The following is a 115,343-nucleotide window of genomic DNA, read 5'->3' as shown; positions in this document are numbered from 1 at the left end:
TATTCAAAATGCGAGCGCTCCCGGAGGGTCCGGCGGCCTTGGCGCCGAGGGCTCGCACATCTATAAAATCAACGGAAAATACTACATCTTCAATATCTCGTGGCCGGCAGGCGGGATCCGCACGGAGCTCGTGCATCGGGCGGACCGTATCGATGGCAACTACGAAGGAAAGGTTGCGCTAAGGTCGGGAAGCAACTCGAACGGTGCCGGCGTGGCGCAAGGGGGCATCGTTCAAACCCCGGACGGCAAATGGTACGGCATGCTGTTCCAAGATTACGGATCCGTCGGACGAATCCCATACATCGTGCCGATGACATGGAGCGAGGACGGGTGGCCTGTATTCGGAGATGTCAACGATACCGGCATCCCTGCCGAACTGTCGAAATCTTGGGTGTCATCGGATAACTTCGACCAGCGCGAAGAGAAAATCCATGCGTACCATACGGTGACCGCAAGCGGAGAGAACGACGACAACGGCTCCAATCTTGCGCCGGTATGGCAGTGGAATCACAATCCGGACAATCGATACTGGTCGCTGACCGATCGCCCAGGTTACTTGCGGCTGACAACCGGCAGAACGAGCAGCGGCATTCTCGATGCCCGCAACACGCTGACGCAAAGAACGTTCGGACCGGAAAGCACGGGGACGATCTCGATCGATGTCAGTCAGATGAAAGACGGGGATTATGCCGGAATTGCCGCGTTCCAGGCCAATTACGGTTTTGTCGGCGTTAAGATGTCCGGCACGGCAAAATCGATCGTTATGGCACAAGGCAGTGCAAGTTCCGTTACGGAAGCTGCGAATGTGCCGCTCTCGCAAGATATCGTGTATCTCAGGGTTGAGAATGATTTCAAGAACCGGACGGATAAGGCGTACTTCTATTATAGTCTGGACGGAAGGCGTTGGGCTTCGATCGGAAGCACGCTTCAGATGTCGTATACGCTTCCGCATTTTATGGGTTATCGCTTCGCCTTGTTCAATTACGCAACCAAGACGACGGGCGGTTACGTTGACTTCGATCATTTCGTCATCGGCGAACAGCTGGAAGGGTCGAACTTCGATACGAATCTGAAGCAGCTCCAAGTGGGCGGCGTTCAAGTGAGCGGGTTCAGTCCGAGTATCTACAGTTATGCGATCGATGTGCCCGCAGGATCTGCACCGCCTCAAGTGACCGCCGTTCCCAACGATCCTGATGCGAGTGTTACGATCACGCAAGCAGCAGGAGTCCCGGGTAAGGCCGAGGTGGAAGTCAGCAGGGAAGGCCTGCAGACATCGGTCTACACCATCCAATTCGATACGCCTTCGATGGTGGCGATCGAAGCCGAGACCGCAGCGGAGAACACGGAGAACGCCTATGTATCGGGCACGATCAACGGCCATACGTGGTCGCTGGTTGACGGCCAGTCTACCAAAGCGATGCTCTTCGGGCCGGATACGGGCTTCGCCATGTCGGGCACGGATGCGGCGACGCTTGCTTCGGGCTCCAAGCTGGGCTACCGAATCAACGTTCCGGCAGCAGGCACGTACAAGGTGTGGATTTTGGCCAAGAGCGTGGATTATAATTCGGACTCCATCCACGTCGGGCTGGACAATCAATACAAATTTACCGCCAATGGCATCGAAGGCGTCAGCGGAGGTCAGTTCAAATGGGTTAATCTCAGTAGCGGCGGCGCGGCCGTGGTCGGCGGCGCGGCATTGACTATCCCTGCCGGCGTGCATGAACTGAACTTCTGGGGCAGAGAAGACGGACTCATCATCGATCGCATCTATCTGACGACGAGCAATTCGGCAGCGGATCCGATCTGGCCGCCGGTGCAGGAGCAAGGACCGACGGCTTCCCTCTCGGCAGCGGCAAGCGTGAAACCTGGCGCAAGCTTTGCCGTGTCCGTTAAGCTGGACCATATGATACAAAATGTATACGCCGAGGATATCACGTTGTCCTATGATGCCGACAAATTCGAATACGTAAGTGCGGCAGGCGCGAACGACAACATTCAAGTCGTGGGCGAAGATACGAAGACGGCAGGGCAAGTCAGACTCATTGCAGCCAACATTGGCAGTGTATCCGGCGCCAGCACGCCGGTGCTGAATGTCACGTTCAAGGTGAAAGACGGGGTTCACGATACGACGGGAACGATCGCGGCTACCCAAGCCTTGCTTGGCGTGACGGCGGCAGGAACCGAGATTGAAGCTGCTCTTGGCAGCGCAAGCATCGCGGTAAGCAGCGTGGAAGTGGTTGTCGACAAGACGGCATTGAACGATGCGATCACGAATGCGCAAATCCTCTATGATGCGGCAGTCGTGGGCATGCAGCCGGGTCAATACCCGCAAGCGGCCAGAGATGCGCTTGAAGCAGCGATTGCTGCGGCCAAAGCCGTCAAAGACAAGGCAAACGCGACGCAGTCCGAAGTCGACAATGCGGTAACTGTGCTGATCCAAGCCGCAGATACCTTCAAAGCAGCGGTCGTGAAACCAGCTTCCGCGGACTTGAACCAAGACGGACGCTATTCCGTAGGCGACCTTGCGATGGTTGCGTCCCATTATGGCAAGGATTCCGGCAGCGCGGATTGGGCAACGGCCAAGGCAGCGGACATGAACAATGACGGCAAGATCGATATCGTGGATCTGGCGTACGTGGCAACGAAGATTCTGGGATAATGAACAAGGCAAGCCAGTCATAGCAGGGGGACGAATGTCCCCCATTTGTCACAAAAGTGGAAGTTTATCAGGTATTGAACTGAAAAGCGACAGGTTGTTCATTATTGGCTGGGAATTTATGCTTTTTATACGCGACACAGCCGTTCGTTGACCTCGGGCAATCAAGGGGTGTAAGCGTTTTAAACGGTTGTGCGCAACTTGAATAAGGGGGAACGCATGAAATGAGGAGAAGGTTCAAGCAAGCTGTCTCGCAATTGCTCGCTGCATCGTTGCTTATTCCTGCCGTGTGGCTTGCGCCGACAGCCGAAGCTGCAGCTTCGGCTTCCAGCGACGCCGTCGTCACCGCGGTTGCAGGTGAAGAAGAGGGGACTCGAAACCCGGCACTGCCTTTTAGCACCGTTACGTTCGAGGATCAGACGACAGGCGGTTTTGCCGGACGCGCGGGCACGGAGACGCTGACCGTCACCAACGAAGCCAATCATACGGACGGTGGTTCCTACGCGCTGAAGGTGGAGGGCCGAACGCAGACATGGAATGGTCCTGCGCTGCGAGTGGAACCGTACGTCGATAAGGGTTATGAATACACCATATCGGCCTGGGTCAAGCTGATCTCCCCGGCAAGTTCGGAGATCCAGCTGTCCACCCAGGTCGGTCAAGGCGACGGCGCCGGCTATAACAGCCTGCAAGCCCAAACGATCAGCACCGATGACGGGTGGGTATTATACGAAGGTTCCTTCCGTTACAACAGCGTCGGCGACGAGTTCTTGACCATCTATGTGGAAAGCCCGAATAACGCGACGGCTTCCTTCTATATCGACGATATTAGCTTTGAACGCGGTTCCGGCCCCGTCTCCATTCAGAAGGATCTGGCTCCGATTAAGGACGTGTATCAGGATGACTTCTTAATCGGCAACGTGGCATCGACTTCGGATCTGGGCGGCGTTAGGCTCGATTTGCTCAAGCATCATCATAACGTCATTACGGCGGAGAACGCGATGAAGCCGGATGCGACGCAGCCGACGAAGGGGAACTTCACCTGGTCGGATAACCTGGTCGACGGGGCGCTGGCGCAAGGACTAAGCGTGCATGGGCACGTGCTCGTGTGGCATCAGCAGACGCCTGCCTGGATGAATACGTCGGACGGCGTTCCGCTCGGGCGCGAGGAAGCGCTTGGCAATTTGCGGACGCATATCAAGACGGTTGTAGAGCATTACGGCGACCGGGTGATCTCTTGGGACGTCGTCAATGAAGCGATGAACGATAACCCGTCCAATCCGTCGAATTGGAAAGCCGCTTTGCGCAAATCCGCTTGGTACAACGCCATCGGGGAGGATTACGTCGAGCAGGCTTTCCTGGCGGCCCGAGAGGTGTTGGACGCGCATCCGGAATGGGATATCAAGCTGTATTACAACGATTATAACGACGATAACCAGAACAAAGCGCAAGCGATCTACAGCATGGTGAAAGAACTGAACGACAAATACGCGCAGACCCATCCCGGCAAGCTGCTGGTCGACGGCATCGGCATGCAGGCGCACTATAGCGTCAATACGAACCCGAACAACGTGAAGCTGTCCTTGGAGAAATTTATCTCCCTGGGCGTAGAAGTAAGCGTCACCGAGCTGGATATTCAAGCTGGCAGCGACTCGCAACTGACCGAGAAGCAAGCCATTGCCCAAGGGTATCTGTACGCGCAGTTATTCCAGCTCTACCAGGAGCATGCGGATCATATCGCGCGCGTGACCTTCTGGGGCTTGAACGATGCGACGAGCTGGAGATCGGAGAGCAACCCGCTGCTGTTCGATAAAGATCTGCAAGCCAAGCCCGCTTATTACGGCGTAGTCGATCCCGATAAATTCATCGAGGAACATCCGCCGACATCGTCTAGCGCCAACCAAGGAACAGCAACCTATGCTACGCCTGTCGTTGACGGTACCGTCGATGCCGCGTGGAGCCAAGCGCCAGCCATGGCGGTGAACCGCTATCAGACGGCTTGGCAAGGGGCGTCTGGCACGGCTCGAGCGCTATGGGACGATCAGAACCTGTACGTCCTGATCCAGGTGAATGATGCGCAGTTGGATAAGACCAACGCGAATGCATGGGAACAAGATTCTATCGAGATCTTCCTGGATCAGAATAACGCCAAGGTTTCGTCCTATCAGGACGATGACGGGCAGTACCGCGTGAACTTCGACAACGAAACTTCGTTCAATCCGGAGAGCCAAGAGGATGGATTCGCCTCGGCAGTCCATAAGTCCGCCACGGGTTACACGGTTGAGGCGCAAATTCCGCTGGATGCCATCACGGCTGAGAACGGCAAGAAGCTCGGCTTTGACGTTCAGATCAATGACGCCAAGGACGGCATCCGCCAAAGCGTTGCGGCGTGGAACGATACGACCGGCACGGGATATATGGACCCTTCCACATTCGGGGTACTGACATTGTCCGGCAAGGCTGACCAATCCGCTTCACCGGTCGCTTCTTTGCAAGGCAAGACGCAAGTGAATACGGGAGACACATTGGAATTGACGTACGGATTAAAGGACGTGCAGGAGGGCAATGGCATCCTGGCGCAAGACCTGATCTTCACCTATGATCCGGCGAAGCTTCAATTCATTGCCGCCGAATCGCTTCAGCAGGGTACCCAGGTGATCGCGGTGGACTCCGATACTCCGGGGGAGGTTCGCGTGCTGATGGCCAGCGAAGGGCCTGACCATGCGATAACAGCTGATGGAGACTTGCTGAAAATAAAATGGAAAGCGATTGATACGGCATCGAGTACCAGTATCGAGCTCCCGCAAGGACATCTGGCAAACGCTGACGGCGAAGAGGTGTCGCTTGCAGCAGCCGAGCATACGCTCCGAATCGTAAGCAAGTCTTCCGGCGACTTGAACGAAGACGGAAGATACTCCATCGGAGATCTCGCCATGGCCGCCGCCGCATACGGCAAGAAGGCAGCCGATCCGGACTGGAACACGTTCAAGCAGATGGATCTGAACAATGACGGCGTGATCGATATTATCGATCTTTCGGCGATCGCAAGTTTGATCCTGCAATAACGAGCAACCCCCGTCGCTTATCTGACGGGGGTATTTTAGCCGCAATATAATTAGCCGATTCGCTTTGCCTCTATTGGAAAATCCGTTGCGCGAATTGATATAACCCGCTCTTCCAGACGGTCCAGTCATGCCCGCCCGATTCTTCCAGCCATAAGTGGGGAACATGGCGCTCGACTAGAAACGCAAGGGTCCTCTCGCTAACGTAATAGAGATCATCTGCCTTCCCGCACGAAAGCCATAGGAGCTTGATGCGCTCCGAGGCTTCATCGACATGGGGAATCAGCTCGGCTGGCGCAAGCGTGTTCGGAGCGGGGGAGAAAGCGCCAACCCAGGCGAACCGTTCCAGATGGCGAAGGCCAATGTTCAGCGATTGGCCGCCGCCCATGGAAAGTCCGGCGATCGCGCGGTTCTCTCTATCGGTCAATACGGGGTAACGGGTCTCGATATAGGGGATAAGATCATGCAGCAAATCCTGCTCGAACGTCGTGAAGGCGGCAATCTTGTCCGGTGCGAAGAGATCCCCTTCCGCGCGGTCATTCACCATGGCCCGGCCATTCGGGAACACCACAATGCATTCGGCAATTTGCTTGTTCGCATGCAGATTATCGAGAATGGCTTGCGGGCGCCCGTGGTTAAACCATTCGTATTCATCTCCGCCAATTCCGTGCAGCAGATACAGAACGGGATACGAGTTGTCCTTCGAGAAGCCAGGCGGCGTATACACCAGCGCATGGCGCTTCGTACCGACGGTCTTCGAGTCATAGGTAATCACGTCAATTGCGCCATTCGTTCGATGCAGTTGATCCAGATCGAATCCGGCGGGCGCCGGCGCGATGGGATCAAGCGGTACTTTTTTCACGATAAGACCTCCTAAGTTGGGTACTCCGCGCTAGGTCCGGAACACGCGCTGCAAGAACGCATGCACGCTTCTGCGCCACACATGCCAGTCGTGCCCGCCGGGGCAGGTATACAAGACGCTTCTGATGCCGCGATCCGTCAGCTCCCGATGCTCGCGTACGATCGGATCATAGCCATGTTCCTGTTCGCCCATGCCCAAGAACAACAGCTTGACTGCGTCATTGAACGCTTCGGGATGCTCGAATAGCTTGCGGTGATCGTACTCGCTGCTGGATTTGCAGGCCAGGCTTCCGCTGAAAAGGCCGATCCAAGCGAAATCCTCGATATGCTTGAATGTCGTGAGGAGCGTCTGGAAAGCGCCCATCGATAAGCCGGCCATCGCGCGGTGTAACCGGTCGGTCTTGACGCGGAAGCGATTCTCGATGAACGGGATGCAATCCTCCATTAGAACGGCGTCGAAATTTCCCGGGAGGAATTGGCTCATCTCCTCATCCAGGAACGCATAGCCGCTATTCATGACGACGACCATCTCTTCGCATTGCCCTGCAGCGATCAGATTATCGAGGATATAATGGATTTTGCCTTGCCATAGCCAGCCGGTCTCATTCTCGCCTCCCCCATGCTGCAAATAGAGGACGGGATAGGTATGCTCTAACTGCTGGTCATAGCCAGGCGGCGTGTAGACCCAACAATTGCGTGTCCGCCCCGTAACGGAGGATTCATAGAGCTCCATTCGGATCGAGCCGTGCGGGACAGGCTGCAGAAGGTAGAAATCGTTCTCCGAATCGGGAATTTCATAGTAATTGATCGGTTGGAAGCTGCCGTACCCGTAAGGCGACAATGGATTCGTGACCATAATGCCGTTCACGTAATAGTGATGATAATGGAATCCGGCCGGAATACCCGAGAGAGTAACCGTCCAGTACCCGTCGCCGCAAGGGCGTAGATCGCAGCGAGGCCCGCCCATATGCGCCACTTGAACGGATTCGGCATTCGGAGCCAGAAAATAAAAGACGACATCGCCGTTCGCAAGCACGGTCACCCCAGGTTTCTCTTCAATATAGGGCACCTTGTTGAGTTCGGCATCGACCTGCGACCAATCCACCTTACGCAGAACGGGATCGAAGAATAAAGCGTGGGAATGGAGAGATTGATTTCGGTGCAGCTCATGTACGGGTTGCATAGAATGATCGTTCCTCCTTTACTAAAACGTTTTAGCAAGACTAACATAGCGAAACGATCCTATTTTTGTCAATAAAAAATGCTGCCCTAAAGAAAGGACAGCAGTGAGGCAACGCCATATGAAGATCTTCATTCTAATCCAGCAGGAGGGATGCAACTCTCTCGGAATACGAACGGTGTCTCGAAGCGCTCCGCATGAGGGGAGCGCATCTGGCCTTTGATCGTCTTCATCAGCACATCGATACAGGAACTCGCCATCGCTTCGACGGGGAGAATGAGGGAAGAGAGCGAAGGAAGCGTGAACCGCTCGTGCTCGCTGTCCCCATAGGTAATGATCTCAAGATCATCCGGAATGCGAATGCCGGCACGATGTAAGACAGGCAATGCGCCGACGGCCATGATCCCGTTCGGGAAGAATAGTGCTGTTGGACGATCGCGTACCGTGACCAGATGCTCGGCAGCGATCTGGCCCCCATGCATGGACATCGGCACCTGATAGATACAGGCTTCAGGCAGTTCCATGCCATGTTCGCGTGCGCCGTGTATGAATCCGTTCTTGCGGTGGTTGATGGAGCTTGTCCGCACGTCGGGGGCAATCATGCCGACGAGCTTATGCCCTTTGGCGGCAAACAAGGCAGCGGCCTTGCGGCCGGCCTCCTCATCATCCACGTACACGGAGCTGTAGCTCGTCAGCCTTCGGTTAAACACGACGACAGGCGATTTCATCGGGTTCTCCTCCAGGAACTGAATGTCTGCGTCGGATACCCCCGTCAAGATCACGCCGTTATACAACTCGCTGGCGGACAGCAGATTGGACTGATGCAGCTCCGATTGGCGGTAAGGCTGCACCGTCACTTCGAATTCGTGTCTGTCCAACAAACTATTCTGAATGCCGATGAAGAAACGGCCTAACAATTCGCTCGGGAAATCGGAAGCCCAATACACCGCAATCGTGGGCAGGTTCTCATTGCCGGCTCTCCGCAATCGCCTTGCGGCGGTATTCGGCCGGTAATCCAGCTGCCGCGCGGCTTGCACGATTTTCTCCTCGGTTTCGGGGGATATGCGCAAATCCCGGGCGCGCCCGTTCAACACGAGCGACACCGTGCCGACGGAGACGCCGGCTAACTCCGCAATATCTTTAAGACCTGCCATGATAACCACAACCATTCCTATTTACTCTGTCCGATCATTATAGCACGGCGCATCATCTGAATTTTAGCGGGTCATGGATACATAGTTCAACAGGTTGTTGACCGATCGGAACCGCGATAAAATTGACAATGTAAGCGTATTCATTACAGCTGGATGAATGTGCTTGCGCCTCTAATTTATTTGGCGAAGGAGATGGTGAATTAATGAAAAGGTTTGGCATTGCATTCAAACTACTGCTGCTCATGGCCATGATGACATCGGCCTTGTTAAGTGGCAACGATGCGGAGGCATGGACGGGCATGCCCATGTCCAAGCTGCACGTGAGCGGCAATCAGTTGGTGAACAGCAGCGGGCAGCCCGTGCTGCTAAGCGGTTGGCACCAGCCGACCGGCGCTTACTGGACGTATCAGAACAGCAGCTATTATCTGGATCGTAACGGCGGGAATCGGCACGCGGCGGTTCTGGAGTATTTGAAAGATATAACAGATACGTTCACGACCACGTCCGCGAAATACGGCAACACCCATGGCTGGTATATGAACCAGGTCCGGCTGTTCATCGATCGGGAAGACATGGGCGACGTCGCGGCGGGAACGTATAATTTCGCCGGCCTTCAAGCGGTCACGCAGAACGTCATCATCCCTTATATCGCCTATGCCAAGACGAAAGGTCTGTACGTTACGCTCGGACTTGATTTCACCTTGCAGAACAATCAGGCGACCACGCAAGCCAATCTGGACAAATTCAATCAGATCTGGGGTTATCTTGCCTCCCAGCCTGCGATCAAGAGCGCGGATAACGTCATGTTCGAGCTGGTTAATGAGCCGGTCTTGTCGTATGCGAACGGCGGGTGGGGCGGCAATCCGATCGAGTCCGATTTCGTCGCCCATTGGAATGCGCTTCGGGATTTCCAGAATTCCATGATCGCAACCATTCGCGGCAAAGGAGCCGACAACGTCATCTGGGCGTCGGGACTTGGCTGGGATCAATATTATCAGCTGTGCGCCTCCAATCCGCTTACGGACCCCTTGAACAATGTCGGCTACGCCGTTCACTGGTACCCGGGTTACGGCGCCAACGATAATTACTCGGTTCTGCAGCAGCAGTGGGACACCAACATTAAGCCGTGCGCGGACAGCTATCCCATCAATATTACGGAGACGACTTGGTTCAAGTGGAAGTCGGGCGATTCGGAGTATTGGACGCTCTTCGACGGGACGAACGCGGGTTTCGGCAAAAATACGAAAGCCATCTTCACGGCGGCGGGCAATGTCAGCGTGGCCGTCCACATGAACGGCTTCCTGCTGAACCCCGGAACGAGAAGCTCGTTCGCGGATCCGACAGCCGGCCTCATGTATGACGGCGATACGACGAGAGACGGCATGGCTCGCTTCATCTTCGAATGGTATTACGAACGCGCGCAGTTGAACCCTTGGAACGGAGTATGGAATGGTGTCACTTCCGGCGCAACCTATAAGATTATCAACCGAGCATCGGGCAAAGCCATTGATGTGCCGAGCGGCCAGAACACGAACGGCCTTCAGCTGCAGCAATGGACGGACAATAACGCGACTGCTCAGCGGTGGGTCGTGGATGATATGGGGACCTACAATAACTTTTATCGGCTGCGCAGCGTCAGTTCCTCGGACAACAAAGTGATGGATGTGCGTAACGGGACCAAGAACAACGGGGAAGCGATTCAACTTTGGTCCGATCTGAGCAATACGCCACAGAAGTTCAGATTGATCAAACTAAGCAACGGCTATTGGAGCATCCTTAATGTGAACAGCAATAAGGCGGTTGAGGTCGCCGGATCTTCCGCCGCAGACGGCGCGAAGCTGCAGCAGAATCTATATCGCGGCGATCTGAACCAGCAATGGCAATTGGTCAAGGTTGAATAGTATCTTTTCCCCCTGAACTGCAAGATGAGTCCGCTTCCGTTAGTTGGGAGCGGATTTTTCGATTCCGATTCGGTATTCGCTGCCAAGACCTTTAATTTGTGGGGTAATCATCTAAACTTTGACCCGTTGTTTCATGAGTAGGCTAACGATACACTGAACGTAAGTGGAACTTAACGGCGAATTTCCTGACGTATTCGCATGAAGAAGAATCTGGAGGAGATATCAATGACTCGCATACCGAAGCCTAATGAGCCGCTCATTACCCATCTATTCACGGCTGACCCTTCCGCTCACGTATTCGAAGGTAAAATCTATCTTTACCCATCGCACGATCTGGACCACGACGGACCGGACAACGACAATGGGGATCAGTATGCCATGGAGGATTATCATATCTTCTCCTTAGATAACTTTGAATCCCCCGTCGTCGATCATGGCGAGGTTCTGCATCTGAAGGATATCCCGTGGGCTTCCAAGCAGCTATGGGCTCCCGATGCCGCATACAAGAACGATACCTATTACTTGTTCTTCCCCGCTCGGGATCATGACGGGATCTTCCGTATTGGCGTCGCGACCAGCGCTTCGCCTGCGGGACCTTTCACGCCTGAGCCCGATTACATACCGGGCAGTTTCAGCATCGACCCTGCCGTATTCGTCGATGACGACGGAGAGGCCTATATGTACTTCGGCGGACTGTGGGGAGGCCAGTTGGAGAAGTGGCAGACGGGAAGCTTCGACCAGGAAGCGGAAGGTCCGGATTCCGGCGCGCCTGCGCTTGGTCCGCGCGTTGCCCGCTTAAGCGAGGATATGCTGTCCTTCCAAGACGAGCCCGCAGAGATCTCCATCCTAGACGAGCACGGCAATCCTATACTTGCCGGCGACGAGGATCGCCGTTATTTCGAAGGGCCATGGGTGCATCACTATAACGGATGGTACTATCTGTCTTATTCAACGGGAACCACGCACAAACTCGTCTATGCGGTGAGCCGCAACCCGCTTGGCCCGTACACGTTCAAAGGAACGATCCTCACGCCCGTCATCGGATGGACGACGCATCATTCCATCGTGGAGTTTCAGGGCAAATGGTATCTCTTCTATCACGACTGTTCCCTCTCCGAAGGCGTCAACCATAAGCGCTGCGTGAAGTATACGGAACTGCACTATGACGAGGACGGCACGATCCGCACGATCGATCCTTATGCAGCGTTGCATGAACCGAGTAAGCAGGGTTAATCCATAGCATCCCCCACGAGGAAGACTGCCGGGCATCGGCGGCCTTCCTCTTATTTATTCCTTCCGGGAAGGAGATCGGGAAGCGAAATCGTATTTAAATTAAGTAAAGAAATGGTAACGAAATAAAGAGATGTGTATTGTGAAGCCCGGCTATAGCTTACATAATGAGATCAGATAGCCTGCCGGATATCATTTCATCTGAAATGGGGTTAACCTGTTGCGGTATCCTGTCGTGAAGAAGGTCAAGCTCATGCTTGCTGCATTCCTGTCCATTCAACTTCTGTCCGCATGCGAGGATAACACTAACGAAGCGCCGGAGATGATGTATCAGGACAAGGGGCTTGACAAGTATGATCCGCCGATCGAGCTATCTTTCGTAAGAGAGGGCGATGATGACTTAATCAAAGCATTGCCGGGCGAAACGATCGCCGATAACAGATGGACCCGGCTCTATGAAGAGATACTCGGCATTAGAATCAAATACGATTGGATTGAGCAAGGCGACCTGTATCGGCAGAAGCTGGGCGTCGCGCTTGCTTCAGGCCATATTCCCGATGTCGTCAAGGTGAATGCCGAGCAGCTCAGATCCCTCAGCAATCAGGGCATGATTCAAGATTTGACGGACGTATACGATACGTATGCATCGCCGCTGACCAAGGAGATTCTGAGCCAGGAGGGGACGGGGCCCTTCGATTCGGCAACCATCGATGGCAAGCTCATGGCGATTCCGGATACGAACGCCTCCATTGAGGGGGCGAAGTACTTATGGATCCGCACGGATTGGATGGACCGGCTCGGATTGAAACCGCCCCGCACGATAAGCGACGTCTTGACGATTTCGAAAGCGTTTACAGAAAAGGACCCGGATATGAACGGGATAGATGATACCTTCGGGCTTGCGCTCACGCAGTATCTGTGGGATCCCGTCATGGGAATTGGCGGCTTCATGGCCGGCTATGATGCCTACCCGACGATGTGGATCAAGGATGACGCCGGCAAGATTGTATACGGGGGCATTCAACCTCAAGTGAAAGAAGTTTTGCAACAGCTTCAAGCGATGTACCGGGACGGCCAGATCGACAGCGACTTTGGATTTAAGGACGGCGTACAGGAAGCCAAATTGATTGCGGCAGGCAAAATCGGCATGTTCTATGGGGAGCAATGGGGATCGTTTCTTGCCCAATCCAGCCGCAACGACGGCTCGATAGCGGCAGAGTGGCAGGCATTCCCGATCGTCTCGCGATCAGGAGCGGCGCCCAAGGTTCCGCTTCCTTTCAGCACGTACCAGTATTACGCCGTGAAGAAAGGCTACGAGCATCCGGAAGCGGTCGTCAAGCTGTTCAATTTGCATCTGGAGAAGAATTGGGGAGAAACGGCCGAATACGAAACCTATTACAGCACCCCTCAGCCCGTCTGGAAGCTGTCCCCCGTTACGCCCTATCCGCTGATGAAGAACCTGGAGGCCTTCCGCCAACTCGAAGAGGCTCGGCTCACGGGGAATGCATCCGTACTGAAGGATGAAGCGAAAGCGATCAGCAAGAATATCGAAGTATATAAGGCGAAGGGACCGGATAGCGAGAGCGGATGGGGGTGGGAACGGACTTACGGTCCGATGGGAGCCTTCGCGGTTCTTGAACAATATATCAAGGATGGCCAGCTGCTATACGAGAGCTTCGTGGGCGCTCCGACGGCGACCATGATCGAGAAGAAAACGGTTCTGGATAATCTCCAGATCGAAGTCTTCACGAATATCATCCTAGGCCGGCCTATCCAGGAATTTGACCAGTTCGTAGAGGAGTGGCGCAAGCTGGGGGGAGACAAAATGACCGCAGAGGTCAATCAAGTCCGTTCACGATGATCCATACCTCGCAGGACGTATCATCCTAGCATCACGTAACAACGGAGGCGTTTACTTGCTCAGATTCCCTGTTAACTCGATACGTAATACGATATTCATCCGTTTGGTGCTCACGTATCTGGTCGTGATTCTGCCCATCATCATACTAGGCGTGTACTTATACAATTGGAGCTATAAGAATGCAAGCCAGGAAATTTCCCGCGCGACCTTAACGCAGCTGAACTATTATTTGGAGGACTTGGACCGGGAACTCGAATGGTTGGAGATCCAACAATTCGACTTGCTGCAGGACAATGATCTGAACAAGCTGGCCATTACCTGGGAAATGATGGACAGCATCGAAAGAACGTCGGGGATGAATTACCTGATGCACCGGCTGACCTCGATCAAGAATAGCAGCCCATACATCAAGGATGTGGTGATCCATCTGCGGACCCTCCGCAAGACCGTCTCGGCGGCCAAGGATGTGACCGCATTTGATGAGGCGAGCTTTGGGCACTTGCAAGGCTTCTTGACAAAAAAGGAAGGCCGATTGTTGGCCTGGAACGATACGCTTCACCTTAGCGCGGCCAAAAACAGCGGGAAGAGCGGGAAGGAACCGCTGTACATCGTCCAGATTGAACTCGATCCCGAGAAGCTGAAGGAATCGCTCCGCCAGCTGAATATGTATCCGGCGAGCGGGTCGTTCCTGGCGGTCGAATATGCGGGATTTACGCTCGCCAGCGACCGGCAGGCCAATGGCCTGATGCAGCAATATTTGCATGCAGCTGCGCGCAGCGCGGACGCTACCCAATTGTTGGATCTGGAAGGTGGAACCTATCATTTTAACAAAGCCTATTCCGATCAACTGGGGGTTTCCGTCGTTACCTTCCTGCCCGAGAAAACCGTCAGCAGGCCGCTGAGCAAATTCGAAATTTGGGCTTGGCTGTTCGCGATCATGTCCTTCGTCGCGATTATCATCTATTCGTATTCGACATACCGATTCGTGCATAAGCCGCTGCTGTTGCTCGTTCAAAGCTTCAGACGAATGGAAGGAGGTACGCTCGACATTCCGATCGAACACGAGCAAAAGGATGAATTCGGCTTCCTGTATCATCGCTTTAACCACATGCTGAAGAAGCTGCAGGCATTGATCGACCAAGACTTCAAGCAGAAGCTGATGATGCAAAAGGCGGAGTTGAAACAGCTTCAGTCGCAGATCAATCCGCACTTCCTGTACAACAGCTTCTTTATTCTCAATTCTTTGGCCAGAACGGGGGACACGGAGCGCATCGAGTTGTTCACGAATATGCTCGGCGAATACTTCCGCTTCATCACCAGGAATGGCGAGGATCACGTACCGTTATCCGAGGAGGTCAAGCATTCCCGGATGTATACCGATATTCAGACGCTCCGGTTCTCGAGGAGGATTAAGGTCCGATTCGACGAGCTGCCGGTCCCCATGGAGAAGATTCGGGTGCCGCGTCTGATTATCCAGCCGATTATCGAGAATGCCTACGAGCACAGCCTGGAGAAAATGGACGGCGAAGGCCTGCTCCGCGTAACCTTCGAGCTGGAGGAGGCGGAAGCGCGCATCATCGTCGAGAATAACGGAACCGATATCGGCGATGACCAGATTCTAGCTTTGAGCAAGCGGCTGGGCAGTACATCGGAATCGTACGAAATGACGGGGATGATGAATATTCACAGGCGCATCGCCCTGATCTATGGCGACGAAAGCGGCTTGCTGATCGATCGAAGCGAATTAGGCGGGTTAAAGGTCGTCATTCGAATGAAGCTCGAAGGAGGGGATGGGATTGCTTAGGTTGCTGATCGTCGACGATGAAGACATCATCACGGATGGATTATACGAAGTGTTCCACCAATGGATGCCGGACAACTTGGATGTCTGCAAAGCTTATTCGGGCAAAGAAGCGCTCCAGTGGCTGAGGCGCACCCGGATCGATATCGTGCTGACGGACATCAGCATGCCGGGCATGAGCGGCCTTGCGCTATCCGAAGAAATCCGGACGTACTGGCCAAGATGCAAGATCATCTTCCTTACGGGCTACAGCGAGTTCGACTATGCCTACCAAGCGATTCAGATGCATAGCGCACGGTATTTGCTCAAGACGGAAGGGTACGGCAAAGTGACGGAAGTCGTGAAGGAAGTCATTCAGGAGATTCAGCAAAGCGTAAGGATGAGCGAGCTGGTCGAGCAGTCGCTCGAGCAACGTTACGAGTTGGAGTATAAGGCGCAGGGCGACTATATCCGCCATCTGCTCCTGGAGAGCCACGTCCTTTGCAAGGATCAGGATGGCCTTGGCAAGGAATTCGATAAGCTGAATATCCATCTGGATCCGAAGCTTCCCGTCGTTCTCGTGAGCGGCCATCTGTCTTATCCGAATGGGATGGACTATTCCGAGCGGAGCAAGCTGTTAAGCGCGGTAAGAATGACTTGGAATTCTTATCTGTCGGAGCGAACCCGTCAGATCGGAATCGTCCACAAGCATGGCGAATTACTATGGCTGATCCAGCCCTCCGAGCAAGCGGAAGAAAAGTTCGACGGCCACTTTACCCGTTATCTGCAAGGTACGCTGGAGCTCATATCGGATACGTGCATCGAGTCGATGGATGTGGCGATAACGTTCACGATCAGCGCCGAGGCCTGTGAATGGGTGTCCATTACGAAGCAGTCCGAGCGGCTTCGCCAGCTGCAGCAGATGATGCTGGCGGATGGTCTGCCTCTGGTGATCACGGACCGGATGGAGCAGGATGACGCCTCGGGCTCAAAGGAAGAAGGCCAGTTCGTCCGGAAGGCGGAGATGTTGGCCGCGCATCTGGAAGCCGGCCGAAGAGAGCGATTCTATGAAAGCATGGGAGAAATAACGGGCTGCATGGTCCATTCCTGCGCGAACGTGCAGCGGAACACGGAAGCTTATTATACGATCGCGCTCGTGCTGCTATCGTCGATTAACAGCGGCGGTCTTCACCAGCAAATCGGCGATTACGGCAAACTGATGCGTCTGGATGAGCATCCGTCCTTAAAGGAGGGGATTCAATATCTGCATCAGATTGCGGATCGTATTCTAGACATCAAGCATACTGGCGAGATGGAGAAGGCCGCTTCGGTCATCGACCGAATATGCGAGTATATCGAAGCCCATTTGAGCGAGGACTTGTCCCTGGTGCGGCTGGCCGAGATTAATTACTTCAACCCTTCTTACCTGTCCCGGTTCTTCAAGCAGGAGAAGGGCGTCAATCTATCGGAATATATTGATCAGTGCCGGCTCCGCAAAGCCAAGGAGCTGCTGAAGGAGAGCGAACTGAAGGTGCGCGAAGTGTCCGCCTTCGTCGGCTATGAAGCCGCCCATTCCTTTACGCGGTTCTTCAAGAAGTCGACCGGAATGACGCCGCAGGAATACCGCGACGCGTGCGCGTCTTACGGTTAACCCGGAAGGGGAGCACGTCTCCCTAATTATTTAACCTAGTTTTCGGGTTGATATAGTAATAGTATTTGTTCGCTATCCATAAGGAGGAGATTATCGATGAGTCATGCCCATGTTACCCCATTCACGGAAGCGGTGGGTAAAATCCCGCCATCCGGCAACCCGTTGGTCGCCCATAAATTCGGTGCCGATCCGTATGCGCTTGTGTTCGGCGGCCGTGTCTATCTGTACATGACGAATGATGTGCTGGAATATGATGCCGAGGGCAAGGTGAAAGACAATACCTACGGTAACATCAACAAGATCGGCGTCATCTCGTCCGACGATCTCGTGAACTGGACCGATCATGGCAACATAGTTGCGGCAGGCCCGGAAGGAGCGGCAAGGTGGGCGACGCAATCGTGGGCGCCGGCAGCGGTGCATAAAGTGATGGACGGAAAAGATCGGTTTTTCCTCTATTTCGCTAACAATGCGAGCGGAATCGGGGTGCTCACGAGCGACAGCCCGACCGGCCCATGGGTGGACCCGATTGGCGAAGCGTTAATCCTGCGGTCGACGCCGGGCGTAGCGGATGTGACGTGGTTATTCGACCCGGCCGTATTGGTCGACGATGACGGCAAGGCCTATATTTATTTTGGCGGCGGCGTTCCGGAAGGCAAGGACGAGTGGCCTAATACGGCGCGCGTGATGCAGCTGGGAGACGATATGGTCAGCGTGGTTGGCGAGGCCGTCATGATCCCTGCCCTGTATATGTTCGAGGATGCGGGCATTAACAAATTCGAAGGCACCTATTACTATACGTACTGTTCGAACTTCTATAGAGGCGAGCGTTCGGAAGGAAGTCCGCCGGCGGGCGAAATCGCCTACATGACGAGCGATCATCCGATGGGGCCATGGACGTACAAAGGCCCGATTCTGAAGAATCCGGAGCATTTCTTCGGCATCGGCGGCAACAATCACCATGCGATCTTCTCGTTCGGCGATGCATGGTATATTGCCTACCATGCCCAGACGTTGGCCAAAGCGATCGGCGTGCCGAACGGCTACCGCTCCACGCATCTGAATCAGGTCGTCTTCCGGGACGGCGCGATTATGGAGATCCAAGCGGATTACAAGGGCGTCGGACAGGTGAAGGACTTCAATCCATACGTCCGCGCAGATGCTGCGACGATGGGATGGAGCGCGGGCGTGGCGACGGAAGCTGCGGCAAACGCCGGCGAGCCGTTGAATGCGGCGCTGGCCGTTACCGGTATCGACAACGGAGACTGGATCGCGTTGTCCCGCGTGAATTTCGGCGAGCGAGGCGCCTCCTCCTTCAAGGCCTCCTTCCTGAGCGGCGATACAGAAGGAGCAATCGAGCTCCGGCTGGATCAAGCGGATGGCGAACGAATCGGCACGCTCCGCATACCGCCAGCAGGGGAAGCGGCGCGGTCGGAAGCGGAGACGCAAGTGACAGGCGCCCAGGGCGTGCGCGATTTGTACCTGGTGTTCAAAGGCGAGCAAGGTGGGAAGCTGTTTCAGCTGCTCAACTGGCAGTTCAACGAATCGGAAAGCGAAGAGTAGGAATAGTTGAGCTCAAGGCCGCCGGCTGCATCGGCGGCCTTTCTTGTTGTTGAGGTAATGATGAATGAAAGTAGTTGTGGATAAAAGTAAAGCGTGTCCGCATGCGGACTTCAGCGAGGAATAGCTGGAAGTAAGCATACACGCACTACGAATACAGGTCTGCTCCCCAAGGCAAACCGTTGTGAACGAAGCTCGAACAGAGAGCTTTGTCCATACTGAGCGTATAGGTTTGCAAGTCTATAAGATTTGCAAACCTATACGCTGGGACAATAGCGGGCCAGCAACGAAAGGACACATCGAAGACGGCCGCGTAGAAGCCACGCTAATTTTGGGTGTGCAGAGGGCCATGGCCCTTGCATCCCCTCCGATGGAGGGGTGGGGGAGGCGACAAAAGACGGTTTCGAAGGGCGAAGCCCTTTTAGTTCTGCTCTTCCAATCGGTAATCGATCGGCTACGAAGTAAAGAAATGAACGTTGTTGCGCGCTTCATGGCTTACTTATAATGAAAGCGCAACCAAGGAAGAGGGGGATTGCAGTGACCGCTTTAGGGGAGAAGGAAAGAGAGGCTGCCGATGAGGCGTTTATGAAGGCGACAGGCATTAAGCGGGTGTTCGGTAAAGGGAATGCCGCCGTCACCGCGCTCGCAGATGTTCATCTAACGGTGCCCGCCGGATCGATGGTAGCGCTAAAGGGGAGATCCGGCTCGGGCAAGACGACGCTGCTCAATATTCTCAGCGCGCTCGACGAGCCGACGGAGGGGCATGTATTTCTCCGGGGCAGGGAGATAACCGGTCTGTCGAGCAGGGAGCGAAGCGCCTTGCGGCGCAAAGAGATCGGACTCGTGTTCCAGTCCTTCGGCCTCGTCCCGCTCATGTCCGCTTACGAGAATGTAGAATTCGGCTTGCGCGTCGCGGGCACGCCGACGAAAGGCAACCGCGAAGCAGCCGAACGGGCGCTATCCCGGGTCGGCATGAAGGAGCGGATGAAGCATCGGCCGATGGAATTGTCCGGCGGGGAACAGCAGCGGGTAGCCATTGCGCGTGCCATCGCGCATGAGCCCGGATTGTTGATCGCCGATGAACCGACAGCGGAGCTGGACACCAAGATGGGGCTTCAAGTGATGCGCGTATTCCGGGATCTGGTGAATCACTCCGGCATGACCATTATTTTAACGACACACGACCCCGGCATTATGGAGCTTGTCGATCACGTTATCGCATTGGAGGATGGACGAATTGTATCGCAGACAACGAATAACAAGCCGCTTATCTGACAGGACACCCCTATTGAGGCGAGCGTCAATGCTGCTGCTCATCGCGTTCGCGCTTTCCGGGTGCTCGCTGCTCCCTCGCGAGGATGCGGTGCTGCAGCCGCCGCTTGTGGAACCTGCCCAGGAGGAATTAGACGTGGTGGAGGTTGGGCGCGGCAGTATCCAGACGTTCTTGAAGGGCAATGCAACCTTTGAATCCTCGAACGTGAAGGCGCTCTCATTCAAAGACGGGGGACAGCTCAAATCGGTCAACGTCACGCTTGGCCAAACGGTGAAGGCCGGCGAATTGCTCGGCGAGCTGGAGACGGGTGACCTAGATCTTCAATTGGGGCTGCAGAGGCTCAGCTTGGAACGTGCGCAGCTGCTCTACAGCCAAGCGCGATTCGACGAAGCCGGCGCAACGGATCTGCGGCTCAAGGAAATCGATATGGAGCGGGAGAAAATGTCGCTCGAGGCGATGGAAAGCCGCTTATCGAAGGCGCAGCTGTATGCCCCGATCAGCGGTACCGTCATCTTCATCGAGCAGCTCAAAACAGGCGAACGCGTGAATGCTTATCAGCCGATCATTACGGTCGCGGATTCGAAGAGCATGCAGCTCACCTACACGGCGGCCAATGCGAAGGATGTGCTGGCGGTCGAAGCGGGCATGCCGGTCAGCCTGAAATACAAGGGCAAGGATTACGCAGGCAAGGTACTGCAGTCGCCCTCCGATGTGCCAGCCGGAGCCGATGCATCCAAGGCCGAGAAGAACGCCGTCACGATCATCATCGGGATGGACAATCCGCCGGCAGGGATTCAAATCGGCCATAGCGCCGAGATGACCATCGAGCTGCAGAAGAGGGAGAAGGCGATCGTGCTTCCGCGCTCAGCGCTCCGATCTTACATGGGCCGGTACTACGTACAGGTCGCGGAGGGCGAACTCCGCAAGGAGGTCGATGTCGAGATCGGCCTGACGACGCCGACCGAGGTGGAGGTCGTCAAAGGGCTTCAAGAAGGCGACAAGGTGATTCTGAATCATTAACAAGGAAGAACATGCAGGCTATACACAAGCCCGGATTGTGACCGGGCGCCAGAATGAGGTGCGAGTATGGCTTTATGGATAATGATCCTCCGCAAGATGGCCAAGAATAAATGGCTGCAGCTGAATTTGTGGTTCGGTTTAACGGTATGCGTGGCCTTGTTCAGCTCCATGCCGCTGTACTCGGAAGCCATCTTGCAGCGGACGCTGATCAAGGAGCTCGAGCTCGTGCAGAGTCAAAGCCGCACGTACCCGGGCTTCATCAGGATCAGCACGTCCGTTTCTTCGTCGACGATGGACGAGAAGACGACAGCGGCGATTGCGCGTGCGGACCGGTACGTGCAAGGCATTCCCGAGCGGATGGGCCTTGCGGCGCTGTCCTTTTATCAGCAGCGCTTCACGCAGCGGATGAAGGTGTATGGCGCGGATGCAAGCGTTCAGGAGAAGCAATCGCAGAAGACGGCCGGCGCCTTCAAGGCGCTGTCCGACGTAGAGAAGCGCGTCCGGCTAATCGATGGGCGGATGCCCAAAGTACGGCAGGACGGCATATTCGAAGCGCTGGTCACGCAGAAATTCCTCATCTCCGCCAAGCGGGACCTGACGGAGGAGCTGGTCGTGGAATCGCCGCAAGGGGAGCGGTTCCGCGTCATCCCCGTAGGCATCATCGATACCGATCCGGCCGCCGACCCTTATCTGCCTTTTCTGGCGACGGAGGTATCGGACGGGTTCATTATTCCGTTTGCGCAGTTCGAGAAGGAATTTACGCAAGGCGGCAAGGCGCGGGTCTCCGATCTGGAGTGGCGCTTGGCGCTGAATTACAATCAACTGACGGTCGATCATGTCGATTCGTACCTGGAAGCAAGCAAGGATATCAAACGTTATTTCCGCGGGCGCCTTGGCGTGGATGAAGTCAACATTCCGGCAAGCGATACCGTGGCTTCCTACGCGGGCAAGCAGCAGAAGCTGGACGTCATGATGCTGTCGCTCTATTCCCCCGTCATGCTGATGCTGGCCTTCTATCTGTACATGGCGGCCAATCTGGTCATCGACCGGCAGAAAACGGAGATCTCCGTGCTCCGCAGCCGTGGCGCAAGCAGGCTGCAGATTATGGCGTCGTTCACCGTGGAAAGTCTGCTGCTTGGCGGGAGCGCGCTGGCGGTCGGACCGTTCGCGGGCGTGTGGTTCACGAAGCTGCTCGGCGCCTCGAACGGCTTCCTGACCTTCGTGCAGCGCTCCGCGCTCGAGGTTACGCTGACCAGTACCGCCTATAAAGTGGCCGCACTCGCGGTAGCCGGTGCCATTCTGCTTATTCTCATTCCAGCCTTCATGGCGACGCGCGTAACGATCGTCGGCCATAAACAGCGGATGGCGAGACTGGCCGCAATGTCGATCTGGCATAAGACAGGCCTGGACCTCGTACTTGTCGGCCTTGCGGTCTATTTGCTGTACAACTTCAACAACAGGCAGGCGGATCTGAAGCGGCTCGCGCTCGAACAGGATGCGCTGCAGATCGATCCGCTCCTGTTCCTCATGCCGGCCTTGTTTGCGCTCGGGGGCGGGCTGCTCGTTCTTAGAATTTATCCATGGTGCATCCGGCTGATCTTTTGGGCTGGCCGCAGCTTGTGGCCGCCCGCGCTTTATAACACGCTGATCCAAATCAGCCGTTCATCCGGGCAATATCTCACGATCAAGGTGTTTCTCATCATGACCGTCTCGACCGGACTCTTCAGCGCCAATGCGGCCCGCACGATCAATGACAATATGGAGAGCAAGATCCAATATGATATCGGCGCCGATATCGCGCTGACGACGCGTTGGGAGAACGATGCGCCCGCTCCGGTCTACGCGGGCGGCGCGCAGCAGACGCAGACCGATCTCGGCCTTGCGGAGACGCGAAGGACGCAGTATACCGAACCGCCGTTCCAGCCGTTCCGGGAGCTGGAAGGCGTGGAATCGGCCGCAAGGGTATTCAAGAAGGACGCGCGGTTTACCGCGGGCAGCGAGAAGAATAGCGGCGGGGCAACGCTATTCGGCATCGATACGGCGGAATTCGGAAGGACGGCCTGGATGAAGAACGGCCTACTGGAATATCCCATCAACAGCTATCTGAATCTGATAGCGCCGAATCCGAAGGCGGTGCTCATCTCGCGTTCGCTCGCCGAGGAAGCGAAGGTTGCGCCGGGCGACCCGATCAGCCTCGCATGGGACGGTCTCGATGAGGCGCAATTCACGGTCTACGGCATTATCGATTACTGGCCGAGCTGGAATCCGCTACCTGCCAGGGGACAGGACGAAGCGGCCGAGTCCGCGAAGCCGCATTTGGTCGTCGGGCATCTGGATGCGATCCAGAATCGGCTTGCCGTCGAGCCGTATGAAGTCTGGCTGAAGGTGCAAGAAGGCGCATCCAGCCAGTTGATCTACGACCAGTTGGCGGATAACAAGCTGCGGGTAACCGGTCTCAGCGATGCACGGGCGGAATTGATTGCCTCCAAGAACGATCCGTTCCGGCTCGCGATCAACGGCGTCATGACGCTTGGCTTCGTCATCTCCATGTCGATCAGCTTCATGGGGTTCCTGCTCTTCTGGATCTTGAATCTATCGGGCAGAACGCTTCAATACGGGGTGCTGCGCGCCATGGGCATCCCGTTCCCGCAGATGATCGGCATGCTCCTCAGCGAGCAGCTGCTCACTTCCGGCGCTGCTGTCTTGACCGGGGTTATGATCGGGAACTTGACCAGCGAGCTGTTCGTCCCGCTGTTCGAATTGTCGTTCGCGACAACGGAGCAAGTGCCGCCGTTCACGATCGTCTACCATCTTGCCGATTACGTGCAGTTATACAGCATTGTCGGACTCACCTTGCTGATCGGCATGCTCATACTTGCCTACCGCTTATCGCAGATGCGAATTACGCAGGCATTGAAGCTGGGAGAGGAGTAGCCCATGATCCGAAGCGAAGGACTGGTGAAAATATATAAGACGGCCGATCTGGAAGTGGTCGCCTTGCAAGGGCTTGACCTGCAGGTGGAGGAAGGCGAACTGATGGCGATTATCGGCAACTCCGGCAGCGGCAAATCAACGCTCCTGAACTTGCTGGGCGGCCTGGATAAACCATCGGCGGGCAAGCTGTTCGTAGACGGCAAGGACCTTGCGGCCTTGCGCGAGAAGAACTTGGTGGCCTACAAGCGGGAGACGGTCGGCTTCGTCTGGCAGAACAATGCGCGTAACCTAATCCCGTATTTGACGACGCTGGAGAACGTGGAGCTTCCGATTCTGCTTCGGGGCAAGCGCAGGCGCGCGCGTGCCATGGAGCTGTTGGAAGCGGTGGGCCTCAGCCATCGGTTGAAGAACCGGCTTAGCGAATTATCCGGCGGCGAGCAGCAGCGGGTGGCGATCGCCATCGCCCTGGCCAATGAGCCGAAGCTGCTGCTCGCGGACGAGCCGACGGGTTCGCTGGACACGAAGACGTCCAACCAGGTGCTTGACCTGTTCCGGACGCTGAATAAGACGACCGGCATTACGATCGTGATCGTGACGCACGATCCGCTGCTGGCCCGCAAAGTGGACCGCGTCGTTCAGATTCGCGACGGGAAAACGTCCGCGGAGATTCTGCGCAAGGTATCGTATGCCGAGGAGTTGGCCCAACTGAACGCCGAATTTGCCGAATACGGGCCGGAGAACCATGTCGAGTATGCCGTTCTCGATAAGGCGGGACGGCTGCAAATCCCGGCAGGCTATCTCGATGCGGACGGCTTCAAGGATGCAAGCAGGGTGCGCGTCGAGATGGAAGACGGACGCATTATTCTGCTGCCGCCAGAGGAGAGAGGGCGTGAATAACCTATGATTCGTCAGGTGAAATCGTACCGATCGACGGGTAGTTGCCGGTTTCCGGAAGCGCTAAACTTTATGGGGTACACGTAATCCTAGAGAGGTGGCGTACAAATGGGTGAAACGAATCACGCGAGGTCAACTGAATCGCTCGCGGAAGCTTTCAAGGATGATTTCCTGATCGGCGCGGCGGTGAATAGCCGTACGATCGTAAGCCAGCGCGATTTGCTGCTCCGTCACTACAACAGCTTGACGGCAGAAAACGAAATGAAGTTCGAGCGGTTACATCCGGCCGAGAATACGTATACGTTCGAGGCTGCCGACGAGATCGCTTCGTTCGCCCGAGCGAACGGGTTCAAGCTGCGGGGCCATACGCTGGTGTGGCATAACCAGACGCCGGATTGGGTATTCGACGATGGCAAGGGAGGTGCGGCCGACCGGGAGACCGTGCTTGCCCGAATGAAAGCGCACATCGACGCGGTTGTCACGAGGTACCAAGATACCGTCTATTGCTGGGATGTCGTGAACGAAGCGGTCACCGACGGCGGCGATGAGTGGCTGCGGCCTTCGAAGTGGCTGCATACGGTCGGCGAGGACTTTATCGCGCAGGCGTTCCGGTTCGCCCACGAGGCCGACCCTCGCGCGCAGTTGTTCTACAACGATTACAACGAATGCAATCCCGGCAAACGGGAGAAAATCTATCGGCTCGTCCGATCCTTGCTGGAGCAGGGGGTACCGGTGCACGGGATCGGGCTTCAGGCGCACTGGAATTTGCTCGATCCTTCCCTGGATGACATTCGGGAGGCCATCGAACGCTATGCGTCTCTTGGCGTGAAGCTTCAGATCACCGAGATGGACGTCTCGATGTTTGCCTTCGACGACCGCAGGACCGACCTGAACGATCCGACGGACGAGATGCTCCGGCTGCAGGAGCAGCGCTACGGACAGTTCTTCCGGCTATTCCGCGAATATAAGGGTGTGCTGACAGGCGTGACGTTCTGGGGCGCGGCGGACGATTATACGTGGCTGGACTATTTTCCGGTGCGCGGCCGCAAGAATTGGCCGTTATTGTTCGATGCCCGACACGAGCCGAAAGGCGCATACAGGGAAGTCGTGAAGGCGTAAGCAACCTTGCAACGAAACAGCGACAGGCTAGGGCGATATCGATCGCTCTAGCCTGTCGCTGTCTTTTGTTATCGGTTCACGCGGTAATGACGCATTGCTTCCGGTACTCGTTGGCGCTTGCTCCCGTGTAGGCTTTGAACTTCTTGTAGAACCAATCGATCTCCGTATAGCCGACCTCGCTCGCGATTTCGTAGATGCGCATGTCGGTCTGCTCGAGAAGCAACTTGGCCCTCTCCATGCGCTGCTGAAGGAGATACTCGTTAAAGGACATGTTCTCGTGATCCTTGAACTTCTGTCCGAGATAAGCGCAGTTGAAGTGGAGCAGGCTGGAGAGCATCTTGAGGGTGATGTTCTGGTTCAGATGCTCCTGCACGAATTGTTTGACGATATCGATGATCGGCTTATCCGGATCCTTGGCCGATGACGTCCTCCATAACGGCTGCGAGGCTCGCGACGAAGCGGCATCCAGCTGCTTCATCACCGATTGCAGACCCGCGATAAGATCCGCTGCCTGCATCGGATGCGCGATGTAATCGCTTACTTGAAAGGTCAAAGCTTTCCGGACCACATCGAATTCATCGGGGCCGCCTATAAGAATGATCGGGACGCGGCTTCTCTGGCGAATCTGCTCGCAGGCCGACATCCCTTCGGCATGTGAATCCTTGAGACTGATCAGAATGAGGGAGATCTGCCCGCCGTCGATGTAAGCCAGCGCGTCGGAGGCATGGTCCGCATACGTTTGTATGTCGAAGCCCAAACGCCTCCAGTCCACCAACTGGCGCGTTTCTTCCCTTGAACGTCGATTGGAGTCAACAAGCAGTACCTTATACACGGCTAGAACCTCGCTTTCCATTCGGTAATGAGCTGCACACGGTCTTTGATTCCCATGACTTCATTATGTTCAACCTGCCATAGGGTAGACAATGTGCATTTCTTTAGGCGTCTACCATTTGTTTACCTTTTGCAAATACGGGTCCCGCGGAAAGCCTTGCGCAATGGGAGTTTCTATAGTTTGTCGGGTAATTGATCTAAATTGAAGCAGGTTGTTCGGTTAAAATGTAAGCGCTACACTTTTCCCTGTAATCCAAATTCAGGGGGGATCAATGTGCGATTGAAAAAAGCGGCTCTACTATGCACGAGCTTGATGTTGACCTTTAGTTTGGCGGCATGCAGCGGCGGATCGGGCAATACGGAGAATGCCGGCAGCAACGAGAACGGCAATGCCGCTGCCAAGAATGCGAATGGGGGAGCGGGGACGAACGAGCCTGCCGCTTCGAACAATACGGGAGGCAATGCGGAAGAGGAGCTGGGAACGCCGGAAATGGACTTCGACATGGGCGGCAGAACGATCAAAGTCGTGTCGTGGTGGGATATGGCGATTCCGGAAGACAACCCGGACAACATTCAGAAGAAGAAGAATCTGGATGAACTGATGAAGAAGCATAACTTCAAAATGGAATACGTCGCGATCGACTACGGCGAATATCAGCAGAAGGTCGTCGCCTCGCTGCTGGCCGGGGAGCCGATCGGCGATATCGTCCGGTTGGGCAAGACCTATTCGATTCCTACGCTGGTCAAGCAAGACCTGTTATGGCCGGTCGATGAATATACGAAGAATTCGAACGTGTTCAATCAGAAGGTCACGAACGAGTATATGCAATACGAGGGCAGAGGCTACGGTTTCTCCGAGAGTCAATCCAATCTGATTACCGGCATCTACTATAACCGCACGCTCATGAATCAACTGGGCTTAAAACCGCTCCAAGAGTATGTCAATGAAGACAACTGGAACTGGGAAACGTTCGTTCAGGTCGCCAAGGAAGCGAACAAAGACACGAATAACGACGGCAAGCTGGATACGTGGGGGCTTGCGCAAGGCGGCGTGATGGAGCAAGCGCTCTACTCCAACGAAACAAGCTTAACGCTCGGCGATAAGCAGAATATGGAGGATCCGAAGACCGTCGAAGCATTCGACTTCCTCTCCCGCATCGCAACCGAGAAAGTCGCCCGGCCTACGGAAGGCGGCGACTGGACGGAACCGGGCCAATTCTTCCGTCAAGGCAACACGCTGATGTACGCTGGCGCAGGCTATGAAGTCAGCGGCCTCAAGACGGATATGAAGGATTACGATATCGGCTTCGTTCCTTTCCCGAAAGGGCCTAGCGCCACGGCCTATCATTCGGGCGAAGCGCTCTTCCAAGCGCTGACGATTCCGAAGAAAGTCGAACATCCGGAGCAGCTGATGTACATCTGGGAGAAGATTAACGACATTGATTCGATCTACGACTATCCGGACCAAGCGTCGCTCGAGAGCAACTATACCGATGAGGACGACATTCAGAATTCGCGCACGGCCTCGGAGGGCATGCTCGTTCTTGACCACAATACGTTCCCGAATCTGCCGTACTACGATATTATCGGCGAGCTGACCGCAGGCAACTCGGTATCGACCGTTATCGATAAGTTCAAAGCGCCGGTCCAAGCGGCCATTGACGAAGTGTATAAAAAATAGCCGTTGACGTTGAATGCCGGGCAACAGTCCCCTTTTAGAACCCTCTAAAACGGGGACTGTTGTTCCATGAGGATCGTTTGCAGCGAGGAGGGGAGAAGTGTTGAACGTTCGAGGTAACAAGCGCGGGTTAGCCATACTGGTCCTGATCGCGATCGTTGTGTCCATGTGGGCTTTCTATCCTTCGGACCGGGCGGATCGCGCGATGGGGATGGGCGATTATGAGGCCATCGTCACTTCAGACGAATCGGACGGCGGCTATGACAGCTATTTGGAACAGTACGAGCGCGCGGAGCGCCCCGATCAGGTGATCCGGATCGAAGGAGAGCGCTTTGCGGAAGCGGCAGGAGATGGCGTTCGAATCGAGGACCGGCTCGAGGGCTTGGACGGCAAGGCCGTCATTACGCCGGAGACCGGCTCGATCGGCTGGGATGTACAGGTGGATCAGCCTGGGCTTTACAATATCCGAATTCATTATTACCCGTTAGAGGGGAAGAGCTCGGCCATCGAAAGGCAATTGGCCATCAATGGGCAGGTGCCGTTCAAAGGCGCGGAGTTGCTAACGTTCGATCGGCTGTGGGGCAATCGGGAGGCAGAGATCAGGCGCGATGACAGAGGCAATGAACTGCGCCCGAGACAGGTGGAGAAAGCAGGATGGCAGATTGCGCCATTTGAGGATAGCGAGGGCTATTATGACGAGCCGTATTTATTTTATTTCGATAAAGGGAAGCAGCGATTGTCGCTTACGGCCTCCAGAGAGCCGATGGCGGTCGATTACATCGAGCTGTACCAAGAGGAAGCCGTAAAGCCCTACGCGGAGCTGAAACAGGAATACGAGGCAAAGGGGCTTGCGCCTGCTCGGGAGCAATTGCTGACCGTACAGGCCGAGGAGGCCGCGCTCAAGTCTTCCCCGACGCTCTATCCGTTATCCGACCGATCCAGTCCGTCCGTTATTCCGTATAACGTGTCCAAGATCCGAGTCAATACGATCGGCGGACTGAACTGGAAGCTGCCAGGCCAGTGGATCGAGTGGAATATCGACGTGCCGGAGGACGGCTTGTACCAAATCGCGCTCAAGCGCAAGCAAGATCAACTGCGAGGCGTATACAGCACGCGCAGCCTCATGATCGACGGGGAATACCCGTTCAAGGAAATGAAACGGATCCGGTTTCCTTTCGGCACGGATTGGAAGATGGATGTGCTTGGCGGCGAGGAACCTTATTGGTTTCATCTGACCAAGGGCACGCATACGATCCGAATGGCGGTGTCCTTGGGCGAGATCGCGCCGCTCTTGCGCACGATCGAGTCAAGCGTCCTCAAGCTCAATGAGATGTACCGCAAAATCCTCATCATTACGTCGAACACGCCGGACCCCTACCGCGATTATCAGCTGGAGAAGCGGATCCCGGAAATGGTAACCGTCTTCCAAGAGCAGGCGGACACGATCCGGAGCGTTGCCGACTATCTGGAGCGGACGACGGGAGAACGAAGCGACAAGGTAGCGGTGCTTCATACGATGGTCAGGCAGCTGGAAGTCATGGCAGCTAAGCCGGAGACGGTCGCCAGACAGATGAAGTCGTTCAAGACGAACGTCGGCGGCCTTGGCACGTGGATCCTGACCGTCAGGGAGCAGCCGCTTACCCTGGATTACTTGGTCGTCTCCTCGCCGCAAGCGAAGCTGCCGAAGGCGGAAGCGTCGACATGGGCTCGCGTGAAGCATGAGCTCGGCGGCTATATCGCTTCCTATACCGAGGACTACGACAGCATCGGCAATACCGGGGAAAACGAACGCTCGGTGACGGTCTGGATCACGACCGGGCGCGATCAGGCACAGGTGCTGAAGAACCTGATCGACGATACCTTCACGCCGGATTCGAACATATCGGTAAAGCTGCGTCTCGTGCCGCCTAACATCCTGCTGCCGGCAACGCTGGCAAACGAAGGACCGGACGTGGCGATGCAGATCGGCGAAGACTTGCCGGTCAACTATGCGATGCGGAGCGCAGCAGCGGACTTGACCGACTTTGCGGATTACAAGGAGGTTGCCTCCCGTTTCCGCGACAGCGCGCTCACGCCGTATGCCTATAACGACGGCATATACGCGCTGCCGGAGCAGCAGACGTTCCCGATGCTGTTCTACCGCAAAGATATTCTGGCCGAGCTGGGCCTTACGCCGCCGAAGACCTGGCAGGATGTCTACAACATGATCTCCGTCCTGCAGAAGCACAATATGGAGTTCTGGCTGCCGATCGATACGGCGGTTAACAACGCAACGCTCGTCCCGAATGCGACCTTCGCGACGCTGCTGTACCAGAATGGCGGGAAGTTCTACCGGGATGACAGCAAGAAGAGCGCGCTAGATTCGGATATTGCCATGGAAGCGTTCAAGACGTGGACGAAGTTCTACACGAACTACAAATTCCCGCTGCTGGCGGACTTCCCGAACCGGTTCCGGACGGGCGAGATGCCGATCGGGATCGCCGATTATACGACCTATAATTCGTTGACGGTCATGGCCCCGGAGATCAAAGGCTTGTGGGACTTCACGATGGTTCCCGGCACGGCTTTGGAGGATGGCAGCGTGAATCATGAAGTCGCCAGCCATACGACGGCGGTGATGATGCTTCAGCATGCAGCCGACAAGGAAGCGGCATGGGCATTCATGAAATGGTGGACCGATAAGGATACGCAGGTTGCGTACGGGCGGGAGATGGAAGGATTGATGGGCGAAGCCGCCCGGTATCCGACGGCGAATATCGAAGCATTGATGGAGCTGCCGTGGCCGATCAAGGACTATCGAAACCTGGAGAGCCAATGGCAGTGGGTGGAAGGCATTCCTCAGGTTCCGGGCGGTTATTTTACCGGACGGCATCTGGATAACGCGTTCCGCAAAGTCGTCAACGCAGGCGAGAACCCGCGCGAGGCGCTGTCCGACTATATCCTGTACATGAACGACGAAATCGCGATCAAACGGAAGGAATTTAATTTACCGAATTAGGCAGGGGGTGAAAAGCCGGTGCAAGCTGAAACAACAACGCGCGGGGCCGTCTCCGATCTCGCTTATCCTCCCCGCAAGCCAAGCAGATTGGCGCAGATTGCAAGAGAGCTCGGCAAAAACAAGCACTACTACATTCTAATGAGCCCATACATGATCATTTTCTTCCTATTCACGGTTATTCCGGTCGTTTTCTCGCTGGGGCTCAGTTTCTTTTACTTCAACATGCTGGAGTTTCCTCGCTTCGTCGGATGGGAGAATTACGCCAGATTGTTCTTGAATGACGACGTGTTCATGATCGCGCTCAAGAATACGTTCATGTTCGCGGTCATTACGGGCCCGATCAGCTACTTCGCCTGTTTTCTATTCGCCTGGATCATTAATGAGCTGTCGCCGAAGGTCAGGGCCGTCATGACGCTGATCTTCTACGCGCCATCGATTTCGGGCAACGTGTTCTTTATTTGGCTGATCGTGTTCTCGGGGGATAGCTATGGGTATTTGAACGGAATTCTCATCAAATACGGATTCATGCTGGAGCCGATTCAATGGCTGACGAACGAGCAGTACATTCTGACGATCGTGATTATCGTCCAGTTATGGTTAAGCCTTGGCACCAGTTTCCTTGCCTTCATCGCGGGTTTGCAGACGATCGACAAATCGCTCATCGAAGCCGGGACGGTGGACGGCATTAAGAACCGCTGGCAGGAGCTATGGTTCATTACGCTGCCTTCGATGCGGCCGCAGCTGATGTTCGGCGCGGTGCTGCAGATTACCGGCGCCTTCGCGGTGGCCGACATCTCGATCGCGCTTGCCGGGTTCCCGAGCGTTAACTACGCAGCGCACACGGTCGTTACCCATCTGATGGACTTCGGCACGATCCGCTTCGAGATGGGTTACGCGTCGGCCATTGCGACCGTTCTCTTCGGACTTATGATCGGCACGAACATGCTGACGCAGAAATTGCTGCGAAAGATAGGGGAGTGACCTTGGTGATGAAAGTGATCTCCGTCTTCAGAGCGCCCAAGAAGCTCAACCGTTCATTTACCGTCAGCTTCATTCTGTTCGTCTTCCTGGCCGTATTCGGCGCATTCATGGGCCTGCCCCTGGTATTCGCCATCAACAATGCCTTCAAGCCGTTGGATGAGTTATTTATCTTCCCGCCAAGGATATTCGTGAACAATCCGACGATGGATAACTTCTACGATCTGATTGCGTTGATGGGCAATTCGTGGGTACCGCTGTCGCGTTATATCGGCAATACCTTGCTTATTACGATTGCCGGTACGGCCGGACATATCCTGCTCGCTTCGGCGGCAGCCTATCCGCTGGCGAAGTATCGGTTCTTGGGCTCCAAGGTGCTGTTCTCCATCGTGGTCTTGTCGCTCATGTTCTCCGGGCATGTCACCGCGATTCCGAACTACATGGTCATGTCCTGGCTCGGATGGATCAACACGCATGCCTCGATCATCGTGCCGTCGCTTGCCTTCCCGCTCGGTCTGTTCCTCATGAAGCAGTTCATGGAGCAGATTCCGGACGCGCTGCTGGAGGCGGCGAAGATCGACGGGGCCAGCGAGTATCGCATTTATTGGACGATCGTAATGCCGAACGTCAAGCCCGCTTGGTTGACGCTGATGATTCTGCAGTTTCCGATGCTGTGGGGAACCGATGGCGGCAGCTTCATCTATAGCGAGAACTTGAAGACGCTGCATTACGCGCTCGGCCAAATTACGCAAGGGGGCATCGCCAGGGCGGGCGTCGGGGCAGCCGTCGCGCTCATCCTCATGGTTGTGCCGATCACGCTCTTCATCATCTCCCAGAGCAGCGTCATCCAGACGATGGCGACTTCCGGGATGAAAGAGTAGAAAGGAGAGATGCAGGATGCTTAAACGGATCGCGCATCTAAGAGGATGCCTTCTCCTTGCCATTTGCTGCCTGCTCGGACTTGGAGCGGGAGGAACGCTCGTCCATGCGAATGACGGCGCCAGCTCCTACAATTATTCGTACTGGGGCGATACCGTTGCCGCGCCCCGAGCCTACGAGGCGACTTCCCTTTACAACGGCGCGAAGCTCGGAGCGGGGCAGCTGAAGAATCCAGCGGATCTGTTCGTTACCGCGGATCAACAGCTTTATGTGCTGGATAGCGGCAACAACCGGATTCTTGTTCTGGATCGGCAATTCAAGCTCTTGCGCGTTATCGATTCCTTCCAGCGGGACGGCAAACAGGAATCGTTCCTGAATCCCCAGGGGCTGTTCGTGACCGATCGGCAGGAGCTGATCGTTGCGGATACGGGCAACAAGCGAATCGTCCACCTGGATCAAGACGGCAGGTTGGTCAAAGTGATCGATTCGCCGAAGTCCGAATTGCTGGCCGAAGGGTTCAAATTTGAACCGGTGCGGGTAGTCGCGGACAAGGCGCAGCGTATCTACGCCATGGCGGCCGGCGTCTATGACGGCTTTATGGAATTCAGCGCGTCCGGGGACTTCACGTCTTTCATCGGGGCCAACCGCGTTAATTTCGATCCGACCGATTATCTATGGAAGATGCTCTCGACGAGGCAGCAGCGCAGCCAGATGGTCATGTTCACGCCGACGGAGTTCACGAATCTGGACATTAACGACGAGGGATTCCTCTATGCGACCAACGGCCAAGCGAGCGATAACGTGAAGAAGCTGAATGCGCAGGGCAGCGATATCCTGCGGCGGGAGGGGTATTTCCCTCCGGAGGGCGATATCCGCTTTACGTCGCTCGACGGCCCTACGCGTTTGGTCGATATCGACGTGGCGGACAGCGAGATCTTCGCCATACTCGACGCGACGCGGGGCCGGATCTTCACGTATAACGGCGACGGCCATTTCATGTACGTCTTCGGCGGTATCGGCAATCAGCTCGGGGAATTCAATACGCCGGTTGCGATCGAGCGGCTCGGGGACGACTACCTGGTGCTTGACCAGGCGCTTGGCGAAATTACGGTATTCCAATCGACCGAATACGGACGGACGCTGAACGAAGCGGTCCGCAGCTATTATAAGGGCGAGGAAGAGAAGGCTTACGAACTGTTCCAACAGACGATCAACATGAATGCCAATCTCGAGTTCGCCTATTCGGGGATCGGCAAGGCGCTGCTGCGACAAGGGGAGTATGGCGATGCGATGCGCTATTTCAAGCAGAGCATGGACCAAAAGGGCTACTCGAAGGCGTTCCTTCTCTATCGCAAGCAAGTGCTGCGGGAGCATTTTACGGCCATCATGACCGGCGTTGCCGTACTGGCCGTCGCGCTTGTCCTCTTAAGACGGTACTTGAAGCACAAGGGAGGGAAGAAGAATGTTCCCATGGAAGCGTGAGCTGGTTAACTACCCTTTCTATCTCATCATGCATCCGTTCAATGGCTACTGGGATCTCAAATACGAGCGCAGCAAGAAGACGAATCTGATCCTTTCCTTCGCGATTCTGTTCCTGCTGGCGCTGACGAATATTCTGCAGACCCAGTACAGCGGGTTTCTCGTTCAAGTGGTGAACCCGGATAACATGAACAGCCTGATGGAGATCGTATATGTCGTCGTGCCCGTATTGTTCTGGTGCGTGGCGAATTGGTCGCTGACGACCCTGATGGACGGGGAAGGGAAGTTCGAAGAGATCTTCACCTCGACCTGTTTTGCCTTGATCCCGCTTGTGGTCATCAATTTCCCTTGGATTTGGCTAAGCAACGTCATTTCGCTGCAGGAGACCAGCTTCTTCCGCTTCTCCGGCAGCGTCGCCGTCGCCTGGTTCCTGTTCCTGATGTTCGTCGGCAATATGACGGTGCATCAATATTCGCCGATGAAGACGATCGCGACAGGGATCCTAACGATCGTGGCGATGGGCTTCATGGCATTCTTATGCATGCTGTTCTTCAGCCTGATGCAGCAGATCGTGGCATTCGTCTCGATTATTTATCAAGAAATCGTACTTCGCAGCTAAAAGGAGGGGGGCATGAACATGGGGATCGCCAGATACGCCCTGCTCGGCGCATGCTTCCTGCTCGGAATCACGGCGACAGGCTGTTCCAACGCCCAATCGGGCAGCAGGGTGGATGCGGGAAGCCAGACTGTTGCGGCGTTCACGCCGGGGAAGGCATTGAACGCTTCCTTCACGGATTCCCGGGTAAGCGGCATGAAAGGTGTAGCGGAGAGCGAGCAGCTGCGCCTCTTCATTGAGGAAGAGACCGGCGCAATTGCGGTTCTGCAGAAACGGACAGGCGAGGTATGGTACAGCAACCCGCCCGAGCGAAGCACGGATAAGCTCGCGGCAGGCGTCAATAAGGACTTGTTGTCCGCGCAGATCAAGCTGGACTTCTATAACAGCTTCGGACAGATCAATGCCATCAATTCGTTCACGGACAGCGCCAGCTACAAGCAAATCAAGGCCGAAGCGATCGACGGCGGCGTCAGCGTCAGCTATCAGTTCGGCACCGCCCAGAAGACGGCGGAGGATCTCCCCAAGATGCTGAGCGGCAAGCGGTTCGAGGAACTAAGCGGGAAGCTGGATAAAGCCGGTCAGCGCGCCTTGAAGATCGCGTACACAGAAAATGATGAGCAATCGGCGTTCGAGCGGAACGACAGCGCACTGAACGGGCTGCAGCTGGAGCGGGCGCTCGCCGCCATGGAGCAAGCGGGTTATACGGACGAGGATCTGCAGAAGGATATGGCGGAGCTTGGTTTCACGCAGGAGAAGCCGGCGCCGCGGATTTTTCAGGCGAAGGTCAACTATACGCTCGAGGGGGACAGTCTGCTCGTGCATGTGCCGGTTGCCGGTATTCAGTATCCCGCGGAATATCCGGTGAACATGATTTCGCTCCTGAGCTTCTTCGGCGCAGGCGGCACGAACGATCAAGGTTCGTTGTTCGTTCCCGACGGCGCAGGCAGCCTGATTCATTTCAACAACGGCAAAACCAAGTACCCGGCTTATCAGCAGGCCGTATACGGGGCGGATCAGACCATGGACAGGGCCGAAGACCCCGCAAGAGAACAGGAGGTCAGACTGCCGGTGTTCGGCATCATCCGGGAAGGCCGCGCCATGCTCGGCATCATCGAAGAAGGAGCCTCGGTCGCGACGATCAATGCGGATATCGCGGGCAGGCTTAACGGCTACAACTATGTCTACCCCAGCTTCTATGTCGTCAATAAGGGCGAGGTTACGCTGGATGCGAACGGCCAGCAGCGCTCGCTGCCGAAATTCCAGGAGCGCCCGATGAAGAGCGATTATAAGGTGCGCTATGCGTTCCTGAGCGGCGATAACGCGTCCTATCCGGGCATGGCCCGTTATTATCAGCAGTATCTCGAGAAGAACGAGGGACTGCCTAAACGCTCAGACAAGTCTCAAGCTGCTGATGTTCCATTCTATCTGCAGCTCATCGGCGGCATCACCAAGGAAAAGCATATTGTCGGCATTCCTTATCGATCGCTTGAGCCGCTCACCACTTGGGATCAGGCGCAGGACATCGTAAATCGGATGCAAGAGCTCAATATCAACCAGATCAAGCTCAGATATTCCGGTTGGTTCAACGACGGGCTCGATCATAAAGTGCCGGATTCGATCAAGGTGGACGGCGAGATCGGCGGAAGCAAAGGCATGCGGGAATTCGCCGCGTTCGCCCAAGACAAAGGCGTTTCGTTCTTCCCGGACGTTGCCCTGTTGGCCGCCAACTCGGGGGCGGATTTCGACCAGAACAAGGAGGCGTCAAGGACGCTCCGCGACGTTCCGGCGGAGTTATATCCCATCGATCTCGCCTTGAACAGGCGCGATAGACAGAAGTCTCCCTCCTACGTCATCTCGCCAAGGTACGTCCCGAGCTATGTGGAATCGGCGTTGGACGGCCTTCGCGAATTCCAGGCGGGCGGGATCGCGCTGCGCGATTTGGCCGATTCGCTCAATAGCGACTACCGGGAGAACAATCAGATCGACCGGACGGAATCCGAAGGCATCTCGAAGCATGCATTGGCGGACGTCCGCGAAGCGAATGAACAAGTCATGGCAAGCGGCGGCAATGCCTATGCGCTTCCCTACTTGACGGACATTACGAATGCGCCGTTATCCGACAGCGGCTTCAAGCTCGAAGACGAGGAAGTGCCGTTCTATCCGATGGTCATCCGAGGGTATGCCGAGTATACGGGGGCTCCTTACAATCTCTCCACCTACACGAACGAACGGCAGTATGTGCTGAAGAGTCTGGAGTATGGCGCGAATGTGTATTTCGAATGGATCTACGAACCGAACTACAAGGTGAAGGATACGGAATACAACCATCTGTATGCCGTCCATTACGGGCTCTGGATCGATAAGGCGGCCGACATCTACAAGCAAGTGAATCAGGCGCTGAAGCCTGTTCAAGGCAAACGGATCACGGGCCATGAGAAGCTGCAAGAAGGCGTATTCAAGACGGTCTACGAGAACGGGTATTACGTGATCGTGAATTATAACCGCGCCTCGGTCACGGTTGAAGGCAAGACGATTGAAGCCGAGAGTTACGTCACAGGCGGTGAACCGGCATGAAGAGCATCCCGAAACTCGGCAGGAGACAACGAACGTATGCGGAGCAGAAGTCGCTGTGGGGCTTTCTGTTCGTGCTGCCCTGGCTGCTAGGATTCATCTTCTTCTTCATCATTCCGTTCCTCTCTTCCTTGCGTTACAGCTTAAGCGCGATCGAAGCGAACTCGGAAGGCATGAAGATCGACTTCATCGGATTGTCCAACTACGTGGAGGCACTTACGGTCAATACCAGCTTCAACCGAACGTTAACGGAATCGATCCTGAATATGGTCGTCAACGTGCCGCTCATCGTCATCTTCAGCTTGTTCCTGGCGGTTCTCTTGAATCAGAAGTTCTTCGGCCGGACCATCGCCAGGTCGATCTTCTTCCTGCCGGTCATCTTGGCTTCGGGCGTCATTATGACATTGGAATCCAGCAGCCTCATTCAGGCGGTCAATGACCAGAACGCGGGTTCCGGCATTCTTAGCGGGTTAGGGTCCTATGAGCTGGCGGCCATGATGATGGATGCCGGCGTCAGCGAGAATATCACCGATTACTTGACTGGCGCTGTCGACCGCATCTATCAGATCGTGAGCCAATCGGGCGTGCAGATTCTCATTTTCCTGGCAGGCATCCAGTCGATCTCTCCCCAGCTCTACGAGGCGTCCAAGATGGAAGGGGCGACCGGCTATGAAGCATTCTGGAAGATTACCTTCCCGATGATCAGCCCGCTCATTCTGGTCAATATGATCTACACGATTATCGACTCCTTCGCCAGGAACGACATGACCGACTTGATCAGGGAGACGGGGTTTACGACGTTCAACTTCGGCCTTAGCTCCGCGATGGCGTGGCTCTATTTCATCGCGATCATGATCATTCTGTTAATTAGTTCCTATCTCGTTTCCAAGAGGGTCTTCTACCAAGATTAGAGGGAGTGTGAGCACGTTGATATTCGCCCGGTTGTTATCGGTGGAAAGCTGGAAGAGAGGGCTCTGGTCGTTCGTGCGATTGGCGCTTATCATTGGCTTATCGTTCGTGATCCTCTATCCGATTCTGCAGAAAATCTCGACGGCCATTAAGCACAAGACAGATCTGTACTCGCCGATCGTCATCTGGATTCCGGCGCATTATACGTGGGATAATTTCAAGCAAGCGATCTCGATCATGGACTATTGGCAGACGCTGCTCAATACGTTCGCGCTTTCGTCGACGACGACGATCCTGACCGCCGCTTCCTGCGCGCTTGCGGGTTATGGATTCGCGCGGTTGAAGTTTAAGGGCAGCGGCTTGTTGTTCGGCGGCGTCATTCTGACGATCATGGTGCCGCCTACGACGATTCTTATCCCGATTTATTTGAATTTGAAGGATTTTACGCTCATGGGGATCATTCCTTTATTGACGGGCAAATCGCTGAATCTGCTCAATACGTATTGGCCGTTCATCTTAACCTCCATTACCGCCAATTCCTTGAAGGCCGGCCTTTATATCTTTATCTTCCGGCAATTCTTCCGGGGAATCCCGAAGGAGGTCGAAGAAGCGGCCTATATGGACGGCGCGGGCGTCGGACAGACGTTCCTGCGGATCATGCTTCCGAATGCGGTTCCCGCCGTCGTGACCGTCACGCTGTTCTCGTTCGTCTGGCAATGGAACGACAGCTTCTTCACGACGACGTATCTTACATCCAGCAAGGTCATGGCGACGCAGCTCAGTTCCTTGCCGTACAATCTGTCGATCTTCCTCTCCGACGGCGAGAATTCGAAGGCGGACCCGTTCTACATGAGCATGGTTCAGGATACGGGAATCCTGCTCGCGATCTTGCCGCTCATTATTCTGTACCTGTTCGTGCAGCGCTACTTCGTCGAAAGTATCGAACGAACCGGCCTGGTAGGCTAGCGCAGCGAATGACGGCATACTGTGAAATGGAGGCAACAACATGAGGGGAGACAAGCGTCATGAATAGCAACAATCAAGCAGAATGCCGGATGGACGACGTTCATGGCCCTGCGGCGCCGCAAGATCCGGAACCCAAAAGAACCGCAGATCCTGATGAAGCTCAGGAGATGCTGACCGAGGCGCCAGTCGATTTCGAGTCGGAGAGCTATCAAGCGATGATTGCGAAATCCTTGGTGAGCCAGGGGAATAACAAGCGTCTGAAGGCGGCAATCGACAAAGCCAAACGAGGCGAGCAGGTCACGATCGCCTATATCGGCGGATCGATCACGCAAGGCGCCGGAGCAGAGCCGATCCATACGGATTGTTATGCGTATAAGTCCTATACGAGCTTCCGGCGAATGTTCGGGCGGCCGGGTAGCGAATCGGCCGCGTTCATTAAGGCCGGGGTGGGAGGGACGCCATCCGAGCTTGGCGTTGTCCGGTATGATCGGGATGTTCGGCGGGACGGAGCCGTGGAACCCGATATCGTCGTGGTCGAATTCGCCGTTAACGATGCGGGCGACGAGACGAAGGGGAATTGCTACGAGAGCCTGTGCTTGAAGATCCTCTCTGAGGCTAACAAGCCTGCCGTCATTCTACTATTCAGCGTGTTCGTCAATGATTGGAACCTGCAAGACCGGTTAGCGCCCGTGGGGTTCCACTACGGACTGCCGATGGTCAGTGTGAAAGACGCGGTCGTCGACCAATTCCGCCTTTCCAAGGCTGAAGGCAATGTCATCAGCAAGGACCAGTTCTTCTACGATATCTATCATCCGACGAATGCGGGCCATACGGTCATGGCAGACTGCTTGAGCCACTTATTGGAGGTAACGGATCGCTCTGACGAGGATTCAGAGGATATCATCCTGGAACGACAACCGCTCATCGGCAACGATTTCGTCCACATGCGTCTCCTCGACAGAGCGAATTACGAAGGGATCGCAAACATCCAGGAAGGCGGCTTCATGCTTACCGATACCGACCTGCAGCTGGCGGAAATGGATGATCAGCCAATGGGTTCGCCGCAATTCCCGCACAACTGGATGCACGCGGAAGAAACCGGGAATGAGAGCTTCGTTATGACGATCACAAGCAGGAATCTCATCCTTGTCTATAAGGACTCGGGGCGTAACGAGTTTGGCAGCGCAGAAATCCGGGTCGACGGACGAAAAGTCCGCATCGCGGATCCGCATGAGATTAATTGGACGCACTGCAATCCGGTCCTGCTGTACCAAGAGCATGCTGCGCGCGAGCATCAGGTGGAGATCCGGATGGCTTCCGGGTACGAGAACCAAAGGTTCACGATTCTGGGATTCGGGTATACCCTGTAGTTGTCATGCGCCTAGGTACGAGTTGCAACTTGATCGTTTGGCCATATTGCCCTGTTTATGCATCCTTCGGAACTTCGTTTCGAAGGATTTTTGCTGCGCACCTATAGATTGACGGGTGATCACCTCGAATCCGACAGGTGGTTGTCGTTTCTTGTAAGCGCTACACTTTTACCAAGAAATAGTTTTTCTTCGGGTGCTTCAAGCCGATGAGAACGTTGGATTTCTAAAGGAGGAGCATGGATGGGGATTCAGACAAAGAAGAAGCTTTGGGGTTCAATGTCGCTTGTACTTGCGCTAAGTATCGCGTTGGTTGGCTGCAGCGATAACAATGGCGGGAATGGCGCAACTACCAATTCGACAAGCAATAACGGAAGCGGAGAGGTCGCCGAGGAGACGAAGCCGATTACGCTTTCGGCCTTCATCAGTACGCCGAACCAAGCGCCAACGTCGGATAACCGGATTTATAAGAAGATCAAGGATGAGCTCGGCGTCTCGCTCAATATGGAATTCCTCGTCGGCGATCTGCAGCAGAAGCTTGGCGTCATGATCGCAGGCGGCGATTATCCGGATCTCATTACGGCAGATACGAAGCTGGTTGCGGCAGGCGCCGTCATTCCGCTGGAGGAACTGATCGAAGAACACGCGCCGAACCTGAAGAAGCACTATGCCAAAGCGTGGAACAAAATGAAGGATTCCAGTGACGGCCATATCTACTGGCTGCCGAATTACGGCGTGGTTACCGGGGAGCCGAAGTTCAACAGCTATTCGGGTCCGGCTTTTTGGATCCAGAAGGATATTCTGAAGGAAGCGGGCTATCCGACGCCTAAAACGTTGGATGACTATACGAAGCTTATCCGGGATTATGCGGCGAAGCATCCGACGATCGACGGGCAGCCGACGATCGGTTACACGACGCTGGCTTTTGACTGGCGGACATTCCCGTTGCTTAACGCGCCGGAGCATCTGACCGGTCATCCGAATGACGGCGGCGTCGTCGTCGATGACGGAGTGGCCTCCGTATTCGCCGACAAGGAGATATCCAAACGCTACTACAAAGAACTGAATGCCCTCTATAACGAAGGGCTGATGGATAAAGAAGCTTTCATCCAGAACTATGACCAGTATCTGGCAAAGTTGTCCTCCGGCCGCGTGCTCGGCATGTTCGACCAGCACTGGAACTTCCAACCGGCGGAGGATACGCTCGTTGCCCAAGGCAAAATCGGCAAAACCTATGTCGGCTTCCCGTTGGTCTACGATACGAGCATTAAAGATTGGTATCTCGAACAGCCGGTACCGAACTTGAACAACGGCTTCGGGATCAGCGTGGATGCCAAAGATCCGGTGCGGATCATCAAATTCCTCGATGCCCTGATGGATGAGAAGTACCAAAAGCTCTTGAATTGGGGCGAAGAGGGTGTCGACTATATGGTCGGCGATGACGGCAAATTCTACCGGACGCCGGAGCAGCGCAAACAGCAGGAAGACCCGACTTGGAAATTGGCTAACCGGGCCGATGCGTTCTTAGGCGCGCTGCCGAAGATGGAAGGCACGTTCTCGGACGGCAACGCGACAAGCGCGGGGCTGCAGCCGCAAGAGTTCTACGAATCCCTCAAACCGGAGGATAAGGAACTGCTCGATGCCTATGGACACAAGACGTGGACCGACTTTTTCTCGACGCCGCCCGAGAACAACGTATTCTACCCGGCGTGGCAGATCGATCTCATCGAAGGATCCGATGCTTCGATTGCCAACAAACAAATGTCGGATGCTTCGCTCAAGTACTTGCCAAAAGCGATTACCGCCAAATCGGCAGAATTCGATGCGGCATGGAACGAATATGTGGAGGCTTATAAGAAAATCAATGTAAAAGCCTATGAAGATCGGATCAATGAGCAAATTCAGTGGCGGATTCAGAACTGGACGAGCGGCGAATAACGAAGAGCGCTCGATAGCGTGTGCAGAGCACCGGCGGCTTCGCCGCGTGCTTTGTGCAGTTTAAGCCAAAGATGGAAAAGAGATAGATGAAGGTGATAGGAGGAGCGTATGATGGCTGGTACCCCTGAGGTTATTCCATCGAAGAAAGCGGAGGCAAAGGTCGAATCCAAGTCGTCCTTTGTGAAGCGAATGAGCGGCCAGAAGCAGCTTATGCTCATGTCGCTGCCCATACTGTTATATGTATTCGTATTCTCGTATTATCCGATCTGGGGCTGGACGATGGCCTTCCAGAACTACAAACCGGCCCGATCGTTCGGTCAACAGGAATGGGTGGGACTCAAACATTTTAAGTTTCTGTTCAGCGACGATACGTTCTTAATGGTCCTTCGCAATACGATCGGGATGAGCGTCATCAATATGGTTCTTGGCTTCGCGACGGCGATTATCTTCGCGATTCTGCTCAATGAGATCAAGCAAAAGCTGTTCAAACGCAGCATTCAGACGATTTCCTACTTGCCGCACTTCCTGTCTTGGATTATCGTCACCGGCATCGTCGCGAATTCGTTGTCCGTCGACAGCGGCATCGTCAACGTGCTGCTCATGAAGCTCGGATTCATCAACGAGCCGATCATGTGGCTGAGCGAGCCCAAATATTTTTGGGGCATCGTCGGGGCTTCCCATGTATGGAAGGAAGTCGGCTGGAACGCGATTATCTATTTGGCGGCTATCACATCGATCGATCCGTCGCTGTATGAGGCTGCCGAGATCGATGGCGCGAACCGCTATCAGAAGATGCTGTTCGTGACCTTGCCAGGCATCAAGTCCATCGTAATCATTCTGTTCATCATGAACTTGGGCTGGATTCTGGACGCCGGCTTCGAGGTACAGTATCTGCTCGGCAACGGCGTCGTCGTGGATTGGTCGCAGACGATCGATATCTTCGTGTTGAAATACGGCCTGCAGATCGGCAACTACTCGCTGGCTACCGCTGCCGGCATCTTCAAGACCGTAGTCAGCATCACGCTTATTTTTGCAGCCAACACGATCGCCAAGCGTTTCGGCGAAGACCGATTGATATAAGGAGGGCACACCAATGCGAACGAGAACGCTCAAGATGGAGCCGGTTGTCTTCCATACGCTGAATAGCCTATTCATGATCGTCATTGCAATCGTGACCTTGTATCCTTTCTTGAATACGCTCGCCATTTCCTTGAACGCCGGTAACGATACGATACGAGGCGGAATTTATCTGCTGCCTCGCGTGTGGACTGATCAGAACTACAGAGCCGTCTTCGCGGGCGGCACGATCTATCATGCGTTCTGGATCTCGGTTGCGCGCACGGTCCTGGCAACGGTGCTCAGTCTCTTCCTGACCTCGATGCTGGCCTACGCGATCAGCCGCAAGGAATACGTTTTCCGCAAGCCGATCACGATCGTCGTTGTCATGACGATGTACTTCAATGCCGGTCTGATTCCGTCTTATTTTCTTATCCGGGATCTGCACTTGTTGAATAACTTCCTGGTCTATATCATTCCGGGCCTGATCAGCGCCTTCAACATGATCGTGATTAGGACCTATATCCAGACGCTGCCGGAGGGCTTGATCGAATCGGCCAAAATCGACGGCGCCGGCGATTTCCGAACGTTTATCTCCATTATTCTGCCGCTTTGCCAACCCGTGCTAGCGACGGTAGCCCTGTTCGTCGCCGTCGGCCAATGGAATGCATGGTTCGATACGTTCCTGTATGCTTCCTCCAAGCAAGACCTCAGCACCTTGCAGTACGAACTGATGAAGCTGCTGTCCTCGTCGATGCTCTCCAACAGCAACGCAGCGGTCTCCAGCGGCGCGGACCCGGGGGCCGCGAGGAACATGGTTACGCCGATGTCGATCCGGGCTGCGATTACGATCGTCGCTTCCTTGCCGATCCTGGTCGTCTATCCGTTCCTGCAACGGTATTTCGTGCATGGTATGCAGTTAGGCAGCGTGAAGGAGTAGTCGGCATGGACAGGAGAGGAGTACAAGCGATGAATCGTACCGTGATCACGAACCCGGTCATCTGGGCGGATGTTCCCGATGTGAGCGTCATTCGTGTTGGATCGACCTTCTATATGGTCAGCACGAGCATGCATACGATGCCGGGGTGCCCGATTATGAAATCGCAGAATCTGAAGCATTGGGAGATCGTCAATTACGTCTTCGATACGCTCGAGGACAATGAGGCGCATCGACTGCAAGACGGCGTCGGCATCTACGGCAAAGGCTCTTGGGCAGCAAGTCTGCGTTATCACGATGGCATGTTCTATGTCTGTTTCTCCAGCAATGACATGAATCGCTTCTACGTGTACAAGACCGCTGACATCGAGAACGGACGATGGGAACGGTCGGTGATCGAAGGGCTTCGCCATGACCCGGCCCTGTTGTTCGATGAGAATCGCGTCTATGCATTCCATGGCAACGGCGATATCCGGATTACGGAGTTAACGGCCGATGCCGCTGCGCTGCAACCTGGCGGGATCCATCAACTGCTGCTCGAGACGGAGCGTGAAGGAATCGGGCTGCGCTGCGAAGGCTGCCACGCCTATAAGCTGAACGGTTATTATTATCTATTCTTCATCGAATGGCCGTCCGTCGGGAATAGACGCCGCAGGCAAGTGGTCTACCGTTCGCGTGAGCTGCTCGGACCCTATGAGCGCCGAATCATGCTGGATGACGACTTGGGTTACTTCAATAATGGCGTGGCGCAAGGCGGCATCGTAGATACGCCAGCAGGCGAATGGTATGCCGTATTGTTCCAGGATCATGGCGCGGTAGGGCGGGTTCCTTGCGTCTTGCCGCTTCACTGGGAAGAGGGCTGGCCGGTGATCGGGACGGATGGCAACGCACCGAAGGAATTTGTCGCGGATCTGCCCGACTCGCAGCCGACGCCGCTCGTCATCAGCGATGAATTTGATTATGAGGCGAATAAGCTCGCCTTGAATTGGCAATGGAATCATAACCCGGATAATCGGCTCTGGTCCGTAACCGCGCGACCGGGCTGGCTGCGCCTTACGACAGGACATATTGCCGATAGCGTAGAATTTGCCCGCAACACGCTGACCCAGCGGACGGAAGGGCCTTCCTGCGTCGCTGCTACGGTCCTTGACTTCACCAACATGAAGCCGGGCGATCACGCTGGTCTGGTCGCGTTGCAGCATCGGTTCGGCACCGTCGGAATTCGGATCGCCGATAACGGGGAGCGATACGTTGCGATGTCCGCGAACACGGACGTCGGCGAGCAAGAGATCGAACAAGTTGTTGTAAATGGAAGTACTATTCATTTGAAAATCGAGTTCGACTTCGTGAACAGCAACGATCTCGCGAGCTTTTATTATTCGTCCGACGGATCGAAGTGGAAGCGGATCGGACGAGAGCTCAAGATGGAATATACGTTGGACCACTTCATGGGTTATCGAATCGGCTTGTTCAATTACGCGAGCCAACAAGCCGGCGGGTATGCTGATTTCGATTATTTCCGGTATGGTAGGGCGGAGTAAGAGAATTTAATGGAACGCAAGCGGCCTAGTCGCTTGCGTTATAACGGATAGGGCCACTCTCACGGGAGTGGTCCTTTTGCATCCCACCCTAAAATCCAGCAACCTCCACCTGAAATCTAGCGGATATATTCGATGGCGGGTTCCTTCTTATAATGAGGAGAGGCGAATTGAAACCTGCCTCAGAATGACCTCACGGAGATGTTCCGTTAACTAAGGGGGAAATGCCGTGGAATTGCGCCAGCTTGAGTATTTTATCCAAATCTGCAAATCAGGCAGTTTCACTAAAGCGAAAGAAGAACTAGGCGTGACTCAGCCTACGCTAAGTCAGCAAATCCGGGTTTTGGAGGATGAGTATAATATTCCATTGTTCGATCGCGTAAGCAGGGGAGTTGAAGTAACGGAAGCGGGAAAAATTCTGTTGAATAAAGGCAACGCGATATTGAATCTTCTCGAAGAGGCTCGGAATGAAATCGACGGCCGAAACAGAAAAACGAAAGAAACGATTTCGATCGGATGTTGTCCGGCCGAAATGGAGTATCTTGCTCCTTACTTGATGAGATTTCACCGGAAGTACCCGAATATTTCATTGAGAATTATGGATACGGAGGATGCCGCGAATAAAGTTGCGCAACAGACGGTGGACATCGGAATCACTGCATACCCCGTTGCGGATGCTTCGGTTATTTCGACTCACTTGTATCGGCAAGAACTGGCGCTCGTGGTTCATTCCGAACATCCGTTGGCCGATACATCCTCGATTCCCTTTCGATCGTTGAAGCAAATGAATGCGATTATGTTCCGGGATCAAAACAAATCATTGATTGATATGCATGGTCTCTCTTGCGGGTTTACCTTGAAGTCGATCATCGAAACGTCCTCCGCTTCCGTACTGATGCAGTGGGTTCGTCAAGGACTGGGAGCAGCGCTTATACCCACCTCTTTGCTCAAAAGTTTAAGGGACGATTCATTGCGTATCGTTAGATTAAGCGGCCATATTCCTTGCTGGGATATATCGCTTGTCTATCTTCATTCTGTTACGATGAGATCCACTGTACGTGCATTTATTCAAGAGATGGATTCCTATGTAAGAGAAGTCGAGGTGGATCTGGTATGTTCAGGCAATTAGAATGTTTCATTCAAATCTGCAGGGAAGGAAGCTTTACGAAGGCGGCGGAAGTTCTCATGATTTCTCAACCGACGTTAAGCCAACAGATCCGCTTTCTGGAGGCCGAGGTGGGAGCCGCTTTATTCGAGCGAGTCGGCAGAGGGGTTAAGGTTACGGCCGACGGGGAAATTCTGTACGACAAAGCGCTTTCCGTGATGAGGCTCCTGGAGGAGTCGAAGAAAGAAACGCATGAGTTACGCCATGCTCGGGTTCATAAGCTTACGATAGGGATTTCTCCGATGGATTTTTTCGGCTTAATCTCCCGTTTTGTGAAATTTCATGAGCAGTATCCTGACATTACGATCAAATTTACTAGCGTGGAGAATACATCGCAACAACTGCTGAATAGCAGTATCGATATTGGCATTACCGACAATTACGTTCCGAACAAAGAAGTTCATATGATGCACCTGTACAAAGAAGAACTGGCATTGGTCGTTTATGCGGATCATCCATGGGCAGATCGAACCGTTGTTTCTTTTCATGAGCTAGAAGATCTGGAATCTTCGTTATTCGCTTCGGACGTAAGCTTACTCGAGCATCTTCAACCATACGGCGCTACCCACGCCAACTCCTTGCAATCGAAGTTCGAGTCCAATTCCGCGGCGATTCTTCTTTCTATGGTCTTGCTAAAGATGGGGGCAGCTATATTGCCTGTTGGTTCCATTGAACGCTTTTCGGGCCAACAATTGAAAATCATTCGTCTTATCGATCCAACGCCCGTTCGTGAGATCAAGCTTCTTTTTAGAAGGCATCATTATAATAATCCTTCCGTTCAGAAATGCATCGATTTTTTCCTGCGTCTTTAGACATTTCTTCCAAATGCCACGTGAGCCTAAAAACCTACCTATTCTGTTAGCCCTTTCATTTGCTTGCAATAACCCTTATACTAGCACTAAATTGAGGCCCTGAATGGCGTAAGCACCCTTTTTTTATGGGGAAAATCAGGGTGTGAAGTCTATCACTGTGCAGATGAAGGGGAGCTATGAGTGGGTAAAAGGGGTAAATTAGCTGTGCTGTTACTCGTTCTGACGATGTGTTCGACGGTAGTGGGCTGTTCTGAGAACGCCGGCACATCGAGTAACGGCACTGCTGAGAAGCATACGAACGTTAATGCCGATCTTAAGGAGGCAGACGCTTCTCAATCGTCTCCGAATGAGCCTGCTTGGAAGCTGGATACGACACCGATTACGTTTGACTGGTATATCAATTTCGACTGGTTCACCAGCAAGTGGGGCGGCAACATCGTTTCCGAGTATATCACGAAGAAGACGGGCGTGAGCTTGAACTTTATCGTGCCTGCCGGCGACGCCAACGAGAAGCTCAACACGATGATGGCGGCAAGGTCGCTCCCTGACTTCATCACGCTAGGTTCCTATGAGGATTCCGTGCAAAAGATGATTAATGGAGGTATGGTGCTTCCATTGAATGAGCTGGCGGACCAGTACGATCCTTATTTCTTTAAAGTCGCCGATCCCGCGAAACTTAGCTGGTATACGCAAGCGGATGGCCATGTGTATAGCTACCCGAATGCGTCATCATCCCCTGCGGACTATCAAAAATACGGTCGGCTTTTTACGTCTAATCAAACCTTCCTTGTACGCAAAGACATGTATGAAGCACTTGGGAAACCGGATATGAGCACGCCGGAAGGGTTTCTTGGCGCGCTGAAGGCCGCGAAAGAGAAGTTCCCGGAAGTGGACGGCCAGCCGCTCATACCGATCGGCCTGCATGAGTTTACGGAAACCGGCAACTATTCGCTTGATTCCTATCTTCAGAACTTCCTGGCCATTCCGCAGCAGAAAGACGGCAAGCTGTACGACCGTCGAAGCGATCCCGCCTATCTGAAATGGTTGAAGGTATTCCGCCAAGCGAATGAGGACGGGCTGATGCCGACAGATGTCTATATTGATGAAAAACGGCTGGAGAAGGATGAGAAAATATCGCAAGGTCGCTATTTTGCCATGCTATATCAGTGGTCTGATTTTACGGAGATTAACCAATCGTTATATCGCAAGGACCCGAACAAAGCGTATATCGCGATCGATGGCCCGAAGAATGACGCACATGATGCGCCTACGCTTGCAGGCAATGGCGTCTCCGGTTGGACGGTGACGCTCATCTCGAAGAACGTCAAGAATAAGGAGCGGGCAATCGCCTTCCTCAGTTATTTGCTCAGCGAAGAGGGCAACAAGGACTTGTTCTTGGGAGAAAAGGGCATTACCTACGATACGATAGACGGCCAAGACCAGCTCCTTCCGGAGGTCAGGCAGCTGCTAAACACCGACCGACAAGCATTCGATAAGCAATATGGCGCTTCTTATATGTACTGGATGCTGATGGACACGAACATGAATCAGGCATGGACAACGGGGATAGATGCTGAACCCGCCAACCAAATCGCGAATTGGACGCGGGGCAAGACGGTCAGCATGACCGAGTTCGAGAATCTGGATCCGGACCCGACAACGAAGGAGGGTATTGCGCAAGGCGAGAATACGCGGCTCTGGGCGGAGACGCTGCCCAAGCTGTTAATGTCGAAGTCGGATGCCGAATTTGACCAACTGTTCGCCGAATTCATGAAATCGACTACCGAGAATCCCGAGTATGAAGCGATCGAAGCTAGCCGTCAAGCAGCCTATGAACGAAATGTACAGAAGCTGAAATCGTCGCTCAATCAATAGTTCTATAGAGGTAGCAGCAGGATGTGAGATAGGGATGGGACGCGCGGTAATCCGTTGGTTATTGGGGACACGTGCTTTTATGTTTAGCCTTTCGCTTCAAGTCAAACTGATTCTGTCGTTCGTGCTCGTAATCTTCATACCGGTTGTTCTATTCTCTTGGTATACGCTCAATGAAGAGTCCGCCAAGACCATGAAAGAACTGATGAAGAACAACGAGAACGTGCTTGAGGTGGAGAAGATCAACATCGAGAATAACATCGAGCTGATGGGATGGACCGCGCAGCTTGCGTTATCCAATCGAGAGATGAACAAATATTTGCAAATCCAACAAACGCAAGATGCGGCGTATGTTCTTCATATTAAGAAAGTCGTGGTCAACAGCTTTCAATATTTTCTGTACAACAATCCTCGAATTGCGAATGTCCGGTTGTTCACGGACAATCTTCATGTGAATGAAATTTGGCCGGTCATCCTGCAGGAGTCGCGCATTCAAGACAAGTCTTGGCATGATGGCGTGATGAGGAACAGCGGTATGCCATGGTGGGAGATACAGGGAGATGTCGGTCTCACCGGCTTGCCATCCGAGCCATCGTCTGACGAACCCTTCATGACGTACTTGCAGGAATACAAATTTCCGGACAATGCAACGCATAATGGGATTCTGGAGATCTCGATGACGGTATCGAATTTCTTCTCTCGAACGTTCAGCGCTGTACAGGACACGAACTCCCAGCTGATCATCGTCGCAAGGGACGGACAGCTCTTCAGCTTGAAGGATTCGCCCGTGTTCGGGCAGCACGGCGCGGAGGAACTGATGAACAGCGTGAAGCTGACGAGTAACGCAGATCGCCAGACGGTACGGTTCAAGGTTAACGGGCAGTCCTACTTGGCCTTGCAGAGCTACATACCGTCGATCGACGTCCATCTGGTCAATATGGTTAGCCTTGCCGACACGATGAAAGACATTAACCATTCGAGAGTTCGTTATATCGTTCTTATTTCGTTATTGGCGGCATTTCTCGTACTGCTGTCTTATTCGATGCAAGCGATGATTTTGCGCAGGCTTAAAGCGTTAAGAGAATCGATGCAGCAGGTAAGAAGCGGTAACTTCAACGTCGAACTGCCGGCGATTAACGGTACTGATGAGGTAGGAGAGCTCGGATATCATTATCGCAGGCTCATTCTAAAGATCAACGAGCTTATTCAAGAGCAGGCAGCGAGGCAGGCGGCAGGCAAAGAAGCCGAGCTTCGGGCGCTGAAGAACCAGATCGATTCCCACTTTCTCTACAATACGCTGGAGAACGTCAAGGCGCTGGCGGAGATTGAAGAGCAGTACTTGATATCGGACATCATGACCTCGCTAGGCAGCATGATGCGGTATTCCATGGAATGGAATCGGGATCACGTGATGCTCAGCGACGAGATTCAGCAGGTCGAGAATTACGTATCCATCATGAACATCCGGTATGATGGAAGACTTGATCTCCGATTGTCGATCGCACCGGAATGTCTGAAGCAGGAGTCGCTCAAAATGTCACTGCAGCCCACTGTCGAGAATGCGATCAAACATGGGATGCGCCGCATGCACTCCAGCGACGGCAAGCTTCTCCTTACGATCTCCGCCGCCATGCGTGATCAAGCTTGCGTCATCGAGATTACGGACAGCGGCTGCGGTATACCGGAAGAGAAGGTAGGCTTGTTGAATCGAATGCTGCGTATGGAAGAGTCCGCTTATCAGCATGCACGGCAATCATTCGTTCGCAAAGACAACCAGGACAGCAATGGGATCGGCCTGCGTAATGTCGATCAACGATTGGTGATGAGCTATGGGGTGGAATACGGGATTCGAATCGAAAGTGCGGAAGGAAGCTATACGCGCGTAATCATGACTTTGCCCTATCGGGTCATGGGAGGAGGGGCGGACATCTATGATTAGCTTGCTGATCGTCGACGACGAGAAGATCATTCGGAAGGGTCTGCAATCGGTCATCGAGCGGCAGTTTCCTTATCTGTTCCGTTACCGATTCGCGGAGAATGGACAAGAGGCGCTGGAGCTGCTTCGCCAGGAACCCGCGGATATTATGTTCACGGATATCCGAATGCCGATTATGGATGGAATCGAACTGCTCGAGCAGCTGCAAGACCACCCGGTTAAACCCGAGGTTGTCCTGCTGTCGGGCTATAATGATTTCGCCTATGCGCAAAAAGCGATCCGCTGCGCTGTGAAGGATTATCTCATCAAGCCTGTGAAGCGAGGGGAATTGTTCGCCGTCCTAGAGCGAATCATGCTTGAGATTAGGATGAGAGAAGAACGAGCGGACGCAGCGGACGAAGAGGCTAGTCTTTCTGCTGCCGAGCTGGTTACGCTGCATTTGACCCAGAAGGATGTGGGGGATGCGCTAACGCCGGACAAGGCCGGCTTAAGCTGGCTGGACGCAGGATATACGTTGGGCTTGCTAACGCAAAGTGGCGCGGGATCACAAGTTAGCCGATCGGATGCCGCATTTTTCAAGAATCAAATCAATGAGTTGTTCCAGGGGGATGGGGATTGGCTGCTCACGCGTGATGGAGAAGGCGGAACCATCTTGATTGCCCGCGATCCGGTAATGTTCTACCGGTTGGCGGAACGGCTGAGGGGATCCGAGTCGCAGCTGCGGATTGCGATAAGCGATTCCGTTCAAGGGCTGGAGCAGATAAGGTGGGCATACAGTCAAGCGAAGCAAACCTTGAAATACCGTATTTTGCTGCCGGAACGCGATGTACTGGACTACGCCAGCATAAGTGAACGCAATGAGCGGCATATCGTTCCTGTGGCGTTGATTCGACGATTATTGAATCTCATCGGAATGGGACGCGGGGATGAAATCAAACAGCTTCTCGATCGAATTCTCGATGTTCGCGTCATTAGCAGCTGCGAGATCGGCTATCTGGAACGTATTAGCCAGCTGCTGAACGAGGAGCTGTTCGACGAATTGTTCCGTATCTACGGGCACAAGGTGCTTGGTCTATTAAGGACGTACGCCCATGTTGGACACATCGGGAACTTTGATCGATTCGAAGATTATTACATAGCCGTCGAGCAGCTTCTTGATCGTCTGGATCGGTTTATTCAAGATCGGGGAGAGAAAGCGCCGACGGAACCCAATACGATGCAGAAAGTTGTCGCCTACTTGCAGACGCATTATGCCAACGATCTGAACATGGCGGTCGTGTCCAATCATTTCTCGCTCAATTACTCCTATTTCAGCCAGGCTTTCCAAGAATATAGCGGGGAGAGTTTCTCGAACTATGTGCGCCGGTTAAGGCTCGACAAGGCGAAGGAACTGTTGGTGCATTCCGATTTGAAGGTGTACGAAATTAGTGAGCAGGTTGGATTCGAGAATGTGAAGCATTTTACGAGACTATTCAAAGATACCGAAGGCATTACGGCGCTGGAATTCCGAAACCAACGCAGGCAGAAGGTTGAACCCCGATTGCGCTGAACGAAGCGGAACCCTGCGACCCACAAGAAAGTGAATAGTCCAAGTATTCTTCTTATGGGTCACGGTTCTCACCTGCTAATCCCTGCTATGTACATTGCCTATGCGTTCGATTTAAGGAAGCGAATCAAAGCGTCATTGAATTGTTCAGGGTGAGTCGCGTTCAGACCATGCGGACCGCCTTCAATGACCACGAGTTGGCTGCCTGCGACAGCTTCGTGGGAAAGTTGACCGCTTACCTCAAGCGGCACGATCGCATCGGAATCGCCATGAATAACGAGCAGCGGAATATCGAATTTGGCCAAATCGCCGCGGAAATCCGTCCGTCCGAAGGCATCCGTGCAATCCAGCGTCCCCTTTGGCGAAGCATAAGAGGCGATATCGACGTTGTAAGCACGGAAGGATTCGCTGACCAGGTCGGTGCGGTCCCCTGCCTTAAAGAAATTGTGGGCGAAGCCGTCAAGGAAGGCGACGCGGTCTTTTTTCAAACCGTCTTGGAAGCCCTGTATCGCGGCTTCATCCAGACCGCCTTCCGGATGTTCGGCAGATTTATAAAAGAACGGAGGAACCGCTGCGGCGAGCACGGCTTTTTTGACGCGGCTTGTTCCGTATGTGCCAACGTAACGTGCGACCTCTCCGCCACCCATCGAAAATCCGACCAGCGTGACGTCCTCTAGGTCGAGATGCGTAATCAGCTTATCGAGATCCTGCGCGAACGTATCGTAGTCGTAACCGTTCCAAGGCTGGGAGGACTGTCCGAATCCGCGGCGGTCATACGTAATCACGCGATAACCGGCATCGATAAGCGCCGGAACTTGACTCTCCCACGAGCGCCCGCTCAGCGGCCAGCCATGGATTAAAATGACGGGCTTGCCTGTGCCAAGATCCTCAAAATACAACTCAACGGGTTGCCCGTTCTCTGTTCCGACTGTTACTTTAGCCATGCTTAACACTTCGCTTTCCTTTTATATAGGGTGATGGATATAACACAATCGTATAAAAGGCAATCCGCACGATCAATATCGATCTTTCTATGTCTCCCATAGCATTTTCTTATAATGAACAAACCGCATATACAGGCGTTTGTTCGGTGTGATATAGTGTGTCCTGGAATTTAATGCTAAATGAGAGAGGGACATTCGATGTCGGACAAGCTTAATGAAGTGCTGAATACGCAGATCGCGAACTGGAGTCTTCTGTTCACCAAACTCCATAACTATCACTGGTATGTCAAAGGCCAACAGTTCTTTACTTTGCATGTGAAGTTTGAAGAATTGTACACGGAAGCCGCGCTTCACGTGGACAATCTTGCCGAGCGGCTGCTGGCATTAGGCGGCAGCCCTGTAGCGACCTTGCAAGGAGTTCTTGATACCGCAACCGTACAAGATGCGGTGGGCAATGAGAACGCGACGGAGATGGTCCGCACCCTTGTCGCTGATTTTGGAACGATTGTCCAAGAGCTTAAAGAAGGTATGGGCATCGCTAATCGTGAGGGCGACGAGACAACCGGAGATATGTTATTGGCCATTCATTACTCGCTCGAGAAGCATGTATGGATGTTGAAATCATTTTTAGGGTAATCCGCAAGAAGCCTTGGAATATTCCAGGGCTTTTTTATATGGCAACCAAATGGGCTCTCAGCTATAGGAAATGGGCTATGCAAGTATAGAGAAAATGGTATTGTTCGCTGTTGCTCATGTCTCTATGATTGGAATCAGGAGTATGTTCAGCGATTCGCATGATCGGAAAATCCAGCGGAAGGGGCTTGAGAAAGATGGATAATAGGATACAGAAAACAGCAGGGATCCATCATATTACTTGCTTTGTGAAGGATCCTCAGCGCAATGTGGATTTTTATGCGGGCGTCCTGGGTCTTCGGCTCGTAAAAAAAACCATTAACTTTGACGCGCCAGAAGTATACCATTTGTATTTTGGCAATGAAAAAGGCAGCCCTGGAACGATTATTACGTTCTTCCCGCATGAATCTTCTCGTAAGGGCCGCATCGGCGGAGGACAAGTAGGGATAACAACATACGTCGTACCAATAGGCGCGCTCGATTTCTGGAAAGCACGTCTCACGGCGTTAGATGTTCCTTTCTCAGAATGCAGCCGTTTCTCGGAGAACTATATCGAATTTGCAGATCCTGATGGTCTGCAGTTAGAGATTGTTGAACGTGAAGGCGGAGCTCTCAATGCGTGGTCATTCGGAGGCATTCCTACGGATAAGGCGATCAAAGGATTTGGCGGCGCGGTGCTATACAGCACGGCATCTTCCAAGAGCATGGAAGTTCTTGAGCACGTCTTAGGGTTTGACAAGGTAGGGGAGGATGACGACTTTATCCGCTATAAGGCAGAAGGGGATATCGGCAACATCATTGACCTGAATAAGGAGTCTATGGGATGGGGGATCTCCGGCGCCGGCACCGTTCACCATATCGCGTGGCGAGCCAAAGATTTTGAAGACCATGAGGCTTGGAGAAGCCATGTGGAAAAAAGCGGATTTTATCCTACGCCGATTATTGACCGACAGTATTTCCATGCGATCTATTTTCGTGAGCCAGGCGGTATCTTGTTTGAAATCGCGACAGATCCGCCAGGGTTCGCAAACGACGAGCCTCAAGATCGCCTAGGCGAAAAATTAATGCTGCCAGCATGGTTTGAAGACAGCCGTGCCGATATTGAGAAGAACTTATCCCCTATTCAAGTGCGGGAATTGGAGTCAATCAAGCAGGAAACTTGAATTTCGAATCGACGAAGCAGCCAATGGTATGAGGCACAACAATAATGGTTACATCAGTTTCTGTTCATAGGTCAGGATAATAGGCGGATCACAAGGGCACTCAACACTGTTGAGTGTCCTTTTTAAAGGTCCTCCCGTGTCTACGATAGCCAATATCCTTGCATACGAAGCGGTGCGTAGACATGTCGGTTGTTCGCGTCATCATGCACGCAGATTGCCTGTTTAGAACCAAATGCGTTTATCGTATTTCTCATGAGAGGTACTTTTGATATACTGGGAACAAATCAACTAAAATGGGTATCGAGTATTGAAAAACGAATATATGCTTACGATACTGAAGGCTCTTTCTAATGAGACGCGTCTCAACATCCTTTGCTGGCTGCGGGAGCCGGAGAAGATGAACGAGAATCTGCCGAGCACATTATTTTGCAGGAGGAGAGAATGAGATGACGATATCCAAAACAGCAGCGGCTTTGTTCAAGCCTTTTGAGGAAGGTAATCTGAAGTTGGAAAATCGTATTGTCATGGCCCCTATGACCCGCTCCTTTTCTCCGAACGGCGTACCGGGTCCCGACGTGGCCGGATATTACCGCCGGAGGGCGGAAAATGCCGTCGGCCTTATCATTACTGAAGGAACAGTTATTAACCATCCGGCTGCGGCCGCTGACCACGGCATACCTCACTTTTACGGGAAGGAAGCGCTGGATGGATGGTCGCGCGTCGTCCAGGAAGTGCATCAAGCCGGCGGGAAAATCGCTCCGCAGATCTGGCATACCGGCACAGCCCGCGATCGAAAAACATTCCCGGATTCAAATGTCGACCCGATTGGGCCGTCGGGCCTGAGCCTGACCGGCGAGAAGGTATCCGAGCCTTTGACGGCCGAGGAGATTAGCGGTCTCGTACAGGCTTATGCCCAGGCAGCAGCCGACGCGAAGCGAATCGGGTTTGATGCAGTGGAAATTCACGGTGCGCACGGCTACCTCATTGACCAGTTTTTCTGGGACGTCACCAACAAGCGCACGGATAAGTATGGCGGCGACTTAGTTGGCCGTACCCGTTTCGCGGTGGAGGTTATTGAGGCGGTGCGAACGGCAGTCGGCCCCGACTTCCCGATTATCTTCCGTTTCTCCCAATGGAAACCGGTTAATTACGGCGCTAAGCTCGCGGCGAATCCAGAGGGGCTGGAGCGCTTCCTCGCACCGCTGTCCGCCGCAGGCGTCGATATCTTCCATGCTTCCACGCGCCGCTTCTGGGAGCCTGAGTTCGAGGGGGCAGACCTTAACCTGGCCGGCTGGACGCAGAAGCTGACCGGGAAACCGGCCATTACCGTCGGCTCCGTCGGCCTGGACTCCGTATTCACCAGTCTGTTCGAGGAGGGCAAGGGCGGGCAAGCTGCCGGCATCGACAACCTAATTGAACGTCTAGAGCGCGGTGAGTTCGACCTTGTCGCCGTTGGTCGTGCACTGCTGACTGACCCGGCTTGGGCGGCCAAGATCCGGGATGAGCGCACGGATGAGCTGCAGCCGTTCACGCGAGAGGCACTTGGGACGCTGAGCTGAAGCTTGCTATGAATGATTAAGAAGGTGTACTCCCCTTACGGGAGACAGGTGAAATCATATCACCTGCCGCTGTAAGGGGAGTTTTTCATGTTTAAAGACAAGACCGGCCATCCCTTTGGCGGCAGCGCGCGGCTAGTTGACATTTCAAAGATATTTCAATAACATTCACCTATCTGATAGGTGAAAAGGATGGTTGAAATATGATTCACAAAATCAAAAAGCAGCATATGCACGAACTCGTGTCGGAAGAAATCATCCGATATATTGCCGACAAGGGGCTATTAGAAGGGGACAAGCTTCCTTCCGTAGACGAGCTCGTTCGAATGTTTGGGGTAGGCCGGTCCTCTTTGCGCGAAGCGCTGCGATATTTGGAAGCGATTGAAATCGTGAAGGTCATTAACGGCAAAGGCATATTCGTGAGCGATTCTGGCTCTTACCGATATAGCGGAAAAGTGAAAATAGACGACGAAAAATCGTTTTTGCTCGATATCTTGGATGTTCGAAGGGCGCTGGAGGGCAAGGCTGTCGAGCTGGCCGCGAGACGAATAACGGACGCCAAGATCGAGGAGATGAAAGCATGCTTGGCAGAATACGATGAACGAAAGCAGAAAGGTCTGGATACGTCGGCGATCGATTACGAATTTCATCAGCATATTTACGATGCCGCAGGCAATCCGTTGCTTCACAGCGTGTATGATTCCATATCGGAGCTGATCAAGAAGTTCTTCTCCGGTCCGTTCGGGGTGAAAGAACTGTTCGATAATACGTACCCGTTCCACCACACCTTATTCGATGGAATCGCAAAACACGATTGGCTGCACGCGCTAAATGAATTCAACAAAATGATGGATGTTATCGAAGAAACAATACGGGATTATTGACAGAAAATTTAAATATTGACAACACGTAAAAGCCTCACTTATATTAAACCTATCAGACAGGTATACAGTATGATACTCATTTAGGGGGATTCCAATGCGACAAAAGTCTTGGAAGAAATCACTGTTATCCGTATCTATGATTGGTTTAACGCTCAGTTTGACGATGACGGCCTGCAGCTCGTCCGGATCCGAGAACGGAAATGGGGGAGACGACAAGGTGGTCACGCTGCGAATGATCGAAAGCTTAACGAGCCCTAACCGCACGACCATCATTCAAGAAAGCATAAACGCGTTTATGGATCAGAATCCGAACATCAAGGTGGAACTGATCTCGCCGCCGTTTGATCAGGCGGACAACAAAATCAGAACGATGCTGAACGCTAAGCAAGAGCTCGACGTGCTTGAGGTTCGCGACCTCAACGTGGCGGAATTCGTGAACAACGGCTACGTGGAACCGCTAAACGAATATACGAAAAGCTGGGAAGACTTCGGCACCGTCACCTCCGTCGCCCAGTCCGTCGCTTCCGTCGGCGACAAGCTGTACTTCATTGCGAATGGACTGTATCAACGTCAGCTGTTTTATCGCGCGGACTGGCTAAAGGAAGCGGGTATCGCCGTTCCGACTACGTACCAGGAACTGGTTGACGCTTCCGTGAAGGTGACCGACCCTTCCAAGAATCGCTTTGGCTTCTCGTTCCGCGGAGGATCCGGCGCCAACGCTGTTCCGGATACAATGATCCAGTCGTACAGCTCGGAGAAGATTAACATCGAAGACGCGATGTTCCTGAAGGATGGCGGCACCATCTACTCGTCTCCCGAAGCGAAAGAAGCGGTAGAACAATACGTTAAGCTGTATAAGGAAGGGTCCCCTCCGGATTCCATTAACTGGGTATTCCAGGAACAGGTGCAAGCGTTTACATCCGGCGTAACGGCATTCCTTTTACAGGATCCGGATGTTATTCAGACGTTGACCGACAGCATGGAGGAAGGCACATGGGCAACCGCTCCGATGCCGAAGGGGCCGCAGGGCAAAGCGCTCATTTCCGCCGGCGGAGCGGGATGGGGCATCACTTCCTATTCCAAAAACAAGGAAGCGGCCTGGAAGCTGATCAGCTTCCTGTCTTCGCCGGAAGAGAACACGAAGCTGTCGAAGAGCCACGGAACGGTGCCGATTCATTCATCCGCTACGGAGGACGCTTTTTTCCAAAGCGGACCTTACAAGACATTGCTGGATATGACGAATCAGCCAGATACGTTCGTTAACTTCAAGCCTCCTTTTCAATATCCTGCCAACGGACAATGGGGCACGGTCGCCATGGAAACCGGACAGCGGATGCTTCTGGGTCAGGCGAGCTTAGAAGATACGCTGAAAGAATGGGACGATTACTGGGTGAAAGCGAAAGCGCAATTGAATAACTAACCGATCTACGCGGTGGGCGGGCGTGCGACCGCCCACCGCATTTTACTAGCGGGGAAGGTGAATTGTGTGAGCAAGCAGCGAAAGTACATATTATTCAGTTTGCTTCCTGCATTGATATTGCTGCTGATGTTTACGTTCTATCCTTTTATGCAAGGGGTAGTAATGGCGTTTCAAAATTATGTATTGTTTGATTTGACGAACGTTCAGTTTATCGGACTGCAAAATTTTGAAACCGCGTTTCGGGACGCGAAGTTCCTTGCGGCGCTCGAAAACAGCGCGTATTGGGTGTTTTTTTCGCTTTCCTTGCAGTTTCTGATCGGCTTGTCGATTGCCCTTACGCTGCGCAAGAACTTCAGAGGAAGGGGCATTTATCAAGGCTTCGTTTTCTATTCATGGGCCTTGTCCGGTTTTCTCATTGGCCTGATCTGGAAGTGGATGTTCAACTCGCAGATCGGCGTCATTAACGATCTCCTCATGCGGACGGGACTTATTGAGACGCGCATCGGGTTTTTATCCGATCCGAATTGGGCCATGACGTCGGTCATCGTTGCGAACGTCTGGTACGGTATCGCTTTTTTTGCGATCATGCTGTTGGCCGCGCTGCAATCGGTGCCCGCCGATCTATACGAAGCGGCGGAGATGGATGGAGCCGGAGAGCTGCGCAAGTTTTTTAACGTCACGTTTCCGTATATTTTGCCAACGGTAATTGCAACGACCTTGCTCCGGGCGATCTGGATCTTCAACGATCCTTCCATCATTTATGGCCTTACGAATGGCGGTCCTGCCGGAACGACCCATATTCTCTCTTCGCTCATGCTGGAGAAGATTATTTATGGCGGGGATTACGGGATGGCCTCGGCAATCGGCGTTATCATGATCATCATTCTCATGCTGTACACCGTGTTTTATCTGTTCGCGACCAAGTCGGAAAAGGCAGGTGATTTCTAGATGAAGGCGCGCTTCCTGATTAGTATGAGAACGCTTTATCTTGCTGCTTATTTCCTGGTCATGGTTTTTCCGCTGTATTGGATCGTGATCACTTCGCTGAAGCCTCGCAAAGAAATTTTCTCGCTGCCGATTCGATATTGGCCGGAGAAGATGACGCTGGAAAATTACGCCAACATCTTTAAAGTATCGAAGTTTCATGTCTACATCGGTAACAGTCTGCTCATTTCAGTAATCGCCGCCCTTATCGTCATTTGCATTGCGACGTTAAGCGCTTATGTGTTGGCCCGGTTCCAGTTCCGGGGGCATAAGCAAATTATGATGGCTTTCTTCTCGACGCAAATGCTGCCCGGTTTTATTTCGCTAGCGCCGCTTTATCTATTGATGTCGGACATGAACTTGATCAATAACCGGCTCTCCTTGCTCCTTGCTTACACGGTCATGCTTATTCCTTTCTCAACCATTATGCTGAGAGGCTTCTTCCAGCGCATCCCGTGCAGTTTGGAGGAAGCGGCGATGATTGATGGGTGCTCCCGATTGACGGCTCTGATCCGGGTAATCATTCCGGTGATGCTGCCAGGAATCGCATCGACTTTTATTTTTGCATTCGTACAAAATTGGAACGAGCTGTTTATGGCGGTCATGTTTATTGACGACGAAAGCCTGAAGACGCTTCCCGTAGCGATGAACTCCTTCGTTATGAAGTTCGACGTGGATTGGGGTTCGATGTCCGCCGGCACCGTATTGTCCGTGATTCCGACCGTCGTTCTGTTTGCGTTCGCTCAGCGGTTTATCGTGGAAGGACTGACACAAGGCGCCGAGAAAGGCTAGCGATGGAATAACCCATGCAAAGGAATGACACAAACAAAGGAATGTATGCATATGGAGAGAAAACAAATGGATCAAGGGCTGCACACCAAGGTGTCGCATGATGTAGTGGATACGAAGCACTACGGCGCAGTGACTATCCCGATCTATCAAAACAGTCTGTTCGCGTTCGAAAACTATGAATCGTTCGAACTTGCCATGCAGGACGTATTGGCCGCCAACGTTTATTCCCGAGGCAATAACCCGACGGTGCAATATTTGGAGAGCAAAATCGCTGATTTGGAAGCAGCCGAGCAGGCACGCTGCTTCGCATCGGGGATGGCTGCCATAGCCGGCTCCTTACACGCTCTCTTACGATCGGGCGATCATGTGATCTGCGTCAATCAAGCCTACGGTCCGACGAGGCAGTTTCTGGACGAATTGTCTGAACGGTATCGGGTCGAAGTTACCTATGTCGACGGATGTCTGTTAGCCGACTTCGAAGACGCTTTGCGGCCGAACACGCGTCTGATCTATCTGGAGAGCCCGACATCCGGATTGTTCCAGCTGCAGGATCTGGAGGAGGTCGCGACGCTTGCGAAAACGGCGGGGGTTCTGACGATGATTGATAGCAGCTGGGCGACGCCATGCTTCCAGCGTCCGCTAACTTGGGGGATCGATCTTGTACTTCACTCGATGACCAAGTATTTCTCCGGCCATAGCGATTGCTTGGGAGGTGTCGTGGCAGGGCGCGCGTACCTGATCGACGAAATTGCCAATAAAGGGTATATGTTGTTTGGGGGCGTAATGACTCCGCATACAGCCTCCCTCATGATAAGGGGCCTGCGAACGCTGCCGTTGCGGATGGAGAGACATCAGCGGAATGGCTTAATCGTCGCGGAATATATGGATAAACACCCGCTTGTGAACCGGGTAAATCATCCTGGTCTGCCTTCGCATCCGCAGCACGCTCTTGCACGCAAGCAATTGGACGGCTACGGCAGCCTATTTTCCTTCGAGACGCAGGTGTCGGTAGCTTTGCTGAAGAAATGGGCGGACGCCTTGCGTTACTTTCGGATCGGTGTCAGTTGGGGCGGTTTCGAGAGCCTGGTGACGGTCGGCGAAACGCCGGCTAACCGTAATTTGGCGGGGAATAACCCTTCGGTAGCCCGTTTGTACATCGGACTGGAGGATCCGCAGACGCTAATTGAGGATATCGAGCAAGCTTTCCGGTCCGTCATCAAGACTTAGCGCCTTTCAAATGATCATCCTATTGGGTGCGCGGCAGTTAGCAACGTCTAAGGCAATCCAGGTTTGAAATCCTGGGTTGCCTTTTTTCTTTATCTACGATTTCGCGAAGGAAGCCTTTCTATCAAGTGATAGAAGTCGGTTTATTTTTTATAAGGGTTAGATACTCGAATGAAAAGAAGATAGATAATCTTCGTAGGCGGCATTTTTTCTTTCATAATAATCGTCCACACTCGCAACCAATCTCTAACTTGGAAAAATGGCAGTAGTGGTACAGTTAAGGAGGGAATACATTCACAAGGGGTTGGGTGCAAATGTCGGTGAAGAATTGGGGGGATCGAGGCAAAGCGGCGGTAATCGTATAGCCTATTTTGAATGCGGTTACAACCGATGGTTTATGACGAGGTGGTCATGTGCGTGGCTAAATGTCAGTGAGCTGCAAATCATCGCAATTTTATGAGGATCATTCTATCCATAAGGAGACTAAACCTTTCCATGAAACGAACCAATCAACTGAACGTCAAACGTTTCCTAAGTCTGCTTCTCGCTCTGGTGCTGATGGCCTCGGTCGTCTTGCCGACGACGACCCTGGCCGAATCTTCGCCGGATGTGCCGGTAACGGCGGAGGCCTCCGCAGCGGGCGGCGCCACCCCGGAACGCATCCGGGATGGTGTTATCTTGCATGCCTTTGACTGGAATTTAAGCGTTATCGAGGAAAATCTGCAGGCCATCGCTGACGCGGGGTACACGGCGATCCAGACCTCGCCCGTCATGGGCAGCGCATCCGGGACCAACTGGTATTTTGCCTATCAGCCCAAGAATATGATTGCTGGCGGCAACGGCAACAGATACGGCGACAGGGACGCGCTTGTCAGCCTGACTGCCGCCGCCGAAGCGCTCGGCATCAAGGTCATCGTTGACGTGGTAGCTAACCACATGGGCAGCACCGGCAACTCGGATGCCCCGTGGAATGATAATACCCATTTCCACAATGTGAGCAGCAGCGTAGGTTATAATGACCGATTTCTACTGACCCAGCCGAACATGATCAGCGGACTGAGAGATCTGAGCACGCAATCCGCGTTCGTTCAAGATTCCTTCATCGCGTACTTAAAGGATATGATCGACGCTGGCGCGAGCGGCTTCCGTTATGACGCCATCAAGCACATCGAGCTGGACGACGACGTGCCTTCCCCGGCGAGCATTGCCGCTGGCGCAACGAATGAGCGATATCCCGATGGGGAGTTCAATGGGGATTTCGTGAAGAATGTGACCGGCGCCGCCAAAGCCTACTTGGAGGAGAAAGGCAAGGAGAACTTCCAGTACGGCGAGGTGCTGCAAGGGGGAGACCCTAACAACGACAGGATGGCCGGGTATGCCAAGTATATCGACCTGACCGCTTCCAAGTACGGACATGATGTACGCAGCGTTCTCGAGCTAGGAGACGTCGGCCGTCTCGACAAATGGGCGGATTATGCGGCCGAGGGTCTGACAGCGGATCGGCTGGTCCCTTGGGTGGAATCCCATGATACCTACAACAATGAAGGAGAATCCTTAAGCTTCAGCCCGAAGCAGGTCAGACAGGGCTGGGCCATGGTTGCCGCCCGCAAGGACGCTTCCCCGCTCTTCTTTGCCCGTAATGTCAACGCCGACGGGAGCCAGAGAACCAGCGTGCTGACCGCGGACAACGTAGACAATAACCGGCCCCAGTGGAGCCATCCCGAAGTCGTGGCCGTCAACAAGTTCCACAACGAGATGGCGGGACGGGACGAGAATCTACTCAGCCTCGGCAACAATGCCGTCATGATCGAGCGCGGCACAGTCGCGGACGGCGGAGGCGCGGTGTTGCTGAACACCAGTACAACCGACCGTGTTCTGGGCAGTGTGCCGGTGAAATTCTTGAAGGATGGCTTCTATGTGGACGCGCTGAATCCGTCCAACGTCTTCACCGTATCGAATGGCAGGATCAGCGGGACCATCCCCGGAAACCCTGCCAAGCTATCCAACACCGACACCACGAACAACCCCGGCCTTGTGGTTCTAATGGACAGGGAGGACGCAACCCCCGCCATTCTGGCCGCTTTGCCAAGCGATGACGATGTGATCGCCGGCAACAGCTTTACCGGCAACCAGCTCCGGCTCAGGATGTCGGCCGTTAATGTGACCAATGCCGTCTACGCCGTTAACAACGGCGACGCCGTGAGCTTCGCCCATGACGACACCATTGTCGTGAGCGCCAACTACAACGATCCGATCACCGTCACGTTGGTGGGCCAGGTAGATGGAGGGGATTGGATCACCAGAGCATTTACCTACACGAGGATCGAGCCTGAGGAAGCGGCCGAACCGCCGGTCGAGGAGCCAACGCACGTCAACGTTTATTTATCCATCAACCGGAATGCGAACTTCCAAGCCTGGGCTGGCACCGGAGTGTGGGCCTACAGTTTCAACCCCGAGCTTTTCGGCGGATGGCCAGGCGGCGCGATGACGAGAATGAAATACAATGGCGCCGACACCAATTGGTACAAAATCGTAATGCCCCGGGCCGCAGTAGGCGGGATCATCTTTAATAACAACTCCGGGCAACAAACCAATCAACCGGCAATTACCGCCTCCATGCTCAATAATGAGCAATTATATTTCTATGGCACCGGAGCCTCCAACTTTAACATTAATGGCTCCACGGATAGCGGCACTAACGCCCGCGCCAACTGGGATACGGCCTTTGCCGCAGGCAACAATATCGGCTACGCAGCCAGCGGCGTATTCCCGCCGGGACGCAACGGGGTGTTGTTCAATACGTCGGGCGGCAGCTCGATCGAAAGTCAATTTGTCCGTGAAGGGGAAAAGGCGACACGGCCGACAACCGACCCTACCCGGAGCGGTTATCTATTCGACGGAAAGTGGTACACCGATTCGGCTTTCACGCAGGAGTATGATTTCGACGCCCCGGTGGTCAACACCCTCGGCGACGATCAGATTTACGCGATGACCCTCTACGCCGGATGGATCGAGCTTGAAGAGGGCAAATATCTGGTCGAGTTCAATGCTCAGGGCGGCAGCCCGGTGATGTCCATTCCTAACGTGGAGCAAGGCGCCACAATCGCCGCGCCGGAAACGCCGGTCAGGAACGGTTATACGTTCGCGGGATGGTTCACGGATTCGGCCTATACGAATGCGTGGGACTTTGACGCTGACACGGTAACGGCGTCGACGACGCTCTTCGCCAAGTGGGAGATTGTACCGTACATCATCGACTATAGGGACGGTGAAGGATCCGCCGTCATGCCGGGCAGCGAGCCCGCTACCTATACCGTCGAGACGGCGACGTTTAACTTAAGCGACCCGAGCCCCAAGGAAGGGTATGCTTTTGATGGCTGGTTTACCGACCCGCAATTCCTGCCGAGCTCCAAGCTCGCCAGCGTTGCAGTGGGCTCCGTCGGCCATTTGACCCTCTACGCCCGTTTTACGGCGAATACCTATACCGTAACGCTGGATCCTCAGAGCGGGTCGGGCGGTACGGCAAGCGTATCGGTCGCCTACGGCGGCAAACTGCCGCTAGGAGTCACCCGCCCTGAAAAGGAAGGATACGATTTCCAAGGATACTACGCCAACGCGGACGGAAAGGGTCAACAATATTACAACCGTAACGGCGTCAGAGTATTCGAGGGCAACTGGTCGACCGGTTCCGCGAGCAACCTCTACGCTCACTGGATTCCCGAAGAGGCTCCGGGCATACCTGTAGAAACGATCACGGTAAGCGGCAATGAAGCGATCACGACCAAAGGCGGTACACTTCAACTGACAGCGGAGGTACTGCCGGCCAATGCAACGGATAAGGCGGTCACTTGGTCTGTCGAGAACGGAACGGGAAGCGCAACGATCACTGAATCAGGTTTGTTAACTGCTGTGAGCAACGGCACCGTAACGGTGAAGGCGACGGCAGCCGACGGTTCGGGTATCGTGGGAACGAAGTCGATTACGATTCGCGGCCAGGCATCAAGCAATCCGGGGTCAACTTATCCTTATCCACCTAGCAATCCAGCACCATCGACTCCAGAGCCGACAGGCGTCATTAAGGATGGAGACAAAGCGATCGTGGAGCTGGGCAGCGGCATCACATCGACGTCCATCTCTCTACAGGATATCGACGGACTATCCCTGCAGGTCAAAGCAACGGATGCGGTGCTAACGGTTCAAGCGGACGCGCTGAAGCAATGGCTGACTGCGGCGGGGAATCCATCCGCGGCAAGCATTGAAGTAACCCTTGCGCCAGTGACTATTGGAGATATCGCGAATGCCCCAGCTCAAGGCGGTGCGGCGCGCGTGGAAGTTGCAGGCGCGGTCTACGACTTTACCCTTAAGCTGAAGCACGACAACCAAGTCATCGACATCAGCCATGTAGGCGGCGGAGTTGAAATTACCCTGCCTTATAACAATGAGGCCGATGAAGACCTGCTAGGCGTTTATTATTACAATGAAGCAAGCAAAGCGTGGGAATACGTAGGGGGCAGCGTAGATACTGTCAACAACACAGTGACGGTAACGCTTGAGCATCTAAGCAAATATGCGGTGCTGGAATACGCGAAGTCATTCGTTGATGTGCCTTCCAACCACTGGGCTGCCCGGACGCTGGAAGTATTGGCGGCGAAGCATATCATCAACGGCACAAGCGATACAAGCTTCACGCCGAATGGACAAACGACTCGCGCTGAATTCACCTCCTTGCTGGTGCGAGCTTTAGGCTTGACGAAGGCCGCAAGCTCCGTTCCGTTCGACGATGTGCAAGCGGGCCAATGGTATGCGGAGGAAGTTGCGATCGCTTATGAAGCGGGACTTGTCACGGGAATAACGGAGAACGTATTCGATCCGAACGCGACAATCACCCGTGAACAAATGGCGGTACTGCTCGTTCGCGCCTATGAGTACAAGAACAGCGCCATTGCGGCGACCGGTCAAGAAACAGCCGATCTGGAGGATAGCTCAAATATCTCTTCATGGGCAGTAGAAGGCGTGAATAAAGCCATCGCCGCAGAACTTCTGCAAGGCAAAGGAAACGGAATCTTCGATCCTGCTTCGGACGCCAACCGCGGCGAAACCGCGCAAGCCATCTTGAATTTGTTCGATGCTTTATCGTTTCGTTAAGCTCGCATAGCACTTGATCCGCAGGGCCTCCCAATGCCGTTTGACAGGCAGGGAGGCCCTAAATTCGCTTCCGGCTTTACAAGAGGGCGTCAGCGTTTCACCTTGTGTCGAAACGTATAGTGACAGACCCGCAGGCCGTGTTAATATGGTTGAACGGGAGGGGAACTATGATCAAACATATACTGCGCGCAGATTTTAAACAGGTCACCTTTAAGAATAGAATCATCTCGATTTTTATCGTGGGCAGCCTGATCCCGTTTATTTGTCTAGGGGTGGTGTCCTTCTATACGATCGATTCCATCATTACGAACAAGGTGGAAAGCTCGATTAAGAGCGAGCTGGAGCAAGATCTGCTCGCGATGGAGAACACGCTGAATAACTTGAACCACGTCTCCCAGCAGCTGGCCTTCGACGGCGGGACGAATAAATTGATCGAACAGCTCGAGCACGCGACTCAGCCCTACGAGAAATTGCAGCTTCGCAACGAGATCAAGAGCGAGCTGAACGTGATCGTATTCTCCAATCCGAATGTCGGGCTGACCATGTATTACGCCCCGGATACGCATACCTATGATTTCGAGAATTTCTTCGTCCGCGATAACCGCTTCGAGCCGGGCGAGCTGCCCGTCATGGCGGAGTATCCGGATATTACTTATTTCGGCCCGCACTTAAGCATCAATCGCTCCATTAATCAGCCTGTCATCAGCACGATGCGGAAGGTCAATCTGCCGGAGCAGAACCTGTATCTGTATATTGAGACGGGATTTAACGTGCTGAAAAATATTCTCGAACCTACCCATGGGCAGACTTCGAAGCGCCGTTTGCTTATTCTGGACAACGACGATCGCATCGCCTATAGCCAACTCGGCGACCGCTTTCCCCAAGATCAGCCGTTCCCGAGGAACAGCCAGGAGACGGTCTCCGGCACCTACGGGAGCTATGCCTGGTATACCCAGATGAGCAATCAGGGGTGGAGTCTCGTGTCCGTACTTCCGAGGGATGAGCTCAACCGCGAGAAAAACCAATGGCTGCTGCAGATTACCGGCTTCTTCCTATTCTTCCTGCTGGCAGCGGTGTTGACCGCGTGGATTCTGTGGAAAATGGTCTACCGTCCGCTCGACCGGTTCAACAAGGAGATCAAATCGCTGCTCCATTCGAACGTCAAGGAACCGACCGACGCGATCGACATTCCGGAATTCGACTATCTGCTGTACCAGATCCGCAATATGAAGACCAAGATCTGGGATCTGTACGGGGAGATTGAGCAGAAAGAGAAGCGAAGAGCCGATCTGGAAGTCGAGAAGCTCTTATACCAGATCAATCCGCATTTTCTGATGAACACGCTCGATACCGTCCATTGGCTCGCGACGATGAATGGCCAAAAAGAAATCGACAAGCTGGTGCTTTCCCTCAACCGGCTGCTCAATTACAATTTAGGCAAAATGGGCGAAGCGACGACGATCGGCGACGAGATCGAAGCGTTAAAAGAATATTTGACGCTGCAGCAGATTCGCTATGACTTCCGGTTCGATGTCGATATCGACGTGGAGGAGGAAGCGATGTCGCTGACCATTCCGCGCTTTATTCTGCAGCCGCTCGTCGAGAACTCGCTCTATCACGGGGTGAGCGACGACGGTTACATTCATGTGAATATTCAACTGAATGATGAATTGAAAATTACGATTCAAGATAACGGCGCCGGCATGTCGCAAGAGAGGATCGACCAGCTGCTGCAAGGAGAAGCGGAAGCGAGCAAGCGAATGGGGATGGGGATCGGCATGCGGTACGTCAAGCGCGTGCTGGAAGCCAACTACGGGGAACGGGCCCGGTTCTCCCTGAAGAGCGAGGTTGGCAAAGGAACGACCGTCTCGCTGATCATTCCGGTGAATGGAGCTGAAGAGCGATGATTCGAGTATTGATCGTGGACGATGAGAAGATCGTCCGTAAAGGAATTGCGACCTTTATGCCATGGCAGGATTACGGCATGGTCGTGGTCGGAGAAGCGAATAACGGGGAGAAGGCGCTGCAGTTCATGGAGAGCAATAAGGTGGACTTGATGCTGACCGATCTCTCCATGCCGGTGATGTCCGGAATCGAATTAATGCGCGAGACAAGAACGAAATATCCGCATATTCAAATCGTGGTGCTGACCTTGCATCAGAGCTTCGAATACGTGCAGGAGGCGCTGCGGCTCGGAGCGGTCGACTATATCTCGAAGACGCAGCTGGAGCAGGAACGGCTGGAGGATGTGCTTGGCCGTATCGCGGCCTTGATGCGCCAGAAGGGAACCGCTCAGGCTCCGGCGGTCCCGAATAAGGGGGATTTGAGCCAAGCGGACGAAGCGTATGTGCTGTATAAGCTGGCAGACGCAGGGGATGAGGCGAAGCCGGATGATAGCCTGGCGGAGGGGGCCGTCGAAGCGGATGCGGGGGTATGGTATTGGACCGCCCGGCCGCAGTCCGTCGTTACGGGAGCGGATGCAGCCCTCGTTTGTTTCCGCAATTTGGCCGGGCTCGACCACAAGTCGGTGATGCACCTGTTGCGGGTATACCGCAATCATGATCTGTTCTACGATTACGATCCTGCGGGAAGCTGTATCGTCGTCCCTGACAGCGGAACTGTCTTGGAGAGGAACAAAGAAGAAGCCAGCTTCTCGATTAGCGAATTCAAGCAGAGCTGGCTGTCTTCGGAGTGGATCTTCGATGAGGTGTTCTTCGAACAGCGGATCCAAGAGCTCAAAGCGATGAGGCTTCCGCCGATTCGGCTTGCGAGAATGTTCTACACGCTGACCGATGATTGGAACAAACTGTACCAACATATCGTGACGGAGCCGATCGAGATCGAGGATACGTTCGCCAGCTGGTTCCGGTTCGAGAGGTGGCTGAGAGAAGCAAGGGAACGCCTCCTCCAATCCAACCTGAAGCCCCAATATTCGGTGGAGATCCAGGCCAGCATTACGAAGGCGATGAACATGGTGCAGCAGATGATGGACAAGCCGGCGAGCGCGGCCGAGATGGCGCAGCTGGTCAATATGAGCGGCAGCTATTTCAGCCAATGTTTCAAGCAGATTACCGGGCAGACCTATACGGACTATCTGCGGGACATGCGCATCGAGCGGGCCAAGGAGCTGCTGAGAAACACGACCAAAACGATTCAATGGATCGCGGAGCAAATCGGGTACAACGACGAGAAATATTTCAGCCGCCTGTTCAGGGACCATGCCGGTATGCTGCCAAGCGAATATCGCAAGCAAAATAGACCCTAAAGGCGCGCAGGGTAGAAAATTCGTCCGAAACAAGGTAGAACTTTTTCGGACGGATTTTTATTTTGCCGACTATATTCAACCTGAATCCGTCGCGTGGTCTATCCCGCCTTCCGCCGCATCTTCACTATAATCGAGTTGTACAGCAATTACAGTTGACCTAGGGGGAAGCCTTAATATGAAAAAAGCGAAAACAGGTTTGGCGCTATTACTCGTGGCGGCCGTTGCGGGATTAACCGCCTGTAGCAGCAGTGAGAACGGCAATAACCAGGAATCTTCCGCATCATCGAATACGGGAGCGAACGCGGAAGCCGTCATCGATCCGATGGCGAAATTCCCGGAGCCGGTCGAGGTCGGCATCGGCCGGGCCATCGATCCCAACTATAAGTTTGAGGGCAGCGATACGGCGGAGGACAACGCTTATACCCGCTGGCTGAAGGATACCTATAACATTGTCGTGAAGCATACCTGGGAAGCATCGATCGCGGACTACAACCAGAAGGTGAGCATCTCGATCGGTAGCAACGATTTGCCGGACGCCATGCTGGTGAACGAATCCCAAGTTCGTCAAATGGTGAAGGCGGGCCAGCTGGCCGACCTGACCGAGGTATACGGGAAGTACGGCAACGAGAGACTGAAGCAAATTTACGAGTCCAACCCGGGACTGCTCGATAATGTCACGTTCGACGGCAAGCTGTATGCGCTTCCGGAGACAACGTTGCCATCGGCGCCGCTGACTTGGATTCGCCAAGACTGGCTCGATAAGCTGAGGCTGCAGCCGCCGAAGACGCTGGAGGACCTCGAGAATATCGCCAAGGCGTTCGTGGACAACAAACTGGGCGGCGACAACACGATCGGTATAATTGGTACGGGTCAAGGCGGCTCGCTGTATTCGAACTTCCTGGCGTCCAGCGACCACTTCATGAATTTCTCCCCGTTGTTCTTCGCGAATGACGCATATCCGGGCATCTGGGTGAACGGCGAGGACGGCAATGCGGCATACGGCTCCATCTTGCCGGAGACGAAGAACGCGCTGGCCTTGATGAAGGGTTGGTACGACAAAGGCATTCTGGACAAAGAGATCGGACTGCGCAAGAGCAGCCAGGAAGTGATCTCCAGCGGCCAAGCCGGTATTTTCTTCGGTCCTTGGTGGTCGCCTTACAACTTGACCGATTCGATCAAAAACGACCCGAACGCGAACTGGAAGCCGTTCGTTGCCCCGCTCGACGCGGAAGGCAAATTCAACTCCAACCAGGCGACCGGCAGCACCTTCATCGTCGTGAAGAAGCAGTTCAAGCACCCGGAAGCGGTCATCAAAATGCTCAACATCCACGTATCGGAGAAGGATCCGAGCTATGCGACGGCGGTAGGGAAAGAGTTGACGAGCCAGGAAATCCCGTTATTCCTGATCATGGGCCACGGCGACCAGCTGGACTACGCGGTCAATACGACGCAGAAGGTATTGAAGGGCGAGATGACGCTCGAACAAGTCGACAAGCTGAACTACGGCTTTACGTATGAGCTGTCCTCCCACGTCAAGGACGTGAAGCTGGAGCCTTATGACAACTACGATATTCAGTACTGGAACAAGGACGACGATTTCTTCTCGCATCTCTATGCGCACTTGAACGGCGGTTCCGCCTTCATCAATGCGGACATTAACTGGGTGAGAAGCCTGGCGACGGCCCAGACGCAGACGATGCAGACCAAGTGGACCAATCTGAAGAAGCTCGAGGACGAGACGTTCCTGAAGATTATTATGGGCGGCGCTTCGATCGACGAATTCGATACGTTCGTGACCAAGTGGAAGGAACAAGGCGGCGACCAGATCACCAAGGAAGTCAACGAACTGAAATAAGACGCAATCGTTCAACAACGCTCAAGACGGGTGACACGGTTCACTCGTCTTGACTTGATTAAGGGGATAGACAGCATGCGCAATAAAGCGTTCTATAAACATTATTATCTGATGCTGCTGCCTGGCCTGCTCTGGCTGTTCTTCGTGAACATCTTGCCGATGCACGGCATTCTGATGGCGTTTAAGGATTTCAATGCCGGCATGGGCGTCTTCCGCTCGCCATGGGTCGGGCTGGACAATTTCCGGTACATGTTCGAACTGGACGACAGCCGGATTATTTTCAAGAATACGATCTTCATCGCGCTGCTCAAGATGGTCGGCAATCTGATCGTGCCGCTGATCTTCGCGCTTATGCTCAATGAGGTGCGGCATCGGCTGTTCACCCGTTCGGTGCAAACGGCGGTCTACCTGCCGCATTTTCTGTCCTGGGTTATCGTAGCCGGCATTATGCTGGATATCTTCTCCTATACCGGCCCGGTGAACCGGCTGCTGTCCTCATTCGGCGTGGAGCCGCTCCTATTCTTCGCGAAGCCGGAGCTATTCCCCGCGCTAGTCGTAGCGAGCGATATTTGGAAAGAGTTTGGTTTTGCCGCGATCATCTTCTTCTCGGCGCTCACGTCGATCAACCCGGAGATGTACGAGGCGGCCGCCATAGACGGGGCTTCGCAGTTCAAGCGGCTGACCCAAATCACGCTGCCGAGCATCGTGCCCGTCGTTGTTCTGGTCGGCACCTTAAGCATGGGGAATATTCTGAACGCGGGGTTCGACCAAATTTTCAACCTGTACAATCCGACCGTCTATTCCACCGGCGACATCATCGATACATGGGTGTATCGGGCGGGTCTGATCGACATGCAATACGGCTTGGCAACGGCAGTCGGGCTGCTCAAGTCCGTCGTCGGCTTCGTCATGATTTCGATCACGTATGGCCTGGCGTACAGGTTTGCGAACTACAGAATTTTCTAGGAGGTGTAACGCTTGGTCGAGGAACGCTCGTTACTTTCTAAGGTGGGCAACGGACTCAATGTGGTTCTGTTGATCTTGATTACCCTCCTTTGTCTCTTGCCTGTCTGGTATACCCTGGTCATATCGCTTAGCGATAAAGCGCCGGTTGCAGCGGGGCAAGTCTTCGCATGGCCGAAGCAGTTCACCTTCGGCTCGTATATGGCGATCATGGAGGATCCGCAGTTCTTCCGTTCGTTCTGGATTTCGGTGCAGCGCGTCGTGTACGGGGCGGTGATCACCTTCATCGTCGTCCTCTTGATGGCTTATCCGCTGTCGAAGTCGTCCGACGAGTTCAAGCCGCGGAACGTCATCATGTGGCTGCTCGTCTTCTGCATGCTGTTTAACGGCGGCTTGGTTCCGTGGTTCATGACGATGCGAGATATCGGATTAATCAATAACATCTGGGGCTTGGTCCTGGGAGGCGGGCTTCCCGTCTTCAACGTCATCCTGGTGATGAACTATTTCCGCAACCTGCCGAAGGAGATGGAAGAGTCCGCCCTGATGGACGGCGCCGGCCCATGGCGGATCCTGCTCGGCATCTATCTGCCGTTAGCCAAACCGGTCATGGCGACGATCCTGATCTTTACGGTCGTGGGGCACTGGAACGAATTCTTCCAAGCGCTCGTGCTGATGAACAAAAACGAAAATTATCCGCTGCAGTCCTATATTCGGCAGGTCGCGGTCGTGGTCAATACTTCGCAGATGGACGCGGAGACGGCCAAGCGGATGACAAGCCTGTCCAATCAGACGCTGAACGCGGCCAAAATATTCATCTCGATGCTGCCGCTGCTCGTGATTTATCCGTTCTTCCAGAAGTATTTCGTCAAAGGCATTACATTAGGTTCCGTTAAGGGCTAGGTAGCAAGAGTAGGAAGCAAGAGTAGGAAGTCAGGGAGGAAGGGCTTAACCATGTTAACCAGCGAAACGATACATCCGGATAAAGGCGGAACGCTGACGCTCGGCGCCAGCGACTGGCGGATCGGCACGATCCTCGCCGCCGATGAACGGGAAGGCGCGTATTACTTCAGAGGCGAGAACGCGACGCTTATGCTCCAGCCGGTGAACGGCTCCGTCGTGCGCGTCAAGCTGCTGCCGGACCACCGGGAAGACAAGCACACCACGATAGCGGTACAGCCGGAAGCTTTCGTTCCGGTAGCGTCGCTTCTGACGGAGGAGCCTGATGGCTACCGACTGGCCTTGCCAGAGGTCACCGTGGCGATTCGCAAGGAGAATGCGCTGCTGGCATTCTATACGGCGGCAGGCGAACTGATCTCGGATGAAGCGGGACTTTACCGGTCCGGACGGGGGCAATACGGTTGCCGCAAGCGGATGGAGCCGGACTCGCATGTCTACGGACTAGGCGAGAAGACGGGCTTCCTGGACAAGAAGGGCGAGAAATACGACATGTGGAATTCGGACGTGTATGACCCGCATGTGCCCGAAATCGAGGCGTTGTACGTATCCATCCCGTTCCTGATCCATTTCCGGTACGATAAGCCGGCTTACGGCATCTTCCTCGATAATCCGGGGCGCTGCTCCTTCGATATGCGTTCGGGCAACGATTCCTACACGTTCCAGACCACCTCGGGGACGATCGATTACTACTTCGTGTCCGGACCCGATATGAAAAGCGTCATCCAAGGCTACAGCCGGTTGACGGGGACGATGGATCTGCCGCCGGCTTGGGCGATCGGGTACCACCAATCCCGGTACAGCTATATGAGCCAGGAGGAGGTCATGACGCTTGCCTGGACGTTCCGGGAGAAACAGATTCCTTGCGACGTCATCTATCTCGATATCCATTACATGGATGAATACCGCGTATTTACGTTCGACCCGGTGCGGTTCCCAAGACCGCAGGCGATGATCGAGGAACTGAAGGCGATGGGCATCCGCATCGTGCCGATCGTCGATCCCGGCGTGAAGAAAGACCCGAGCTATGCGGCTTATCGGGAAGGCATCCGGAGCGATTATTTCTGCCGCAAGCTCGAGGGAGAGCTGTTCATCGGCAACGTGTGGCCAGGCGCCAGCGCGTTCCCCGATTTTACCGAAGAAGAGGTGCGCTCTTGGTGGGGCGAGCAGCATCGGTTCTATACGGATATGGGGATTCACGGCATCTGGAACGACATGAACGAACCGGCCGTATTCAACGAGAGCAAGACGATGGATCTCGACGTCGTGCACCGCAATGACGGCCGCCCCAAAATGCACCATGAGGTGCATAACTTGTACGGCATGCTCATGTCGATGGCTACGCAGCAAGGACTGAAGCAGCAGTTGGACGGCGAGCGGCCGTTCGTGCTCACTCGCGCAGGGTATGCCGGCATTCAGAAGTATGCGGCGACGTGGACCGGGGATAATCGCAGCTTCTGGGAGCATCTGGCGATGTCGATTCCGATGGTGCTGAATTTGGGCTTGTCGGGCCAGCCATTCTCAGGCCCGGATATCGGCGGCTTCGCGCATCATACGTCGCCGGAGCTGCTCGCCCGCTGGACGCAGGCCGGCGCCTTCTATCCTTACTGCCGGAACCATAGCGTGCTGGAGTCGATTCGTCAGGAGCCATGGGTGTTCGGTCCGGAGATCGAGGATATCTGTAGAACCTACATCCGTCTGCGCTACAGTCTACTCCCGTACCTGTACACGCTGTTCCATGAGGCGCACGAGACAGGGCTGCCGGTTATGCGACCGCTCATTCTGGAGTATCCGCACGATCGCCAGGTCTACAATTGCTGCGACCAATTCCTCGTCGGCCAAGACCTGCTCGTCGCACCGATCCTGCGCCCGAGCACCGAATACCGGACGGTCTATCTGCCGGCGGGCGAATGGATCGATTATTGGAGCGGCGAACGGTTCGCAGGCGGCCAGCATGTGATGGCGCATGCGCCGCTGGAGCGTATGCCGATCTACGTCCGCGCGGGGGCTGTCATCGCGGAGCTTCGGGATGAGTCGTGGAAGCCGGTCCTTGATGCGGGAGCTCAGATCGTACTCACCATTCGCAGCGCTCAGGCAGGAACGCGCGTAACCGGACGTTGGTATGAGGATGATGCCAGCACCTATGCCTACGAACAGGGAACCTATAACTTGCTGGAAGTAGCGAGTGCATTCGATGAGGACGCGATGACGCTCGACCTTCGATACTTGTCCAAGGGAATGCCTAATCAGCGGGCGACCATGGAGATCGAAGTTAACGATCTGAACTTCGTACCGAAACAGTTGCTCGTCGTCACTTCGGAAGGGGATGTAGAACTGGAAGCGCAAGGCGGAAGCTGGTCGTTGGACGCGGCGTCGTCCAAGCTGAAGCTCGTGCTGTCTAATGCGTTCGAGGCAATTACGATTAAGGCGGTAGGGTAGTCTAATCCAGCATGTCGGCAGCAGGCAACAACAGGTTCAGCTGTCTTTCAAAACGATTACGGTCTGCGGACCGTAATCGTTTTTTCTATTGCAGCCGACTACCGTCGCGTGATGGAGGTGCGGATTTTTGTATTGCGATTTTCGCCGCTCTCTACAATAATCGTAGATTGTGATAATGATCACATCGCTAACTTCGAAGCAGAGCTACAATAGCCATAGAAAGAACTTCACGGTTACTAATCCGTTTTTAATACAATGAATCATTCACGAAGGAGTGGGAGAAATGGAAGTTATGTTCTTAATCATGGGATTAAACGCAGCGCTGATCGTTGTACTGGGCATTCTTGTAAAGGGCGCTTTGGACATGGAAACGATCGATAAAACCTATCCGACCGGTCAAACATTGAATGGAGGCGTGAAATAATGGATGCTATGGCCATTTACCTTTTCTTCTTCGGTATGCTTGCGTTGCTGGCTGTCGGATTGCTCGTACCTGCCCACTATATAACGATTCCAGAAGACGATGGCAACGAGGTGAAATGAGCCGAGACGGAACAGGAACACTTTGATGACTCTTTTAAACCAGTCCCGTATCGTGAGACAAACAGGACAGACAAGACACCTTCAAGGGAATGCTTCCATGTCATGAGATGTGGAGGACAACTTGGAGGTGTTTTTGCTTGGCTAATTATTGTACTGTGATACTGCCGGAAGCAGACGTATAATGGACGGAAACGATGCGTTCTTGCAAGGCTTACGCTATCGAAGAGGGGGACTGCCAGCCATGGCGCAGCAAGCATCTTCCATTCACGCATTGGGCGACATAACGGTTAAGGCGGGTTCCGTTCTGGAGATGCGCTCGATTTCCGACTTTGAGCTCGTCTATTTTCCATCGGGCACGAACACGCGCTACCAGAACGCAAGAGGGCTATTCCTGCTCAATACCCCGGGATTCGTATTTACCTGTCCGGGGGAGCCGCATGAGTACCGGTTCGATCCGCATGTGCCGACCCGCCATCTGTTCATTCATTTCGAATCCCCCTTCTTCCGGGAGGCCATGCGCTCGCAGACCGGAGCGGCCGCTCTGCCGGCAGACTGGAAACCGCTTGAGGGCGCCTGTCTGGTGCCTACGCTCATGAAGCAGCTCTTGATGCTTGTCCACGCCAAGCCGGAACGGTGGCGGATGCGGGCGGACGCCATCTTGGCCTGCGTGATTGAAGAATGGATGGCTCTAGGCAAAGCCGCAGATGATTCCGGCCAGCAGCTGCCTGTTCCGCTCCAGCTCGCGGTCGATTATATGGAGCAGCAGCTTGGACGGCAGGTGAATATTGAAGAGATTGCGGCCAAGTCCGGCTGGACGCACGAGCATTTTACCCGCGTCTTCACCCGCACGTTCGGCATATCGCCGCAGCAGTCGCTGATCGAACGCCGGCTGCGGCGGGCCGAGCAGCTGTTGATTCGCGAGGAATGGACGATCAAACGAGTCGCCCTTGAGGTGGGGTTTACCGACGAACATTATTTCTCACGCATGTTCAAGCGGTCAAGAGGGTTGTCCGCTACCGAGTTCCGCAAGCGCTTCGCTGACCCGAAATACCGGCATCTGTCCGTGGTCGATGATGTAGAAGGCCCGTATCCGAAGAACCGGCACTTTGTCGTGCTCGATCCGATGTCCGATTAACCGCTCCCATGAACACAGATCAAATCCGTCCAGTTTCTTGCAGGTTCCCTCCATTGAACGAAACCGTTCCCCCGAGCGACAATAAGGGGGAGCAAGCAGCCATAAGAGGTACAGGAGGGATACGATGGTCAGTTATTCGCCGCAAGCCAAGCCAAGAGCGAACAGATACTATGTGCAGGTCGAACAATACAAGCAGTATCACCGGGACGGATTCGTGAAGGTAGAAGGGCTGATTGATCCAATTGAGATCGAACGCTACAGGTTATGGGCGGAGCGGCTTAGAATCGAGAACGAGGCCAAGCGCGAACTCGCCTCTGTCGAGAGCACGGATCCACTCAAAGCGGAATTCGCGGAGAAAACGAGAGTCCACATGATCTCGAGGCAGCATCGGGAGGGCGAGGAGCTGATGCTTCATCCGCGCGTGCTCGATGTATTGGAAGCACTGGTCGGCCCTGACGTGTATGCGCTTCAATCCATGCTGTTCTTCAATCCGCCGGGACGAGGCGGCCAGGGTTGGCATCAGGATGCCTATTATATCAAGACGCATCCGGATACGCTCGTCGGAGCCTGGATCGCTTTGGAGGACGCGGACGAAGAGAATGGCTGCTTGTGGGTGGCGCCTGGGTCGAACCATGAACCGATCTACCCCCCTGAGAGCCGCCATGGCGGGAGCGTGCATGCCGAAGGCGCATTCGCCGATCTGCATCCGGTCTCGAATGTGAGCCATCTTGACGATGAAGTGAATACGCTTGCCAAAGTGGTGGCTAATTATCCGCCGCCGATCTCGGTTCCTATGAAACCCGGTGACGTATTGTTTTTCCACTCCCACTTGTTTCACCGTTCGTTCCCGAACCGGACTGCAGACCGGTTCCGGCGTTCCTATGTCTGCCACTATTGCAACGCCCGCTCCTTCGTACCTTGGGATCATGACGGCTATGAAGGCGAGAGCGGCAACTACCGGCAGATCCTGGCACGCGGCCGCACGAATTTGCCTTATGCCGAGCCTCAGTTCGGCACGGAGGTCTCCATTACGCAGCATGACGAGACGATGGATTCGCAGACGGTATCGATGATGGGAATGGAAGACGGGAATATGATGCCGATCGTGGACAAGAAGACCAGCCATTAGCAGTCGGTTATCCGCATGGTCCACTGGTGCCGTATCCGGCGGCACCGGAGGATCAAGCAGAGCCCAAGCTTTACACCGGCTGGTGGAAGGAGATGGTGTGCCATCAGGCCCCGGCCTATTCTTTTCGCAGTTCCCTGCGATCGCTCCACCATCTGAAGATAACGAGCAACCCAAGAATAATGCCTACGATGAGCCCTGTAAGCGTAATGAACAAGGCGATGTATTCAAAGACCGAATAGGCTGCGAGTTTGGACCAATCGATGTCGCCTTTCAAATCCTCGATAACCTGATTCATGCCGTAGATTCCGCCGACGACCGTATAGAGCGTCAGAATAAGCAGGAGATTGTTCTGGCTCTTCGAGCGGTGACCCTCTTGGTAGCGGAGCAGCTCCGCCAACGTTTCTTTCACATCCTCGAATAATTCATGACTCCCGAACGAATTGCGCAGCAGCTGCACGATTTCGCGTCCCTGGACGCTGGCGGACAACTCGCTGAAGTAATATTTGGCCGAGAATTTGTTGATTTGCCGAATAAGGCGCTGCACGGACCTATGATCGCGCTCGACATTCAGATGGGAGTATTGATTGGCCAGCTTGAGGAGGGAGATTTTGTGGAACAGGCTCATTAACAGACCGTAGTAATGCTCGCCAAAATGCTGGGAGAGCAATTGATTGCAGCGAGTGTCGGTGTCCCTGGTGAGCACGGAAAAAGTAGTTTCGTTCATCATGAAAAAAGTATCGGGCGCCCATCGCTCGTATCCGTGCCGCTTCACTTGCTCATCGATATAGGCATGGTTGCCGGCGCTGATGTATGCAGCTCCGCCGTCAGTGATCCCATCCAGATACATAGCCCGGAACGAATCTGCAGCGTTGATGCGCTCGCTCTCCTTAAACTGGAACATGGCCTGCACATACATGCGTTCATCCACGAAGAAGGGAAGCGTTTCAAAATAGGCTCCTTGGGTCACCTCATTATCCAGATGCGCCAGCATCGTACGGACGATCTCCCGAAAAATATAATCTTCGATCTGCTTATACTCGTTCGCGCTAATCTGAACCGATGTCTGCTTATCCTTGGCCGATACGTCCTGCAAGACGCGAAAACGGTCTGCGAACTCCAGCGCTTCGCTGAAAGTCAGATCCGCATGATCGAGCTCGATCCGAAGCGTAATAAACCCAAGGTGGAATGGGCACAGCACAACTTCCGCGGCATGCAGGATGAACGGAATATCCTGCGAGGCCATGTGCAGCATGCACGATTGCCCGATCGGCTTGGCGAATCTCCGGAATCCTTCATCGTCGTCCAGATTACGAGGGAATAGGATACAACAGGCATAGGGCATGAAATACCGTTCCATATCCTTATGAGATACGCGGTAGCGTGGTCCGTAAAAAGCATGCTCCTGCTTCAAATCATCCAGCCGGAAGGGCACAAAACCATCCTGCTCAAGCTCCGTCATCAGCTGCTTGCTGCTTCCTGTCTTATATGCGAAGGGGAAAATAAACTGCAAAACCGCACGCTCGAGCGGCTTTTCGTCTACATGCAAACTCATCTTCGTATTCCTCCATCACAACCCTCATGCACCTTAATACCACCGCTGCCACAGCATAAATCAGACGGAAGAACGATCCATACCGATTCTGGATGAAGATGGTGCTCGTGGAGAATGATGCCTTCGCCTTTTCGCGTTTGATGGCTTTAATCAACTCTATCGACGCGGACCAGCATACGGTCATTGTCATGCAGGTTGAGAACGAGATCGGGCTTCTGGGTACCGATCGGGATTATTCCGAAGTGGCAAATGAGGCATTCGCGCAGGACGAAGCAAAAAATGCGCCATTAGAGCATCGATGAAGCTGTATCATGAGTTTGATAAGCAGAAGAAGGGACCTTTATACACAAAACGGACTGCTCAAAAGAGCCGTCCGTTTTTTAGGATCATGCAGGGCATTTTATGACTGCGTTTGCTTCATTTTTTTGTCCTTCTTTTTCAACTTGGGAAACATGAAGAGAGCCGGTACCCCTCCCCATTCGTAAAACTCAACTAAACCGTATGTCTCAGCCATGCTGTAGACGGCTAAGAAGGGTAAGAGACCGATAGCAAGAATCGCAAACAGGAACCCGAAGGAAATGGTTTTCAAAATCTCGCCTGTTTTCATCAAACCAACTCCATATCCAATTGGATTTGGGAAATCGTTCAATTTACATCGTACTACGATATAAATATGAAAAGGCCCATGTATAAATGCCATTTTAATACTTATCGAAATCATTGAGTCAGTCAACGGTACCTCTTCTTACGATTACAGCACCGAAGCGGCGTATATCGAAGGCATGTGATGCAGCTTCGCGATTCCTTGAAGGTGCCGCGGCTCTGCTTGCATATCCAATTTTTGAGCAAAGACCTTCTTTGCAACCAATCCGCAGAAGGGTAAAATGGCATAAAGAAGAAATCGTGAAAGATGAAGGAAAAACGAAGCATGACTATAATCCAGAGGAAAAATCGAGGGATGCCCATGTATAAACTGATGATCGTGGATGACGAGTTGCTCATGCGGGTCGGAATCCGTTCCATGCTGGATTGGGAGGAGCAGGGCTTCCGTATTATTGGTGAATCCGGCAACGGTAAGGAAGCGCTCGAGCTCGCGATCCAAGCTTCACCCGACCTGATTATTACGGATATCAAGATGCCCGTTATGGATGGGCTTCAGCTCATACGCGAGGCCGCAAGCTTGCTCAAGACCTGCAAGTATGTCATCTTAAGCAACTTTGACGAACTCCATTATGTGAAAGAGGCACTCAAGCTAGGCGCTTCCGATTACTTGATCAAGAGCGAGATTACAGCGGACACGCTCGTCGAACTGCTAACCTCCATGAGACAGAAACTGCAGGCAGATCGTGAAAGCCTGGGTAAGGCCCCCGTTATTCCGTACGATGTTTCGCAAAGTCTAAGCCATCTGAAGGAGAGCTATTTCAATGATCTTGTAAGCGGCTTCATTAATGAAAAGGAGGCGGTTGCGAAGGCGGAAGAGCTGCATTTTCGCGTAAGCTCGTCTAAACTGACCGTCATCAAATTTATCGTGAACCATTACGAGGATGTGAAGAAGAAATATGTGGAGAAGGGAGAGAAGCTGCTGCGCTTCTCGATCTTGAATATTATGGAAGAGATCATTCCCTCCAAGTGGGTGAAGGAGATTGTCGTCGAGAGCTCATCTCAATATTGGATCATTGTGAATACGTCCCTCGAAGGGGGCTCTGTACGCACCGATATCGAGCGGCTATGCGGCAAGCTGCTGGCTTCTATAAAGGATTTCATGAACCTATCGCTCACGGCCGGCGTTAGTACGGTCGTATCCGGCTTTGGCTTCATCAAACAGGCCTCTCAAGAGGCGGAATCTGCCCTGCAGCAGAGTTTCTACACGGGTACCGGAAAGGTGCTGTTCTACGAAGATGCGGACAAGGCGCCAGCTAGGAAAGCGGTGGATGTGATCCTGAATCCGGAGCAAGAACAGGAATTTGCTACGGTGTGGGTGAGCAAGGACGAGAAGAAGGCAGGGCAATTTCTCGAAGGGATTCGCGCAGGGCTTGAGACGCAGCGGGCGGATGAGGACAGTATACGCGAGAAATATATTCGGCTAATGGAAACGATGCATACCCATCTATCAGGGGCTTCGCAACGATCACGGTCTGCTTATACGGAGCAATCGCCCTACAAGACGGTGCTGAAAGGGGAGTGCTGGGAGGATATTCACCGAGGCGTGCTCGCTCACATCGGATATTGTTTTCAAGCGGATTCCCAATCTCTCCAAGACTGCACGTATTCGGACCTTGCCGTCGACATCATTAACAAGTATTATGCCGAGGATATTTCGCTGCAGAGCATAGCCAATCAGATCAACGTCAATCCGTCTTATCTTAGCCGCATGTTCAAGCAAGAGCGGGGAGAGAACTTCATCTCCTACTTGACGCGGGTCCGGATTGAACGGGCCAAGGCGTATCTCATGAGCGGGAAGCTGATGGTGTATGAGGTTGCGGACAAGGTAGGCTACCACAATTACACGTACTTCAGCAAAATCTTCAAAAAATCCGTCGGCGTCACGCCCGAGGAGTATCGGGAGCAACAGCAAAGCTTGACTAGTCCGTGAATAGAGGTGCATCATGCGGCAGCGAGTCCAACCCTTTCGAATCAAAACCAAAATCATGGTCATTTGTTTGACGGTGATCATTCTTCCGGTATTCGTCATGACGATCAATACGTATTACTCTTCCGAACGGCTCTTGGAGCGGAACTATACGAACTTGCTGAACGATCTTGCCAAACAGACGAATATTCGCATCGACGAATTCTTGAAGGAGATTGAGAAAATCTCGCTGCTGGCCAGCAACGGACTCAGCAGCAGCTTATCCGCGACGCGCGAAGGAAGCTACCCGATACAGGATTTCCTGCGGGACGGCGGCGAGCAGAACGAGAATGCCGCCTACAATATTCTGATGAACTATATCATGATGAAGGACCGCGTCTTCTCCATTTACCTCTATAACCTCAACGGGGGGACTGATCTTTACGTGAGTCCCAACCAACCGATCGACAAGGACTTCAAAGTGGCAAACGAATTGTGGTTTAAGAAGTTCCTGCATACGAATGACCGAACGATAACGCTTACGACCCGTATCGATGAGCAGCTGAAAAATAAAATACTGGCGGTCTCGCACGCTCGAAAAATATATGATGTGGCCACCGGACGGCTCTTAGGCGTGATGGTTGTCAGTATCGATATCAAATTCGTTGAGATCGTCAACCGCAATCTTCAAGAAGCGCTTCGGTCGAGGTTCATGATCGTCGACAGCGACGATAAAATCGTGTATAACGTGAATGACCAATTGATCGGTACCTTGTTCAGGGACAATGTCCGTCCTGACGAATCGTCGCATGTCGTCGTGACCAGCCCTCTCAGCCAGCAGGAATGGACGACCTACTTGTATATGCCATTGGACGAGCTTACTGCAGACGGCGCAATACTGGGACGCAATCTCGTGACATTGGCGATCGTGATGTCTCTCTTCGCTGCCATTATTTCGGTTTTTCTATCCCATGTGATTACAAGACCCATTAAGAAGCTCATGCGCAACATCGTTCTGGTGGAGAAGGGGCAGTTCGAACAAGTCGAACATATTCGTTCCCGGGATGAAATCGGGCAATTGTCGATTCGCTTTAATAAGATGTCGTACGAATTGAAGCGGCTGGTCGAGAGGATGCAGCAGGAGGAGGTCGACAAGGCGGCGGCCGAGATGCGCGCGCTGCATGCTCAGATTAATCCACATTTTCTGTACAACACGCTCGGGTCGGTCAAATGGATCGCGTCCATGCAGCAAGCGGACAAGATCGTGAAAATGACGGAAGCGCTGATCTCGATGCTCCGTTATGCAACAAGATCCGACGGAACTCTGGTGGCTATTCGCGAAGAGCTGGATAATATCACGAATTACGTGACCATCCAGAACGTTAGATACTATGGATCCATTCAGATGAATTACGAGATCGAAGAGCATCTCCTGGACTATCGCATGCCCAAAATGATTCTCCAACCGATTATCGAAAACGCGATCTTCCACGGCCTGGCCGGGCTCGAAGAAGAGGGCAGCATTAGGATCCGGATTCAAGCCCGAGGCGGCGATATCGCCATCGAAGTTCACGATAACGGCGTTGGCATGGATCAAGAGACGGTCCAAAGCCTGATGGAGAATAGGCCGGATGCAGGCGCCGGAACCAAGGGGATCGGGCTGCATAACGTTAAGCGGCGGGTTCAGCTCCATTTTGGCCATCCTTACGGGGTATTGGTGGAAAGCAAGCCAAACGAAGGCGCGATGTTTACCATCCTGCTGCCCGCCATATCGAGCCTGCCGGGCGGCGAATCTAGCCGAATGTAGCCGAATCTTGAACACTCCCACCACCTAAAGAGGTGGGGGATTCTTGGATTGTCAAACCTATTGGTTTGAAGTTGTCCTGCTGGTGCAGAACCCCAAGAGAAGCTGTGGTTCCCACAACTGGTTGAGCCAGCGGCTAAACAGCGACTCGCTTTATATTTTGAGCGGCATTGTCGTCCCGATCATGGCACGTCCCGCATGATGGACAGCTCCACCGCCGTATCGATAGCCGTTTGACCTCCGGATTCACAAAGCCGCACACATGGCAGGTTTGGCTCGTCGGTGCGAAGGTGTCCGCAAACTTCAAGGTGCGGCCATACCATTTCGCTTTATAGGTAAGCTGGCGTTCAAACTCACCCCAGGACGCATCGGCGATCGATTTGGCAAGCTTGGTGTTTTGGAGCATGCTCGCCACATCTAAGCTTTCCATGCTGATCGTTTGGTTTTCGCGAATCAGCTTGGTTGTTAGCTGGTGCAAGAAGTTCTCGCGGATGTTGGCGATCTTCTCGTAGATGCGAGCGACGTTCACCTTGGCTTTATGCCAATTCGATCCTCCCTTGGTCCGGCGGCTCATGCGGCGTTGCCAGAAGGCTAACTTCTTTTCATAGCGGCGAAATGCCCTCGGGCTTTCCACGCGCAGTCCGTCTGAGCAGACGGCAAATTCCTTTAAGCCCAAGTCAATGCCGATATGCTTCGTTGCGGCAGGCAGCGGCTCTTGCTCCACTTCACAAAGGATGGAGACGAAATACTTGCCTGAGGCATTACGCCGTATCGTTGCTGAAAGGATGCGACCTTCGCATGCCCTGGAATTGGCAAAGCGCAGCCAGCCCAGCTTGGGGAGCTTGACCTCATGGCCACGGATGGCGATATTGCCGTTCGTATGTTTAGCCGTGTAGCTCTGCACCGGGTTGCGGCGGCTTTTGAAACGCGGAGCACGGCTTTTGTTCTTGAAGAACCGATCAAAGCTGTCTGCAAGATGGCGTGCTGCAGATTGAAGTGCCGTACTGTCCACTTCTTCCAGCCATGGCAAGGCGGTTTTTAATACAGGCAGTTGTGTAGCACATTTGTTGTACGACAACCCTTTGCCTGTTTCCACATAGGTTGTATTCCACTTGTCCAGGAAGTGATTGAAAACAAAACGGCAGCAGCCCAGCGTTTTTTGTATGAGCAGCTGCTGTTCATGGTTAGGGTAGATGCGATACTTGTACGCCTTTTTCACCAACATGCCTAAACCTCCTTGCTAAGGATGGATAGGAATATTATAGCACATACGTTCGTATTATGAACAAAAAAGAATGCGATTCATCCCCCGCTTAGCAAGTGCTTGAAGTGGGGGTATTCTCGCTAGGGCTAGATAAAAGGCCTGCAGCCTACGCTGCAAGCCTTTTGACTTACCCTTTTACACTGCCGAGTACCAAGCCTTTGGTGAAGTATTTCTGCAGGAACGGATAGACGAGAAGGATCGGAATCGCACCTAGGAACATTTGTGCGGCGCGTCCTGTTCTGGCATTCATCATCGACAGCAGCTGCGTGTAGTCGGTCCCCGACTTCAGCATGATTTGCTCGAAGCTTAACAGCAGGGTTTGCAAGTAGCTTTGCAGCGGATAATTCGCCGGATCGTTCATGTAGATAATGCCGTCGAACCACGAGTTCCAATGACCGACGATACTGAACAGACCGACTGTCGCGAGTGCGGGCTTCAGGAGCGGGAGCATAATGCGGAACAGGATCTGCATCGGGCCTGCGCCGTCAATAATCGCCGATTCCTCGATTTCCTCCGGCAACCCTCTGATGAAATTCATGAGAATCACCATGCTGAATACAGGAAGGGCTCCGGGCAGGATCAGCGACCAGATGGAATCGATCAGCCCCATCTTGACCACGACGAGGTAGGTCGGAATCAACCCGCCATTGAATAACATCGTAATAATGAAAAAGCCCATGTAGTAATTGCGGCCCATCAGCTTTTGCGCCGACTTGGAGAGCGGGTAAGCGGTTAGCACCATGAGAATCAGATTGACGGTTGTACCGAGCACGACGCGTTTAACGGCTACCCAGAGGGAGGTGTAAAATTCTCCCCCCGTTAACGCGAACTCATAAGCCTTCGTCGTAAAATCAACGGGCCAGAACGCGACATTGCCGGCGGATACAGCCGCGCTGCCGCTAAAGGAAACGGCCAACATGTTGATGAAAGGCAAGATACAGAGCAGGGATGTAAGAATCAAAATCGAAAAGTTAAGGATATGGAACAAGCTTCTTCCTATGCTTTTGTCGTAGACCATGACTACGCCTCCTTAGAAGATACGATAGCCGGCTACCTTGTAGGCCAATAAATAGGACAGGGCAACCAGTACGGTGGAGATAACGGACTTGAACAATCCGACGGCGGTGGCAATGGAATATTGCGCCTGTTGAATCCCGAGACGGTAAACATAAGTATCGATGATATCGCCTGTCTGATACACGACGGGAGAGTAGAGGTTATAAATTTGATCAAAACCTGCGTTGAGCACGTTGCCGAGCGATAGAACGGACATTAGAACGATCGTCGGCATCAGGAGCGGCAAGGTGATATAGATCGTTTGCTTCCACCTTTTGGCGCCATCGATCACCGCCGCCTCGTAAAGTCCCGGATCGATGCTGGTCAGGGCGGCTAAGTAAACGACCGTGCCGAAGCCGAAGCCCTTCCAGATATCGCTTACGATCATGGTCCATGGGAAGATAGAGGGGTTGCCAAGGAAGGAGATCGGCTCCATTCCGAATAGGCCCAGAAACGTGTTGAGGATGCCGTCGGAGCTCAGAATGTCAAGCAGGATGCCGGCCATGATTACCCAGGAAAGGAAATTCGGTATGTATACAAGTGTTTGAAAAGCGCGCTTGACTGCTGAATGCGCAACTTCGTTTAACAGGAGGGCGAATATAACGGGTACGATAATGCCGCCGATAATCTTAAAGGCGGACATGTACAGCGTATTCCAGATCGTCCTCACGAAGTTCGGTTGACTGAACACGTGCGAGAAGTTGTCCCATCCGACCCAGGGTGAGTTGAAGCCGAGGCCCGGATTATATTTTTGGAATGCAATGACAAGCCCGTAAAAAGGGATATAGCTAAAGATGAAAACCAATACGATGCTCGGTAACAGCATGAGATGGTATGGGCTCTGCTGCCTCAATTTTCTCAGCATTCATAATCCTCCGTTCTTGGTCTTTATTAAATAAGGGGGGCGAGAATGCCTCGTCCCCCTTAACAAGAAACCGTTATTTGCCGTAGACCTCGTTGACGGCCTCGGCGGCCGTATCACCGCCGGCTGTCCGCCAATTCTGGACGATCGTATCGAAGTAGTCGATGCTTTCGGTGCCCATGATGATCTTCGTGAAGCCTTCGGTCAGGATGTCATCCAACGTTGTGCCGTAGCTGGCCATCACTTCGGGCGTTGCTCCCCACAGCGCTGTCTTGATGTAGTTCCTGCTGTCGAGTACTTTTTTCGCTAGGCCGTAGGCGGTCTTGGGCGCGCCTTGCTGCAAGTAATCGCCGGCAGCTCCCGGTGTCGCTTTATCGATGAATGCAACGCTATTGTTATACTTCTGCCACATCCCCGCAGTCGTCAGACCGGCGGTGTCCTTGGACTGCAGGGCTGCCGATACGGCCTCGTATTGCTCGTAGTCGGAGTTTGGATTGAGTACGCGGAAAGCGCCGACCACGTGCGCAATGTCGTTGTCCAGCAAGGCGGATAGCGTTTCCTCGGATTCTTTGCCCACGCCTTCGTCTACGATGTAGGCATAGTCGTTCAGAATTTTGATGATCGCCTCGGGGTTCTTAAATCCCTTCTTGATAACCGTGTAACTGCCGTTCGCGAAGAAGATGGAATGTTTGGCTTCCTTGCCGTCGACCGTAGGAATCATATACGGGTAGAAAATGGCGTCTTTGCCTAGATTCGATACGGTATCGACACCGGGGTTGTATCCCCACCACTGGTAGTAAGGCTGCACGCCGACCTTGCCGGCTACGACATCGGCGTTCATGGCGCTAAAGTCTTTGATGGCAAACTCCGGATCGATGATTCCCTGCTTATACCAGTCCGCCCATTCGGCCAATGCGGCCTTCATCTCAGGCTGGGTGGAGCCGTACACCAGCTTGCCGCTGCCATCCTCGATCCACATATCCGGATGAGCATTCCACGCGATGGCGAGCAGGTTCAGATAATCCAACGTCTGGTCGACCGCGATGCCGTAACCGCCGTGCTTATCCATGAATGTCAGGGCGATATTCTTGATATCGTCGACCGATTGCGGGTCTGCTAGGCCAAGTTCTTGCTTCCAGTCCTCCCGGATCCAGAGGAAGTCGGGCTGTTCGATCAATCCCCAGTGGAGTTGCGGGATCCCGAATAGCTTTCCGTCCTTTTTACCAGACTCGTAGCTGTCCGCATCGGCTTCCATATAGCCTTTGAGACGTTCCGATGCATAGGTATCGAATACGGTCGTAAGGTCCATTACCATATCGGCTTCAATGAGCTGCTGTAATTGGGAAGCATTGACCTTGAACACGTCCGGAAGATTGTTCGACGAAATAGCCAGATTCAGTTTCGTGTCATACTCGTCGCTGACCCAGTCTGTTTTGACATCGATATTCAATTTCTCTTTGTACCGTCTGATCCAGACATTGTTCGTAATATCATCGCCCTCCGGGTATTTCGCCGAAGCGTATTCAGACGTCACGGTATGGATGGTTACGGGTTCTTTATAGGCGCTGAATGCTGGATTGGACGGGTCAACTTCATTCGATGCTGCCACGTCGTTGGTGTTAGTGCCCGTATTTGACGCCTCATGCTGTGAGTTACCGTTGCTGTTGCTGCAGGCTGCCAGTAAGGCGGCCGACACGCATAACGACAGAATTACGGTTGTGGCTTTCTTTGCCATACTCTTTCCCCCATTGGCTTCATATTCATAGCGACTTGCTCTAAAAACAGTGTAAACGAGCCGCTATCAAAGGGATATAAAAGTTATTGACGAGAAGCCGCAACTTTTTTACTTTCCGATGGGAAGGAAGGAACGGAGAATCGGGGAACGTGCACTTATTTTACTTTGTCTTTTTCTATTTTGACTTCCTTGCGCTGCGACAATAGGGATAAGCCGTACTTAGTAGGATTGAAGGATTAGTTATTGTATGATAGAGAGACGCTTGAATAAGTACGCCGTATGGAACATTGGAGGATGACATGTCCTGGAGCAAAGTGAAGCAGCAACTGGAGAGTTTTCTTAGTCCTGCCCTATTGGGAAGGTTCGAATACCGGGCAACCGGCTACCGTTATTTACCCGACAAAGCGGGTCTTTGTTATATTGCTGTAGATAAAAAGAACGTATTCAATATGCGTGATGTAACAACATCGATCAGATGGTACCAGACGGAGCAGGAAATAAAGAGTGATCCGCATCTCGAAATTCCGATCACGAAGGAAGAGATCGAAGCGGTCAGACAAGAGACCAAGGGGCTCGTTCCGGAGGAACGTCTACACGTCATTGCAAGAGGCAGGAAAATATCCGAACTGGCCAAGGAGCTATTGTCCGCGCAAGCTTCATTAAGTAAATCAAACTTTATTGTTGAAGCGAATCAGTTTCTGTCCCTGCCGATTGAAGAAAGCCTGGAGAGCAAAGAGATCTTATTTAATATTCTGGCGTTGGTTGACCGACGAGTGGGCAAGAAACGAATCTTGAACATGAGCGAGAAGATAAAGGTCAAGCATCCGATCGTACAGTATGTTTATGAATTACGGCTGAGTACGCTCTAGTCAGAGTAAACCGAACAAGAACGACTTGCCTTGAGAAATATCCCCTGTATGGGGGATTGTATCGATAAGGGGAACTCACTACGCTTATAGCAAACCTGCAAGGAGGTGCTCTAATGTCCGAACAGCAAAAAACTACCGAAACGGAACCCAAAGCCGAGAAACAAGAGATAGAATTGATGGATATCCCGCAAGAACTATCAGCATCCAACCAAGAGGAGATTCAAGGCGGCGGTTCAACATCGCGTACCAGATATTCTAGCCGTGGTCGCATATGATCGTATGATTCTTCTTTTCGCACCCGTCCGGGTGTTTTTTTTGTTTTCTGGGGTCAGCGGAACGAGTCTGTTTTCCAACATGATCCATTTGTTATTGCGTAAAGAGGATTCCAGTGGTAAAGTTAGACTAAACGGTTAGTCTAATTCTGGGAGGGTGATCGTATGAAGAAAGTGGGTATTGTAGGAGCGGGTCTTGGCGGATTAGTAACGGCGGCATTGTTAGCGAAGAGAGGGAACCAAGTTGTTGTGATGGAACGCGCGCCGATTCCGGGCGGCAGAAGCCATGTCGTGTCAAAGAATGGTTTTACGATGAGTTATGGCGCCCATGCGGTATTGGCCCCCAAACAGGAACCGATGCGTTCCATCATTCGCGAACTTGAACTGCCGATGGAGTATAGGAAAGCGAGTTTGGCCAAATTCAAGCTCTTGAAGGAAGGCAAAGTCATCTCCAGCCCGCTTGGTTTCGGTGCGCTGACCTCTCCCGCGATTTCGGGTCTATTCAATCATGTGAAATGTTTGAAGCAATTTTACGAGATGGTCAAGCAAGCACCGACTTTTCCGGAGAGCCTGACCGTAGGCCAATGGATCAGGGATAACATAAGTAACCCCGAGATCGCCAAAGTTCTGTCCGCATACGCATCGTTATCGGTCTACGACGGCGCACTCGACTTGTATTCGATGAACCGTTTCGTTGAATTAACGGCCCGTGAATATGAGAAGAACGAACCTTTAAGCTATATGGGATATGACATCCTGTTGAGAGAACTGCAAAAAGCGATCACGAACAATGGGGGCACTATTCAATTCGGCAAACCGGTATCGGATCTTATCGTCGAAGCTGACCGAGTGAAAGGCGTCGTATGCGCGGGTGAACGGATTGAATTCGATGAAGTGGTGCTGAACGTTCCGCCGAAAGAGTTAGGTAAGCTTCTAAGCTATCCATCCCTTGCCGATGAGTTCGGCGAATATGTCAATCAAACGGCTCACTATGTGTACATTTATGATCTCATGCTTTCCAAGAGGATTCGCGGGGATATCGGTAATTTGCTCGATTTGGATGGAGGCTTCTACATTAATGATTACGGCATCAACAATCCTTCGGCCGCACCCGCCGGCGGACAATTAATCAACGGCCTGAAATTTCTAACCGAACAAGAGCAGCAAGACGACAGCCATGCGAAGGGGTCACAAGCCGCTTTCGAAGCGTTGCTCCATCGGGTATACCCGGGATGGGAGCAGTACGTGGTTCACAAACGGATGATTAACAGAGCTATGGTGGGCGGGATAGCCAGAAGAACGACCGCAAAACTGTTGCCGCTGCAAAGTCGTACCGTACGGGGATTATACCTGGTTGGAGATGCAACGGTAGGGTCGGGAGCGCTGGGCATGCCTTGCTATGATAGCGCGAGGAAAGTAGCGGATATGATATCATAGACGAAGGTGGAATGAAGTTTTTTTGACGGAGGAACCATTGCATGAGTCAGGGAAAAGAAAAAATTCTGCAAACCGCACTGCAGGAGTTTGCGGAGAAAGGGTTCGATGGGGCCAGAATCGATTATATCTCCAAAATGGCCGGCGTTAACAAAGCGCTGATCTATTATCACTTTAAGAGTAAAGAAGAGTTATTCACGGCGGTCATTAACGACTTATTCGAACAAGCGACCTCCGGTTCCATTGAACTTAAAGGTCCATCCATTCAGGAAAACTTGATCCAAGTCATGGAACATTTTATTGATTTTCTTCATCATAACCCGTATTTTGTGAAAATCATGGATCAAAGCGTTGCGCAGGATCGAGACATCTTTCAGCAGCTTCATCATCAAAATTTCTTTTTCGAGACGGTGATGGGCATGTATCAGCTTGGCGTTCAGACGGGCGAATGCAGGAAGGTCGATCATCCTGAAGATTTCGTTGTCAGCTTGCTCGGTGCGGTTTATTTTTATTTCTCTCATCACAAGGCGATTCGGAAGTTTTACGGGACGATCTCCGAAGAGGAAGTCATCTCGATCCGCAAAAAAACGATGAGGGATATGATCTCGAGGTTGGTTTTTTCGTGATCGGCATGAAAACATGGACTGAAGAAAGCAAATCCGCACAGGATTTGCTTTCTTTTTTTTGATGGACGGTATGAAGCGTCACAGAAGCGTATATCCGCCATCCACATAGAATGTGCTGCCCGTCGTGAACGTGATCGTCTTCAGATACCTTACGCAAAACCTTGTGACCTTTGAATGTTCAATGTTTTTGTTAAGGTAAAAACGTGAACATGAGCAAGGTTATGCAATTAAGTTCATATTGGTAGGATAAGATACATATTCCTGTGTGGATGGATACGATTACGTACATAATCTTTAGTCCGAGCGAATAAAAGATAGGATGTTTAGGTGAATTTCCCCTCAGAGTAGAACTTCGAGCTTCCCGAAATGGTGTCTTTGGTAGGGGTGTAGTCCTATGTGTTAATAAATATATTAATATATTGACATCACAGTTAATGTATTTTATCATAAAAAAAGTGTAAGAAATTTGATATAAAAGGAGAGATTGTGAATGAATTTGTAGCACTGAATAGTCGGATAGACTTACTTCAAATGAGGATATTGGAGGCCTAAAGCGGAATTTTTAGTGGACAATGGATGTCCCAGGAACCATTGCGGTTATGGATGACTACCCAGAAGCCGAATCAAGCTTATGACTTTTTATATTATTTGTAAGCGTTATTATTGACGGCATTTATATTAACCAGCTTCCTAGTTACCGTGGAGCGATTGATTCCGCCTTGAGTTTATGTTAACGAAGAGGTGATGTTATTGATACCTAAGGCTCTGCTGTTCTGTATTCCTCATGCAGGTGGCTCAGCTAGCGTCTATCAGCCATGGAGTAGAATTAGCCATTCGCTCGAGGTCGTCCCGCTCGAATTGGCAGGACATGGATCGAGGATGAGTAATCCTTTCTATAGCGATTTCGATGAAGCAAGACAGAATGTTATCGAAATGATGACGGCACGATTGACTGACGAGCCGTTTATCGTTTTCGGACACAGCATGGGCGGGTTATTGGCCTATGAGGCGACCCGAGTCATCGAAGAGAAATTTTCCAGATCGGCCAATATGCTTATTATCTCTGCCCACGAACCCCCCCATCTTAGAGTTCCTCTAAACCTGCACGAATTATCGGATCTAGCGTTCATTGAAGAACTGATTCAAATCGGCGGAATGCCGGATGAACTTCTTGCAGAACCATTACTTCTAGAAATGTTTCTTCCCATCATACGACACGACTTCAAATTACTCGCATCCTACAAACCTTCGAAGACCATTCACTCTGTATCATGTCCCGTTCATGTCCTTTCGGGAAATGACGATAAGACGATCGACCCGGCCAATCTATTGGATTGGAGAAGATACACAACAGACGAGTTTAGAATGAAGACGCTTACAGGAGGCCATTTCTTTATACGAGAGCAAGCCTCCGCAATAGTCCGTTATGTTGAGGCTAATAGGAGACTGAGGCAATCCGTATAGCATTCAGGAGAACGATTAGCTGTTCTATGATTTGATATCCTTATAACCATCCGTCGAAAGGAAGGTAGAGGTCGGTTGAGCATGCATGAAGAGGAGCACCGTTACTCGCCTTACCGCGTGATTGTGCGCTTGCTTCGTTTGGGCAAGCCATATCTTGTGCTCTACATCCTAATAGCAGTTGCAATTCTGGTAGAAGTGGGATTGTCTATTGCTTACGCAAATACATTTCAATTAATTGTCTCCGGAGTGGTAAGTGACGAATATCCCGCACTAGTCAGATCCATTCTCATCATGTCGGTGATCGTCGTAAGCATGTCGGCCGTGTTCATGGCCAGAGGCTACTTGGGCGCAAGACTGGATAATGATTCTAGGTTGAAGCTTCAAGACGAAATGCTTCGCAAGGTTTCCCGCGTTCGGTTGGATAGCTTAGATAAGCTGCATACGAGCGATAAGATCGCAAGAATCTTGGAATCGGCTAGTATCGCCCAGGCGGGGATTAATAACAGGCTGATCGGATTTATCGCGGATGCGGCCAAAGTCGTCGCTCTCCTAGTTTATTTAAGTTCACTAAGCGCGAGGCTGACCGCCGGCAGTATTATCGTGTCAGCGCTTATTCCGCTCATGCTGCTGCCGATATCGAGATACAGCCGAAGATGGTTCGACCAGCAGAATCGGCTGTCTGCCGAAAAGGACGGCATTGTTCAGGAAGCGGTACAAGGCGGCGAAGTCGTTCGCAGCTATCGGCTCCAGAAGGACATGAATGAGAGGTTCGCTAACAAGGTCAGCGAATTTGTCAGAGTTCGGTTGAGAACGCTTTCTATTGAATCGTTTACCGGTTCCCTTACTGCCATCGTCCCCTTTTTGTCCGTTGTCTATATTCTTGGTTATGGAGGCTTGCTTGTTAGCCGGAACGAAATGGAGGTAGGCGCGGTAGCGGCCTTCCTGGCTGCCAGTAATTTGCTTACCGGACCCATATATAACCTGTTCGGCACCTGGAACGCACTGCAGTGGTCGATTTCCCAGGCCAAGCGTGTATTTGAATTAATGGATTTGCCCGAAGAGCCAAGCGGTAGCGGGGTAGCTGAAGAGCCGAAGCATGACGGAGTTAACTTGGAATCGGCGGGTTTTCGGATGGAGAAGGTCGTTTTCCGTTATTCGGATGAAGATCTCGACGTGGTAAGAGGTGTCAGCCTTTCCCTTGAGGAAGGCCGGATAGCTGCGATTGTAGGCCCGAGCGGGTCCGGCAAATCGACCATGCTCAAATTATTCATGAAAGATTATGAGCCGAGCTCCGGCCGTATTTGGTGGAACGGGATCGACTGCAGTCTAATGGATAACAAGCAGTGGCGGAAAAAGCTTGCGCTTGTTTCGCAGACGCCCTTTCTGTTTCACGGGACGGTCTATGACAACATCCATTATGGGAACCGGGAAGCATCCGAACTAGAGGTCATCGAAGCGGCGAAAATGGCTAATATCCACGACGTAATCATGAGGCTGCCCGATGGTTACCACACGCGAATTGGCGAGCGAGGTGCGACTCTTTCCGGCGGGGAGCGCCAACGTATTACGATTGCTCGCGCATTCTTGCGCAACCCGGACATTCTGCTTCTCGATGAGCCGACGTCGGCGCTGGATAATGAGAATCAGGCTGCCATTCAGCAAGCGATAAACCGTCTCATGAAAGGCAAGACATGCGTCATTGTCGCTCACCGTCTATCGACCATCATACATGCCGATAAGATCATCTTCATGAAGGATGGCGCGGTTGTGGAAGCGGGTACCCATGAGGAGCTTATGCTTCTGGGCGGGCATTACTATGAGATGTACCAGATGAATCGTACCAACGAACAATCAGAATGGGAGGTAGCTACTTGAGCCAAGTCTCCCGTGTTTCGAAGAGCCGGTTACAGCGTCGGATGAACGATGACCTAACGCGTTTTTTCCAAGTGATGGGGTATGCCAAGAAATATAGGTGGGCGCTCGCGATCGGCCTGCTGCTCGTTTCCGTTGAAATATTCTTCGAACTGTATGTCGCTAATGCGCAGAAAATATTCATCGACAATACGAATGAAAAAAATGCCGATGCGATCACGCAATTTGTGCAGCAATCTCTGCTCGTGATCGCAGCAGTTATTGTATTGTTGGCAGCGCAGCTGATGTTGAAAGGGTTGATCCAGCAGTTCATTAATCGGGATATGTCTGTGCATCTGCTCGGACGCATCAATGCGCTTCCGCTCAAACGGCTGCAATCGATGCATTCCGCGGACTGGGTGTCCAGAGTTGCGCGCGATGTTCCGGAGTCCGCTTCGATTAGCCTGGCATTGTTCGATTTAAGCAGGGATATTCTGCTGATCTTGTTTAGCTTCATCTATTTGAGCAGCTACAATATTTATTTGGCTGCTGTGGCGCTGCTTAGCGGACCGCTTATTTTTATGATCGGTCGATTGTTTGACGGCAAGATCAGAACGCTGTCGGAAGGGATACAAAAGCGCGAAGCGGATGTGCGAGAGACCCTGCAGGAATATTTTCAAGGGACAGCCGTTATTCGCTCCTATGGGCTGAGCAGTTTGTTCGAGCAGGAATTCCACGAGAAACGACGGCTCCAGAACAAGGATTTGCTTAAGCGAGAGATGATTACTACCTCCATGTACCAGCTGATGGACTTTATTATTAATGGGATTATTATCTTTGTCATTTATTTCGTTTGTTTGGCTGTGCTGCGTGGAGAGCTGACGGTGGGCACGGTACTTGCTTTCCTTTATTTGCTGATTCGGATTCAGGTTCCATTCTCCAATATATCCAGGACGCTAAGCCATGTACAACAGGGCTTGGGGGCTTCGGACCGCGTTCAAGCCGTCATGTGCATGGAAGAAGAACCATCTGCTAAGGCAATGACAGACGGATTGGCGAAACCTTCGACTGGTTATGAGGCGAATCGGGAAGAAGCAGCGCTACGTCTGGAGGATATTTCATTTTGCTATCGATCCGGGGAGGGGCACGAAACAGCTGTTCTCCATCATATTCGATTCGCTATCCGCCTGAACGAAACGGTTGCTATTGTCGGTATGAGCGGCTCGGGGAAATCAACGCTTGCGAAAATTTGCAGCGGGCTGCTGGAACCAGACAGCGGGTCAATCTATGCACACGGCAAGCAGGTAACGGGCAGACTGGACAATTTACGGTCAACGATTGGCTACGTGCCACAATCCTCGTTCATGTTTAGCGGTAGCATCCGCGATAATATTACCATCGGCTTGCCTGGCATTACGGAGGAACAGCTGAACAACGCATTAACGATAGCGGGCGCGCATTTCTTTATTGATAAGCTGCCTAATGGTGTCGAGACGCAGCTAAGTGAAGCCAGTTCGAAGCTGTCCGGAGGCGAGATTCAGCGACTGGCCATAGCTAGAGCCGTACTGAGGGAAACCCCTATACTCATCCTCGACGAATCCACTTCTGCGGTGGATAACGAGATGGAACGTTACCTGGAAAATTCGCTTCGCTTACTTGCCAATGACAGAGCGTTGATTATCATCGCACACCGCATGAGTACGGTTAGGCATGCAGACCGGATCATCGTCATGGATCAAGGCAAGATCCTTGCTACCGGAACGCACGAACACCTGCTTCGCGCATGCGAGCTATATGCCAAGCTTTGTCGCAATGATATTGGAAGCCAGGATGACAATCTCGCTGTCAGCCAACAAGTGTAGCTCATGGCGATCGCAAGTGGTAGTAGCGATATGCATGGCAATCAGAGCAAAAGTCTGAAAGGAGGGGATGAACGTCCAGCGTAGCCTCTCTGGACATCGCGTTGTCGCATGTTGCTGCCTGTTGCTGTAATCACATCACATCTATCATAACCGGAAGGGAGCTCTATATTTGATGGAGAAACAACAGATTATACAAATCATTAAGGAAAAGATCATACCTAACCGACTCCGAAGCGAAGGCTTGGAGCCATCGGACATCGGGGATGACGATTTGATCTCGGAACGTATCTCGCTTGATTCGATCGATGAGTTCGAGATGATCATGGGGATTGAAGATGAGTTCGGCATAGACTTGGGCTCCATGGACCAAGTTGAGCTTCATGAACAATTCCGTACGATGGCGAGCTTGGCGAATCTCGTAGAAGGACAATTGGCATTGCAACTGACGAAAGTGGGGGAGAACTAATGACGATGAATGTAAGTGGTATGGAACCAACCTTATCCAATGCTGCGAGGACACTGCCCGTTATCATTTCGTCCGATAACACGGAAGATATCATTGCATACGCTCAACGTAATCGAAGCAAGATCGAGTCGCATCTTCTTCATGAAGGCGGCATTCTCTTCAGAGGGTTCCCTGTTGATTCGATCGAGAAATTCGAGGAGTTCACGGCTGTATTTTCCGAAAAACTGGAAGCATATAATGAACGTTCTACGCCTCGCAGCGAGGTGCAGGGGAAAGTATACACGTCCACGGAATATCCGAGCGACCAGCACATTCCGATGCATAACGAGAATTCATATTCCCATCAATGGCCCCGGTTAATCTGGTTCCACTGCGTAACCAATGCCGAGGTCGGGGGCGAGACGCCGATTGCCGACTCCAGGGTCATCTACAATCATCTTGATCCTGCGATTATCGCGAGATTCAGAGAGAAAAAAGTTATGTACGTCCGTAATCTCGGCGGTAAAATCGACCTCCCATGGCAGACGGTGTTCCAGTCTGACGATAAAGCCTATGTAGAAGCGTATTGCGCCAAGGCTGGGCTGCAGCTGGAGTGGCTGGGAGAAGACCGCGTTCGGACCAAAGCGGTAAGGGAAGCGGTTGCCAGACATCCGGAAACGGGCGAGATGCTGTGGTTCAATCAGGCTCATTTATTCCATTATACGAGTCTGCCCGAAGATATCCGCGACTTTATGCTTAGCTATCTGAAAGAAGAAAATTTGCCGCGAAATGTCTTCTACGGCGACGGTTCACCCATTGAAGAGTCGATCTTGGACGAAATTCGGAAGGTATACGATCAGCACACGGTAAAATTACCGTGGCAAGAAGGCGATGTTATGATGCTGGACAATATGCTGATCGGACATGCCAGAGAGCCATATAAAGGGAAGCGTAAGATCGTCGTCGCCATGGCTAATGTATATAACAACTACGGCTTGGATCGTTAAAGCTGAGGGAATCGAACGGAGAGGAAGTGAACGGATTGTTCGATACACAGGAACAATGGTATCCTTTGTCGCCTTCCCAAAAGCGAATTTGGTATCTTGAGAGCAAGCACGGCTGTGCAGTGAATAATAATAACCTGCTCCTCTATTTGCAAGGTGAGGTACAGGCTAAGGCGTTGGAAGAGGCGGTAATCGAGACCATCAGGCGCCATGCAAGCTTGCGGCTTCAGTTTATGGAGTCTCAGGGGAATATCATGCAGCGGGTTTCTCCCAAGCTCCCGGAGCGCATTCCCGTTCACGATTTCAGGGACGGGCCGACGGAACGGTTTGAGCGATGGCGAAGCCAGCTTGTCCGTACGCAGGTACATATAGGGCAGGAGCAGCTATGTTTATTCGAAATCGCCATCGCAAGCGAGCAGACGACGGCGTTATTCATGAAATTGCATCATGCCATTATCGACGGTTGGTCTGTCCAGGCGTTGATCAGCACAATCGCTGCTGCATACGCGGAGATAACCGGCGTTCAGAGGATCGATAAGTATCTTCAATCCGATTATTCGCATAGAGATGTTGTGATCGAGGAATATGACTACGTCCAATCGGCGGCCTATGGCCGGGACAAGTCTTATTGGACGCAAACGCTAAGCGAACTTCCGGATTCATTCCAGATGGTAGAGTCCGAAGATACTACCGCCAATACTATTCGGCTGCAGGTGCCCCCGGAGCTCGTCGAACGGGTGCAGCAATTCTGCCGATCTCATCATGTCAAGCCATCCCTTTTTTACCCTTACCTCATGTATCTATATCTTCATTTAACGACAAGTCACAACGACTTGTTGCTAGGCATGCCGTTTATTAATCGAATCGGAGCGGAAGCGAAGAAACACCTGGTGGGCATGTTTAACAATTATGTTCCGATGAGGCTTTACGTAAGCGATGAGGTTAAGGTGTCCGAAGCTCTTCGGCAGGCGGGACAAGCATTGTTCATGGCTTACAAGCACCAGCGCTTTCCGCTCGAGGATATGGTTCGAGACATTCCGGGGCTCCGGGAGCACAGCGCCTTATTCCAGATGACGGTGAACTATTATAACCAGGATCTGGATATGAGCGCGATGGGCAATCCCTTCTATTTGGATGAGCTTCATAGCGGTCACCAATCGTATGCCCTTCAATTTAAGGTCAAAGAATGGGAACGGTTCGGCAATCCGGAGCTGGTGTTTGAGCTCGACTACAGGACGGCGTATTATAGCGAGTCTATAATTCAAGCGATTGGCCGGTCGCTGATGCAGTTGGCTGAAAGGATCGTGGAATGTCCGGATATCCGGATCGGGCAATTGACATTGTTATCGGAGCAGGAGCACCGTGCGGCCGTATATGACTGGAACAACACGGAGATGGCATACGCGAAGAACGAGACGTTAACGCGTTTAATTCGTTCGCAGGCAGCCCGGACGCCGGACCGAATTGCGCTGGTGTTCGAAGATCGTACGCTCACCTTCGGCCAGATGGAGGCGCAAGGATGCCGGCTTGCCCATTCGCTTCGAAGCAGAGGAATCGGACACGGGCAGACGATAGGTCTCTTAACCTATCATTCTTTCGAATCGATCATCGGCATGCTGGCGATCATGAAGACCGGTGCGGCTTACCTGCCATTGGATCCGCAATATCCGGCGGAGCGCATCTCTTATATTCTCGAAGATGCCGGCGCCAGTCTGGTGCTGACCAACGGCAGCCTTCATCGACAACTGCCTGATCGGATGAGCTATCTCGATCTCGATCAAGCGCAGCATGATTGTGCGGGACCGTTGAGTGAATGGGAGGACTTAAGCGAGCCGACCGCATTGGCCTACATGATCTATACTTCGGGATCTACGGGTAAACCAAAAGGGGTCGCGATTACCCATCGGTCTGCCGTTAACTATTGCTGGTGGGCGAAGCAAGCCTATGTGAAGGCGGAATCGGATGCGTTCGCGATCTACTCCTCGCTGTCGTTTGATTTAACCGTGACCTCATTATTCGTTCCGCTGCTCGCCGGAATTAAAGCGATTATTTACAGACAGTCGGAGCCCATGGAGTTCGTCCTGTCGCGTGTTATTCGAGAACGGGCAGCCAATATTATTAAGCTGACACCGGCCCATCTCGAAATCGCGGTCAAGGAAGGGTATGAACGGCCTGCCGTGAGCCGGTTTATCGTGGGGGGAGAACGATTTGGCTGCTTGCTGGCGGAGCGGGCGTCGAGCGTTTTTGCCGGAGCCGAGATTTATAATGAATATGGGCCAACGGAGGCCACTGTCGGGTGCATGATTTATCGTTACGCTGGCGGCGGGGAGCTGTCCGGTTCCGTCCCCATTGGCCGTCCCATCGGCAATATGAGGATTTACGTGCTGGATGAGCGTTTATGTCCGGTGCCGGTCGAACATGAAGGAGAGATCTACATTGCCGGTGACGGGTTGGCTGCAGGCTACCTGAACCGTCCGGCGCTCAACGAAGAACGGTTCGTTCCTGATCCGTTTGTGGCCGGGCAGTTGATGTATAAATCAGGGGACCGCGCAAGAGTGGATGTGAACGGCGATGTCATCTATATCGGACGCATCGACGAGCAGTTGAATTTTAGAGGATATCGAATCGAGCAGGGGGAAATTGAAGCGATTATTGCTAACTGGCCTGGGATCAACCAGACATGCGTTACGGTCAAACAGAATGCAACGGGCCATCCGGTCTTGTGCTGCTACTATACTGGCGGCGAGGACGTGGATATCGGAGGGGTAAAACGGCAGCTTGCAGATCAGCTCCCCGCTTACATGATTCCCGGCAGTTTCATCCGGCTTGACTCGATGCCCTTAACGGCAAACGGGAAAAAGAATGTGAATGCGTTGCCTGCCCCTGCGCGTTCAGTCGCCGACAGCGATTACGCAGGGCCGGAGACCGCAAATGAGAAAAGGCTGTGGATGGCCTGGTCAAGCATTCTGGGAACGGATCGATTCGGCATCGACGATTCCTTCTGGGAAATCGGCGGGGATTCCTTCCACGCTAGCATGCTCGTAGCCGAGCTCTATGCCAGCTGCGGCGCTGCATTGACGATTAGGCAGTTATACGAGCATTCCACGATCCGTGAACTGGCGAAGCGGACAAGCGGTATGGATGCCGTGTCTGATCGGCTATCGGATGAAGCATTCGAGGAGCGGGAGCACTATCCGCTCACGGCTATTCAGCAGATGATGTTTGCGGCTGTCCAGCTGGACGGAGGCTTGCATGCTTATCTTGTTCCGGGTACGGTTCCATTCGCGGGAAGAATCGACGAGCTTCGTATGGAAGCGGCATGGCAGGCGTTGCTGCAGCGGCACGAGGCATTCCGCACCGGGTTCGAATGGATGAATGGCAGCGTCGTTCAGCGCATTCACCCCGTATCTGGCACCTCGCCCCCATTGCCCGTGCTTATCGAGCATGATCAAGCATCGCTGGAAGCCTTCATCGCGCAGCCGTTCGAGCTGGACAAGCCGCCGTTAATACGCGGATGTATCGTCAGGGGAGAGAAGCAGGATGTCTTCTGTTACTTGGCGCATCATCTTGTCTTCGACAAGTACTCGGAACGCGTCGTGAAGCGTGAGCTTCGCGCGCTGTATGAAGGGGAAGCATTGCCGCCGGGCAAGCATCGATATGCCGACTACTTGAACGATCAGCTGCTTTTCGCCGGCGGAGAAGAGCTTGAGCGAATGGAGCGTTTCTGGCAGGAGCAGTATTCGGATGCGCCGCCGCAGCTGGAGCTTCCGGTCGATATGCTGGCTGCCACGAAGCCGGTATATAAGGGCGGTTGGCTTCGTCATGAGATGGATGCGAGGATCGCGCAAGATCTGTCCGGATTTGCTGCCAAGCACGGAACCACGCCATTCATGGTCTCGCTGGCGGTGTTTCAGATCATGCTCTCCAAGTACTCCGGGCAATCGGATATTGTCGTGGCTACCCCTTCTTCCGGAAGGTATCGCCCGGAGCTTAACGAGATCGTCGGCGGCCTGATCACGATGCTCCCGATTCGCTGCCGGATTGAGCAAGAGGCGGAATTCGCAAGCTTCCTGAGCGATGTCGTTCAGATCTGCTTGACATGCATGGAGAACGAACGCTACCCGTTCGACCGACTTGTCGAACGTATTGTGCAAACGAGGGAAATAGGTGTCAATCCGCTCTACCGAGCTGCGTTCGTGATGGAGCAAGAGATGGAGTCAGAGACCGATGCCACGCTTCTGGCGGCTATGGCGAGGATTGGCTATTCTGCTAAATTGGATGTTACATTTCGTATCATTCATGATGCGAAGCGACGTAAACCGTTGACTATAGCTTGCGAGTATAACGCCGAGCTTTTTCACGAGGATACCATTGTCCGCATGATGAAGGACTATGAGCATTTGCTTCGTCAGCTATTGACGCAGCCTGAGCAACCTCTGGCGAAGCTGGCGCTTGCATCCGGAGAAGAAGCCCGGCAGTTAGCGGAGCGGTTCCATGAGACGGCTGATGTTCCGCGGATGCCCTGGCATCTGCTGTTCGAGCAGCAAGCGTCGATGACGCCGGATCGTATTGCGGTCGTTGATGAGCAACGGAAGCTTACCTACGAGGCGCTTAATCAGGCGGCGAATCGACTTGCTGGCCTGTTACGGGCAAGCGGAGCTAGGCGGAACAAACCGGTCGCGCTTCTGATCGAACGATCGGCCGCTTGGGTCGTCAGCACGTTGGCCGTCTTGAAGGCAGGGGCGGCGTTTCTTCCGATCGACCCCTCGTTACCGGATGAACGGATTCGTTACCTATTGGAAGATAGCAGCGCTTCGCTGTTGATCGCAGGCCATGAGAAATTGCACACGACTTTGCCGGAGTTAGGTCTGTCTACGATTGTGTTCGATTGGGAGGCGTTGCAGACAGGCGACGGAGCGAACTTACCCAATATGAATGAAGCCGAAGACCTTGCCTACTTGATCTATACCTCCGGGACCACGGGCCAGCCGAAGGGAACGATGGTTCCCCATCTGGGAATCGGGAATGTGCACCGGTTCCTTATGCAGCGGGCGGGAATCGGTCCAGATGACCGTTTTCTTCAATTTGCGAGCCTGTCTTTCGATGCTTCGGTATTGGAGCTTGCCGTGTCGCTCTTAAGCGGCGCAGCTCTGCATATCGTCTCGGATGCTTGCGCGAAAGACCTGTCGGCTTTTGAAAGGTTTGTCGAGCGTCATCAGATTACGGCGGCTATATTGCCTCCTCCATACGTGAATGTACTGGAGCCGAAGCGGTTGCCGTCGCTAGCGAAAATTATTATGGGCGGCTCGTCTCCATCCATCGAGATGGTGAGGCGTTGGGCCGGCGTCAAGTTGTTCAATTGCTACGGTCCGACTGAGGCAACGGTGATGGTAACGATGTGGGAGGTCGAACCGAATGCATTGACCGGCAGATCGCATGTGCCGATCGGGAGGCCGCTGCCGAATTTCCGGCTGTCGATTATCGGTCCGGATGATCGTCCGCAGCCTATCGGTATCCCTGGGGAACTATGTATATCCGGTATCGGACTTGCCAGAGGGTATGTCAACAAGCCGGAGGTGACGGCGAAGAAATTCGTCCGCAACCCCGAGAGCCCAGGTGAGATCATGTACCGCACCGGCGATCTGGCCAAATGGCTGCCTGACGGCAATCTTGTATTCCTTGGACGGATCGACGATCAGGTGAAAGTAAGAGGTTACCGCGTCGAATTGGGTGAGATCGAGCACCAGCTGCTGAAGCTGGATGCGATCAAGGAAGCAGTCGTTCTCGTTCGCCAGACGCAGGGAGGCGAAAAGGAGCTGTGCGCTTTTGCGGTCGCGCAGCTGCGGATAGACCGGAACACCATACGGCGCGATCTGGCGAAGCAGCTCCCCTCTTGGATGATCCCGGCGCGCATCGTATTGCTGCCGGCCATCCCGCTCTCCATGAACGGAAAGCCGGACCGCAATCAGTTAATCCGTCATCTGATGCAGGAGGAGACTAAAGCTGCCGCTCCGCTACATAACGAGACCGAGCGCAAGTTGGTCCATATCTGGTCCGAGCTGCTGCATCTTCAAGCAGAGCGGATTGGAGCAGACACATCGTTCTTCGAGCTTGGCGGCAGTTCGTTGACCCTGCTTCAGCTTCAGAAGCGGTTAAAGGATGATTTCCATAAAGACGTGGCCGTAACCGAGTTATTCGCCAATCCAACGGTTGCGCTTATGGCCTCCTGCGTGGAAGAGAGGCTTTCTCCCGAGGCCTTCGAGCCGTTGAAACTGGCGATTCCTCCGGAGCAGGCTGCCCTTGCCGGGCGATCCATAGGCGGGATCAGTCTGTTAAAAGGCCGCCTCAAGGAGGCGCTGCCGGCAGCCGTCTATGAGGACGAAGCTTTGGCGCAAGCGCTGGCGGCCGTCTATGCTTACTGCTTGCTGGAGTGGTCGGGCGGCCAGACGTTCGAGCTTGTCTATAGAAATTCGGCAGGCGGCGGCGTATTGTCCGTCAATCGCGAGCATGCCGGTGATTTGAAGGGCCTGCTTCACCAAATACAGGGACAGTGGATGTCCGGTTCATCGTCAGACATGGAGCTGAAGCTTGCTGGACTGAAGCCTTCGAGAGCGGATCAGCTTTTGCCGATTATATATGATCGGGTAGCTGCCGGCGAATCGGCGGCTTTGCGCGATCTGGCGCTTGGCGTAGAAGTCATGGCCGGCGTCATGGAACTAACGCTGTATTACAACAGAAGCAAATTGCGGGGCGATTCCATGAAGGCGATGCTCGGGCGAATCGGTTCGATCCTCCAGCATGTGCTTCATGATGCATTCTCCATTACAAAATAAGAGAGCGGTGACGGACTAATGCGCGGATTTATGTTTCCGGGCCAAGGATCGCAGTATGTAGGCATGGGTCAGAAGCTTTATCAAGCACATGCAGCGGCGCGAGCGGTGTTCGAGGAGGCATCAGATGCGCTTCAGACGGATATGGCGCGGCTGATTTTTGAAGGAGACGACCAACTGTTGGCGTTAACGGAATGGACGCAGCCGGCTCTGCTAACCGTCGGCGTTGCCGCATACAGGAGCATGATTGAACAGACGGGTGTTCATCCGGAATGGATGCTGGGCCATAGCCTGGGGGAAATTACGGCGCTAACTTGCGCCTCATCGATTCGTCTGGCAGACGCGGCCAGAATCGTCCGATTCCGGGGGCGCGCGATGCAGGATTGTGTACAGCAAGAGGCGTGCATCATGATGGCCGTCCATGGTATGGAGGCAGATCAGGTGCTGGCCGTATGCGCAGAGGATGGAGAGGAGCAGCATGCCGTAAGGGCGGTCGCGGCCATTAACTCGCCCGCTCAGGTCGTTCTGTCCGGACTGAAGGATCGGGTGCTCGAATGGAAGGAACGATTGGAAGCGATGGGCGGATCGCTCACTCCATTGAAGGTGAGCGCCCCTTTCCATAGTCCGCTGATGGCTCCTGCTGCGGATGCCCTGAAGGAACATCTGGAGCAGTATACGTTCGCTCCGATGTCGTGCAAAGTAATTTCCAACGTTACGGCGCGTCCTTACGAATCGGCCGATCAAATCGTGACGCTGCTAACGCAGCAAGTAACGGAGCCAGTACGCTGGCAGCAATCGATCCAATATCTGTTGAATCAGGGCGTCGGCGAGCTGGTCGACCTCGGTCCGGGAACCGTGATGAAGCGATTGGCGGAAGCGAACGGCGCTTCTCGGACGGTGGCCATCGAGCGGGATGAGGAATGGGGGCGTTGGCTTGCAGAAGTGTCAGGCAGCGCAACTGAGCCTGTCCGCGCCGTGGAGCTGGCGGTGAATTGTCTTCGCCATGCTGTCAGCACCCCGAATCTGAACTGGAACGAGGAGGAGTACGATCAGGGCGTCGTGCAGCCGATTCGATTGATTCAAGCCAAGCTTAAGGCGTGGGAAGAAGAAGGAGCTTCCTTCCAACCGGAGCGGGCCGAGCTGGAGGAACTGCTGCGTGCCATCCAGCTTATTCTGAACACGAAGAGGCTGGCTGCGGATGAGCAGGCGAGACGGTTGGGCGAGCTGCTGCAGCTATCGGGTCTGCGGGAGCTCCCGGACATGGTTAACGCCGAACACGGTCGCCAATTGATACAGACCATTTGAGGAGGACAGCAGGGTGAATCTTAATTTTGAACCTATTAAGCCTTATATGCCGGGCGACGACGCCTTCCAGGTGGAGGAGCTGTCCTCTGACGAAATAGCGGTTGTCGGCACGGCTTTCCGGCTTCCAGGGGCAGACACATGGGAGCAGTTGTGGAGCAATCTGGCGAGAGGGGCGGATCGTGCAGGTTCGTTCCCGGACCGCCGGACCTCGGATATTCACAGCTATCAAAAACAAGTCGGGCTAGCTGCGGGCCAGTTTGCAGCTGGCTCTTACATAGAAGAAATCGATAAGTTCGATCATGCCTACTTTCGGCTCTCTCCCAAGGAAGCCAGTCTGATGGATCCCCATCAGCGGATGTTTCTCGAGACCGCGTGGTCGGCGCTAGAGGATGCAGGCTACGGAGGCAGCGCATTAAAAGGGCGGCGAGTTGGCGTGTTCGTGGGCCATTCGGGGTTTAGCCCATTTTCATACCTGAGAATGCTAACGGATCTTCACCCCGAGGAACTGCCGTTGTCCGTCGCGGGCAATTTGCCGGGCGTCCTTGCTAGCCGTATCTCTTATCTGCTGGATTTGAGAGGGCCAAGCATGCTGATCGATACGACCTGCTCTTCTTCGCTGGTCGCGCTGCATGCCGCTTGCCAGTCGATACGCAGCGGGGAATGCGATGCAGCGCTCGTCGGCTCGGCCAAGTTAACGCTGATCCCGCAGGACATCCATACCCAAGTCGGAATGGAGTCGTCGGACGGCCGCACCCGGGCGTTCGATGCCGACTCGGACGGCACCGGGAACGGCGAAGGCGTTATCGCATTCTTAGTGAAACCTTTGTCGCGCGCGCTGGCGGACCGGGATCATATCTACGCCGTTATTAAAGGAAGCGCGGTCAACCAGGACGGAAGCTCGATCGGGCTGACCGTGCCGAATGCGGCGGCGCAGGAGGATGTCATCGTCCGGGCGTGGCAGCATGCGGGCGTAGAGCCGGAGAGCATCTCCTACATCGAGGCGCACGGAACGGGCACGAAGCTGGGCGATCCGATCGAGATCGACGGCATTAAACGGGCGTTCGGCCGGTATACGAAGCGCAAGCAGTTCTGTGCGATCGGCTCGATGAAGACGAACATGGGACATCTGGACCATGCGGCAGGGCTGGCGGGTCTGCTGAAGGTGATCGCGGCGATGCAGCACAAGGAGCTGCCGCCGACGGCGCACTTCCGCCGCCCCAACCCGGAGATCGCCTTCGAGCAGTCGCCGGTGTATGTGCTGGACGAGGCAAGGCCTTGGACGACGGAGGCGGGAACGCCGAGACGGAGCGGGATCAGCGCCTTCGGATTGAGCGGGACGAACTGCCACGTGGTCGTGGAGGAAGCGCCTCCGCGTGAAGGAGGCGTGCAGGCATCAGGAAATGGACCGCATGTGCTGGCCTTGTCGGCGAAGGGCACGTCTGGGCTCAGCGTGCTGATCCGGCGTTATATCGGCGCGCTGGAGAGACTGGCGGATGCGGATACAGGCGCGATCTGCAGCACGGCGAATGCAGGGCGCGGGCATTACAGCCATCGGCTGGCCATTGTCGGCGACAGCCGGGAGACGCTGCTACGGCGGATGCGGGAACTGGCGGAGCAGGAGCCGGGGCAGTGGAACGCAGCGAATGTCTGGTACGGGGAATCGGGCGCAAGCGCGGAGGCCGAAGCGGAGCTGCGGGAACGCGCCGAGCAAGCGGTGACGGTAGCCAGAGAACCGGACCCGGGACTTCGGGCGGAAGGTATCCGGCAGCTGGCGGCGCTGTACGCGCAGGGCGCGGAGATGGACTGGGAGCGCGTATACCGCGGACAGGGACACCGCAAGGTGAGCCTGCCGACGTATCCGTTCGCGCGGACGCGCTGCTGGATCGATCTGCCGGAGGCGGCGGAAGCGGGCATGCAGCTGGACCGCGAGCATCTTTATCACACGGTAGGTTGGGAAGCGGAAGACATTGCGAGCGTGCCTGTCCGGAGCGGACTCGGCGCGGTGCTGCTGATCCGAGGCGGCGATGAACAGAGCCGGGAGCTTGCCCATAAGCTGCGGGAGCAAGGACGTCAGGTAGTAGAAGCCATCGAGCCGGGCAGCGAGGAGTGGAGCGCGGAAGCGAACGCGGTGCTGCCAACCAGTGGGGGCGCGGTTCGGATCCCGGAGGATCAAGCCGGGTATGAGCGGCTGTTCGCGGACATTCAGCAAGCCGGTATCGAGCTGACGGATATTGTTCACATGCGGGGAATAGGCAACCCGGATCAGGACCTGGAGGCGGAGCTGGAGCGCGGGGTGTACGATCTGTTCCGGCTGGTCCAGGCGGCGCAGCCGGGGGAACAGGGCTGGGCACTGACCGTTATCGTAAGGGAAGCGGGGGAAGTTGACGGAGCGGAAGAGCAAATCCGGGCTGCGCACGGCTCGCTGCTGGGGCTGCTGCGGATTGCGGGTATGGATCGGCCGCAGCTTCGCTGCAAAGGCGTAGATATCGACGGGCAGACGACGGCAGCCGAGCTGGCGGCGGAGCTGGGCGTCGCAGCCAAAGGGCTTGTGGCTTACCGCAGCGGAACCCGGTACGCCGAAGTGGTGAAACGCTGGGATGCGGCGGCGGACAAGCGGGAACCGCTGCAACTTGAAGCGGAAGGAGCCTACCTCATCACGGGTGGAACAGGGCGCATTGGCCTTGAGCTGGCGGCTGAACTGGCCGAGCGCGCAGCGCGTGCAGGTGTAAGTATTCAGCTGGTGCTGGTGCAGCGCACGGCGTTCCCCGCACGGGAACAGTGGGAAGCGGAGCTGGCGCGCGAAGCGAATAGCGTGATATCGCGACGAATCCGCCAAATCCGGTCGATTGAGGCATCTGGCAGCAGGATCAGCATCTGGCAGGCCGACATTGGGGATGAAGCGCAGACGAGCGCCGTATTGCAGCGGCTGCGCAACGAGTTCGGAGCGCTGAAGGGAATCATCCACAGCGCCGGGGTCGGCGTCGGCGAGCGGGGACGGCCGCTGCAGGAGGAAACGGAAGCGAATCTGAAGCGGATGCTGGCGCCGAAGGTATACGGAACCGAGCTGCTGGACCGGCTGACGCAAACGGAGGCATTGGATTTCTTTGCGGTCTGCTCCTCGGCGGTTACGGTGGCGGGCGGAGCAGGAGCAGGCAGCTACACGGCGGCCAACGGCTACCTGGACAGCTTCGCGCAGAAGCGGAACCGGCAGGGAAAACGGACCTTGGCGCTGAACTGGCCGACATGGGCGTGGGAAGAGGATCCGGGCGAAGCGTACCGGCAAGCCTATGCGAGCAAGCAGCTGTTCGAGGTGATCGAGGCCGAGGCGGCAAGGCAGGTGTTCGTGTCCGCATTGGAACGTGGAGCAGCGCGCGTGATCGCAGGTACCGTCAACCGGGAGCTGCTGCATGCCGCGAAGGCGCTGCTGCCGGTTAGGATGTCGGCGGAATTCGAGGCCGAGACCAAGGCAAAGTCGGCGGGAGGCCCATCTGGCGCATCGGCGTCGGCAGCGGCCGTACCGCAGCTGCCGATGCGCAAAAAGGTCCGGCTGCAGGGACGAAGCGAAACGTCCTACAGCGAGACGGAGCAGCTGATTGGCGAAATATGGGGCGATGCCCTGGGATTTGCGGAGCTGGACGTGACGGCAAGCTTCTATGAGCTGGGCGGCGATTCGATCTTCGCGATTCAAATGGTGAATCGGCTGAACCGGGAGGCGGGTCTGGAGCTGACGGCGGCGGATGTGCTGAGCCGTCCAACGGTAGCGCAGCTTGCCGCATGGGTGGAGAAGAAGCGCCCGCTGTATGCGGTGGCGGTGCGACCGGAGCCGGTCAAGGCGGCCGTGCACGCGATTCCCGCTGCCGACAAGCAAGAGACGTACCCGTTGTCGTCGGCGCAGAATCGGATGTACATTCTCGACCAGTTCGATCAGGTGCACGCGGGCTATAATATGCCGGCACTGATCCTGACCGAGCAGGCGCTGAATGTGCAGCGGGCCGAGGAAGCGCTTCAGCGGCTGGTGGAACGGCATGAAGCGCTGCGGACAACGTACGAGCTGGCGGACGGCGAGCCGGTTCAGCGGATTACCGAAGCGCCGGAAGCCTGCGCGGTTGTGGACCGGATCGGGTATGTAGCCGAGGAGGAGCTGGAGGCCAGCATGGCCCGATTCGTCCGGCCGTTCGATTTAAGCCGGGACGTGCTGATCCGGATGGGAATCGGGGAAACGGACGGCGGCCGTGGTCTGCTCTATCTCGACCTGCACCATATCGCCTCGGACGGGATGACGATGGCGGTCGTCATGCAGGATTTCATGGCGCTGTATGCCGGAGAGCAGCTGGAGCCGCAGCGGATTCAGTACAAAGATTATGCGGTTTGGCAGCGGAAGCATAAAGAAAGCGAGGCGCTCCGGCAGCAAGCGGCATACTGGCTGGAGACCTTCGCGGAGCCGGCGCCGGTGATGGAGATGCCGACGGATTACCCTCGCCCGGCCATCAAGAGCTACGAAGGAGACCATATCTACTTCGAGGCGGACGCGGAGCTGTCGTCGCGGGTAAGCAAGCAGGCGTCGGAGCAGGGCGTGACGCTGTACATGTACTTGCTGGCGTCGTATCAGGTGCTGCTGCTGCACTATACGGGTCAGGAGGATATGGTGATCGGCTCCCCGATGTCGGGCAGGCATGATGCGGACGTGGAGCGCATGGTCGGGATGTTCGTCAACACGATGGCGATGCGGGGCAAGCCGGTACGGACCAAACGTTTCGCGGGCTTCCTGCAGGAAGTGCGGGAGACGACGCTGCAGGTGCACGCGAATCGCGACTATCCATTCGAGGATTTGGTGAGCGAATTGGATGTTCGGCGCGACACAAGCCGAAGCCCGCTGTTCGACTACTTGTTCACGCTGCATAACACGGTTAAGGAACAGGTGGATTTGAAACAAATCGGGGGTTCCTTATATCCGTTCATTAACCGGATCGCGAAATTCGACCTGACGTTGAACGCATACGAAGAGGCGGGCGTGTTGAGCTTCAGCATGGAATACAGCACGAAGCTGTTCAAGCGGGAGACGATCGAACGGCTGTCGAGGCATTGGTTGAAGGTGCTGGAAGAGGTAAGCCGGGACAGCGGCCAGCTGCTGGGCGACGTGCAGGTGATGGCGAAGGAAGAGGAAGAGCGGCTGCTCGCGCTGGGGGAGTATGAGGGTACCTGGCGAGAGCGCGTGGAAGAGCAGTGGCCGGCTGAATGGACCGGGCAGGCGACGCTGGACGGCTGGTTCGCGGAGCAGGCGTCGAGGACGCCGGACCGGATCGCGGTGG

At 53.8% G+C, this 115,343-nt stretch carries 76 protein-coding genes (1 of these 76 running past the window's edge); 65 read left to right on the top strand and 11 right to left on the bottom strand.

Annotated elements, in window-relative coordinates; all coding sequences use genetic code 11:
• Both FHS18_RS35075 and FHS18_RS00375 read left to right on the top strand, forming a co-directional pair.
• Positions 1-2,659, top strand: partial view of a family 43 glycosylhydrolase gene (locus FHS18_RS35075; RefSeq protein ID WP_183595809.1) — the 3' portion only. It extends 587 nt beyond the left edge of the window; the window shows 2,659 of its 3,246 coding nt (coding positions 588-3,246); the start codon falls outside the window, past its left edge; it ends in the stop codon at positions 2,657-2,659.
• A 221-nt stretch (positions 2,660-2,880) separates the two neighbouring features.
• Entirely contained in the window at positions 2,881-5,718 is a 2,838-nt protein-coding gene (locus tag FHS18_RS00375) for an endo-1,4-beta-xylanase (RefSeq protein WP_183595807.1), read from the top strand.
• A 70-nt stretch (positions 5,719-5,788) separates the two neighbouring features.
• Here the strand turns inward: FHS18_RS00375 and FHS18_RS00370 are convergent, their stop codons facing one another.
• From FHS18_RS00370 to FHS18_RS00360, 3 genes are all read right to left on the bottom strand, one after another.
• On the bottom strand, positions 5,789-6,577 hold the full coding sequence (locus FHS18_RS00370) for an alpha/beta hydrolase (protein ID WP_343060335.1): 789 nt from the start codon (positions 6,575-6,577) through the stop codon (positions 5,789-5,791).
• 30 nt (positions 6,578-6,607) lie between these two features.
• Positions 6,608-7,759, bottom strand: a complete 1,152-nt coding sequence (locus FHS18_RS00365) for an alpha/beta hydrolase-fold protein (RefSeq protein ID WP_183595805.1) — start codon at positions 7,757-7,759, stop codon at positions 6,608-6,610.
• A 128-nt stretch (positions 7,760-7,887) separates the two neighbouring features.
• On the bottom strand, positions 7,888-8,910 hold the full coding sequence (locus FHS18_RS00360; RefSeq protein WP_183595803.1) for a LacI family DNA-binding transcriptional regulator: 1,023 nt from the start codon (positions 8,908-8,910) through the stop codon (positions 7,888-7,890).
• A 203-nt stretch (positions 8,911-9,113) separates the two neighbouring features.
• Here FHS18_RS00360 and FHS18_RS00355 point away from each other — a divergent pair, with 203 nt between their 5' ends.
• From FHS18_RS00355 to FHS18_RS00305, 11 genes are all read left to right on the top strand, one after another.
• Entirely contained in the window at positions 9,114-10,811 is a 1,698-nt protein-coding gene (locus tag FHS18_RS00355; RefSeq protein WP_183595801.1) for an RICIN domain-containing protein, read from the top strand.
• Positions 10,812-11,036: 225 nt separating this feature from the next.
• Entirely contained in the window at positions 11,037-12,044 is a 1,008-nt protein-coding gene (locus FHS18_RS00350; RefSeq protein WP_183595799.1) for a glycoside hydrolase family 43 protein, read from the top strand.
• 319 nt (positions 12,045-12,363) lie between these two features.
• On the top strand, positions 12,364-13,902 hold the full coding sequence (locus tag FHS18_RS00345; protein ID WP_246427419.1) for an extracellular solute-binding protein: 1,539 nt from the start codon (positions 12,364-12,366) through the stop codon (positions 13,900-13,902).
• Between the two features lie 55 nt (positions 13,903-13,957).
• Positions 13,958-15,706 (top strand): sensor histidine kinase, encoded by a 1,749-nt coding sequence (locus FHS18_RS00340; protein WP_183595797.1) that lies wholly within the window; start codon positions 13,958-13,960, stop codon positions 15,704-15,706.
• Positions 15,699-17,333, top strand: a complete 1,635-nt coding sequence (locus FHS18_RS00335; protein WP_183595795.1) for a response regulator transcription factor — start codon at positions 15,699-15,701, stop codon at positions 17,331-17,333. Before FHS18_RS00340 ends, FHS18_RS00335 begins: the two co-directional genes overlap by 8 nt.
• Before the next feature lie 96 nt (positions 17,334-17,429).
• Complete coding sequence (locus FHS18_RS00330) at positions 17,430-18,893, top strand: glycoside hydrolase family 43 protein (RefSeq protein WP_183595793.1); 1,464 nt, start codon at positions 17,430-17,432, stop codon at positions 18,891-18,893.
• Between the two features lie 582 nt (positions 18,894-19,475).
• Positions 19,476-20,165 (top strand): ABC transporter ATP-binding protein, encoded by a 690-nt coding sequence (locus FHS18_RS00325; protein ID WP_183597234.1) that lies wholly within the window; start codon positions 19,476-19,478, stop codon positions 20,163-20,165.
• Positions 20,166-20,178: 13 nt separating this feature from the next.
• Entirely contained in the window at positions 20,179-21,183 is a 1,005-nt protein-coding gene (locus tag FHS18_RS00320; RefSeq protein ID WP_246427382.1) for an efflux RND transporter periplasmic adaptor subunit, read from the top strand.
• 66 nt (positions 21,184-21,249) lie between these two features.
• Complete coding sequence (locus tag FHS18_RS00315) at positions 21,250-24,117, top strand: ABC transporter permease (protein WP_183595790.1); 2,868 nt, start codon at positions 21,250-21,252, stop codon at positions 24,115-24,117.
• A 3-nt stretch (positions 24,118-24,120) separates the two neighbouring features.
• Entirely contained in the window at positions 24,121-25,014 is an 894-nt protein-coding gene (locus tag FHS18_RS00310) for an ABC transporter ATP-binding protein (protein ID WP_183595787.1), read from the top strand.
• 105 nt (positions 25,015-25,119) lie between these two features.
• Complete coding sequence (locus FHS18_RS00305; RefSeq protein ID WP_183595786.1) at positions 25,120-26,130, top strand: endo-1,4-beta-xylanase; 1,011 nt, start codon at positions 25,120-25,122, stop codon at positions 26,128-26,130.
• Between the two features lie 76 nt (positions 26,131-26,206).
• Here the strand turns inward: FHS18_RS00305 and FHS18_RS00300 are convergent, their stop codons facing one another.
• Positions 26,207-26,962, bottom strand: a complete 756-nt coding sequence (locus tag FHS18_RS00300; RefSeq protein ID WP_183595784.1) for a helix-turn-helix domain-containing protein — start codon at positions 26,960-26,962, stop codon at positions 26,207-26,209.
• Between the two features lie 273 nt (positions 26,963-27,235).
• Here FHS18_RS00300 and FHS18_RS00295 point away from each other — a divergent pair, with 273 nt between their 5' ends.
• From FHS18_RS00295 to FHS18_RS00205, 19 genes are all read left to right on the top strand, one after another.
• Positions 27,236-28,642, top strand: coding sequence for an extracellular solute-binding protein (locus tag FHS18_RS00295; RefSeq protein ID WP_183595782.1), 1,407 nt, complete (start codon positions 27,236-27,238; stop codon positions 28,640-28,642).
• Between the two features lie 163 nt (positions 28,643-28,805).
• Positions 28,806-31,637: an extracellular solute-binding protein gene (locus FHS18_RS00290; RefSeq protein WP_183597232.1), complete on the top strand. Its 2,832-nt coding sequence runs from the start codon at positions 28,806-28,808 to the stop codon at positions 31,635-31,637.
• Positions 31,638-31,655: 18 nt separating this feature from the next.
• Positions 31,656-32,618: an ABC transporter permease subunit gene (locus tag FHS18_RS00285; protein WP_183595780.1), complete on the top strand. Its 963-nt coding sequence runs from the start codon at positions 31,656-31,658 to the stop codon at positions 32,616-32,618.
• A gap of 8 nt (positions 32,619-32,626) precedes the next feature.
• Positions 32,627-33,496 (top strand): carbohydrate ABC transporter permease, encoded by an 870-nt coding sequence (locus FHS18_RS00280; RefSeq protein ID WP_183597230.1) that lies wholly within the window; start codon positions 32,627-32,629, stop codon positions 33,494-33,496.
• A gap of 16 nt (positions 33,497-33,512) precedes the next feature.
• The gene (locus FHS18_RS00275; RefSeq protein WP_183595778.1) at positions 33,513-34,976 is read left to right on the top strand and encodes an NHL repeat-containing protein; all 1,464 of its coding nucleotides are present in this window, start codon (positions 33,513-33,515) and stop codon (positions 34,974-34,976) included.
• Positions 34,957-35,592 (top strand): YIP1 family protein, encoded by a 636-nt coding sequence (locus FHS18_RS00270; RefSeq protein ID WP_183595776.1) that lies wholly within the window; start codon positions 34,957-34,959, stop codon positions 35,590-35,592. Before FHS18_RS00275 ends, FHS18_RS00270 begins: the two co-directional genes overlap by 20 nt.
• A gap of 18 nt (positions 35,593-35,610) precedes the next feature.
• Positions 35,611-38,163: a DUF5696 domain-containing protein gene (locus FHS18_RS00265; protein ID WP_183597229.1), complete on the top strand. Its 2,553-nt coding sequence runs from the start codon at positions 35,611-35,613 to the stop codon at positions 38,161-38,163.
• The gene (locus FHS18_RS00260; RefSeq protein ID WP_183595774.1) at positions 38,160-39,071 is read left to right on the top strand and encodes a carbohydrate ABC transporter permease; all 912 of its coding nucleotides are present in this window, start codon (positions 38,160-38,162) and stop codon (positions 39,069-39,071) included. The genes FHS18_RS00265 and FHS18_RS00260 overlap by 4 nt, the downstream gene beginning before the upstream one ends.
• A gap of 16 nt (positions 39,072-39,087) precedes the next feature.
• Positions 39,088-40,035: a carbohydrate ABC transporter permease gene (locus tag FHS18_RS00255; RefSeq protein ID WP_183597227.1), complete on the top strand. Its 948-nt coding sequence runs from the start codon at positions 39,088-39,090 to the stop codon at positions 40,033-40,035.
• 59 nt (positions 40,036-40,094) lie between these two features.
• Entirely contained in the window at positions 40,095-41,405 is a 1,311-nt protein-coding gene (locus FHS18_RS00250) for a GDSL-type esterase/lipase family protein (protein ID WP_183595772.1), read from the top strand.
• A 240-nt stretch (positions 41,406-41,645) separates the two neighbouring features.
• On the top strand, positions 41,646-43,340 hold the full coding sequence (locus FHS18_RS00245) for an ABC transporter substrate-binding protein (RefSeq protein WP_183595770.1): 1,695 nt from the start codon (positions 41,646-41,648) through the stop codon (positions 43,338-43,340).
• Positions 43,341-43,451: 111 nt separating this feature from the next.
• A complete protein-coding gene (locus tag FHS18_RS00240; RefSeq protein ID WP_183597225.1) occupies positions 43,452-44,420 on the top strand; it encodes an ABC transporter permease in 969 nt (322 codons plus the stop codon).
• A 13-nt stretch (positions 44,421-44,433) separates the two neighbouring features.
• Positions 44,434-45,336: a carbohydrate ABC transporter permease gene (locus FHS18_RS00235; protein ID WP_183595768.1), complete on the top strand. Its 903-nt coding sequence runs from the start codon at positions 44,434-44,436 to the stop codon at positions 45,334-45,336.
• A 29-nt stretch (positions 45,337-45,365) separates the two neighbouring features.
• The gene (locus FHS18_RS00230) at positions 45,366-46,874 is read left to right on the top strand and encodes a glycoside hydrolase family 43 protein (RefSeq protein ID WP_183595766.1); all 1,509 of its coding nucleotides are present in this window, start codon (positions 45,366-45,368) and stop codon (positions 46,872-46,874) included.
• A gap of 226 nt (positions 46,875-47,100) precedes the next feature.
• The gene (locus tag FHS18_RS00225) at positions 47,101-48,000 is read left to right on the top strand and encodes a LysR substrate-binding domain-containing protein (RefSeq protein ID WP_183595764.1); all 900 of its coding nucleotides are present in this window, start codon (positions 47,101-47,103) and stop codon (positions 47,998-48,000) included.
• Positions 47,985-48,848, top strand: coding sequence for a LysR family transcriptional regulator (locus tag FHS18_RS00220; protein WP_183595762.1), 864 nt, complete (start codon positions 47,985-47,987; stop codon positions 48,846-48,848). Before FHS18_RS00225 ends, FHS18_RS00220 begins: the two co-directional genes overlap by 16 nt.
• Positions 48,849-49,073: 225 nt before the next feature.
• Entirely contained in the window at positions 49,074-50,723 is a 1,650-nt protein-coding gene (locus tag FHS18_RS00215; RefSeq protein WP_183597223.1) for an extracellular solute-binding protein, read from the top strand.
• A gap of 34 nt (positions 50,724-50,757) precedes the next feature.
• Entirely contained in the window at positions 50,758-52,659 is a 1,902-nt protein-coding gene (locus FHS18_RS00210; RefSeq protein ID WP_183595760.1) for a histidine kinase, read from the top strand.
• Positions 52,652-54,205 carry a response regulator gene (locus tag FHS18_RS00205; protein WP_183595758.1) on the top strand — a complete coding sequence of 518 codons (1,554 nt, stop codon included), beginning with the start codon at positions 52,652-52,654 and terminating at the stop codon, positions 54,203-54,205. The genes FHS18_RS00210 and FHS18_RS00205 overlap by 8 nt, the downstream gene beginning before the upstream one ends.
• Positions 54,206-54,303: 98 nt before the next feature.
• Here the strand turns inward: FHS18_RS00205 and FHS18_RS00200 are convergent, their stop codons facing one another.
• Positions 54,304-55,146: an alpha/beta fold hydrolase gene (locus FHS18_RS00200; protein ID WP_183595756.1), complete on the bottom strand. Its 843-nt coding sequence runs from the start codon at positions 55,144-55,146 to the stop codon at positions 54,304-54,306.
• 198 nt (positions 55,147-55,344) lie between these two features.
• On the opposite strand from FHS18_RS00200, the gene FHS18_RS00195 reads away from it, so the two are divergent.
• From FHS18_RS00195 to FHS18_RS00110, 18 genes are all read left to right on the top strand, one after another.
• Positions 55,345-55,782: a Dps family protein gene (locus tag FHS18_RS00195; protein WP_183595754.1), complete on the top strand. Its 438-nt coding sequence runs from the start codon at positions 55,345-55,347 to the stop codon at positions 55,780-55,782.
• Between the two features lie 194 nt (positions 55,783-55,976).
• Entirely contained in the window at positions 55,977-56,942 is a 966-nt protein-coding gene (locus FHS18_RS00190; RefSeq protein ID WP_183595753.1) for a ring-cleaving dioxygenase, read from the top strand.
• 446 nt (positions 56,943-57,388) lie between these two features.
• Positions 57,389-58,501, top strand: coding sequence for an NADH:flavin oxidoreductase (locus FHS18_RS00185; protein WP_183595751.1), 1,113 nt, complete (start codon positions 57,389-57,391; stop codon positions 58,499-58,501).
• Between the two features lie 200 nt (positions 58,502-58,701).
• On the top strand, positions 58,702-59,382 hold the full coding sequence (locus FHS18_RS00180) for a FadR/GntR family transcriptional regulator (RefSeq protein WP_183595749.1): 681 nt from the start codon (positions 58,702-58,704) through the stop codon (positions 59,380-59,382).
• A gap of 94 nt (positions 59,383-59,476) precedes the next feature.
• On the top strand, positions 59,477-60,802 hold the full coding sequence (locus FHS18_RS00175; RefSeq protein ID WP_183595747.1) for an ABC transporter substrate-binding protein: 1,326 nt from the start codon (positions 59,477-59,479) through the stop codon (positions 60,800-60,802).
• 162 nt (positions 60,803-60,964) lie between these two features.
• Positions 60,965-61,750: a carbohydrate ABC transporter permease gene (locus FHS18_RS00170; RefSeq protein WP_246427380.1), complete on the top strand. Its 786-nt coding sequence runs from the start codon at positions 60,965-60,967 to the stop codon at positions 61,748-61,750.
• Positions 61,751-62,578 (top strand): carbohydrate ABC transporter permease, encoded by an 828-nt coding sequence (locus FHS18_RS00165; RefSeq protein ID WP_183595743.1) that lies wholly within the window; start codon positions 61,751-61,753, stop codon positions 62,576-62,578.
• Between the two features lie 51 nt (positions 62,579-62,629).
• Complete coding sequence (locus tag FHS18_RS00160) at positions 62,630-63,805, top strand: trans-sulfuration enzyme family protein (RefSeq protein ID WP_246427379.1); 1,176 nt, start codon at positions 62,630-62,632, stop codon at positions 63,803-63,805.
• Between the two features lie 492 nt (positions 63,806-64,297).
• Entirely contained in the window at positions 64,298-68,947 is a 4,650-nt protein-coding gene (locus FHS18_RS00155; RefSeq protein WP_183595741.1) for an InlB B-repeat-containing protein, read from the top strand.
• A 167-nt stretch (positions 68,948-69,114) separates the two neighbouring features.
• On the top strand, positions 69,115-70,854 hold the full coding sequence (locus FHS18_RS00150) for a sensor histidine kinase (protein WP_183595740.1): 1,740 nt from the start codon (positions 69,115-69,117) through the stop codon (positions 70,852-70,854).
• Complete coding sequence (locus tag FHS18_RS00145) at positions 70,851-72,212, top strand: response regulator transcription factor (RefSeq protein ID WP_183595739.1); 1,362 nt, start codon at positions 70,851-70,853, stop codon at positions 72,210-72,212. Before FHS18_RS00150 ends, FHS18_RS00145 begins: the two co-directional genes overlap by 4 nt.
• Positions 72,213-72,387: 175 nt before the next feature.
• Entirely contained in the window at positions 72,388-74,067 is a 1,680-nt protein-coding gene (locus FHS18_RS00140; protein ID WP_183595738.1) for an extracellular solute-binding protein, read from the top strand.
• A 75-nt stretch (positions 74,068-74,142) separates the two neighbouring features.
• Entirely contained in the window at positions 74,143-75,033 is an 891-nt protein-coding gene (locus FHS18_RS00135; RefSeq protein WP_183595737.1) for an ABC transporter permease, read from the top strand.
• Between the two features lie 12 nt (positions 75,034-75,045).
• Complete coding sequence (locus FHS18_RS00130) at positions 75,046-75,930, top strand: carbohydrate ABC transporter permease (RefSeq protein ID WP_183595736.1); 885 nt, start codon at positions 75,046-75,048, stop codon at positions 75,928-75,930.
• 51 nt (positions 75,931-75,981) lie between these two features.
• A complete protein-coding gene (locus tag FHS18_RS00125) occupies positions 75,982-78,423 on the top strand; it encodes a glycoside hydrolase family 31 protein (RefSeq protein WP_183595734.1) in 2,442 nt (813 codons plus the stop codon).
• A gap of 283 nt (positions 78,424-78,706) precedes the next feature.
• Positions 78,707-78,847: a hypothetical protein gene (locus tag FHS18_RS00120; RefSeq protein WP_183595732.1), complete on the top strand. Its 141-nt coding sequence runs from the start codon at positions 78,707-78,709 to the stop codon at positions 78,845-78,847.
• A 360-nt stretch (positions 78,848-79,207) separates the two neighbouring features.
• Entirely contained in the window at positions 79,208-80,101 is an 894-nt protein-coding gene (locus FHS18_RS00115) for a helix-turn-helix domain-containing protein (RefSeq protein ID WP_183595730.1), read from the top strand.
• Between the two features lie 124 nt (positions 80,102-80,225).
• On the top strand, positions 80,226-81,230 hold the full coding sequence (locus tag FHS18_RS00110) for a phytanoyl-CoA dioxygenase family protein (RefSeq protein WP_183595728.1): 1,005 nt from the start codon (positions 80,226-80,228) through the stop codon (positions 81,228-81,230).
• A 115-nt stretch (positions 81,231-81,345) separates the two neighbouring features.
• Here FHS18_RS00110 and FHS18_RS00105 read toward each other — a convergent pair whose 3' ends face one another.
• Positions 81,346-82,782: a hypothetical protein gene (locus tag FHS18_RS00105; RefSeq protein WP_183595727.1), complete on the bottom strand. Its 1,437-nt coding sequence runs from the start codon at positions 82,780-82,782 to the stop codon at positions 81,346-81,348.
• Positions 82,783-82,880: 98 nt separating this feature from the next.
• Between FHS18_RS00105 and FHS18_RS00100 the strand changes: the two genes are divergently transcribed.
• Positions 82,881-83,084, top strand: coding sequence for a hypothetical protein (locus FHS18_RS00100; protein WP_221401159.1), 204 nt, complete (start codon positions 82,881-82,883; stop codon positions 83,082-83,084).
• A 98-nt stretch (positions 83,085-83,182) separates the two neighbouring features.
• Here the strand turns inward: FHS18_RS00100 and FHS18_RS00095 are convergent, their stop codons facing one another.
• On the bottom strand, positions 83,183-83,389 hold the full coding sequence (locus tag FHS18_RS00095; protein WP_183595725.1) for a hypothetical protein: 207 nt from the start codon (positions 83,387-83,389) through the stop codon (positions 83,183-83,185).
• Between the two features lie 357 nt (positions 83,390-83,746).
• Between FHS18_RS00095 and FHS18_RS00090 the strand changes: the two genes are divergently transcribed.
• Both FHS18_RS00090 and FHS18_RS00085 read left to right on the top strand, forming a co-directional pair.
• Positions 83,747-85,375 (top strand): response regulator transcription factor, encoded by a 1,629-nt coding sequence (locus FHS18_RS00090; RefSeq protein WP_183595724.1) that lies wholly within the window; start codon positions 83,747-83,749, stop codon positions 85,373-85,375.
• A 13-nt stretch (positions 85,376-85,388) separates the two neighbouring features.
• Positions 85,389-87,158, top strand: a complete 1,770-nt coding sequence (locus tag FHS18_RS00085) for a cache domain-containing sensor histidine kinase (protein ID WP_183595723.1) — start codon at positions 85,389-85,391, stop codon at positions 87,156-87,158.
• A gap of 133 nt (positions 87,159-87,291) precedes the next feature.
• Here FHS18_RS00085 and tnpB read toward each other — a convergent pair whose 3' ends face one another.
• From tnpB to FHS18_RS00065, 4 genes are all read right to left on the bottom strand, one after another.
• On the bottom strand, positions 87,292-88,380 hold the full coding sequence (gene tnpB, locus FHS18_RS00080) for an IS200/IS605 family element RNA-guided endonuclease TnpB (RefSeq protein ID WP_183595722.1): 1,089 nt from the start codon (positions 88,378-88,380) through the stop codon (positions 87,292-87,294).
• Positions 88,381-88,546: 166 nt separating this feature from the next.
• On the bottom strand, positions 88,547-89,437 hold the full coding sequence (locus FHS18_RS00075) for a carbohydrate ABC transporter permease (protein WP_183595721.1): 891 nt from the start codon (positions 89,435-89,437) through the stop codon (positions 88,547-88,549).
• A 12-nt stretch (positions 89,438-89,449) separates the two neighbouring features.
• Entirely contained in the window at positions 89,450-90,340 is an 891-nt protein-coding gene (locus FHS18_RS00070; protein WP_183595720.1) for an ABC transporter permease, read from the bottom strand.
• Between the two features lie 73 nt (positions 90,341-90,413).
• The gene (locus FHS18_RS00065; RefSeq protein WP_183595719.1) at positions 90,414-92,072 is read right to left on the bottom strand and encodes a type 2 periplasmic-binding domain-containing protein; all 1,659 of its coding nucleotides are present in this window, start codon (positions 92,070-92,072) and stop codon (positions 90,414-90,416) included.
• Positions 92,073-92,371: 299 nt separating this feature from the next.
• Here FHS18_RS00065 and FHS18_RS00060 point away from each other — a divergent pair, with 299 nt between their 5' ends.
• The 12 genes from FHS18_RS00060 to FHS18_RS00005 all read left to right on the top strand — a co-directional run.
• Complete coding sequence (locus FHS18_RS00060; protein WP_183595718.1) at positions 92,372-92,941, top strand: SF0329 family protein; 570 nt, start codon at positions 92,372-92,374, stop codon at positions 92,939-92,941.
• 113 nt (positions 92,942-93,054) lie between these two features.
• Positions 93,055-93,216 carry a hypothetical protein gene (locus FHS18_RS00055; RefSeq protein ID WP_183595717.1) on the top strand — a complete coding sequence of 54 codons (162 nt, stop codon included), beginning with the start codon at positions 93,055-93,057 and terminating at the stop codon, positions 93,214-93,216.
• Positions 93,217-93,378: 162 nt separating this feature from the next.
• On the top strand, positions 93,379-94,650 hold the full coding sequence (locus FHS18_RS00050; protein ID WP_183595716.1) for a phytoene desaturase family protein: 1,272 nt from the start codon (positions 93,379-93,381) through the stop codon (positions 94,648-94,650).
• Positions 94,651-94,691: 41 nt separating this feature from the next.
• Positions 94,692-95,273, top strand: a complete 582-nt coding sequence (locus FHS18_RS00045; RefSeq protein WP_183595715.1) for a TetR/AcrR family transcriptional regulator — start codon at positions 94,692-94,694, stop codon at positions 95,271-95,273.
• Between the two features lie 744 nt (positions 95,274-96,017).
• Positions 96,018-96,737 (top strand): thioesterase II family protein, encoded by a 720-nt coding sequence (locus FHS18_RS00040; protein ID WP_246427378.1) that lies wholly within the window; start codon positions 96,018-96,020, stop codon positions 96,735-96,737.
• 81 nt (positions 96,738-96,818) lie between these two features.
• Positions 96,819-98,612 (top strand): ABC transporter ATP-binding protein, encoded by a 1,794-nt coding sequence (locus FHS18_RS00035; RefSeq protein ID WP_246427417.1) that lies wholly within the window; start codon positions 96,819-96,821, stop codon positions 98,610-98,612.
• Complete coding sequence (locus FHS18_RS00030) at positions 98,609-100,450, top strand: ABC transporter ATP-binding protein (RefSeq protein ID WP_183595712.1); 1,842 nt, start codon at positions 98,609-98,611, stop codon at positions 100,448-100,450. Before FHS18_RS00035 ends, FHS18_RS00030 begins: the two co-directional genes overlap by 4 nt.
• A 172-nt stretch (positions 100,451-100,622) precedes the next feature.
• Positions 100,623-100,916, top strand: coding sequence for an acyl carrier protein (locus FHS18_RS00025; protein ID WP_183595711.1), 294 nt, complete (start codon positions 100,623-100,625; stop codon positions 100,914-100,916).
• Positions 100,916-101,902 carry a TauD/TfdA family dioxygenase gene (locus FHS18_RS00020; RefSeq protein WP_183595710.1) on the top strand — a complete coding sequence of 329 codons (987 nt, stop codon included), beginning with the start codon at positions 100,916-100,918 and terminating at the stop codon, positions 101,900-101,902. The genes FHS18_RS00025 and FHS18_RS00020 overlap by 1 nt, the downstream gene beginning before the upstream one ends.
• Before the next feature lie 26 nt (positions 101,903-101,928).
• Positions 101,929-108,732: an amino acid adenylation domain-containing protein gene (locus FHS18_RS00015; protein ID WP_343060331.1), complete on the top strand. Its 6,804-nt coding sequence runs from the start codon at positions 101,929-101,931 to the stop codon at positions 108,730-108,732.
• A gap of 18 nt (positions 108,733-108,750) precedes the next feature.
• A complete protein-coding gene (gene fabD, locus FHS18_RS00010; RefSeq protein WP_183595708.1) occupies positions 108,751-110,034 on the top strand; it encodes an ACP S-malonyltransferase in 1,284 nt (427 codons plus the stop codon).
• Between the two features lie 13 nt (positions 110,035-110,047).
• On the top strand, positions 110,048-115,343 hold a 5,296-nt coding region (locus FHS18_RS00005; protein WP_183595707.1), incomplete at its 3' end, for an SDR family NAD(P)-dependent oxidoreductase.

Source organism: Paenibacillus phyllosphaerae (assembly GCF_014192105.1).
Taxonomy (GTDB): Bacteria; Bacillota; Bacilli; order Paenibacillales; family Paenibacillaceae; genus Paenibacillus_Z; species Paenibacillus_Z phyllosphaerae.
The sequence above is the reverse complement of the archived record's forward strand: the minus strand, read 5'-3'. Positions and strand labels throughout refer to the sequence as shown.

Bases quoted from the DNA above. Each gene is read 5' to 3' on its own strand.
- FHS18_RS00220 (WP_183595762.1), top strand. From the start codon at position 47,985: ATGTTCAGGCAATTAGAATGTTTCATTCAAATCTGCAGGGAAGGAAGC.
- FHS18_RS00270 (WP_183595776.1), top strand. From the start codon at position 34,957: ATGTTCCCATGGAAGCGTGAGCTGGTTAACTACCCTTTCTATCTCATC.
- FHS18_RS00260 (WP_183595774.1), top strand. From the start codon at position 38,160: ATGAAGAGCATCCCGAAACTCGGCAGGAGACAACGAACGTATGCGGAG.
- FHS18_RS00145 (WP_183595739.1), top strand. From the start codon at position 70,851: ATGATTCGAGTATTGATCGTGGACGATGAGAAGATCGTCCGTAAAGGA.
- FHS18_RS00360 (WP_183595803.1), bottom strand. From the start codon at position 8,910: ATGGCAGGTCTTAAAGATATTGCGGAGTTAGCCGGCGTCTCCGTCGGC.
- FHS18_RS00250 (WP_183595772.1), top strand. From the start codon at position 40,095: ATGAATAGCAACAATCAAGCAGAATGCCGGATGGACGACGTTCATGGC.
- FHS18_RS00025 (WP_183595711.1), top strand. From the start codon at position 100,623: ATGGAGAAACAACAGATTATACAAATCATTAAGGAAAAGATCATACCT.
- FHS18_RS00075 (WP_183595721.1), bottom strand. From the start codon at position 89,437: ATGGTCTACGACAAAAGCATAGGAAGAAGCTTGTTCCATATCCTTAAC.
- FHS18_RS00140 (WP_183595738.1), top strand. From the start codon at position 72,388: ATGAAAAAAGCGAAAACAGGTTTGGCGCTATTACTCGTGGCGGCCGTT.
- FHS18_RS00085 (WP_183595723.1), top strand. From the start codon at position 85,389: ATGCGGCAGCGAGTCCAACCCTTTCGAATCAAAACCAAAATCATGGTC.
- FHS18_RS00165 (WP_183595743.1), top strand. From the start codon at position 61,751: ATGAAGGCGCGCTTCCTGATTAGTATGAGAACGCTTTATCTTGCTGCT.
- FHS18_RS00210 (WP_183595760.1), top strand. From the start codon at position 50,758: ATGGGACGCGCGGTAATCCGTTGGTTATTGGGGACACGTGCTTTTATG.
- FHS18_RS00195 (WP_183595754.1), top strand. From the start codon at position 55,345: ATGTCGGACAAGCTTAATGAAGTGCTGAATACGCAGATCGCGAACTGG.
- FHS18_RS00350 (WP_183595799.1), top strand. From the start codon at position 11,037: ATGACTCGCATACCGAAGCCTAATGAGCCGCTCATTACCCATCTATTC.
- FHS18_RS00355 (WP_183595801.1), top strand. From the start codon at position 9,114: ATGAAAAGGTTTGGCATTGCATTCAAACTACTGCTGCTCATGGCCATG.
- FHS18_RS00060 (WP_183595718.1), top strand. From the start codon at position 92,372: ATGTCCTGGAGCAAAGTGAAGCAGCAACTGGAGAGTTTTCTTAGTCCT.
- FHS18_RS00240 (WP_183597225.1), top strand. From the start codon at position 43,452: ATGGCTGGTACCCCTGAGGTTATTCCATCGAAGAAAGCGGAGGCAAAG.
- FHS18_RS00160 (WP_246427379.1), top strand. From the start codon at position 62,630: ATGGAGAGAAAACAAATGGATCAAGGGCTGCACACCAAGGTGTCGCAT.
- FHS18_RS00070 (WP_183595720.1), bottom strand. From the start codon at position 90,340: ATGCTGAGAAAATTGAGGCAGCAGAGCCCATACCATCTCATGCTGTTA.
- FHS18_RS00330 (WP_183595793.1), top strand. From the start codon at position 17,430: ATGAGTCATGCCCATGTTACCCCATTCACGGAAGCGGTGGGTAAAATC.
- tnpB (WP_183595722.1), bottom strand. From the start codon at position 88,380: ATGTTGGTGAAAAAGGCGTACAAGTATCGCATCTACCCTAACCATGAA.
- FHS18_RS00185 (WP_183595751.1), top strand. From the start codon at position 57,389: ATGACGATATCCAAAACAGCAGCGGCTTTGTTCAAGCCTTTTGAGGAA.
- FHS18_RS00045 (WP_183595715.1), top strand. From the start codon at position 94,692: ATGAGTCAGGGAAAAGAAAAAATTCTGCAAACCGCACTGCAGGAGTTT.
- FHS18_RS00155 (WP_183595741.1), top strand. From the start codon at position 64,298: ATGAAACGAACCAATCAACTGAACGTCAAACGTTTCCTAAGTCTGCTT.
- FHS18_RS00100 (WP_221401159.1), top strand. From the start codon at position 82,881: ATGGTGCTCGTGGAGAATGATGCCTTCGCCTTTTCGCGTTTGATGGCT.
- FHS18_RS00345 (WP_246427419.1), top strand. From the start codon at position 12,364: ATGATGTATCAGGACAAGGGGCTTGACAAGTATGATCCGCCGATCGAG.
- FHS18_RS00175 (WP_183595747.1), top strand. From the start codon at position 59,477: ATGCGACAAAAGTCTTGGAAGAAATCACTGTTATCCGTATCTATGATT.
- FHS18_RS00280 (WP_183597230.1), top strand. From the start codon at position 32,627: ATGAAAGTGATCTCCGTCTTCAGAGCGCCCAAGAAGCTCAACCGTTCA.
- FHS18_RS00170 (WP_246427380.1), top strand. From the start codon at position 60,965: ATGGCGTTTCAAAATTATGTATTGTTTGATTTGACGAACGTTCAGTTT.
- FHS18_RS00055 (WP_183595717.1), top strand. From the start codon at position 93,055: ATGTCCGAACAGCAAAAAACTACCGAAACGGAACCCAAAGCCGAGAAA.
- FHS18_RS00245 (WP_183595770.1), top strand. From the start codon at position 41,646: ATGGGGATTCAGACAAAGAAGAAGCTTTGGGGTTCAATGTCGCTTGTA.
- FHS18_RS00235 (WP_183595768.1), top strand. From the start codon at position 44,434: ATGCGAACGAGAACGCTCAAGATGGAGCCGGTTGTCTTCCATACGCTG.
- FHS18_RS00375 (WP_183595807.1), top strand. From the start codon at position 2,881: ATGAGGAGAAGGTTCAAGCAAGCTGTCTCGCAATTGCTCGCTGCATCG.
- FHS18_RS00105 (WP_183595727.1), bottom strand. From the start codon at position 82,782: ATGAGTTTGCATGTAGACGAAAAGCCGCTCGAGCGTGCGGTTTTGCAG.
- FHS18_RS00035 (WP_246427417.1), top strand. From the start codon at position 96,819: ATGCATGAAGAGGAGCACCGTTACTCGCCTTACCGCGTGATTGTGCGC.
- FHS18_RS00305 (WP_183595786.1), top strand. From the start codon at position 25,120: ATGGGTGAAACGAATCACGCGAGGTCAACTGAATCGCTCGCGGAAGCT.
- FHS18_RS00135 (WP_183595737.1), top strand. From the start codon at position 74,143: ATGCGCAATAAAGCGTTCTATAAACATTATTATCTGATGCTGCTGCCT.
- FHS18_RS00325 (WP_183597234.1), top strand. From the start codon at position 19,476: ATGAAGGCGACAGGCATTAAGCGGGTGTTCGGTAAAGGGAATGCCGCC.
- FHS18_RS00230 (WP_183595766.1), top strand. From the start codon at position 45,366: ATGAATCGTACCGTGATCACGAACCCGGTCATCTGGGCGGATGTTCCC.
- FHS18_RS00275 (WP_183595778.1), top strand. From the start codon at position 33,513: ATGCTTAAACGGATCGCGCATCTAAGAGGATGCCTTCTCCTTGCCATT.
- FHS18_RS00020 (WP_183595710.1), top strand. From the start codon at position 100,916: ATGACGATGAATGTAAGTGGTATGGAACCAACCTTATCCAATGCTGCG.
- FHS18_RS00205 (WP_183595758.1), top strand. From the start codon at position 52,652: ATGATTAGCTTGCTGATCGTCGACGACGAGAAGATCATTCGGAAGGGT.
- FHS18_RS00125 (WP_183595734.1), top strand. From the start codon at position 75,982: ATGTTAACCAGCGAAACGATACATCCGGATAAAGGCGGAACGCTGACG.
- FHS18_RS00120 (WP_183595732.1), top strand. From the start codon at position 78,707: ATGGAAGTTATGTTCTTAATCATGGGATTAAACGCAGCGCTGATCGTT.
- FHS18_RS00215 (WP_183597223.1), top strand. From the start codon at position 49,074: ATGTGTTCGACGGTAGTGGGCTGTTCTGAGAACGCCGGCACATCGAGT.
- FHS18_RS00180 (WP_183595749.1), top strand. From the start codon at position 58,702: ATGATTCACAAAATCAAAAAGCAGCATATGCACGAACTCGTGTCGGAA.
- FHS18_RS00365 (WP_183595805.1), bottom strand. From the start codon at position 7,759: ATGCAACCCGTACATGAGCTGCACCGAAATCAATCTCTCCATTCCCAC.
- FHS18_RS00040 (WP_246427378.1), top strand. From the start codon at position 96,018: ATGTTATTGATACCTAAGGCTCTGCTGTTCTGTATTCCTCATGCAGGT.
- FHS18_RS00095 (WP_183595725.1), bottom strand. From the start codon at position 83,389: ATGAAAACAGGCGAGATTTTGAAAACCATTTCCTTCGGGTTCCTGTTT.
- FHS18_RS00110 (WP_183595728.1), top strand. From the start codon at position 80,226: ATGGTCAGTTATTCGCCGCAAGCCAAGCCAAGAGCGAACAGATACTAT.
- FHS18_RS00315 (WP_183595790.1), top strand. From the start codon at position 21,250: ATGGCTTTATGGATAATGATCCTCCGCAAGATGGCCAAGAATAAATGG.
- fabD (WP_183595708.1), top strand. From the start codon at position 108,751: ATGCGCGGATTTATGTTTCCGGGCCAAGGATCGCAGTATGTAGGCATG.
- FHS18_RS00065 (WP_183595719.1), bottom strand. From the start codon at position 92,072: ATGGCAAAGAAAGCCACAACCGTAATTCTGTCGTTATGCGTGTCGGCC.
- FHS18_RS00050 (WP_183595716.1), top strand. From the start codon at position 93,379: ATGAAGAAAGTGGGTATTGTAGGAGCGGGTCTTGGCGGATTAGTAACG.
- FHS18_RS00290 (WP_183597232.1), top strand. From the start codon at position 28,806: ATGTGGGCTTTCTATCCTTCGGACCGGGCGGATCGCGCGATGGGGATG.
- FHS18_RS00310 (WP_183595787.1), top strand. From the start codon at position 24,121: ATGATCCGAAGCGAAGGACTGGTGAAAATATATAAGACGGCCGATCTG.
- FHS18_RS00200 (WP_183595756.1), bottom strand. From the start codon at position 55,146: ATGGCTAAAGTAACAGTCGGAACAGAGAACGGGCAACCCGTTGAGTTG.
- FHS18_RS00115 (WP_183595730.1), top strand. From the start codon at position 79,208: ATGGCGCAGCAAGCATCTTCCATTCACGCATTGGGCGACATAACGGTT.
- FHS18_RS00190 (WP_183595753.1), top strand. From the start codon at position 55,977: ATGGATAATAGGATACAGAAAACAGCAGGGATCCATCATATTACTTGC.
- FHS18_RS00265 (WP_183597229.1), top strand. From the start codon at position 35,611: ATGGGGATCGCCAGATACGCCCTGCTCGGCGCATGCTTCCTGCTCGGA.
- FHS18_RS00150 (WP_183595740.1), top strand. From the start codon at position 69,115: ATGATCAAACATATACTGCGCGCAGATTTTAAACAGGTCACCTTTAAG.
- FHS18_RS00090 (WP_183595724.1), top strand. From the start codon at position 83,747: ATGTATAAACTGATGATCGTGGATGACGAGTTGCTCATGCGGGTCGGA.